Here is a 110,070-nt window from a genome sequence, read left to right as displayed (position 1 = left end):
GCAACAGCCAGAAGCTGATGGCCCGCACCGGCGCCTTCCTGCGCTTCGCCGCCGCCACCACGCGGCTGGCGCTGGCCGGGGTTCCCACCGGCCCCTGGGACCTGATCCTCGCCTCCTCCACCCCGCCCACCGTGGCGCTGCCGGCGCTGCTGGCGCGGCGGCTGCGCGGCACGCCCTTCATCTTCGAGATCCGCGACCCCTGGCCCGAACTGCCCGCCGCGCTGTCCCGCCGCGCCGGGGCGGCGTCCGCCGACCTACGCGCGCAGGAGGCCGCCAGCGCCCCGCCCCGGGCCGCAGTGCCGGCGCCGGTGCTGGCCGCGCTCGGCCGGCTGGCCGATGCCGCCTGCCGCCAGGCCGCCGCCGTGGTGGCGCTGACCGAGGGCATGGCCCGCCTGGCGCTGGAACGCGGCGCCGATCCGGACCGGCTGCGGGTGCTGCCGCAGGGCGCGGACCTGGTGCTGTTCCACCCCGCCGTCGCCCCCTGGCGCCCGCCGGAAGTGGCGGCGGAGGAGACCCTGGCCGTCTATGCCGGCGCGCATGGCCCGGCCAATGGCCTGCACCAGCTGCTGGATGCCGCGGCCCGGCTGCGCCGCACCGGCCTGCACCTGGTCCTGGTGGGGGAGGGTTCGGAAAAGCCCGGCCTGGTGGCCCGCGCCGCGGCGGAACGGCTGCCCGTCACCTTCCTGGACCCGATGCCGAAGGCGCATCTGGCGCGGCTGCTGGCCGGCGCCGAGATCGGCCTGCTCTGCCTGGCGCCGGTGCCCGAATTCGCCGAATGGACGGCGCCCAACAAGCTGGCGGAGGGCCTGGCCTCCGGCCTGCCCATGGTCACCAATACGCCGGGCCGCACGGCGCGGCTGCTGGCCGAGGGCGGCTGCGGCCTGACCGTGCCGCCCGGCGATCCGGATGCGCTCGCCGGCGCCCTGCTGGCCCTGGCGACGGACCCGCCGCGCCGCGCCGCCATGGCCCGCGCCGCGCGCATCGTGGCCGAGCGGCACCTGGACACCCGCCGCATCGCCGCCCGGCTGGTCGCGGTGGTGGAGGCGGTGGCTGGCCACGTGCCCCGCCGCACCACGCCGCGCCGGGACCGGGCCGAGGCCGAGTGAACGAAGCCCTGGTGCTGATGCTCTCCGCCGCCCATCCGGCCGCCGATGTGCGGATCGTGGGCAAGGAGGGCGCGGCCCTGGCCGAGGCCGGCTTCCGCCTGCTGCACCTGGCGCCGCGGCTGGGGGGGCCGGCGCCGCCGGATCGGCTGCATGGCGTGGCGCTGCGGACCTTCCCGGCGCCGCGCGGCTGGCTGGGCCGGCTGCGCGGCATCCCGGCGCTGGCCCGCCGCGCCGCGGCGCTGCAGCCCCGGGTGATCCATGCGCATGAGCCCGACAGCTGGCTGGCCGCCCTGCTCGCCGCCCGGCGCTGCGGCGCGCGGGTGGTGCTGGATGTGCACGAACACTATCCCTCGCGCCTCGATCCCGTGCTGCCGGCGCCGCTGCGGCCACCGGCGCGGCTGGCGCTGCGGCTGCTCTGCCGGGCGGTGGCGGGGCGGGCGGATGCGGTGGTGGTGGCGAAGGATGGGCTGGCCGGGGATTATGGCGGCGAGGCGCGCTGCATCCCGGTGCGCAACTACGCCACGCCGGTCGCCATCGCGCCCCGCCGGCACGCGCCCGGCCCGCCAAAACTGCTGCACCTGGGCGCGCTGACCGCCAGCCGCGGCGCGCTGCTGATGCCGCGTCTGCTGGCGCAGCTGCCGCAGGCCCGGCTGCAGCTGGTCGGCCGCTTCACCGATGCCAGCGAGGCCGCCTTCCGCGCCGAGGCCCGCCGGCTGGGCGTCGCCGGGCGCATCGAGTCCCTGGGCTGGATGCCGCGGGAGGAGGCGCTGGCGGTGGCGGCCGGCTGCGACATCGGCCTGGTGCTGTTCCAGCCGGGCGTCGAGAACCACCGCCTGGCCCTGCCGCACAAGCTGTTCGACTGCATGCTGGCCGGCCTGCCCGTGATCGTGCCGGATTTCGCGACGGAAGTGGCCGCGGTGGTGCGCGATGCCGGCTGCGGCCTGGCGGTGGATGTGACCGATCCCGGCGCCATCGCCGCCGCGGTCGAGGCCCTGGCGGACCCGGCGCAGCGCGCGCGGCTGGGGGCAAGCGGCCGGCAGGCGGCGCTCAGCCGCTATGGCTGGACGGCGGAGGCGGCGCGGCTGGTGCGCCTCTATCAGCGCCTGACCGCACCGCCCCTCGCCGCCGCCGCGCCCGCCGCGCTGAACGGCCTGAACCCGTCTCAGACGGTGACCGAATAGCCTTCCGAGGCGACCGCCGCGGCCAGTTCCGCGCGGCTCAGCCGGCTCTCGGCCCGCACCTGCCCGGCGACGAGGTCGACCTCGACCTTCGCCTGCGGGTCGCGCGCCTGGATCGCCTTGGTCACCGCGCGCACGCAATGGCCGCAGGTCATGCCGTCGACCTTCAACGCTTCCGTCACCGCGCGCCTCCCTCCAGCTCCGCCAGGATCGGACAATTCGGCCGATCGTCGCCGCTGCAATGCTGCGCCAGGTGGCGCAGGCTGTCAGCCACCGCCTGCAGCGAGGCCGCCTTGGTCTCCAGCGCTGCCACATGCGCCAGCGCCATCTGCTTCACATCGGCACTGGCGCGGGAACGGTCACGCCACAGCGCCAGCAGCTTGCGGATATCCTCCAGCGGGAAGGCCAGGTCCCGCGCATGGCGGATGAAGCGCAGCACGGCGACATCCTGCGGGCCGTAGCTGCGATAGCCGTTCGGCCGACGCTCGGCCTCGATCAGCCCGATCGCCTCGTAATGCCGGATCATCTTGGCCGAGACGCCGGAGCCGGCGGCGGCCTCACCGATATTCATGCCAGCCTTCACGCGCCTGGGCGCGGGGCCGGGGCGGCCGGGCGCCAGCGCGCCAGCAGCAGGGCGTTGGTCAGCACCGAGACCGAGGACAGCGCCATCGCCGCCCCCGCGAAGGGCGGCGAAAGAAGCCCGGCCGCTGCCAGCGGCAGGCCGAGCAGGTTGTACGCGAAGGCCCATGCCAGATTCTCCTGCAGCTTGCGGTATGTCCGACGGGTAATCTCGAGGGCCGCCGGCACCAGCGCCGGATCCCCCCGCATCAGCGTGACGCCCGCGGCCGCCATGGCCACGTCCGTGCCGGTGCCCATTGCGATGCCGAGATCGGCCGCGGCCAGCGCGGGGGCATCGTTCACACCATCGCCCACCATGGCGATGCGCGCGCCTTCCTTGCGCCAGGCGGCGATGGTCTCCAGCTTCTGGCGCGGCAGCATCTCGGCGGCCACGCGGTCCAAGCCCAGCGTCTCCGCCACCGCGCGGGCGGCGGCGGGGCTGTCGCCGGACAGCATCGCGACATCGACGCCCATGCCGCGCAGGGCGGCGACGGCCCCGGCGGCGCTGGGCTTCAGCGCATCCTCGAAGGCCAGCAGGCCGCGCACCTGCCCGGCGCCCGGCGCCAGCAGCCAGGCGAGGCTGCGGCCCTGCGCCGCCTCGGCCTCCGCCAGCGCGGCGAGCGGGCCGGGCTCCAGCCCCGATTCGGCCAGCAGGCGCGGGCTGCCGAGCACCAGGCGCTCCCCGCCCACCACGCCTTCCACGCCGCGGCCCGGCAGGGCGCGGAAGCTTTCGGCCGCGGCCGGCTGGTTGCCCGCCGCGGCCAGCACGGCGCGGGCGAGCGGATGCTCGCTGCCCGACTGCAGGGCGGCGGCCTGGGCCAGCACGGCCTCGGCCGTGAGCCCCTCGGCCGGATGCAGCGCGGCCAGCCGCGGGCGGCCTTCCGTCAAAGTCCCGGTCTTGTCGAAGGCGACCAGGGTGATGCCCTGGGCACGCTCGATCGCCTCCGCATCGCGGACCAGGATGCCGGCGCGGGCGGCGGCGCCGGTGCCGGCCATGATGGCGGCGGGGGTGGCCAGCCCCAGCGCGCAGGGGCAGGCGATGACCAGCACCGCCACGGCATGCAGCAGCGCTGCCTCCGCCCCCGCCCCGGCCAGCAGCCAATAGAGCAGCGTCAGCGCGGCGAGGACGATCACCACCGGCACGAAGACCGCCGCCACCCGGTCCACCAGCTTCTGCACCGGCGCCCGGCTGGCCTGGGCGGCGGAGACCAGCGCCGCGACGCGGGCCAGCGTGGTCTCCCCGCCCACGGCGGTGGCACGCAGCACCAGCCGGCCGTCCAGCACCACCGTGCCGGTGGCCAGTTTTGTGCCCGGCGCCTTCTCGACCGGGCGGCTCTCGCCGGTCAGCGCGCTTTCATCGACGCCGGCCTCGCCCTGCTCCACCACGCCATCCACCGGCACGCCCTCGCCGGGGCGCAGCACCACCACATCGCCCACCACCAGCGAGGCCGCCGGCACCTCGCGCTCCGTCCCATCGGCCTCCAGCAGCCGGGCGGTGCGCGGGCGCAGGTCCAGCAGGGCGCGCAGCGCGGCGCCGGTGCCGCGCCGGGCGCGGGCCTCCAGGTGCTTGCCCAGCATGACGAAGAGGATGACGACCACCGCCGCCTCGAAATACAGCGCGTGGCTATGCCCGCCGCCGTGCTGGATCAGCAGGACCAGCGACAGGCCGAAGGCGGCGGAGGTGCCGATGGCGACCAGCAGATCCATATTGCCGGTGCCCGCCCGCAGCGCGGCCCAGGCGGCGCGGTAGAAGCGGGCGCCGAACCAGAACTGCATGGGCAGGGCCAGCGCGAGCTGCACCCAGCCATTCGGCATCCAGTCCTGGCCGAAGGGCATGCCGAGCATGCCAATCAGGAAGGGCGCTGCCAGCAGCCCGGCCAGCGCCAAGTCCCGCCGCTGGGCGGCCAGCTTCGCCGTCGCCGCCGCCTCCTCCGCCGCGCCATCCTCGGGGGTCGCCGCCAGGCGGTAGCCGGCCTCAGCCAGGGCGGCGGCCAGCACCGAATCCTCCACCGGCAGCAGCAGCCGGAGCGTCGCCGTTTCGGAGGCCAGGTTCACCGAGGCCTCGGCGACGCCCGGCACCGCCCGCAGCGCGCGTTCCACCCGGCCGGCGCAGCTGGCGCAGGTCATGCCCTCCACGCCGATCCGGCGCTCGGTCTCCGGCACCGCATAGCCGGCCGCCCGCACCGCGGCGGCCAGGTCCTCGACCGGCGCGCTGCCCTGCACCGCGGCGCGTTCCGAGGCCAGATTCACCTGCACCGCGCTGGTGCCCGGCACCGCCATCAGCGCGCGCTCCACCCGGCTGGCGCAGCTGGCGCAGGTCATGCCCTCGATGGGCAGGGAGAGGCGGGGGAGGCTTGGCTGCGGGGCCTCGGGCATCGGGGTCTGGTTTTCCATGACAGGCAGATGGGTCTTCCCAATGTGGGAAGGTCAAGGGACGAATTCTTCCAGGCCGGCGGCGGCCCGGCCGAAGCATGCCAGGACGGACAACGCTGTCCTTGATCCAGCGCAGGTTTTGCGGCCCGGTTGCGCTTCCCGTTGACGCGCGGGGGCCGGCGGACGACATCCGCTAGCCATGCGCAACCACCCTCGCCCCGCTCTGTTCCTGGCCGCCCTGCTGGCTGGCCTGACCCCCGCCTTGGGCCCGCTGCCCGCCAGCGCCCCGGCCCTGGCGCAGGAGGCCGGCCAACTGCGCCCGCCGGAAGGCGCGGTGCGAATCGTCAACCGCACCGGCCAGCCGGCCACCGCGCTGCATGCGGTGCGCAGCGGCCGGACGGATTGGGGCAGCAACCTGCTGAATCGCGGCCCACTGCCGAACAATGCGGGCTTCACCCTGCGCCCGAATGCCGAGGCCGGCTGCCGCTTCGACATCCGCCTGGTGCTGGAGGATGGGCGGGAAAGCCTGGCGCGCGACCAGGACATCTGCGCCAACCGCCAGCTGGAACTGCACACCGCCAGCGCCGCCGCGCCGCCCACCCCTTCCGTGGCGCAGGCGCGGCCGAACCCGCAGGCCCGCAACGTGTCCACCGGCACCGGCTTCGTCGTGGCGCCGGACCGGGTGCTGACCAACCAGCATGTGGTGGCGGGCTGCGACCGCATCCTGGCGCGCGCGCCGGATGGCCGCTGGCTGGCCGCGGTGCCGCCGGCGCAGGTGGATGCGGCGCTCGACCTGTCCATCCTGCGCATCCCCGGCAATCCCGGCCCCGCCCTGTCCTTTCGCGCCGGCCCCGCGGTGCGGCGCGGCGAGGGGGTGGTGGCCTATGGCTTCCCGCTGACCGGCCTGCTCTCGGCCGACCCGAAGCTGACGCGCGGCGAGATCAATGCGCTGGGCGGCATCCGCAACGACCAGAACAACTTCCAGATCAGCGCCGAGGTGCAGCCCGGCAATTCCGGCGGGCCGCTGCTGGACATGCAGGGCCATGTGGTGGGCGTGGTGGTGGCGAAGCTGGACAGTCGCCGCGTGCAGAACGTGGACAATGTGAATTTCGCGGTGAAGGGGGAGGCCGCCCAGGCCTTCCTGCGCCGCGCCGGCCTGTCCTTCCAGACCGCCGAAAGCCGCGGGCCGGAGCGCAGCGCGGCGGATGTGGGCGACATCGCCAACCGATCGACCGTGCTGCTGCGCTGCGAGCGATAGGCGACCGGAACCGCCGCCTTTCCGATTGGTTCATCCCCGGCCGGACAGGAACCGGCGCCGCCACGGAGCCGCCAGATGCCCGCCAGACCCTTCCCGCTCCTCCTGCTGCTGGGCGCACTGCTGCCCTTCGCCGCCGCGGCGGAGGAGGATGGGGCCTAGCCCAATGCCGGGGCGCCCTTCTCGGTCGGCGATGCCTACACTTCGGAGGCCGGCGAGTTCACCCTGGAGAACGTCTTCGGCTATGAGCGGGCGCGCGGTGGGCGCGGTGGGCGCGAGGATTTCCGGCCCTCGCCGACCCTGAAATACGGCCTGAACGACCGGCTGGAGCTGAGCCTCGGCGGCGATTACGGTTTTGGCAACGGCAGCGGCGTGAACCAGGGCAGCATCGGCCCGGCGCTGACCGCGCGGCTGGCGGACCAGGACGGCCTGCTGCCGACCGTGTCGCTGGCGCTCGGCGCATCGCTGCCCTTCGGGCCGGGCCGCGGCGGCACGGTGATGGACCTGACGGCGGCCACGAGCTGGGTGACCGGCCGCGGGCCGGGCAGCTTCGGCCTGCACCTGAATGCCGGCTTCCTCTCCACCATCGACCCGCAGCCGGGCGAGCGCCGCACCGGCTGGCTGGCCGGCGCCGCGGTCAGCCATGTGGTGAACCCGCAGACGGTGCTGGTCGCCGCCTATTCCCGGCAGACGCAGGATGAGGGGGAGCGCGACTACAGCCTGGTGGAGGCCGGCGTGATCCGCGGACTGACCGACCAGCTCAGCCTGGGGCTGGCGGCCGGCGCCGGGTTGAACCGCGATTCCCCCCGCCTGCGCCTGACCGCCTCCCTCACCTACAGTTTCTCGACCGGGCGGTAGTCCGGCGGGCTGAGGCGGTTGTTCGGTCGCGAGGGCGTCTGAAGTGGGGGCTTATCGTCACGCCCCCCTCACCCAACCCTCTCCCCCCTGCGGGGGGAGAGGGCTTTTTTCTTAGCTTCTCAGCCGAGCGCCGCCGCGCGGATCGAGGGGTCGATGTAGCGCGTGATGTCGCCCAGCTCCTTCGCTGGCTGGGCGTATTTGCTGCGCAGCCGCAGCACGGTGCGCAGCCCGGCCTCGTCGATCCGCAGGTCGCGGTAGATTCCGCGCTCGGCATCCAGCAGCGCGGTGGCGGCCCGCGCCGCGACCGGGGGCGGCATATTGGCGCGCGCCGTCAGGATGGCCGCGGCCTCCGCCCGGTTCGCATCCAGCCAGGCCAGGCTGTCCCGGAAGCCGCGGGTGAAGCCCACCAGCGCCGCCCGCTTCTGGTCGATCACGCCGCGCCGCGCGGCGGCGACGATGCCCTGATAGGCACCCACCGCATCCCGCCCGCGCGCCAAGCGCCGGAAGCCGCGTGCCTCCGCCGCCAGGTCCAGCGGGGTGTTCAGCAGCGTCGCCGCCTGCTTGCCCTCCAGCAGCGCCGCCAGCCGCTGCGCGCCGCCGCCGACGGCGACCCATTCCACCTGGTCGGCGATGCCCGCCTGGCCCAGCACCTCGCGCAGCACGAAGGCGAAGCCCGTGGTCATGGCATCGACGGAGACGACCTTGCCGCGCAGCCCGGCGAGGTCGGGCACATCCGCCGCCGCCATGACCGAGAGCATGCCGTCATCGACGCCGAAGAAGGCCGCAAAGTCGGAAGGCCCCGGCAGCTGCGCCTCGCCCTGGCCCTCATTATAGGCAACGATATTGTCGACCGAGGTCAGCGCCAGGTCGAATTTTCCGGCGTAGAGGTCGGAAGCCATGGCGCGGGAATTCGGCGTCAGCTCCAGCGCCACCTCCACCCCGTGGCGGGCAAAAATGCCCTGGGCCTGGCCGGCCCAGAGGACGAGGTTGGAGGCCCCCGCGAAGGCCACCACGTTCAGCCGTGCCGGGCCTTGCGCGCTGGCCGCGCCGGCCGCCAGGGCGCCTGCGAGAGTCATGGCGCTGCGCCGCGTGATGTCGTGCATGACACGATCAATCCGCGAACTGGCCAGCGGCCTGCAGGATCGGGCGCCAGCGCTCGATCTCGGCCGCCAGATGCGCGCGATGCACCTCCCCGTTCTGCCGCGAGACGGGCTCCGGCGGGCTGCCGAGGCCGGTCATGCGCTCCACCACGCGGGGATCGGCCAGCGCGGCGCGCAGCGCCTGGTTCAGCCGGTCCTGCACCGGCTTCGGCGTGCCGGCCGGCGCGTAGAGGCCGTGCCAGATCGCCACCTCGAAGCCCGGCAGCCCGCCCTGGATGGCGGTGGGCACGCCGGGCACGGCGGGCAGCGGCTCCGCCGTCGTCACCGCCATCGCCTTGATCTGGTTCGCCTGGATGAAGGGAATCGCGCTGGTGGTCTGGTCGCAATAGATGTCGAGGCGATTGGCCATCAGCTCCGGATAGATCGGGCCGGAGCCGGCGAAGGACACCGTGGTGAAGCGCGTGCCGAGGCTCGCCTGCAGCAGCGTGCCGCAGAGCTGGCTGGCGGAGCCGAGGCCGGCATTGCCGAGGTTGATGCGCTCCCCGCCCTCTCGGATCAGCCGGATCATCTCGCCGAAATTGGCGGCGGGGAAATCGGGGCGGGTCAGCCAGACCATCGGCGTGGCGGTGACCAGGCCCAGCGTCTCGAAGGCGGTCAGCGGGTTGTAGGGCAGGCGGCGATACAGCGTCGGCGCCGTGGACATGCCGATGTTGTGCAGCAGGATGGTGTGGCCGTCCGGCCGCGCCTGGGCCACGCGGTTCACGCCGATGGTGCCGCCGGCGCCGCCGACATTCTGCGCCACGACATTGACGCCGAGATCGCGCGACATCGCCTCCGCCAGCATGCGGCCGACCGCATCGGTGGGGCCGCCGGGGGCGAAGGGAATGATGAGGGTGATGGGCTGGCCGGCGGGCCAGGCGGCCTGCGCACGGGCGCCCTGGGGCAGCAGCGCGGGGGCGGCGAGGGCGGCGGCGAGCAGGGTGCGGCGGGTGGTCTGCACGGACATGTTTTTCATTCCCTTGGACGTTTTTGGTGGCCGGTTTTCCGGCCTGGTTGGTTGCAGTCGGTCTTGATCCTGCGGTGCCCCCCTCACCCGCTCCGGCTAGGCGCTGCGCGCCAAGCCTGCGCAGCCCTCTCCCCCCGACGGGGGGAGAGGGTTTGGGTGAGGGGGGCTGCGCAGGCCTTGAAAGCCTCGGCCAGTCGCGCGCCCTTCTCGCTCAGCGCCCTCCGCCGATATCCACCAGCGTGCCGGTCATGTAGGCCGCGCCCGGCGAGAGCAGGAAAGCCACCAGGCTCGCCACCTCCTCCGGCTCTCCGGGCCGCCCGAGCGCGATGGCCGAGGTCATCGCCTTCAGCCGGTCCGCGCCCGCGCGCGCCTCGTGGCTTTCGGTGCGGATCACGCCCGGCCGCACGCAGCACACGCGGATGCCAAGTTTGCCGACTTCATTGGCGAGGCCTGCGGTGAAGCCATCCACCGCACCCTTGGCGGCGGCATACATCACCCGCCCCGGCTGGCCTCCGAGCACGGAGGCGCGCGAGCCGATATTGACGATGACGCCGCCCTGCCCGCCGCGATCGGTCGCCATGCGGCGCACGGCGGCGGAGGAGCAGAAGACGGTGGTGCGCAGATTGCCGTCCATCATCAGGTCGTAATCGGCCGCGGTGATCTCGGCGATCTGCGCCTGGGCGCTGCCGCCCGCATTGTTCACCAGGCCCTTTACGGGACCGATGGTATCGGCGGCCTCGAACAGCGCGGCGATGCCGGATTCGGACTGCACATCCGCCTGCACCGCCTGGGCACGGCCGCCAGCGCCCTTGATGGCCGCTACGGTGGCCTCGGCAGAGGCCGCGTCGCGCGCGTAGTTGACGACGACGTTCCAGCCATCCGCCGCCGCCGCCTTGGCGATGGCAGCCCCGATGCCGCGCCCGGCACCGGTGACGATCAGCACGCCACGATCGGTCACCGCGACCACCCGCCGACCTGCGACAGCTCCGCTCGCGCCTCCGCCGCCGTCATCGGCTCCGCGCCAAACTCGGAAAGAATGCGCACGGCGCGTTCCACGAGCACGGTGTTGCTGACCGCGAGCTCGCCCTTGTTGAGATAAATATTGTCCTCGAGCCCGACGCGCACATGCCCGCCCAGCAACCAGGCCTGCGCCAGCATGGGGAATTCCATGCGGCCGATGGCGAAGGCCGCCCAGGGGCTGCCCGGCGGCAGGATGGACTTGGCGTAGTTCAGCGTCGCGGGGTCCCAGTCGAAGCCATAGCGGATGCCCATGCAGACCTGGAACAGGCAGGGGCCCTTCAGCACGCCATCGGCCATCAGCTTCTTCGCCAGGCCGATATCGCCGGAATCGAAAACCTCGAGCTCCGGGATGGTGCCGACCGAATAGATCAGCTCCGCCATGCGCGTGACGGACCAGGGCGCATTGATCACCACGGCGCTGCCGGACCACATGGTGTTCAGGTCGAGCGTCGCGATCTCCGGCTTCAGCTCGACGATGTGGGCCACGCGCTGATCCGGCGGCAGCAAGGTCGAGCCGGCGGCGGCTTCCCGCGGATTGTGCTCGGAGGGCACGAAGCGGCCGCCCGGGCCGGTGGTCAGGTTGATCACCACATCGGTGCCGGAGGCGCGGATGCGGTCCATCACCTCCCGGTACAGGTCGATGGACATGGACGGCCTGCCGGTGGCGGGGTCGCGCACATGGATATGCGCGACGGCGGCACCGGCCTTCGCGGCCTCGATCGCGGCATTGGCGATCTGCTCCGGCGTGATCGGCAGATGCGGCGTCTGCTCCGGCGTGGTGATATTGCCGGTGACGGCGCAGGTCAGGATGTATTTGCGGCGCATCGTGATCAGTCCTTCGCGGGGCCGAAGGCGGGCCTGCCGAGCGTGATGTCGAGGAAGCGGGTGATCAGCACGCGTTCGAACAGCCCGTTCTGCGCGAAGGGATCGCCGGCGGCGAAGGCCTCGGCCGCCGCGCGGTCCGGCACGCCGACGATGAAGACGGAGCCGATCCGCGCCTCCCCGTCATCGGCCACCATGGGGCCGGCCAGCTTGATGTCGACGGGGCTCGCCTTGAGATAGGCACGATGCGCGTCGTAATGCGCCTCGCGGATCGCGGCGCCATCGGCGACCTGGGTGCAGTGGATCAGGAACAGCATCTTAGGAAACATCCTCCCGGGGAATCCGGAATTCGTAGCGCAGTTTCGCGGGCTTGCCTTCCGCCTTCGGTGCGTCCCAGTCCGTGACGAGGCTGGCTTTCACGCCGAACACCGCATCGTCATGCAGATACGGGTCGCCATCCTTGAAGATGTGGGTGATCAGGTCGCGGTAGCCGGGCTTCTTGATCCAGAAATGCACATGCGTCGGCCGCATCGGGCTACGGCCCATGGAGGCGAGCACGCGCCCTACCGGCCCGTCATGCGGCACCGGATAGCTGGCCGGCATCACGGTGGGGAAGGACAGCACGCCATCCGCGCCGGTGACGAAACGGCCGCGCATATTGTGCTCGTCGCCCAGCTGGCTGTCGTAGAAGCCGTCCGGCGAGGTGTGCCAGACATCCACCTGCGCGCCTTCCAGCGGCTGGCCGGCCTCGTCCAGGATGCGGACCTCCACCTCCAGCGGCTCGCCCGCCACGCCGGGCGACATGTTCTGGCCGTTCTGCAGAACGGGAGGATTTTCGCGGTGGAAGGGGCCGAGCACGGTGGTCTCGCTGACGCTGGCATGGGTGCGATGCGCGATGGCGTCCACCAGCATGGAGACGCCGAGGATGTCGGACAGGAGAATGACCTCCTGCCGCTTGTCGTCGCACCAGCGGCCGAGCTCGGTGATGAAGCCGACGCCCTGCTCCCATTCCTCGGGCGCGAGTTCGACCTCGCGCACGAAGTCATGCACATGCGTCACGAGGGAGGTCATGATCTGGCGGATGCGCGGACTGGCCTCGGGCGAGATGCGCGCCAGCACGGCCTCGGTCAGGTTCTCGCTGGTATAGGTGATATGGCCTTCGGGCATCGGGGGGTTCCCTCTCAATCGGCCATGGTCAGCACGACGCGGCCGCGCGTGCCGCGGGCCACCGCGGCATAGGCCTCCGCGCCACGCGCCAGGTCATAGGTTTCGGCAAGGACGGGCGCCGGATAGGCGCCGGATTCGAAGCCGGGGCGCAGCGCCTCCATCATCGGGGCGCAGGCGGCGGCGGAGCGCTTCAGGCTGTCCACGCCGAGCAGCCTGCATTCGCGGCGATAGAAGGGGATCAGCTCGAACTTCACCTGCTCGCCCGGCGTGCCGGCGATGACGATCATGCGGCCGCCGAAGGTCAGCGCGGCCAGCGCGGCCTCGGTCAGCGCCGGCTTGCCGACGCAGTCATAGACCACGTCGACGCCGCGCCCGCCGGTGGCGGCGGCGATCTGCGCCGCCACATCGTCCCGCGTCACGTCGATGAAGCTTTGGGTCGCATGCCGCGCCGCGCTGTCGGCCGGTGCCGCGCCGCGCACCGCCGCGATCACCGTGCAGCCGCGCGCCGCGCCGATGCCGCAGGCAGCGCCACCGACGCCGCCCGTGGCGCCCAGCACCAGCAGCGTCTCGCCGGGCTTGAGCTGCGCATAGTCCAGCCCGATCCAGGCGGTGACGTAGTTCACCCCCACCGCGCCGGCCTGTTCGAAGGTGAGGTTCGCGGGCTTCCGCGCCAGCGCAGCCACCGGCAGCGCCAGGTAGCGCGCATGGCTGCCATCGCGGGTGAAGCCGATATCGCCGCCGGTGCCCCAGACCTCCACGCCCTGCCAAGCCGCAGGGCCTTGCACCACCACGCCCGCGAAATCGCGCCCCGGCGTGCGCGGCGGCACGGTCTGGCGCATGCGGCCGGCCAGGTTCTTCACGTCGGATGGGTTCACCGAGGCCGCCATGACGCGCACCAGCACCTCCTCCGCCGCCGTCACAGGCAGGGGCAGGTCCTGGCAGGCCAGCATCTCCGGCCCGCCGAAGGCGGCGAAGCGCAAGGCGGGGGCCTGCAGGGGCAGGGTCATCGCCTGCGGCGGCTGGGCGGATGCGGCGGGCGCCTTCCCCGCGGCGGGGGGAGCGTCGGTCATGGGCGGTCATTTCCTCCGTTGACGGTTCGGTAAGGCCTGCCGCGGCGAGGGTCAAGAAAAATCTGCAATCGATTGCAGTGCCCGCTTTTCCGGGGCTTGCGCTATAGCCGCCTGGATGTCCCTGCCCCCACCCCGCGATCCCGACGCCCTCCCCGGCGCCTCCCCACCCCGCGCCACCATCGCCGATGTCGCCCGCGAAGCCGGGGTGCATGCCTCCACCGTCTCCCGCGCCCTGAACCCCGCCACCCGCGGCATGGTGACGGAGGCGGTGGCGCTGCGCGTGGCGGCTGTGGCGGACCGGCTGGGCTGGCGGCCTTCCGCCGTGGCGGCCGGGCTGCGCACCCGCAAATCCCGCACCATCGGCATCCTGGTGCCGGATCTGATCAACCCGATCTTCCCGCCCATCCTGCATGCGGTGGAAACCCTGCTGGCGGCGCAGGGCTATGCCACGCTGGTGGCCAATACCGACAACGACCCGGCGCGGGAGGCGCTGCTGATCGAGCGCATGGCGACGCATCTGGTCGATGGGCTGATGCTGGCCTCCGCCGCCGCCGGCACCGGCGCCATCTCGCTCTGCGCCCGGCTCGGCATTCCCGCCGTGCTGATCAATCGCCGCATGCCGGAGGGGGCGGGCTGCGCCGCGGTCTCCGCCGTCACCAATGACGACCGGCACGGCATCGGCCTGGCGGTGGACCACCTGGTGGCGCTCGGCCATCGCCGCATCGCCCATCTCGGCGGGCCGGAGGGGGTCTCCACCGCCACGGACCGTCTGCAGGGGTTCCGCGACAGGCTTGCGCAGCATGGCCTGGAACCCGCGGCGCTGCGGCCTGCCCAGGCCTATACGCGCGAGGCCGGCCGCGCCGCGATGCAGGCGCTGCTGGCCGAGCCGGGGAAGGGCTTCACCGCCGTGGCGGTGGCCAACGACATGCTCTGCCTCGGCGTCTATGACGCGATGGAGGCGGCCGGGCTGCGCGTCGCCGCGGATATCTCCGTCACCGGCTTCAACGACATGCCCTTCGTCGACCGCATCCACCCGGCGCTGACCACCATCCGCATCCAGCACGACGCCATGGGCCGCCAGGCCGCGGAGATCCTGCTGGCGGAAATGGCCGACCCCACGCGGCCGCGCCAGAATATCCGCCTGGTGCCGGAACTGGTGATCCGCGCCTCCACCGCCCCGCCTGTCCAGGAGCCCGCATGCCGCTGATCGTCGCGCAGATTTCGGACGCCCATCTCGGGCCCCGCACCACCGTCTTCCAGGCGAATATGGCGCGGATCGAGGCGGTGCTGCATGCGGCGCCGCCGCAGGCGTTGGTGGGCAGCGGCGATCTCTCGCTGGATGGCGCGGGGCGCGATGCCGACCTCGCCTTCGCCGCCGCCGCCTTCCGCCGCGCCGCCGGCAGCGCGCCGCTGCTGACCATTCCCGGCAACCACGATGTGGGCAGCGACCGCCGCAGCATGCCGGACCAGCCGGTGGATGCCGCCCGCCTGGCCCGCTGGCAGGCCGAATTCGGCGCCGATCGCTTCTGCCACGACCTGGACGGTCCGGGCGGGGAGGCCTGGCGGCTGATCGGGCTGAACACGGAGATCATGGGCACGGGCCTGGCCGAGGAAGCCGCCCAGGCCGCCTGGCTGGTGCAGGCCCTGGAAGGCCTCGGCCGCCGCCGCATCGCCGCCTTCCTGCACAAGCCCGCCTTCGTGGAGAAGCCGAGCGATCCCTTCGACTACTGGTCCGTGCCGCCCGAAGGAAGGCCAGCCCTGGTGCCCCTGCTGGGGCATCCGGCGCTGCGCCTGGTCGCCTCCGGCCATCTGCACCTGCATCGCATGCAGCAGCGCGGCCAGGTGGTCTTTGCCTGGGCCCCGCCCGCCTCCTTCGTCTGCGAGCCGGAGATGCAGCCGGGACTGCCGGGGGACCGCGTCACCGGCTTCCTGCGCCACACCCTGCACCCCGACCATGTGGAAACCGAGCTGGTCTGCCCGGCCGGGCTGCGGGCCCCCTTCCTGGAGGAGGTGCGGGCGGAAACCTACCCGAAACCCACGTGAAACTCTGTTTTGTTCACGCTCTATGCAACCGTTGGTTGGTTTCCCGTAAACAAGGCCACGGCTAAATTTAGCGAGGTTCACTCCACGGGTCATACATGTCCCAGGCAAATATAGCCCAGGCCAAAAAGCCGAGGTCCGAATTCCTGGGCCTGCACGACCCCTATGGGGATACGCCCACCGGCAAGGATGCGCCGCGGCCGCCGGCCGGTCCGCTTGTGGATCGCGAAAAGGCAGGGGAGCTGGTGCGCGCGGGCAGTGCGCTGACCGCCCTTTTCCTGCTGATCGCGGTGATCATCACCGCCTTCAGCTAGATTTTCCGTCCCCCGGCAACGGAATGCCGGTCAGCGCCTGCCAGACCCGGATGACGAAGCCATCATCGGCGCGGCCATGGCCCATGGCGCTGGCCGCCGTGAACAGCTGCTGCGCCTGGCTGGCCAGCGGCACCGGGTGGTCCAGCGCGCGCGCCATCTGCGCCACCAGGCCGAGGTCCTTGACGAAGATATCCACGGCGCTGCGCGGGGCATCGTCCCCGGTCAGCACGCGCGCCATGCGGTTCTCGAACATCCAGGAATTGCCGGCCGCACTCGTCACCACGTCGTAGAGCTTCTGGGGATCCGCGCCGGCGCGGATGCCGAGCGCCATCGCCTCCGCCGCCACGGCGATATGCACGCCGGCCAGCAGCTGGTGCACGACCTTCACCGTGGCGCCGATGCCGGGGTCCTCGCCCAGCTCCCACACCTTGGTGGCGACCGCATCCAGCACCGGCTTCGCCTTGGCGAAGGCCGCCGGGCTGCCGGAGGCCATGACCGTCATCTCCCCCGCCGCCGCCTTGGCCGCGCCGCCGGAGACGGGCGCATCCAGGTAGAGAAAACCCGCTTCTTCCGCGCGCTTCGCCAGGCGCCGGGCATCGTCCGGGCCCATGGTGGCGGAGGCGATGATGACGGCGCCGGGGGCGAGCCGCGCAGCGCAGCCTTCCGGACCGAACAGCGCCGCTTCGGTCTGCGCGGCATTGACCACCAGCAGCAGCACCGCCTGCGTCCCCGCCGCGATGGCCCCCGCGCTGGCCGCCACCTGGCCGCCCGCCTTGGCAAAGCTGTCGCGCGCGGCAGACGAAAAATCGCAGCCGGTCACCGAAAGCCCCGCGCGCAGGCAGGACAGCGCCGCCCCCATGCCCATGGCCCCAAGGCCAATCACCGCCACCTGCACTGCCCACGCTCCCTGCATGTCGACCGCACCCTTACCGGGCGCGCGCGTTAAGACAAGACGAGGCGCGCGATCTGCACGAGGGCGGAGACGACGAGCAGCACCAGGACGATGCGGCCGAGCTTATCCATTGAGGGCATGGCGCGGAGATGGGAAGGCGCGGCGCGGCCGCCAAGGGCGGGCCGGCCCGCGCGGCGCGATGTCTCCGCATCGCGCCCTGCCGTCCTGGACGAGGGCTCCCGGCCCTTCCGCGCCATCCGCGGCCTGCCAGGGCACAACCGTCCTATCGGACAACAGTGGTTCAGTTTGAAGATGTCCGGCTGAAACTGTCCGCATCGCAGTGGTGCCGCATCCCCGATATGCTCGGCCCCAAGCAGGAGGGGCGAGCGATGCCGGACACGATTGAGCCGGTGGAAGCTGAACGCTTCGCGCCAGGCACTTTCGGCTGCCACGAGGCGCTGCACATGGCGCATGTTCTAGCTGAGTTGGTCGATGACCGTCTGTGCGGGCATCCGGCTGTGGGGTTGGTGCCCGAATGAAAGGCGCTGGCGGATCGGGCTGCGGCTGCGTTGCAAGATCTGTGTCAAGCCATCGGAGCAAGGCACAAGGACGCCTGACATGCCCAAGGGATGCGTCCACGGCTTCCGACGCCGCGTCGTCGATCGCTGCGGCCGCGCGGCGCGCTAGCCCGCAATCTCTCTGAGCAGAGCCTTCAAGGCCGGCGCGGCTCCGGCATGGCGGGCCAGCAGGACGGCTTCGTGCGCGCGGGCCTCGGCCACCAGTTCGGCCGCCAGCGTCACACCGCCAAGCGTGAGCAGGACGCGCATCGACCGGCCTTCCCGCCGGCGGGTGACCAGACCCTCCGCCGCCATCCGGTCCAGCAGCTTGGACATGGTGGGCTGCTGCATCAGGCAGGTGGCTGCCAGCTCGCCGACCGTGACGCCCTCTCCCGCGCCCTCCAGCGTCGCCAGCACGCGCCAGACCGGCACCGCCACGCCGCGGGCCTTCAGCTGCGCATGGAAGCCGGCCGAGGCCGCATGGCTCGCCCGCGCCAGCAGGGCCAGCAGATAGTCCTGGACGAAGCGCGGTTCCGTCTGCATGCCGGTCAATATATGACTTTTCATATCTCGCGGACCAGCGTTATCCTGCCGGCCAGGGCAGGGAGGGACCGGGATTGCGCGACGACCGGATCGAGCCGCAATGGATCGAGGCCTTCGAGGCGGTGCTCCGCCTGTGCAAGGCGCAGCCGGGGGAGGTCGTCTGCCTGCTGGCGGAAAGCCAGTCCCGCCCGCTGAACATCGACCTGGCGGAGCTCGCCGCGCATCGCCTGGGCTGCCGGCCCTTCCGCCTGGTGGTGCCGACGCCGCGGCAATCCGCGCCCGTACCGGTGCGCTCCACCGGCGCGTCGCGCGCCCTGCAGGGGCATCCCGCCGCGCTGGCGGCGCTTAAGGCCTCGTCGCTGGTGCTGGACCTGACGCTGGAAGGCCTGCTGCACGCGCCGGAGCTGAAGGAGATTCTTTCCGCCGGCGCGCGCATCCTGATGGTCTCCAACGAGCATCCGGAGGCGCTGGAGCGGCTGGTGCCGCGGCCGGAGGATGAGGCGCCGGTGAAGGCCGCGGTGAAGCGGACGCGGGCGGCGAAGAGCATGACGGTGACGAGCGCGGCGGGCACCGACCTCACGGTGGATATGGCCGGCGCCGTCACCGCCGGCGTCTGGGGCTGGACCGACCGGCCCGGCACCATCGCGCACTGGCCGGGCGGCGTCGTCGTCAGCTTTCCGCGCGCGGGCACCGTCAATGGAACGCTGGTGCTGGCGCCCGGCGACGTGAACCTGACCTTCAAGCGCACCATCGAAAGCCCGGTACGCCTGACGCTGGTGGATGACCATGTCACCGCGATCGAGGGCACGGGCCCCGATGCCATCGTCATGCGCGACTACCTGGCCGCCTGGGGCGATCGCGCGGCCTATGCGGTCAGCCATGTCGGCTGGGGCCTGAATCCCCGCGCGCGGCGGGAGGCGCTGATGTTCTACGGCCCGCGCGACACCAATGGCACGGAACTGCGCGCGGCGGCCGGGAACTTCCTGTTCTCGACCGGCGCCAATGAATTCGCGGGCCGCTTCACCGAGGGCCATTTCGACATCCCCGTCTTCGGCTGCACCATCGCGCTGGATGGCGAGCCCGTCGTCCTCGAGGGGAGGCTCGTTCCATGACCACCATCCTGCTGCACGGCATCGGCGGCCCCTCCTGGGGCGAAATTTCCCGAGATGCCCTCGACTGGCCCTTCCCGGGTTTTGGCGGCACGGCGCCGCTGCCCGCCATGACCTTCCCCGCGCTGACGCAGGCGCTGCTGGATGCGATGGATGCGCGCGGCATCGCCAAGGCCACGCTGGTCGGCCATTCCATGGGCGGCATGGTGGCGCAGGATTTCGTCGCCACCCATCCCGACCGCGTCGCGAAGCTCGTGCTCTACGGCACCACGCCAGCCTTCGGCGGGCGCGACCCGAGCTTTGCCGAATCCTTCCTGAAGGCGCGGCTCGGCCCGTTGGAAGGCAGCACCATGCGCGACGCCGCACCCGCGATGCTGCAAGGCATGTTCAGCCCCGAGGCCGCGCCGGATGCCCATGCCCGCGCGCTGGAAGCGATGCAGGCCGTGCCGGATGCAGTCTATCGCGAGACGCTGCGCTGCCTGACCACCTTCGACCGCCGCGCCGATCTGGCGCGCATCAGCGTGCCCACCGTGCTGATCGCCGGCGAGCGCGACCAAGCCGCGCCGCTGAAGACAATGCAGCGCATGGCGCAGACGATTGCGGGCGCGCGGATCATCGTCATCCCCGAGGCCGGCCACCTGATCCACCTCGAAAAGCCGGCGGCGTTTCGCGCGGCGCTGCGCGACGCCTTGGAGAGCTGAGCCATGGACGCCCTGCCCGCCACCTCGCTGGACGACGCCCCGATCTTCGACGCCGCGGCCTTTCGCCTCACCCCCTTCGAGGCCGAGCTGACCGCCAAGGCGCGCCGCTTCGGTGCCAGCGTGCTCGCGCCCCGCGCCACGCGCTGGGACCGGGAGGCCACCTTCCCCACCGACAACTACCGCGACATGCATCGCGAAGGCCTGTTGGGTATCTGCATCCCGAAGGATGAGGGCGGGCTCGGCGCCGATTTCCGCGCCTATTGCATGACGGCGGCGGAGCTCGGCCGGTACTGCGGCGCCACCGCGCTGACCTGGAACATGCATGTCTGCTCCACCCTCTGGACCGGCGCGCTGACCGAGGATCTCGACATCCCCGACGAGGCCCGCGCGACGCATCGCCGCCGGCGCCGCATGCATTACGACCGCATCCTGGAAGATGGCGCGATCTATTCGCAGCCCTTCTCGGAAGGCGGCGCGGCAGCGGCGGGCGCGGCGGCCTTCGGCACCACGGCCAGGCGCGTGGAGGGCGGTTTCCTCATCAACGGCAAGAAGATCTTTGCCAGCCTTGCGGGCCACGCGAACTACTACGGCATCCTCTGCACAGAAGTGCATGAGGGCGAGAAACTGTCGCGCAGGGATACGCTCTATCTCGGCGTGCCGGCGACGGCGCCGGGGGTCACGGTGGAAGGCGATTGGGACCCGCTCGGCATGCGCGGCACCGTTTCCCGCAACCTGCTCTTCAAGGATGTCTTCGTGCCGGAGGACGCGGCGCTGATGCCGCCGGGCCTGTATTTCCAGGCGGCGACGCGCTGGCCGCATATGTTCATGACCCTCTCGCCCACCTACATGGGCATCTGCCAGGCGGCCTATGACTTCACGGTGAAATACCTGCGTGGCGAGGTGCCGGGCACGCCGCCGGTGAAGCGCCGCATGTATCCGACGAAGCAGATCGCGGTCGCGCAGATGCGCATCATGCTGGAACAGACCAAGGCGCTGTGGTTCCAGGCCATCACCGATGCACGGCCCGATCCGACGAAGGACCAGATGATGCGCGCACTGGCCGCGCAATACACGGTGATGGAGAATGCCAATGCGCTCTGCGCCCTGGCGATCCGCACCTGCGGCGGGCAGTCCATGCTGAAGTCGCTGCCGCTGGAACGGATGTATCGCGACAGCCGCTGCGGCGCGCTGATGCTGCCCTGGACGGCGGAGCTCTGCCTGGATCGCCTCGGCCGCGACACGCTCTATGAAAAGGGCGAGACGGACCAGTGAAGCACTGGCTCACCGCGCCGCCGCCCGATCGCATCGCGCTGCGCTTCGGCGATGTGGCGCTGAGCTATGGCGAGTTGCACCGGCAGGTGGTGGCGATGGCGGCGGCGCTGGCGGCGCGCGGCCTGCGACAGGGGGATCGCGTCGCCTTCCTCGGCCAGAACCACCCGTCGCAGATCGTGGCGCTGTTTGCCTGCGCGCGGCTCGGCGCGCTGCTGCTGCCGCTGAACTGGCGCCTGGCGCCGCCGGAATGGCGCTTCATCCTGGAGGATGCCGGCGCGAAGCTGCTGCTGGCCACGCCGGACATGCTTGCGGCCATGCCGGATGCGGTGGATGCCACCAGCCTCGCCGCGCCCGGCCCCGCGCCGGATGACGGCGATGACCAAAGCCCCGTGCTGCTGGTCTATACCAGCGGCACCACCGGCCGCCCCAAGGGCGCGGTGCTGGACCAGCGCGCGCTGCGGCACAATGCGCTGAGCGCGCAGCACGCCTTCGAAATCACGGCACAGGACCGCGTGCTGACGGTGCTGCCGCTGTTCCATGTCGGCGGGCTGAATATCCAGACCACGCCGGCGCTGATGGCGGGCGCCGAGGTTCTGTTGCATCCGCGCTTCGACGCGGACGCCTTCTTCGACGATCTTGTCCGCCACCGCCCCACCCTCACCCTGCTGGTGCCCGCGGTGATGCAGGCTCTCGTCAGCCATCCCCGCTGGGCCTCGGCGGATCTTTCCAGCCTGCGCGCCATCGGCGCCGGCTCCTCCGACGTGCCGCTGCCGCTGATCGAGGCGTTTCATGCGCGTGGTATCCCGGTGCAGCAGGTCTATGGCGCGACCGAGACCTGCCCCATCGCCATCATCCAGGACCGCGCCGAGGCCTTGGCCGCCCCCGGCTCGCTTGGCCGGCCGGCCCTGCATGCCGAAGCCCGCATCGCCGGCGGCGCGACGGAAGGCGAGATCCTGATCCGCGGCCCCGCCACGCTGCGCCGCTACTGGCCGGATGTGCCGGCGCTGGATTCCGAAGGCTGGTTCGCCACTGGCGATGTCGGGCGTCTCGATGCCCAGGGTCGCTTCTGGTTCACTGACCGCCTGAAGCACGTCATCATCTCCGGCGGGGAGAACATCTACCCGGCGGAGGTCGAGCGCCTGCTGCGCAGCGCCCCCGGCATCCTGGAGGGCACCATCATCGGCCGCCCCGATCCGCGCTGGGGGGAAGTGCCGGTCGCCGTCGTCGTGCCCGCGCCGGATTTCGAAGCGACCCGCCTGCTGGCGCATTTCGAGGGCCAGATCGCCCGCTTCAAGATTCCCCGCGCCGTGGTCACCGTGCCGGCCCTGCCGCGCACGGCGCTGGGCAAGGTCGAAACCGGCCGGCTGCGCGAACTGCTGGCCTGACGCCGCAACTCGGGCATGATCGGGCCAACACGGCCCGAGGAATCGCCCCGCATGATGCGCCTGAACGCCTTCGACATGGCGACCCCCGGCCATATCCAGCAGGGGATGTGGCGCCACCCCCGCGACACCGCCGCGAACTACACCAGCCTGCAACACTGGACGGACTTGGCCCGGCTGCTGGAGCGCGGGCTGTTCGACGGGCTGTTCCTGGCCGATGTGCTCGGCATCTACGATGTCCATGGCGGCAGCCCGGATGCGGCGCTGCGCGGCGGCGTGCAGGTGCCGCTGCTGGACCCGGTGCTGCTGGTGCCGGCCATGGCGGCGGTAACCCAGAACCTCGGCTTCGGCGTGACCTGCAACCTGGCCTATGAGCCGCCCTACCTCTTCGCGCGCCGGATGAGCACGCTGGACCACCTGACCGGCGGCCGCATCGGCTGGAACATCGTCACCGGCTATCTGGACAGCGCCGCCCGCGCACTCGGCCACGATGCGCAGATGCAGCATGACGACCGCTACGATCTGGCGGATGAATACATGCAGGCGGTCTATGCGCTGTGGGAGGGCAGCTGGGCCGGGGATGCGGTGAAGCGCGACCGCGCCGGCGGCGTCTATACCGATGCCGCGCGGGTCCGCCGCATCCAGCACGGCGGCCCGCAATACCGGATCGACGCCATTCATCTGGCGGAGCCTTCGCCGCAGCGCACGCCCGTGCTCTACCAGGCCGGCGCCAGCGAACGCGGCCGCCGTTTTGCCGGCACCCATGCCGAATGCGTCTTTGTGAATGGCACCAACCCCGCCGTGGTCGCGCGCCTCGTCGCACAGTTGCGCGCAGCCGCCGCGCCGCGCTCCATTCTCGTCTTCGCCGGCGCCACCGTCGTGGTCGGCCGCACGGAAGCGGAGGCGCGCGACAAGCTCAGCGACTACGCCAGCTGGGCCAGCGCGGAAGGCGCCCTCGCCCATGCCTCCGCCTCGCTCGGCATCGATTTGAAAAAGTTCGGCATGGATGAGCCGGTGCGCGCCGGCGAGAGCCAGGCGATCCGCTCCAATGTCGAGGCCATGGCCAAGGTCGCCGGCCCGGACTGGACGCCGCGCATGCTGCTGGAGCAGTCCGTTCTCGGCAGCCGTCAGCCGCCGATCGTCGGCGACCCTGTGCAGGTGGCGGATGCGCTGGAAGGCTGGATGCGCGACGCCAGCGTGGACGGCTTCAACCTGTCCCGCACCGTGCTGCCCGAGAGCCTGGTGGACTTCATCGACCTCGTCGTGCCGGTGCTGCAGGAACGCGGCCTCTACAAGACCAGCTACGCCCCCGGCACCTACCGCGAGAAGCTGTTCGGCGCCGACCGCCTGCTGCCGCCAGGCCATCCCGCTGCGGCCCATCGCTGGGCATTACGCCAAAGGTGCGGAACGTCGCGCTGATCACGCTGGCACAGGTGCTGGCGCTGGCGCTGTGGTTCTCCTCCACCGCCGCCGGCCCGGGCATGCTGGCGGAGGCGCCGGGCCGCGGCGCCACCTTCCAGGCGCTGCTGACCAGCGCGGTGCAGGCGGGCTTCGTGCTCGGCACGCTGCTCTCCGCCGCCCTCGCCTTGCCGGACCGGCACGACCCGCGCCGCGTCTTCGCCGCCAGCGCGCTGCTCGGCGCGGCGGCCAATGCGCTGATCCTGCTGCTGCCGCCGGGGTCGGAGGGCGTGATCGCCCTGCGCTTCGTCACCGGCATGGCGCTGGCCGGCGTCTATCCGGTCGGCATGAAGCTCGCCGCCGGCTGGGCGGATCGCGGCGATATGGGCCTGGTGGTGGGGCTGCTGGTGGGCGGGCTGACGCTGGGCTCCGCCGCGCCGCATCTGCTGGCCGCATTCGGCGGCGCCGCCTGGCGGCCAGTGATGCTGGCGGCCAGCCTCTCCGCCGTCGCGGGCGCGACGCTGATCGGCCTGGTGCGGCTCGGCCCGCGCCATGCCCCAGCCCCGCCCTTCCGGCCCGCCGCCGCGCTGGCGCTGTTCCGCAACCGCGGCACCCGCTTGGCCACCCTCGGCTATCTCGGCCATATGTGGGAGCTCTATGCGATGTGGGCCTGGATCGGCCTGTATTTCGCGGCGAGCTTCGCCGCCTGGCGCGGCGATGCGCCACGGCCCGCGGAGGCCGCGCTGGCCAGCTTCGCGGTGATCGCCGCCGGCGCGCTGGGCTCGGTCGCCGCCGGGCTGGCGGCGGATCGCATCGGGCGGGTGCGCGTCACCGTCACCGCCATGGCCGTCTCCGGCGGCTGCTGCCTGCTGGCGGGGCCGCTGTTTGGCCTGCATCCGGCGGTGGGGATCCTGCTCGGCGTGGTCTGGGGCATCGCCGTGGTGGCGGATTCGGCGCAGTTCTCGGCCAGCGTGGCGGAGCTGGCGGAGCCTGGCCTCACCGGCACCATGCTGACGGTGCAGACCTGCCTGGGCTTCGCGCTGACGCTGGTGACCATCCAGCTGATGCCGCCGATGGTGGCGGCGCTGGGCTGGGGTGGGGCCTTCGCGGTGCTGGCGCTGGGGCCGGCGCTGGGCTGCCTGGCCATGCTGCGGCTCGGCCGCAGCGTGGAGGCAGGGCGGCTGGCCGGTGGGCGGGGCTAGCTCAGGCGCCGCAGGCCAGCCCGCCACCACAGGGCGAAGGCCAGGCCCAGCCCGCCCGTCACCAGCAGGTCCAGCCAGGGCGCGGGCGTGGCCAGCGGCGCGTCCGGCCGCACCACCCACCACAGATGCGCGGCGAATTGCACCAGCAGCAGCCAGCACACCGCCACCATGCGCCAGCGCCCATGATCTGGCGGCGCGGCGAGCGCGATGGCCAGCAGCAGCGCCGGCAAAGCGAGGCCCAGTTGCACCCAGCGCCACTCCCCTAGCCGCCGCAGGTACCAGCCCGCCTCCTCCGGCAGGTCGGCCATCCAGACCACGATGAACTGCGTGAACCACAGCCACAGCACCGCCAGGCCCAGCGTCAGCAGCGCCCGTTCCAGTCCCGGCAGGCCTTCCGAACTGGGATGCGTCCGCGCGGCCAGGATGGCCGCCGCCAGCGCCGCCGCCAGCCCCGCCACCCACATGGAAAAGCCCTGCAGGCTGGCGTACCAGCTGGTGTCACGCGACAGCACCCAGTCGAAGCCGGCGAGCGTCGCCGTCGGCAGCAGCAGCACCAAAGCGAGGACGGAGGCGCCGCGCTGCGGCCCCGGCCGCGCCAGCCGCCAACCCAGCGCCGCCCAGACCAGCAGATAGGCCAAGCTGCGCAGCCGGAAGGCCCAGGGCTGCAGCAGCGCGGCGCGCGGGCCGGGCTCCGCCTCCACATGCGCCCAGGGGTAGAGCTGGTCCGGCACCAGCAGCAGCGGCAGCGCCATCAGCGCCAACAGCGGCAGGCTGCGCGCCGCGGCTTCCAGCGGCGCGCGCACCGGCGCCAGCCACTCCTCGCGCAGCAGATGCCCCAGCGCCAGCACGCCGATGGCGCCGACGCCGAGATGCAGCCAGAGCAGGAAGCCCGTGAGCCAGGCCTCCAGCAGCGCCGCGCTGCCGGCGAAGGACACCGCCAGCGCGACGGCGCCGAGTGCCAGGGCGAGCAGCCACTTCATGGCGCCAGGCGCTCCACGAAGCGGGCGATGGCCCAGCGATCCTCGGGCGAGAGCCGGTCGGCGAAGGGATGCGCGCGGGCACGGTTCTCGGCGATCACCGCCATGGTCAGGGCGGCCTCGGCGGGCAGAGGCGGCGGGGCGGGGAAGCCGCGTGCCACCACCGGCCCGTCGGCGGCACCGGTCGCGCCATGGCAGGGGGTGCAGAAGATGGCGTAGCGATCCGCGCCATGCGCCAGCAGCGCCGGCGTGACGGCCGGGCCCGGCGGGGCCAGGGCCTGGCGTCGCGCGGCCTCGCCCTGCGCCACGGCGCCCGGCGGCGGCGGCGCGGGCGGCGGGCTGGGCGCGGCAGCCTGCCAGCCGTCGCAGCCGGACAGCAGAAGCGCCAGGATCAGGCCACGCCTCATGTCGCCAAGACCGAGAGGCGCAGCGGCTTCTGGCGGCGCAGCAGATACTCGGCCTCCCGCAGCGTCAGCCCGGGATCACCCTCGAAGAGGCAGAGGAAGAAGCGATCCTCGCTGGCGCGACCGAAGTTTTGGGCGGCGAAGACGGGATGGCTCAGGCGGGGCAGCCGGTTCAGCGCCAGCATGCCGATCAGCGCGCCCGCCGCGGCCCACAGAATGCCGACGATGGTCGTCGCCGGCAGGAAGGGGGGCAGCGCATGCAGCGGCCGGCCGCCGACATTCAGCGGATAGACATGCACGCTGAGCCACCACTGTGTCGCATAGGCCAGCGCCGCGCCGAACAGCCCCGCGCCGATGGCGATCCAGGCGACGCGCGCGCCGGTGGCGCCCAGCAGCTTCGCCGCCTCGGGCACCGGATAGGGCGCATAGGCATCCATGCGCCGCCAGCCGTGATCCTTCGCCGCGCGCAGCGCCGCGACCAGCGCCTCCGGATCGTCGAATTCCGCGATCACCCCTGGCGTCATGGCACATCCGCCTCGCTTTCCTCGTGCCGCGTCTCGTACATCGACACCACCGGCACGAAGCGCGCGAAGCCCAGCATCAGCAGCGCGAAAAGCCCGATGGTGCCGGCCAGCAGCGTCCATTCCGGCACGGTCGGCACATAGAGCGGCGCGGGATTCGGCAGGTGGTCGCGCAGCAGCCCGCCGGCGACGAGCGAGAAGCGGTCGAGCCAGACGCCCGCCGCGGCGCCGATCCCGATCGGCACCGCCCAGCGCGCCTGGATCTGCGCCCGCTTCAGCCACAGCAGCTGCGGCACCACCACCACCAGCAGGGCGCCGCCCCAGTAGAGGCCGGCATAGGCACCGAAGGCGCGGGCGGCGATCGCCTGGCGCGTCGTCGCATCCTCCAGCACCGCCACCAGCAGCGCCTCGGCATAGAGATAGCCGCAGGCCAGCGCCGCCGCCGCCGTCAGCTTGGCCAGCAGACGCATGTCGTCGTCATCGATATAGCGGGTCAGCCCCAGCCCGCCGCGCAGCAGCGCGGCCAGCGCCAGCACCACGCCGAGGCCGGAGGGAATGCCGGTGGCCACCACATGCAGCGGCAGCCGCGCCTGGTGCCATTCCGGCACCAGCGTCGTCGCGAATTCCAGCGCCACGATGGTCTGCGCCGAGACCAGCATCGGCAGCACCATCGCCGCCACCAGCCGATAGGCCGCCTGATGCCGCGCCCAGTGCCGCACCGATCCGCGCCACCCCAGCGCCGCCACGCCATAGATGCGCGCCTGCACCATGCGCGAACGGGCCACCGCGCGGTCGCGCATGGTGGCGAGGTCCGGGATCAGCCCCGTGTACCAGAACAGGCCGGTGACCACGACATGGGACATGATCCCCCAGAAATCCCAGACCAGCGTGCTGCGGAAATTCGGCCAGACCTGGTAGGTCGCGGGATAGGGGAAGGTCCAGTAGAACAGCCAGGGCCGGCCAAGATGCAGGATCGGGTAGATCGCCGCCGCCGCCACCGCCGCCAGTGCGGCGGCTTCGGCAAAACGGTTCACCGCCGTGCGCAGCCCGTGCCGGCGCAGCACCAGCACCACGGCGAACAGGCTCGCCGCATTGGCGATGCCGATCCACCAGACGTAGTTGATGAGATCAAAACCCCAGACGAAGGGGATATTGGTGCCCCAGAGCGCCGTGCCCTCGATCAGCAGCGCCACCACCGCATAGGCCAGCAGCAGTGTCAGCAGCCCGGCGCCGGCCACCGCGCCGGCGAAGCGCCAGCCGAAATCCTCGCGCAGCGGCGGGTCGGAAACCGGGCGGGTGGTGAATTCCGCGCCGCTCATCCGACCAGCTTCGCCAGGTAGGTGGTGCGCGGCCGCGTATCGAGGTTTCCCAACAGCGCGTAGTTGCGCCCTTGCGACTTGGCGCGCGACACGTCGCTGTCCGGGTCGTTGATGTCGCCAAAATGGATGGCGCGCGTCGGGCAGGCGGCCTGGCAGGCGGTGGTGATCTCGCCGTCGCGCAGCGCGCGGCCTTCCTGCCGCGCCACATCCTGCGCGCCCTTGATGCGGTGCTGGCAATAGGTGCATTTCTCGATCACGCCGCGCGGCCGCAGCGGCACCTCCGGATTGCGCACCGGCACCGCATCCGCCTGCCGTGCATAGCCCGCCCAGTTGAACTTGCGGACCTTGTAGGGGCAGTTGTTGGAACAGGTGCGCGTGCCGATGCAGCGCGGATAGACCATCAGGTTCAGCCCTTCATGGTCATGGACCGTGGCGTTCACGGGGCACACCACCTCGCAGGGCGCCTTCTCGCAATGCATGCAGGGGACGGGCTGGTAGTCCACCTGAGGCGCCTCCGCCGTGCCGGTCACCACGCGATCGACGCGCAGCCAGTGCATGGCGCGGCCGCGCGCCGATTCCTCCGGCCCCACCACCGGCGTGTTGTTCTCCGCCTGGCAGGCGACGACGCAGGCATTGCAGCCGATGCAGGTATCGAGGTCGATCGCCATGCCCCAGGCATGGCCGGGATAGGTCCAGTCCGGATAGAGCGAGCGCGGCGGCGGCAGCGGCGGCACCGCCTGGTCGGGCGCCAGGCGGCGCACGCGCGGCGTATCGCCGGCCAGCGCGTGCTCGGCACCACGCTCCGCCCAGGCTTCGGCGCCGGTCGCGCGGATCTGCAGCCCCTCGGCCAGCCAAGGCGAGGCCGCCGGGCGCAGGCGATAGGCGTCGATCCCGACCGCGCCCGGCACGCCGCCGGCGGCACGGCGCCCGCCGCCGAGCGGCAGGGTGACCACGCCTGGCGCCTGCCCCGGCACCACCAGCACCGGCGCGCGGAGCGTCTGGCCACCGAGGCGCAGTTCCACCACCGCGCCCTCCGCCACCCCCGCGGCGCGGGCATCGGCCGGCGCCATCAGCACGGCATTGCCCCAGGCCAGGTTGCCCAGCGGCCGCGGCAGCTCCTGCAGCCAGGCCTCCGTGGCGAAGCGCCCGTCCCAGAGGTTCGGGTCTGGCGCGAACAGTGCGACCGGCGTGGAAGGCTGCGGCGTGGCCGACGGCAGCGCGAAATCCGCGCGCAGCGGCAGCACCTGCGGGGGCGTCGCGCTGTCGGCGATCACGCCCGCTTCCAGCGCCACCAGCCAGTTCTCCGCGAAAGCCTCGCCCCAGACGCCGCGCCAGGTTTCCTGCACCAGCGCCAGACCGTCGCCCGGCAGGCCGGCGAGTGCGCCCAGAAGCTCCTCCGGGGCGCGCGCGGCCTCGACCAGCGGCATCGTGGCGGGCTGGCGCAGGGCGGCGGTGCCGTCGAAGGCGCGGGAATCGCCGAAACACTCCAGCGGGTGGCGCAGCGGCAGGTGCCAACCGCATGCCAGCGCCGTCTCATCCACCTGGCCCCCCGCATGCAGGCTATGCGGCACGGCGCGCAGCAGCGCGGCCATGTCGAGCGGGGCGGGCGCGTCGAAGACGGGGTTGGCATCCAGCACCAGCAGATGCGTCACCTGCCCAGCCGCGACAGCATCGGACAGTTCCTCCAGCGTGCCGGCCTCGGCCGCGTTCGGATCCGCGATGCAGGGAATTTCGGCGCCGAGCGTGGCGTTGATCGCATGGGCCAGCGCGTGAACCGCGACGGCTTGCCCGCGGCCGGCCAGCACGCAGGCCTCGGCGCCGGCGGCGCGCAGGCTGGCAGCCAGTGCCGCGGCCTCCGGATGCGTGGCCCCTTCCGCCGCCGCCACGCCGAGCTCCGCGGCCACGGCGCGGGCCAGCGCCTCGATCTCCCAGGGCGGCAGCACCAGCAGGCGGTCGGCCTTGGCGCCGGTGAGGCTGGGCGTGGATTCGGCCACGATCAGCGCCGGCAGCCGCCCCGCCTGCCGCCCCCGCGCCCGCGCCTCGGCCCAGCCGCGCGCCTGGGCGAGCTGGGCGGGGCCGGGGCCCAGCGGATCGGCGCCGAGGCACAGCACCGTCGTGGCGCGCGAAAGGTCGGGCAGCGGCGTCACCGCTTCGCCGAAGGCAAGGCGCGCACCGGCTGCCGCCGCCGCATCGGCCAGCGGCGCATGGACATGCCAGCGCGCCCCCGGCCATTGCGCCAGCAGGGCCGCGATCAGTCGCCGCTGGGTGGGGGAGGCGATGGGCCCGGTGAGCAGCCGAAACCCCTGCCCACCCGTCGCCGCCAGCGCCGCACGCTGCTCCGCCATATACCGCGCGAAAAGCGCCGCATCGCGTTCCACACGCCCATACCGGCGGAGCCTGCGCGACCGCGCCGGATCGTGCAGCGCCAGCACGGCAGATTCGAGAAAGACATCGGTGGCGCCGAGGCTGGCCGGGTGGCGCGGATTGCCCTCGATCTTGATGGCATGGCCATCCCGCGCCCGCACCAGCACGCCGCGGCCCAGCCCATCGAGGTCCAGCACCGTGGCATAGCGGCGCAGCCCGGCGGAGGCCGCATCCGCGCCGCGCGCCGGGGCATAGAGCGGGCTGCCGAATTCCTGCGGCCCGACATCGCAGCCCGCCGCCGTCGCCAGGGCCAGCGAGGCGCCGGCCGCGCGCAGCAGGCTGCGGCGATCCGGGTCTGGCGGCGGCAGGGGATCAGGCAGCGCGTCAGGCGGGGTCATGATGGCTCCGGATGGATGGTCGCGCCGTATCCGGGCTACGCCCCAGCGCGGCTTTGGTTCCCCACCGCTGCAACCGCGTCGGGCCTTTCCACGTTGCCCCCGCATGTCCCAGCCCCCTCGCGGCCCCGCGCTGCCCGCCCTGCTCGCCGCCGGCGCCCTGCTGCTCGCGGCCTGTGGGGAGGAGGCGGTGCCGGCCGAGCTGCGGGTCGCGGGCGGGGATCCGGCGCGCGGACGCATCGCCATCGCCGCCCATGGCTGCGGCGCCTGCCATGTGATCCCGGGCATCGAGGGCGCGGTCGCCTGGGTCGGCCCGCCGCTGATGGAATGGGCACGGCGCGGCTATGTGGCCGGGCGGCTGCCCAATGCGCCCCAGAACCTGGTGGCCTTCCTGCAGAACCCGCAGGCGGTCTCGCCCGGCTCCGCCATGCCGGCGCTGCCGCTGCAGCAGGATGAGGCGCTGGACATCGCCGCCTATCTCTACACGCTGGGCCAGGCGCCGGATGTGCCGCCGGGCCAGCCCCTGGCACAGGGCGAGGCCGGGACGCGGCCGGAGCCGCGCATCCGCCCGCGGCTGGACCGGCCGGAGGGGCGGCCCCTGGGTCAGTAGCCCACGCCGCAGGCCGGCAGCACCAGCGACGGCGCCGCCTGGAACAGCACGGCCAGCAGCGAATAGCCGGCGACCGCGGCGGCGAACCAGCTGGTGAAGCGCGGCTCCGCCTGGCCGCCTTCGGTCACCGGGCCACCCAGGCCGCGCGTCGCACCGCGCAGGATCAGCAGCAGCGGCACCGCCACCACCAGCGTCGCCAGGCCGATCATCATGGGCACCCAGGGCAGGCCGAGCAGGCGCGCACCCTCGTAGCCCCGCTCGCAGGCGAAAGCGTTGATCGCGTAGATCAGCGTGAAATGCAGCGCCCAGAGCGCCAGGCCCCCGGCGCTGGCCAGCACGGCGACGGTGGCGCGCGGTCCGCGCGACGCGGCATGGCCGCTCATGGCAGCAGCCTCGGGAAGCCGTGCAGCAGCACGATGCCCACCGCACCCTGCGCCACCGTGTAGAGCCAGAACAGGCGGGTATTGTCCAAGGTCAGGCGCCGCTGCCCGCCCAGCTTGCCGGCCAGCGACCGCGCCAGCGTGTAGCTGCCCATCAGCAGCGCGATCAGGACATGCGCCACCTGCCAGACGAACAGCCCCCAGGCGCTGGCGCCATAGGCATGCAGGGTCGGCCAGATCGGCCCCTGCCACAGCGCCCAGCCATCCGCCAGCATCCCGGCCGTCAGCAGACCCAGCCCCGCCAGCAGCGCCAACCGGTGGGTCCAGCCGCGGCCATCGTGCAGCGTGGCGGAGGCCACGACCAGCGACAGCGCCGCGCCGCCATAGAGCGCCAGCGCCGTGACGCCCCAGCCCAGCGCCGGCAGGCCCTGCCCCGCCGGCGGCCACATGGCATCGCCATTCACCAGCCAGAGGAACAGGTAACTGCCGATCAGGCAGGCATAGGAGGTGCCGCTGACCAGCATGGTGCAGACCATCGCCCACCAGGAGGTGGTGACGGGACCCGTCGCATGCGTCGGCAGCACGATGCCGCCGCCGATATCCACGCGCTCCGGCCCCACAGGGCCGAAATCCGTGCCGTGCCAGACCCAGCCGATGAAGCCGGCCAGCGCGATCAGGAAGAAGACCGCCGCCGGGATCAGGAAGGGCCCGGTCAGCGCGAGGAAGAAGCCTGCGGTGCCGACGGCGGCCACCACATGTCCCCAGCCGGGCCCGGCGACGAAGGCGATGTATTGCGGCGTCGCCTCCGCCGGGCTGCCGATCAGCGCCTCCCGCCGCCCTGTTGCGGCAAAGGGCAGGAAATGGCCGCCCGCCTCCACCTGCCGCTTCAGGTCGGGGTCGTGCCACAGCGGGTAGCGGTCGCGCACCAGCGGGATGCTGCGCAGCCCGTATTCGGGGCTGTCGAGCCATTCCATGGTGCCGGCGTTCCAGGTGTTCTCCTGCCCCTCCTGCCCGCCGATCCGAAAGTTCTTCACCACATCCACCAGCAGCACCAGCGCGCCCGCCGCGAACATCGCCGCGCCGATCGAGGAGAGCAGGTTCCACAGCTCCAGCCCGAAGCCGGAGGGGAAGGTGTAGATGCGCCGCGGCATGCCCATGAAGCCGCTGATATGCATCGGGAAGAAGGTCAGGTTGGTGCCGAGGAACAGCAGCCAGAAGGCGGTCTTGCCCAGCCGCTCCGACAGCTGGCTGCCGAGCGCCGGCGCCCAGTAGTACAGCGCCGAGAACAGCGGGAAGACCATGCCGCCGATCAGCACGTAGTGCAGATGGGCGACGATGAAATAGGTGTCGTGCGCCTGCCAGTCGAAGGGGGTGACGGAGACCATGACGCCGGTCAGCCCGCCGAGGGTGAAGATGAACAGGAAGCCCAGGATGAACAGCGCCGGCGTGGTGAAGCGGATGCGCTTGCCCGCACTGGCGAAGGTCGCGATCCAGGCGAAGACCTGAAGGCCGGAGGGGATGGAGACGGCAAAGCCCGCGGCGGCGAAGAAGGACAGCGACAGCGGCGGAATGCCCGTGGTGTACATATGGTGCACCCACAGCCCGAAGCTGAGGAAGCCGGTGCCCACCAGCGCCGTGACCACCATGGAATGCGCAACCAGCCGCGCCTGCGCCATGGCCGGAACGATCATGGAGACCATGGCCGCCGCCGGCAGGAAGATGACGTAGACTTCCGGATGGCCGAAGAACCAGAACAGGTGCTGCCACAGCATCGGGTCGCCGCCGCGTTCCGGCAGGAAGAAGGGCCAGTCGAAGGCGCGTTCCAGTTCCAGCAGCGTGCTGGCGATGATCACCGCCGGGAAGGCGAAGATCACCATGGCGGCAAATACCAGGATGCCCCAGGCATAGATCGGCATGCGCCCCAGCGTCATGCCCGGCGCGCGGCAGCGCAGGATGCCGACGATCAACTCGATGGCGCCGGCGATCGCGCTGATCTCGATGAAGCCGATGCCCAGCAGGTACATGTCCGTGTTGATGCCGGGCGAATAGGCCTTGCTGGTCAGCGGCGGATACATGAACCAGCCGCCATCGGGCGCGATGCCGAAGAAGATGCTGGCGTAGAACAGCAGCCCGCCGATCAGGTAGATCAGGAAGGCATAGGCGCCGAGCCGCGGAAACGGCAGTTCGCGCGCGCCGAGCATCGAGGGCAGCAGCGCGATCGCCACCGCCTCCACCGCCGGCACGGCGAAGAGGAACATCATCACCGTGCCATGCATGGTGAAGACTTGGTTGTAGGTATCCGGGTTCACCAGCGTCAGCCCCGGAAAGGCCAGCTGCGCGCGGATCACCAGCCCCAGCAGGCCGGCCAGCAGGAAGAACAGCAGCGCGGTGGCGATGAAGAGCGGGCCGATGAGGCCGTTGTTCACCTCCGAGAGCGCGCGCCAGCCCGGCGGCTGGCGCCAGATGCGCTTCAGCTCGGCGAGTTCGGCCTCGGGCCGCGGCAGCGCATTGGGGGTCGGGATGTCGCTCACCGCAGCGACTCCATCCAGGCCGCGACCGCGAGCAGATCATCGCCCGGAATGGACCGGCCGAAGGCGGGCATGGCATTGCCCGGCTTGATGTCCTGCGCGCCGGCGACCCAGCCGGCCAGCGTGCCGCGATGATTCTCCAGCGCGCCCGCGGCGAGCGAGAGGCGCGAGCCGATGCGGGACAGGTCCGGCCCCAGCTTCGCCTGCCATTCCGTGCCGCGCACCGTATGGCAGGCACCGCAGCCGGCCTCGCCAAACACCTGCATGCCGCGCGCCTGTTCGGGCGTAGCAGGCGGCGGGATGGGCGCGCGCTGCAGGGCCAGCCAGGCGTCGAATTCCGCCGGTTCCTGCGCCACCGCATAGAAGGCCATCAGCGTATGCTGAACGCCGCAGAATTCGGTGCATTGCCCGCGCATCACGCCGGGCCGGTCGGCGCGGATGCGCTGGCGGTTCACCCGGCCCGGAATCATATCCATCTTGCCGTGCAGATTCGGGATCCAGAGGCTGTGGATGACGTCGCCGGAGGAGAGCAGCAGCTCCACCTCCCGTCCCACCGGCAGGCGGAGTTCGTTGGCGGTGACGGCGCCTTCGCCCGCATCCGGGTAGCGCACTTCCCACCAGTATTGCCGGCCGATCACCTCGATGCGCAGCGGGTTGTCGCTGGTCGGCAGCACCACGGCGCGGGAAACGCCGAGGCTGTAGACCAGCAGCGCGATCAGCGTGACGGTGGGGAAGATGATGCCGCCGCCGACCACGAAGCGGCGGTTGCCGAAGGCCTGGCGCACGCGCGCGGGGGCGATCAGCGCGAAGACCAGCAGGCCCATCACCAGGACGAAGATGGCGGTGCCGCCGATGAACAGCACCCAGGTGAGCACGGCGATGCGCGCCGCATGGTCGCCCATGGGGTCGAGCGGCGTCTGCACGCCGCTGCAGGCGGCGAGCAGCAGGCAAGCGCCGCCCAGGCTCAAGGCGGCCCGGCAGCGTCCCGGCGTCTCCGACATGCAGCATCCCCCGTCCTTGATCGGGCAACGCGGTGTGCCCGGGACGGTTCCGTGCGGATCAGCGATGGCAGGTGGAGCAATTGGCCAGCGGCGGCACCTCGACTCCGAATTGCGCATGGCTGGCCGCCACCAGGGAAGCGGATTGCGGCGTCGCCTCCCGGTGGCAATCCAGGCACCAGCCCATGGACTGCGTTTCGGTCTTCACCGTGCGCGCCATGGTCTCCACCGGGCCGTGGCACTGCGCGCAGGTGACGCCGGCGCCGATATGCGCCGCGTGCTGGAAGCGCACATGTTCCGGCAGCCGATGCACGGAGGACCAGGTGACGGGCCTGCCCAGCGCCAGCGCCGTCTGCAGCGGCGCGAATTGCGCGGAGACGTTCCAGACCTGGCTGTGGCAGCCGAGGCAGGTCTCGGCCGTGGGCATGCCGGCATCGGCCGCCTGCTCGACCCCCGCATGGCAGTAGCGGCAGTCCAGCCCGATCTGGCCGGCATGGATGGCGTGGCTGAAGGGAATGGGTTGCGCGGCCGGCGTGCCGACGCCCCAGGTGCCATCCGAACGGCTGAGGGCGAAGCCGACGGTGGCCGCCAGCACCAGCGCGGCGGCGCCGATGATGCCGAAGCCGCGCAGCAGGCGGTCGGCGCGCGGGGAGAAGAGCTGTTTCATGCGGCGCGGGAGACCTTCTCGATGGCGTCCCGCAGGCTGCCAGCGGCGGCGGCGAAATCCGCCCAGGGATCGGCCGGCATCTTCTTCGCGGCCAGCAGACCGGCGAGGGTCCAGCCGGCGGGGTCCAGCCCCTTCTTCACCGCCGACCAGGGAATCGGACAGGCCACCGGCGCGCCGGGCCGCGCGCGCGGCGACCAGCTGGCAATGGCGGTGGAAAGCCGGTCGTTGCGCAGGTAGTCGAGGAAGATGCGGCCCTTGCGCGCCTTCTTGGCCAGCGTCGTGGTGTAGAGCTTCGGCGCATCCCGCTCCATCATCGCGCAGACCAGGCGGGCAAAACCCTTGGCCTCGGGCCAGCCGGGGCCGCCCTTGCCCTTCGGCGGCGCCAGCGGCACCACCACATGCAGCCCCTTGCCGCCGGTGACGCGGGCGAAGGGCGCGAGGCCCAGCGCCTGGATGCGCTCGCGCAGTTCCCGCGCGCCATCCAGCACGCGATCGAAGGGAATGCCCTCATCCGGGTCGAGGTCGAAGACCAGCCGGTCCGGCACGCCGGGCGCATCCGCCTTCGCGCCCCAGGGATGCAGCTCCACCGCCGAGACCTGCGCCAGCGCGGCAAGGCCGGCGGCATCGTCGATGCGCATATAGGGCTTGGCCTGGCCCTCCACCTGCACGGCGCCGATCAGGGGCGACTGGCCGGGCATCGCATGGCGCTGGAAGAACAGCCCGCCGGTGATGCCATCCGGCGCCCGCAGCAGCGACAGCGGCCGTCCCGCGACATGCGCCAGGATGCGATCGGCAAAACGATCAAAATAGGCGGCGAGATCCGCCTTGGTCAGCGCCGGCGTCTTGGCCGTCTCCGGCCACAGCACGCGGTCCGGGTGGCTCATGCCCAAGGGGGCTTTCGCCGCGGGCCTGGTCCGCGGCGCGGCGGGCGCCTCCGGCTCGGGCGGCGGCGTCACCGATTTCGCCGGCTTGTCCTCCCGCAGCCCCTGGAAGCTGGCATGGCGCAGCAGGCCTTCCTCGGTCCAGCCGCCATAGGCGACCTCCGCCACCAGCTCAGGCTTCACCCAGACCACGTCGCTGGTCTTGGCGGGCTTGCCGGTGAAGGCGCTGCCGCGGCGTTCGAGGGGCGTGAGGCGGGACACCAGGTCGGTCGCGGTGGCCGCCGAATAGCCGGTGCCGACGCGGCCGAGATAGGCCAGCTTGCCGTCCCGCCAGGCGCCGACCAGCAGCGCGCCGAGCCCATGCCCGCGCACGCCCCGGCTGAAACCGCCGATGACGAATTCATCCCGGCCGCGGCACTTCGACTTCACCCAACTGTCGCCGCGGCCGGAGGCATAGGGCGCGTCGCGGCGCTTGGAGACGATGCCCTCCATCTCCAGCCGGCAGGCGGAGGCGAGCACGGCCTCTCCCGGTGCGGGGAAATGCTCCAGGTAGCGCAGCACGGCGCCCTTCGCCGGCAGCATTTTCCTCAATGCCGCCTTGCGTGCCTCCAGGGGTTCGCCGCGCAGGTCGCGCGTGCCGTCCTGCAGCAGGTCGAAGGCGAAGAAGACCAGCGGCGCGGTGTTGGTGCCGGAGAGGAAGCCCTGCAGCGTCGGGAAATGCGGCTGGCCCTGCGCATCCAGCGCCGCCGCCTCTCCGTCGATCAGCGCATCCGGCAGGGCCTTGGCCGCCTCCGCGATGGCGGGAAAGCGATCGGTCCAGTCGAGGCCGGTGCGCGTGCGCAGCGTGGCGCGGCCACCCTCGATGCGCAGCTGCAGGCGGTAGCCGTCTATCTTCAGCTCATGCAGCCAGTCCTTGCCGGCCGGTGGGGCGGAGACGAGGCGGCAGAGCTGCGGTTCGACGAAACGCGGCACGGCCGCGCTGGCCTTGGCCTTGGGTGCGGCCTTCGTCTTCGGCGCCGGCTTTGGCTCGACCTTCGTCTTCGGCGCGGCCTTCGCCTTCGCGGCCGGCTTCGCCGGTGGCGCCGCGCCCTTGGCGATCTCCGCCAGGGTGCGGCCGCTGGCGATGGAGGTTTCGGCCCGCAGGACGGCATCGCCCGCGCCGGGCGTCGCCATGCTGTCCTTCTCCTTGATCAGCAGCCAGTTGTGGCGAGGTTCCGGCTTCGCGCCGCGGCGCGGCTTCATCCGCACCAGCACGAAGCCGCCCTTCAGCCGCTCCCCCGCCAAGACGAATTTCAATTCCCCCTTGGCCAGGTCTTCATCCACGCTGTCCGGGTTCAGCGGCGCCCAAAGGCCGCGGTCGAACAGCTGCACCGTGCCGCCGCCATATTCGGCCTTCGGGATCGTGCCTTCGAAGCTGCCATAGTCCAGCGGATGATCCTCGACCTCCACCGCCAGGCGCTTGTCGGCGGGATCGAGGGAGGGGCCGCGGGTGACGGCCCAGGACTTCAGCACGCCGCCCCATTCCAGGCGCAGGTCGTAATGCAGCCGCGTCGCATCATGCCGCTGCACCACGAAGCTCAGCCGCTCGCCCTGCTTCGCCAGGCTTCCCTGCGGCTCCTGCGTGCGGCCGAAATTGCGCTTGGCGCGATAGGCCTGCAGCGAATCGCCGGCGACCGGCATCAGCGGGACGCGGCGCGCTTGCGCGGCGGCGCCTTCTTCGGGGGAGACTTGGCGGGGCTCTTGGCCGGCGCCTTGGATTTCGCCGCGGGCTTCGCGGCCGCCTTGGCTGCCGGCTTCGCCTTGGCGCGCGCCGCCACCTTCTCCGGCGCCGCCTTGCCGGACGAACCCTCCAGGCTGCGCCGCAGCGCCTCCATCAGGTCGATCACATTGTCCTCGCGCGGCGGCGGGGCCTTGGTGCCGCCGCCATCGCCGTCACGCTTGCTCTCGATCAGCGCGCGCAGCGCCTCCTCGTAGCGATCGGTGAATTCGGAGGGGTCGAAGGGTCCGGCCTTCTGGGCGATGATGCGCTCGGCGATCTCGATCATCCCGGCATCCGCCTTGCGGTTCGGGATATCTTCGAAATACTCCTCCGCCTCGCGCACCTCGTCGCGCGTGCGCAGCGTGGTCACCAGCATCCCGTCGCCACGCGGCTCGATCGCCACGATCCGCTCCCGCGTGCCCATCACGACGCGCGCCAGCGCCACCTTTCCAGCCTGTTCCATGGCGGTGCGGATCACCATGAAGGCATCCACGCCGGCCTTGCCGTCGGGCACCAGGTAGTAGGGTTCGTTCCAGAAGATGCGGTCGATCGCCGCCGCATCGACGAAGCGCTCGATGTCGATGGTGCGCGTCGATTCCAGCCGGACGGATTTGATCTCCTCATCCGTCAGCAGGATGTATTCGTCCTTCTCGATCTCGTAACCGCGCACCAGGTCCTTGCGCTCCACCTCCTCCCCATCCGCATCGAAGACCTTGGTGCGGATGCGATTGCCGGTCTCGGGATTGATCAGGTGGAAGCGCACGTCATGCGCGCTGGTCGTCGCCGGGAACAGGGAAACGGGGCAGGACACCAGCGACAGCCGCAGATGTCCGCCCCAGCTCGGCCGCGCCGCCATATGCCCCGCTCCCCTGCCTGCCGTCAGGCCGCCTTCAGCACGTCCTTGTGGATGGTCTTGGTGGCCATCTGCGTCAGCAGCTTGTCGGTGGCCTTCTCCTCATCGAGCGTCGCCTGCAGCAAGGCCACGATCTCGTCCTGCTTCTGCAGCCCCGCCCAGGTGACCAGCGTGCCGTAGCGGGCCATCTCGTAATGCTCGACCGCCTGGGCGGTCGCCACCAGGCCCGCATCGCGCACGGCGCTCGGCTCGGAGAATTCCTCGAGCAGCTCCTCGCCTTCCTGGATCAGGCCCTGGATCGCCTCGCAGGTCTGGCCCTGCGCCCGCTTGCCGAGCACCTGGAACACCTGCTGCAGGCGCTCCACCTGGCCTTCGGTCTGGTCCTTGTGCGTCTTGAAGGCTTCCTTCAGTTCCTCGCTATGCGCCGCGCGGGCCATCTTGGGCAGCGCCTTCAGGATCTGGCGTTCCGCGTAGTAGATGTCCTTGAGGGTCATCAGGAACAGCTCGTCCATCGTCTTCATGGGATGTCTCCGGTGGGGCTGGCGGTGCGTGGGAAGTCTGCCGTCGCAGCAGCCCCAACGCGCCGGCGGGCCGGAGTTTCGACCGGCTTCCCAAGATTCCCGCCCCGGCGCCTTCCGGCCACGCAAGCAACTGCCGCGACCTCGGCCGTGTTCAGCCCCTGTCACAGGAGGCCCCGCCGTGTCCGACACATCGAAACACCTGCAACCGCCGCAGCACCAGGACCGCCAGCCCGGGCTGGAATCGGAAATGACGCCGCGCCCGCGCTCCGCCATGGAAAACTGGCGCGCCGCCGGCAAGCTGACGGGCCGCACCGCCCTGGTCAGCGGCGGCGATTCCGGCATCGGCCGCGCGGTGGCCATCGGCTTCGCCAAGGAAGGCGCCGATGTGGTGATCCTGCACAAGGAGGAACCGCAGGACGCCGAGGATACCCGCGCCCGCATCGAGGCCGAGGGCCGGCGCTGCGAGGTCATCGCCGGTGATATCGGTGACGCCGCCTTCTGCCGCGATGCCGTGGCCCGGGCCGCGCAAATCCTCGGCGGCCGCATCGACATCCTGGTGAACAACGCGGCCGAGCAGCACCCCTGCAAGGATTTCGCCGAGATCCCGGACGCGCAGGTGGAGCGCACCTTCCGCACCAATATCCTCGGCATGATGTGGCTGACCAAGGCGGCGCTGCCGCACATGCCGAAGGGCGGGTCGATCATCAACACCACCTCCATCACCGCCTACCAGGGCAGTGCGGAGCTGATCGACTATGCTTCCACCAAGGGCGCCATCGTCGGCTTCACCCGCAGCCTGGCCAAGGCGATCTGGGAGGATCGGCGGATCCGCGTGAATGCCGTGGCGCCGGGCCCGATCTGGACGCCGCTGATCCCCGCCTCCTTCGACGAGGAGCGCACGGCCCAGCACGGCGCCAGCACCACCATCGGCCGCGCCGGCCAGCCGGACGAGGTGGCGCCCGCCTACCTGTTCCTGGCCGCCGAGCAGGACAGTTCCTATTTCACCGGCCAGGTCCTGCACCCGAATGGCGGCACGGTGGTGAATGCCTGAGGAGGAGAAGGCCATGGCCAAGACAGACAAGCCTACGCCGGGCGCGCTGCCCGAGCGCCAGCCCATGCCGCAGGGCAGCAGCGGCACCGGCATTCCCGCCGGCACAGCCCGCTCCGGCACCGACAACCGCCCCGATATCGGCGACGAGGTCTCGGGCAAGCGCGCGATCCGCCAGGTGGCGGAGAAGAAGACCGAGGATTTGGCGCCCGAGGCCAAGGGCGGCGCCGGCGCCGGTCGGAAATGGGCCGGGGATTCCTGACCCGCGGTGCATGAAAAAGGGGCCGGTCCCTGCGGACCGGCCCCCTGAGGCCCCCCTTGCCCCGCTGGGGCAAGGGCTTTCGAAAACGTCAGGCCAGGCGGCGAGAGGCCATCAGCAGGCTCTTGCGGGTGCCGACGCGGGCGCCGATGACGCTGGCGGCGGCACCCAGCAGCAGCGTCGCGAACACCCAGTAGGAGCCGACGGCGGCGGCGCGGGCGGCGGCTTCCGCGGCCTCGCGCGCCCGCGTCTCGGCCTGCTGCGCCAGGCGCGTCGCCTCGGCTTCCAGCGCCTGGATGCGCTGGGTCGCCTCGGCCGGCGGAATGCCGAATTCCACCGCGGCCAGGCTGGCCAGGCGCTCGCGCGCCGCCGGCTCGAAGCTGCCGCTGGTCGCACGCTCGCTGATGATGCGCGTCATCTCGGCGCGGCGCTGGTCCTCGGTCAGGTTCGCCGGATCGCCGCCGCCCTGCAGGCTGGCCTGCAGCCGATCGACCAGCGCCTCCGGATCCGTCATCTCCGGCACCGCCTGCGCCGCGGCGGAAGCCGCGGTGCTGGCCGCGCCCTGCACCAGGGACCCGACGCCACGCGCGGCGCCGGAGGCCAGGTTGCCCAGCAGCAGCGCGGAGACGAGGAAGGCGACGGCCCAGACGGACAGGCCGTGCAGCACGCCGTCCGTATCATCCGCCGTGCCGGACAGTCGCGCCGCGACATAGCCGCCGCAGGCGAGCGCCAGCAGGTTGGAGACCAGCAGCCAGATGGCGCCGGCGATGCCGAAGCTGCCGGCGGAGGGCGTCTCGCCCGGGATCATCGGATCCACGGTGCTCGCGCCGATGGCGACGCCGAGGATATTGAGCATGGCGCCGGCGGTGACGGCCACGAGGCCGCCCGCGATGATGGCACCCCAGGAAACACGGGAAGGCAGCTTGTCGGCGGTGGCGACGATGGTTTGCGACATAATCTTTACTCCGAACACATCCGCCCAACGTGCCCGGATGATCGAAGTTCAGGCCGGTTCCCCGCGCCCCTCAAGAAGATCCATGGTGTGGCGCAGAACCCGCGCCTCGTCGAAGCGCTCCAGCGCCCGCGCGCGCCCGGCCGCGCCCATCGCCTGGCGCAGCGCCGCATCGCCGGCCAGGCGGGACAACGCCGCGGCGAGCGGCGCCACCTGCATCGGCGGCACCAGCAGCCCGGTCTCGCCATCCACCACCTGCTCGCGCGGCCCGCGGATATCGGTGGCGACCACCGGCAGGCCCGCCAGCATCGCCTCGATGATCGACATGGGCAGCCCCTCGAAATGGGAGGGCAGGGTGAAGACATCCGATGCCGCCAACAGCGCCGGCACATCGGTGCGATAGCCCAGCATCACCAGCCGCCGCCCGAGCACCGCCGCGGCGCGCTGGAAATGCGGCGTCAGGTCCTCCCCATGATCGCTGGCCAGCCTTTCGCCGGCGACCCACAGGATGCAGTTCGGCGGCGTCTCCGCCATCGCCGCCAGCAATTCACAAAACCCCTTGTGGCGAACCAGGCGGGAGATGGCGACCACCACGCAATCCCCCTCCGCCACCCCCATCTCGGCGCGCAGCCGGGCGCGGGCGGCGGGGTCCGGGTGGAAGCGGGCGGGGTCGCGGCCGTTCAGCACGGCGACGGGGTTGGGATGGATGCGCAGCCGCCGCGCATCCTCGGCCTCCTCCGCGCTGACGGTCAGGTAGGTGTCGGTGATCCGCCCGGCGGCGCGTTCCAGCGTCAGCGCCAGCTGGCCGCGCCACCAGGGGCCGGGTTGGTTGAACAGGAAGCCGTGGCAGGTATAGGCGATGCGCGGGACGCCCGCGATGCGCGCCGCGGTGCGCGCCAGCAGCCCGCTGATCGGCATATGGGCATGCACCAGGTCCGGCTTTTCGGCCCGCATCACCGCCACCAGCTCCGCCAGGGCGCGCGCCTGTCGCACCGGGTGCAGGCTGCGGGCGAGTGCCACCGGCACCACCCGGAATCCCTCCGCCCGCGGCCCCGCCAGCAGCGGCCCCTCCGCACACACCCCCACCACCTCATGCCCGCGGTCCCGCAGGCCGCGCATCAGCGGCAGGATGAAGTGCAGCAGCGCGAAGTCCACATTCGTGACTTCGAGGATCTTCACGATTGTGCCCTCAGGCGCCGGGCGGTCCCTCCGGGGCCTTGGCTGCGCGCCACTGGGCGCGGCGGCCATTCGGCCGCTCGGCCGGCGGAAGACGCCGGCCGCCTCCGCAAGCGGGGCATTACTCCGGCTGCGGCTCGGGCGTCGCCGGGGCCGGCACGCCAATTCGCGAAAGCGCCCATTGCAGCGCCGCAGTGCCCGGCTCGGCATGCAGCGCCACCTGCTGGCTGCGGCGCGGCTCGCCGCCCAGGTAAATGCTCTCCTCGATCGCCACCCGCACCTCCCGCCCCGTGCGCAGCCGCCAGCCGACGCCCGACGGCAGGCGCAGCAGCGCGCCCTGCTCATCCTGCTGCAGGCTGGCGGTGACCGAGGGATGCAGGTGGAAGCGCAGGGTGAAGCCGGGCACCGAGACCTCGCGGCTGCCTTCCAGCAGATCCTCCCCGATCAGGCTGTCGCCGGATTCGGACAGGAACAGGCGGCGGCGGTGGCGCAGGCCGAACTGGCGCTGCCAGCCGTCATGCGTCGCATCCAGCCAGAGCTTGCCCTCTTCCTCGAAGCGATCGGTGGTCACCGTCTCCACCCGGCGGCCCAGCCCCTCCGGCCGCAGCTCGGAGGAATTGGTATCCGCCAGCACCAGGGTGGAATGCGCGGCGGTGGCGCGCAGCGCGTCGCGCCATTCGCCCTCCGCCGCCGGGGCGGCGCCGCAATTGACGATCAGCCGCTCGCGCCCCACCGACATCTCGAAGGCGAGCGTCCCGGCATGGGCATTGCGGTCGGCGCCGCGCGGCAGGCCGCCGGGGGCGGCATCCCGCCGGGCGGCGGGCGGCGCGCCGCAATCCATCAGCACCAGGGTGCGGCTGGCGGCAAGCCGGTGGAAGCCGGTATCGGGCAGCTGCGCCGGCGGCCGGCCGCGGGACTGGCCCTGGGTCAGCACCAGGTCGATGAAGGCCGCCTGCTCGTCCCGCGTGCCGTTGAACAGCGCCAGCCCGCCATCGGCATGGCGCAGCATGCGCAGCGCCGGCGCCGCGCGGTCCAGCGTCGCGGCCAGCTGCGGCGGCGCCTCCACCCCCGCGCCATGCAGCAGGTTGCGGATCTCGATCAGGTCCTGCAGCGCGGCCAGCTGGATCGCCGGGCTGCGCTCCACATGGCCGCCATCCGGGCGGAACTGGCGTTCCAGCTCCTGCGGCAGGAAGCGGACGCAGCGGGCGAGCCAGGTCTCCTCCTCCAGCGCCACGGACCCGGCCATGCCGCCCTTCAGCGCCACCAGCGCGCCGCGATGCGCGGCCTCGGCCGGCAGGCCGGCGACCACGCCGCGGGCATCCTGCGCCAGGCGCTGCATCAGCTGGCGGCGCAGCCCATCCTCCGCCGTGGCGGCCAGGAAATCCCAATGGCCGAGCCAGGCGGAAATGCGCGCGCCGGCCACTTCGGGGGCATCCGCCAGCGGGTCCAGCGCGCCATGTGCCAGCCAATCGGCGGCCAGGGCCCGGCCGCGCAGCCGGGCGGCGTCGGTGCCCAGCGCGCGCAGGTCGCGCAGCCAGGCGAAGCCGTGCGCGGCGGCGTACCAGGTCTGGCTGCCGCCGGGCTGCGCCGGGGTCCAGTCCGGCCGGGCCGGGCCATCCTCGCCATCCTGCGGCCGCAGCGGGCGGGTGGTGCCGAAGGCCTCGAATTCGCCGCGCAGCAGCCGGGCGCCGCGCGCCGCGTCGCCGGGCCAGAGGTCGCGGAAGGACCGCGCCGGGCCGTCCGGCACCTTGATCGGCTTGAGATTGGCGATGATGCGGCGCGCGCCGCGCAGAACGCCCCCGATCATGCGCCTGTTCCTCCCCCCCGCAGCGCGGTGATGGCCGCGGCATAGTCCGGGGCGCCGAAGACGGCGGTGCCGGCCACCAGCACATCCGCCCCGGCCGCCAGGCAGTCCGGCGCCGTGGCGGCGGTGACCCCGCCATCCACCTGCAGGGCGATCTTCCGGCCGGAGGCCTCGATCATGCCCCGCAGCGCCGCGATCCGGGCCAGCTGGCTGCGGATGAAGGACTGCCCGCCGAAGCCCGGATTCACCGACATCACCAGCACCAGGTCACACAGGTCCAGCACCGGCGCCACGGCTTCCAGCGGGGTGCCGGGGTTCAGCACCACGCCCGCCTGCTTGCCCAGCGCCCGGATGGTCTGCAGGGAGCGGTGCAGATGCGGCCCGGCTTCCGGATGCAGGCTGATCAGCTCCGCCCCCGCTTCCGCGAAGGCCGCCAGGTAGGGGTCGGCCGGGGCGATCATCAGGTGCACGTCGAAGAACAGGCGCGAGGATTTGCGCAGCGCCTTCACCAGCCCCGGGCCGAAGGAGATATTGGGGACGAAATGACCGTCCATGATATCGAGATGCAGCCAATCGGCCCCGGCGGCCTCGATGGCGGCGACTTCCTGGCCCAGCCGGGTGAAATCCGCGGCGAGGAGCGAGGGGGCAATGCGGACGGGATGTGACATGTCCCGGCGGTTCTAGCCGCCAACCCCCCCCTGGGGAACAGGGGTTGCGGCCATGCGGCGCGAATGGCTCGGCATGGGGGCACGGTTCAGCAGTCTGCGCACCGGCTGTTCGAACAGGCGCAGCACCAGGATGGACAGCAGGATGGCCGCCGCCGAAGCCACGGCCAGCGCCGCGGCCGGGCCAAGCGCCACCAGATGCGGGTCGAGCAGGCGGAACAGCATGTGATGCGTCATGTACAGCGCGAAGGAGGCCTCCCCCAGCAGCACCGGCAGGGGGTGGGACAAGAGCCGGGTCAGCGGGCCGCCGTAGGCGAAGCCCAGGATCAGCAGGCCGAAGGGCAGCAGCAGCGCCAGGTTGCGCAGATGCACCGGCCAGCCCGCGCTGGCCGGGACCAGCGCCAACAGCGCCAGCAGGCCGCCGAGCTGGATCCTGGTTGCCATCCCCTCGCCCGGGTTGAACCGGCGCCACAGCGCATGCAGCGCCATCCCCGCCGAGAATTCCAGCAGCCGCGCGGCGGGATGGAAGTAGAAGAAGCCCTGGAAGGCGCGTTCCAGCCCCGCCGCAGCGTCCTGCGGCAGCAACAGCATCCCGATCGCCAGTATCGCGAACAGCCACACCGCGCGCCGGCCGCCGAGCAGCAGGGGAAACAGCGCGTAGAAGACCAGCTCCGCCGAGATGCTCCAGGACACCGCATTGTAGCCCAGCGTGAACAGATGCCCGCTGAACAACGCATGGATCGCCAGCAGATTGGCGACGCCGCTATTGATCTTCTCGGTCAGGCTGTTGCCCCAGCTGTCGAAGAACAGCCAGGTCCAGGTCAGGAGCGTGAGATAGTGCAACGGCAGGACGCGGGCGGCACGACGGCGATAGAAGGCGAGCGTGTCGAAGCCCTGCGGCGCCTGGGCGTGGCGCAGGATGAAGCCCGAGAGCACGAAGAAGAAGCTGACGCCGAGCGCGCCCTGTTCCAGCGGCTTCAGCCCGACCGAGGCCGGCAGGACATAGGGCACGTGGAACAGCACCACCGCCATGGCGGCGAGGAAGCGCAGGGAGGTGAGGGCCGGAAGCTGTTGCAGGCGATCCGGCAAGTCGGACAGGGGGCGCTTCATCTGCGCGCCTTTGGGCGCCGCGCCTGAAGGCCACAACCAAAACTTCCCGCGATTGCGGCAGCGAAACCAGTGTTTTGCGCGCCGGTTCTCAGATCGGCAGCGCGGTGGTGCTTTTCACCCGTTCCATGGCGAAGCGGCCGGTCACCTTGCGCAGGCTGGGCACGGCGGCGACGAAGCGGCGGTAGAAGGCGTCGTAGCCCGCCATGTCCGGCACCACGACGCGCAGCAGATAGTCCACGTCGCCGCCCAGCCGCCAGCATTCGACGATCTCGGGCAGGGAGGCCACGGCCTCCGCAAACCTGGCGATCCAGTCGCCGGAATGGTCGCCGGTCTCCACCGCGACGAAGACCGAGATCGGCAGGCCGACCAGGGCCGGGTCCACCAGGGCCACGCGGCCGGTGATGACCCCTGCCTCCTCCATCCGCCGGATGCGCTTCCAGCAGGGGGTGGGGGTGAGCCCGACCTCCTGTGCGATCTCGGCCAGGGAACGGGCCGAATCCTGCATGATGAGGCGGAGGATTTCCCGATCGATACGGTCCAGCTCGGCGGCAGCCATCGACGTCATTCTTCCCGATTATACAGAATACCTAGCACGATCTTATTTTGCGCCAAGCGGCTTCCATTCTTGCAGAAAGAAGTCCCGGCTTCAGCCTCGCCGGAACCTGGCGGCGAAAAATCCGTCGATCCCGCCCTGCTCGGCCCACATGTCCGGCCGCGTCCGCAGCGTGCCGCCGCGGACCAGCGCGGTGCGCAGGCCCGGCAGTTCGGTCGGCGCGATCGGATCCGGCACCAGGCCGAGGGCCGCGGCGCGGGCCAGATGCGCCTCGCCCTCCTCCGGCTGCAGGGAACAGGTGGCCAGCACCAGCCGCCCGCCGGGCCGCAGCAGCCGCGCCGCCTGGGCGAGCAGCTGGGCCTGGGCCTGCACCAGCTGCGCCACATCCTTCGGCCGCTTCAGATGGGGGATGTCCGGATGGCGGCGGATGATGCCGGTGGCGGAGCAGGGGGCATCCAGCAGCACGGCGTCGAAATTCGCCTCGGCCGGCATCCAGGTCGCGGCATCGGCTTCCTCGACCGTCACGGAGAGTTTCAGCCGGGCCAGGTTCTCGCGCAGCCGGGCGGCGCGCTTCGGGTCGCGCTCCACCGCCGTGACGATGCCGCCGGCACTCGCCAGCTGCGCCGTCTTGCCGCCGGGTGCGGCGCAGAGATCGGCCACCCGCTCCCCGGGCTTCACCGCCAGCAGCCGCGCCGGCAGCGCGGCGGCGGCGTCCTGCACCCAGAAGGCGCCCTCCGCCAGTCCGGGCAGGTCGGTCACCCGCGTGCCCTCGGGCAGGCGCCAGGATCCGGTGGGCAGTTCGATGGCGCCCTCCGGCGGGCTGGCGCCCGGGGCAAGGGTCAGGTCCAGCGGCGCAGCCTGCTGATGCGCCCGCGCGATGGCGCGCACGCCTGCCGCGCCATAGGCCGCATGCCAGGCCGACCAGAGCCAGGGCGGCGTGTCCAGCCTTTCCCGGTCCAGCCCCTCATAGGCCTCCGCCCCCTCGGTTGCGACCTTGCGCAGCACGGCATTCACCAGCCCGGCGAAGGGCCGGGGCACCACGGCGACCGTCGCGGCCACCGCGGCATGGGCCGGGGTGCCGAGCACCAGCAGCTCCGCCGCGCCCATGCGCAGCGCGGCGCGCACCACGGGCGGCGGCTCCCGCCGCAGATGCGGCTCCAGCACCGCATCCAGGCTGCCGGCATGGCGCAGCACGGCCGCCGCCAAGCGATGCGCGGCGGCGCGGTCGCGCGGCTCGATCGCGGCGGGCAGCTGGTCCAGCGCCTCCTCCAGCGGGCGGCGGCGGTCGAACACGGCGGCCAGCAGCAGCAGCGCGGCGGACCGCGTGCCGGGCGGCGGCGCCCCCCGGTTGGCGCGGGCATTGGGCGGCCTGGCCGTGACACGCTTTGTCACGCCGGCAGGGGCTTTTTGGGGGGGCATTTCGGGAGGGTTTATGGCCGCCCGCCGCGCGCCATGCTAGGGGCGCGACCATGCAGGCGCTCCGCAGCTTCCTCAGCCGGGACTTCCTCGACCGGCTGCCGGAGACGCGGCGCCCGCTGCCCTGGCTCGCTTTGCTCTGCCTGCTGCTATGGCTGCCCGGCTTCTTCAGCATCCCGGCCGGGGACCGCGACGAAAGCCGCTTCGCCCAGGCCAGCCGCCAGATGGTGGAGACCGGCGACCTGGTCCGCATCCGCTTCGGCGAGGTGGAGCGCAACAAGAAACCCGCCGGCATCCACTGGCTGCAGGCCGGCTCCGTCCGCGTGCTGGAGACGCTGCGCCTCGGCGACCGGCACGACATCTGGGCCTATCGCATCCCATCCCTGGCCGGCGCGCTGCTGGCGGTGCTGGCCACCGCCCATTTCGGCCGCCTGCTGGTGGGAAGGCGCGCCGCCTTCCTGGGCGCCGCCCTGCTGGCCGGCTGCTTCGTGCTGGGGGTGGAGACCCATATCGCCAAGACGGATGCGGCGCTGCTCGGCAGCGTCGTCCTCGCCATGGGGCTGATGGCGCGGGCCTATCTGCAGCCCGCCGGCTTCGGGCCAGGTGCTGCGGCCGGCTTCTGGCTGGTGCTCGGCGTCTCCATCCTGCTGAAGGGGCCGATCGCGCCGATGGTGGCGGCGCTGGCCGCCATCACCCTGGCGGTGGCCGACCGCGCCTGGACCAATGGCGCCCCCTGGCTGCGCGCGCTGCGCCCCGGCTGGGGCGTGCCGCTGATGGTGCTGGCCGCCGCGCCCTGGTTCATCGCCGTGACCATCGCGACGGAAGGCCGTTTCCTGGCCGAGGCGCTGGGCGGCGACATGCTCAGCAAGGTGGGCGGCGCCGATGAGAACCATTGGGGCCCGCCCGGCTACTACCTGCTGAGCTTCGGCATCGCCGCCTTCCCCGGCGCCTTCCTGGTGCTGCGCGCCGCCCCCGGCGCCTGGGCCGACCGGCTGCAGCCCGGCACGCGCTTCCTGCTGGCCTGGGCGGTGCCCACCTGGCTGGTCTTCGAGGCGGTGACCACCAAGCTGCCGCACTATGTCCTGCCGGCCTATCCGGCGCTGATGCTGCTGGCCGCCGCCTGGGCGCTGGACCCGCTGCGCCAGGCGCCGCCGCGCTGGCTGGCCTGGCTTTCCACAGCCGGCGCCCTGGCCGCCGCCGCCGGGCTGGGGATCGCCGCCGCGGCGCTGCCGATCCTGGCCGATGGGCGGGTGGATGCGCTGTCGCTGCTCGGCCTGCCGGCCGCGGCGCTGTTCTGCTGGGGCCTGCTGCGCATGCTGCGCGAAGGGGCGCCCGCCCGGGCCGGGCTGCTCGCCGTGCTGCTGGCCATCCCGCTGCAGGCCACCGCCCTCGGCCTGGTGCTGCCGCGGCTGGAGGCGCCCTGGATCTCGCCGCGCCTGGCCGCCGCGGTGCAGGCCGCCGCCCCCGGCCTGCCGGATGAGCGTTTCGGCGTGGTCGGCTACCACGAACCCTCGCTGCTCTTCGCCCTGGGCGGCGAAATCCGGCTGCTGCGTGACGGCGCGGCGGCGGCGGATTTCCTGGCCGGCGAACCCGGGCGGCTGGTCGCCGTGGGCGACCGCGACCTGGCACGCTTCCGCAGCGCGGCCGAGGCCCGGGGCCTGGCGGTGGCGGAACGCGGCAGCGTCGCCGGCTTTAACTACTCCCGCGGCCGCCGGGTCGCCCTTACCCTCTATGGGACGAATCGATGATCGAATGGGTGACAGGCGTGGTCGCCGCCGGCGGATGGCCGGGCGTCATGGCGCTGATGTTCCTGGAGAACGTCTTCCCGCCGATCCCCTCCGAGGTGATCATGCCGCTGGCAGGCTTCGCCGCGGCGCGCGGGCAGATGTCGCTGACGCTGGCGCTGATCGCCGGCATCATCGGCACGCTGCTGGGCAATGTCTTCTGGTACGAACTGGCCCGCGCCATCGGCGCCGACCGCATCCGCCCATTGGTCGGCCGCTACGGCCGCTGGTTCGCGGTGGGCGAGGACGACCTGCGCAAGGCGGAGGCGACGCTGGCCAAATACGGGCCCTTCGCCCTGTCCTTCGGCCGGCTACTGCCGGGCATCCGCACCGTCATCTCCATCCCCGCCGGGCTGATCCGCATCCCGCGCCACGTCTTCTACCTTTGGACGGCACTGGGCAGCGGCGTCTGGATCACCTTCCTGACCCTGGCCGGCTACTTCATGGAAGACCAGTACGACCGCATCGAAGGCTGGCTCGAGCCGCTGGCCTATGTCGTGGTAGGCGGCTTCATCGCCACCTACCTCTGGCACATCTGGTCCACCCGCATCCGCAAGCAGCGCTAACCGCCTGGGCCGAGGCACGCGCGGCCCGGGGGCGGCTTGGGCCCAGGGTGCTTGGCTGGATGAGGGTGGCGTGCGTGATTGCAGGGGGACGCTGTCCCCCTGCACCCCCTGCCAAGGGGCAGTGGCCCCTTGGAACCCTTTGATTCATGAACAGAAATGGAAAGGGGCCGGAGCTACCGCGGGTTCAGCGGTCCTTCTGGCCCCTCTCCATTTCTGTTCAAGGTCCTGAGGTCCAGGAGGCCTCTGCCTCCTGGCGGGAGGGTGCAGGGAGGGCAGAGCCCTCCTTGCAAACCACCCGCGCACCCCCATCCGCCAAGCGCCTAAGGCCAAGCCGCCCCGGCCGCGCCCGCCTCAGCCCCAGGGGTTGCGGCGTTGTGAGGTGCGAGGGGTCGGGCTGGACCAGGGGCCGGTGGTGGCGGGGCGTGGCGGCGCCGGGGGCGGCCCCATGCTGCCCGCCAGGGCGCGCAGCGCGGCGACGCGGTTCTCGGTCTTGGGGTGGGTGGAGAACAGGCCGTCCATCCGCAGGCCGGAGAGCGGGTTGATGATGAACATATGCGCCGTGGCGGGGTTGGCCTCGGCGGCCTGGTTCACCCGGCCGGCCTTGTAGCCTTCCAGATGCAGCAGGGCGGAGGCGAGGCCCTCGGGGTCGCCGGCGATCTCAGCGCCGACGCGGTCGGCCTCGTATTCGCGGGACCGGCTGATCGCCATCTGCACCACCATGGCGGCCAGCGGCGCCAGCACGATCATCAGCAGGCTGCCGATCAGGCCGAAGGGGTTCTGGCGGTTGTCGCCGCGGCCGAAGAGGAAGCCGAACTGCGCCAGCATGCCGATGGCGCCGGCGATGGTCGCCGTCATGGTCATGATCAGCGTGTCGCGGTTGCGAATATGCGCCAGCTCATGCGCGATCACGCCCGCCACCTCGCGTTCCGGCATCATGTCCAGCAGGCCGGTGTTCAGGGCGACGGCCGCGCGGTCCGGGCTGCGGCCGGTGGCGAAGGCATTGGGCTGGTCCTCATGGATGACATAGAGCGCGGGCATGGGGATGCCGGCGTTCCGGGCCAGTTGCTGGGTCATCTGGAACAGGCGGGGCGCATCGTTCGGGCCGATCGGCTGCGCATTGTGCATCCGCAGCAGCATCCGGTCGCTGTTCCACCAGGCGAAGACGTTCATGCCGCAGGCGAAGAGGAAGGCGATGACCATGCCCTGCTGGCCACCGATCATGAAACCGACGCCCACGAACAGGGCGGTGAGGCCCGCCAGCAGGATCGCCGTCTTCAGATAGCCGCTCATCTTGCCTCCAATCCATCGGGCGATCTTCCGGCCGCCTGCCGCGTTCGTCTCGGCAGGCAGCGAGGGACGACCTACATGTGGGGCATGACCAACGCGAATCACGAGGGGCAGGCCGGCCTGCCCCAGATCAACACCCAGTCCGCGCAGCAAATCCCGCTGCCGCCCTCCGAGCCGCCGGGCCCGCCGCCCGGCCAGCCGGTGCCGGAACAGCCGCCGACCCAGCCGCCGCCGGACAATGAGCCGCCGATGCCGGGCGACCCGCCGCCGGCGCCGATCGGCGATCCGCCCTCCGAGAAGCCGGTGCGCCTGGCCCTGCCGCCCGAGATCGGCGGGCCGAAGGGGCCGGAGCCGACGCGCTTCGGCGACTGGGAACACAAGGGCCGCGTCAGCGACTTTTGAGCATCGCGACTCGGGTCGCGACTCGGGCGCGACTCGGGGAACGCGCTTGTGGGGTGGCGACCGACCACCCCCCAGGTCTTGTGGCGGGAGAACGGAATCGCGGAGTCAGCGATTCGTTCGCGCGACTCGGGGCAGGTGATTGATTCCGCAGGCGGCGCCCGGGCGGGGATGACGGCCGATTCACCCTGCGTTCCGGAACGGGGGCGAATCGCGAACCGGAACATCCGTCCCGTGTCGGGCTAGCGCCCCCTTCGGGCCAGCCAGATGCCGAGGCCGACCACCCCGATTCCGGCCCCCGCCAGCGCCCATTCCGGCCCCAGGCCCGCCCGCCCGGCGCCCATGGCCGCCGGGCCGAGCGACTGGCCGAGGAAGAAGCTGAAGGCATGCAGCGCCACCGCGCTGCCGCGCGCCATGGGCGCCACCTCCGTCACCCGGGTCTGGATGGAGCTGTGCATCATGTAGAAGCCAAGGCCGAGCAGCAGGCAGCCCGCCACCAGCACCGCCGCCACCGGCGCCACCGCTTGCAGCCCCAGCCCGATGCCGGCCAGACCGCCGCCCAGCAGCACCATGCGGGACTGCCCCATGCGGCGCAGCAGCAGCCCGGCCAGCGCCGCGAAGATGAAGCCGCCGATGCCGAAGGCGGCCACCGCGAAGCCGGCCTCCGCCACCCCGCCCTGGCCACGCTCGGCCAGCAGGGGGGCGATGAAGGGGAAGATGCCGAAGATCAGCATGCCTTCCAGGAAGACGCAGGCGTAGAGCACCCGCGCCGCCGGCTGGGCGATGATGTGGCGGTAGCGCCGCAGCGCATCGCCCAGGTTCAGCCGCGGCCCGCGCGGCTCCGGCCGGGCGCGGTCGTCGCGCAGCATGGGCAGGGCGGCCAGCGCCGCGGCGGCGCAGACCAGGGTGACGCCGCGCCAGCCGATCCAGGGCTCCAGCGCCGCGGAGAGCAGCGCGCCGCCGGAGGATCCGGTCAGACCCGCCACCAGCAGCCGGGACAGCGCCACCTGGCGGCGCTCCATCGGCACATGGTCGCCGATGGCGGCGATGGCCAGCGGGAAGATGCCGCCGGCCGCCGCGCCGGCCAGGATGCGCAGCAAAGTGAGCGCGGTGAGGTCGGGTGCCGCCGCGGCCAGGGCCAGGGCGACGGCCAGGGCGATCAGGCAGATCCGGATCACGCGCCGCTTGCCGACGGCATCGCCCACCGGCCCCAGCACCGGCTGCACCAGCGCATAGGGCAGGGCAAAGGCGGTCGAGAGCAGGGCGATGGTGGCGGGGCTGGCCATGAAATCCCGTGCCAGCACGCCCACCAGCGGGTCGAGCGCGCGCGTCGCCAGGTTGGAGGCGAGGCAGGCCAGGCCGAGGACGAGGATCAGCCGGCGCGTGGCCCCCCGGTCCAGGCTCTGGCGGTCCGGCAACTGCCTGTCGGGAGGTTCGGCCATGCCCCGCAATGCTGCGGCCAAGCGCCGCCCGGCACAACCGCGCGTGGCGCAACCCTGCCGGCAAGGTGAAACGGATGAAACCTTGCGATCCTGGCGCACGCGACAATTTTATGCACATGTTGCTAGTTAATGGACGAACCTGCAGCGCTGGACCCCTCGTGACCCTCCGTTTCGCCACCGCTTTCCAGCCCATCGTCGATGTGGACACCGGCCGGACCCTGGCGCAGGAGGCGCTGGTGCGCGGCATGGGCGGGGAATCGGCCGGCAGCGTGCTGGACGGGATCGCGCTGGCGGATCGCTACCGCGTCGATGCCGAGATCCGCCGCGCCGCGGTGGCGGAGGCGCTGCGCCTCGGCCTGCCCGCCACCGGCGCTTCGCTCACGTTGAACATCTTCCCCGGCTGCATCGGCCAGCCGCAGTATTGCGCCGCCGATACCGTGACGGAGGCCGAGGCGCTGGGCTTTCCGGTGGACCGGCTGGTCTTCGAGATCAGCGAGATGGAGCCGGTGGAGGATCCGGAATCCCTGGCCCGGTCGCTGACCGAATTGCAGCGCCGCGGCTTGCGGATCGCGCTGGATGACGTCGGCACCGGCCATGCGCGCATCCCGCTGCTGATGGTCTGGCGCCCGGACGGCGCCAAGATCGCGCGGGAGGTGATCATGGGCCTCGACCGGGACGAGACCCGCTTCGAGCGGGTGCGGGAGACGCTGGAACAGCTCGCCGCCTTCGGCATGGCCCCGGTGGTGGAGGGCATCGAGACCCGGGGCGAGCTGGCGGCGCTGCGCCGGCTCGGCGTGCGGGCAATGCAGGGCTACCTGTTCGCGAAACCGGCACTCGGCGCGCTGCCGGTGCCGGTGGTGCCCTGAGCCAAGTTCAGCGCACCCGGTTCTCCACCAGGTCCTGCACCACGCCGGGATCCGCCAGGGTGGAGGTATCGCCCAGCGCCTCCGTCTCATTCGCCGCGATCTTGCGCAGGATCCGGCGCATGATCTTGCCGGAGCGGGTCTTCGGCAGGCCCGGCGCCCATTGGATGGCGTCGGGGCTGGCGATCGGGCCGATTTCCTTGCGGACCCAGGCGACCAGTTCCTTGCGCAGCGCCTCGGAGGGCTCCTCGCCCGTCTTCAGCGTGACATAGGCATAGATGCCCTGGCCCTTGATGTCGTGCGGCATGCCGACCACCGCGGCCTCCGCCACCTTGGGATGGGCGACCAGGGCGGATTCGACCTCCGCCGTGCCCATGCGGTGGCCGGCGACATTGATCACGTCATCGACCCGGCCGGTGATCCAGTAATAGCCGTCCGCGTCCCGCCGGGCGCCGTCGCCCGTGAAGTAGGTGCCCTTGAAGGTGGAGAAATAGGTCTGCACGAAGCGCTCATGGTCGCCATAGACCGTGCGCATCTGGCCCGGCCAGCTGTCCAGCAGCACCAGGTTGCCCTCCGCAGCGCCTTCCAGCACCGCGCCGTCATTGTCCACCAGCGCCGGCTTCACGCCGGGCAGCGGCAGGGTGGCGGAGCCCGGCTTCTGGGCGATCGCGCCGGGCAGCGGCGAGATCAGGATGCCGCCGGTTTCCGTCTGCCACCAGGTATCGACGATCGGGCAGCGCTCATCGCCCACATTGCGATAATACCAGAGCCAGGCTTCCGGGTTGATCGGCTCCCCCACGCTGCCGAGGATGCGAAGGGACTTGCGGCTGGTCTTCTTCACCGGCGCCTCCCCTTCCCGCATCAGGGCGCGGATCGCGGTGGGGGCGGTGTAGAAGATGGCGACCTGGTGCTTGTCGATCACCTCCCAGAAGCGGGAGACGGTGGGGTAGTTGGGCACCCCCTCGAACATCAGCGTGGTCGCGCCATTGGCCAGCGGGCCATAGACGATATAGGTGTGGCCGGTCACCCAGCCGACATCCGCCGTGCACCAATAGATCTCGCCGTCGCGATAGTCGAAGACGTTCTGGTGGGTGAAGCTGGCCCAGACCATGTAGCCGCCGGTGGTGTGCAGCACGCCCTTCGGCTTGCCGGTGCTGCCGCTGGTATAGAGGATGAAGAGCGGGTCCTCCGCATTCATCTTCTCCGGCTCCGCGGTTTCCGGCTGGGTGTCGCAGGCGTCCGACCACCAATGGTCGCGCTCCGGCATCATCTCCACCGCGCCGCCGGTGTTTCGCGCCACGATGACATGGCGGATGGAGGGGCAGGTCTTCAGGGCCTCGTCCGCATTGGCCTTCAGCGGCACCTTGCGGCCGCCGCGGCGGCCCTCATCCGCCGTGATCAGCAGCACGCAATCCGAATCCTGGATGCGCGAGGCGAGGCTGTCGGGGGAAAAGCCGCCGAAGACGATAGAATGCACGGCGCCAATGCGGGCGCAGGCCAGCATGGCGACCGCGGCCTCCACGATCATCGGCAGGTAGATGCAGACCCGGTCGCCCTTCTGCACGCCCAGGCCGCGCATGGCATTCGCCAGCTGGCAGACCCGCGCATGCAGCTCCTTGTAGGTGACCTTGGCATCGCTGGAGGGATCGTCGCCTTCCCAGATGATCGCCACCTGGTCGCCGCGGGTCGCCAGGTGCCGGTCGAGGCAGGAGACGGAGGCGTTCAGCACGCCATCCTCGAACCACTTGATCGAGACCTTTCCGGAGGTGCCGCCGAAGTCGACGTTCTTGATGATCTTCGGCGCCTGCATCCAGGCGATGCGCTGCGCCTCCTTCGCCCAGAAGGCGTCCGGGTCCTGGGCGGCTGCCTGGTACATCGCCTTGTAGCCGGCCTCGTCCACCTGGGCGCGGGCGGCGATTTCGGGCTTCACGGCGATCAGCGTGGTCTCGGTCATTGGTGGTCCCCCCGCATCCTTTGGGCACGGCGCGTCCGGCCTGCTGGCCGGTTCATAGAGGGTGAATGGGGCACGCGGCCATGAGATGCGTCAACCGTTCGACTGCCCCTGATCCCGGCGCTGCCGCCCCCGCATCCGCCGGGATGGGAAGGGATGCGGCCTCAGCTCTCCGCCCGGATCCCCCTTTCCCGCGCGATGCCGGCGAAGGTGGTGACGGTGCTGTCGAACTGCCCCGCAAAAGCCTCCGGGCCGAGGCCGGACGGATAAAAGCCGATCCCCGCCAGCCGGTCCCGCACCGCCGTATCGGCCAGGATGGCGCGCACCGCCTGGTGCAGCCGGTCCGTCAGCGCCACCGGCGTGGCGGTCGGAGCGAACAGGCCGATCCAGGTGTCCTGCACGAAGCCGGGGGCGATGGTCTCGCCGGCCGTCGGCACCTCGGGCAGCGCGGCAGGCCGCGTCGCGCTGGTGACGAAAAGCGGCACCAGGGACCGCTCCCGCGCATGCGGCACGCCGGCGGAGAAGGTCACCACGCCGACATCGATATTCCCCGCCAGCAGGTCCTGCAGCACCGGCCCGCCGCCGCGATAGGGCACATGCTCCACCCGCAGCCCGCCCGCCGCGCGCAGCAGCAATTCGCTGGTCAGGTGCTGGGAGGCGCCGATGCCCGGCACGCCGACATTCAGCGCCCCCGGCCGCGCCCGGACGGCGGCGGCGAAATCCTGGATGGTCTTCAGGCCCGAGCGCGGATGGGTGAAGAAGCCATGCTCGGCGGTGACGATCTGGCTGACCGGCCGCAGCGCCTGGCGCACCGAAGGCGCGCCCGCCACCGGCAGCGCCTCCGTCGCTGCGAAGGTATCGTTGGCCAGCAGCAGGGTCTGGCCATCCGCCGCGGCCCGCGCCGCGGCCTGGCCGCCGACGCGGCCGGAGGCGCCGCCGATATTCTCGATGACCAGCGCCTGGCCGAGCTCGGCGGATAGCGGCTGCTGCACGGCGCGGGCCAGCTGGTCCACCGCCCCGCCGGGCGGCCAGGGGACGATCAGCCGGATCGGCCGGTCCGATGCGGGGGTTTGCGCGCGCAGCACGGCGGGGGCGGAGGCGAAGGCCAGGGTCTGCAGCAGCAGGCTGCGGCGCAGGCGGCCGGAGGGGGCGAATTCCATGGGAAGTCTCCGAAGGTCAGGGTCGGGAAGGGCGATAGCCGGAGACGGGGCGACATCGCGGACCCTGGGGAATGGCGCGGTTCATGGAAGTTTTTTCCACGTACCCGGCCCACCAAGTCAATTCGGAGAAAATTAATCCCTATCCGCCGCGGTGGCGACAAGGGGTCGCGCTACAGCCCGGCCTCTGCTGGCACGATCACGCGCCCTTCCGCATCCACCCGTGCCGGCACCGATTCCAGGCTCTCGCCGTAGCAGGGGCCGGAGGTGCATTCGCCATCCTCGATCCGGAACCGCGCCCCATGGGCGGAGCAGATGATCGCCGTGCGCTTGGCGTCCAGGAAGCGATGCGGCGCCGGGTCCAGCGGCAGGCCGACATGCGGGCAGGAATTCACATAGACGAAAACCTGGCCGCCGCGGCGGATGGCGAAGAGCCCGGTGAAGGCGCCGGCGGCCGGGCTGAAGCCGCGGCTTTCGCCATCCGGGATCTCCTCCAGCCGGCACAGCACCCGCTCATCGGAGGCGACCTCGCTCATGCCGTTTCCAGCCCCAGCCGCGCATGCCATTCGGCGATGCTTTCCTTCGGATGGCCCTTGTGGCGCCGGTCGCCCTTGGCGAAGCAGGGCTCCACCCAGCTGGCCTTGCAGCCGAGCAGCAGATGCGTGTGCTCCGGCGGCACCGGCAGGTCGGTGTCGATGGCGGAGGCGAAGGGATGCACCAGCTCCGGCCAGCGCGGATCGAACAGCCACAGCGCGCTGCCGCACTCCCCGCAGAAATGGCGCTGGGCGGGGCTTTGCCGGGTCCGCTGCCCCGGCTCCCGCAGCCGGGCGTTGTAGACCTTCAGGTGCTTGGCGCCGCGCACCTTCAGCGTGGCGGCATCGCCGGAGAGGTTGATGGCATAGCCGCCCCCGCCCTGCGTCTTGCGGCAGATCGAGCAGTAGCAGCGCTGATAGGGGTAAGGTTGTCCCGAATCGCAGCGAAACCGAACCTTGCCGCAATGGCAGGACCCTTCCAGCCGCATGGCGCTACTTCCCCTTCCAGCCGCCCAGCTTGCACAGCTTCTTCCAGTGCTCCGCTGAGACCGGCATGACCGAAAGCCGCGACATCCGCACCAGGGCAAGTTCGGAAAAGTCCGGGTCGGCCTTGATCTCCGCCAGGGTCACCGGCTTCGGCATCGGCCCCACCGCCTTCATGTCGACGCAGACCCAGTCGCCCTTGGTCCCGGGCTCCACCGAGGGGTCGGGATAGGCCTCCTTCGCCACCTCGACCACGCCCACGATCTCCTTCCCCTCATTCGAGTGGTAGAAGAAGGCGAGGTCGCCCTTCTTCATGGCCTTCAGATTCGCCTTGGCCATGTGGTTGCGCACGCCGGTCCAGGGCTCGACGCCATTGGCCACCTGCTGGTCCCAGGAAAAGGCGTCCGGCTCCGACTTCACCAGCCAGTATTGGCGGGGGGAAGTCGCCATCACACCATCGCCCCGTCCTTGAACACCATGCGGAAGGGACGGATCGTCACCGTCTCGAACAGCCCCGCCTTGGCATAGGGGTCGCCGGCGGCCAGGGCCTCGGCGGCGGCCTGGTCCGCGGCCTCCACCACGAGCAGGCTGCCGCAGGGCTTGCCCTCGGCGTCCAGCACCGGGCCGACCACGACGAAATCGGCCATCTTGGACTTCAGGTATTCCAGATGCGTCGGCCTTGTGGCCATGCGCAGTTCCAGGGAATTCGGCTTGTCGGTGCAGCTGATGGCGAAGAGCATGGAGTCCTCCCGGCGGCGTGGTTGCAAGAATCACACGTAACGCCCCCCGGCAGCGGCTTCAATCCGGCGCAAACCACCCCTACTATAGGCGCGTGGACGCCAGACCCATCATGCCCCGCGAAACGGGCCAGCCCATCGCCGCCCCGCCCAAGGGGGCGCAGTCGACGGGCGCGCGGTCGCTGCACCGCTTCGCCAATCCGGGGCGCTTCCTGCGGATGACGGGGCGGCTCATGCCCTGGCTCTGGGCGCTGGCGCTGGCCGTCACCGCCTGGGGCACCGTATGGGCGCTGGGCATCGCGCCGGCCGATTGGCAGCAGGGCGAGACGGTCCGCATCATGTATGTGCATGTGCCGATGGCCTGGCTGGCCATGGGCGGCTATCTGGGCCTTGGCATCCTCTCCGTCATGTCGCTGATCTGGCGGCATCCGCTGGCGGACCTGGCGGCGCGGGAGCTTTCGCCGGTGGGTGCGGCGGTCACCGCGCTGTGCCTGGCCACCGGCAGCCTCTGGGGCAAGCCCATGTGGGGCACCTGGTGGGTCTGGGATGCGCGGCTGACCAGCGTGCTGGTGCTGTTCTTCCTGTGGCTCGGCCATGCGGCCCTGGTGCGCGCCTTCGACGAGGCCGATCGCGGGGCACGGGCAGGGGCCATCCTGGCGCTGGTGGGGCTGGTGAACCTGCCGATCGTGAAATTCTCGGTCGATTGGTGGAACACCCTGCACCAGCCGGCCAGCGTCACCCGGCTGAATGCGCCGGGCATGCATGTGGACATGCTCTATCCGCTGCTGGTCTGCGCCCTGGGCTTCTCCCTGCTGTTCGGCGCCGTGGTTCTGGCGCGCACCCGGGCCGCGGTGATGGAACGCCGCGTCCGGGCGCTGGAGACGGCGCGCGCCCGCCGCGCCGAAGCCGCGCCGGTGGGTTGATCCATGACAAGCCATTGGATCCACATCACGATATCCTGGGCCGGCACGCTGCTGGTCTTCGCCAGCCTAGCCATCGCGGCCGTGCTGCGGCAGCGCCAGGCGCAGGCGAAACTGAAGCGCCTCGACCCAAGGGGTGAGAGGGAGACATGACCCGCAAGCGCCGGCGACTCTGGATCCTGCTGCTCTGTGCCATCGGGGTCGGCAGCGCCACCGCCCTGACCCTGACCGCCTTCCAGGACAATATCGTCTTCTTCCGCTCCCCTTCCGACATCATGGCCGAGCGCCCGGCGCCGGAGCGGTCCTTCCGCCTGGGCGGGCTGGTGGAGGCCGGCAGCGTGCAGCGGGAGGAAGCCGCCGCCGGCGCCCGCCCCACCGTGCGCTTCCGCGTGACGGATGGCGCGCATGCCATCCCTGTCACCTATCAGGGCGTGCTGCCGGACCTGTTCCGCGAGGGCCAGGGCGTGGTCACCGCCGGCCGCTTCGGGCTGGACGGCATGTTCCGCGCCACCGAGGTCCTGGCCCGGCATGACGAAACCTATATGCCGCCGGAGGTTGCCGATGCGCTGAAGCGCGCCGGCCATTGGCAGCCGGAACAGGGCACGCCGCCGCCGGCCGCCACCTGGAACACGCTTCAGCCGGCACGGACGGGCAGCGGATCATGATCGCGGAACTTGGCCATTACGCCCTGGCGCTGGGCCTGATCCTGGCGCTGGCCCAGGCGATCCTGCCGCTGCTGGGGGCGGAGATGCGCAACGGCCGGATGATGGCCACCGGCGCACCGCTGGCGCTGGGCCAGTGCCTGGCCATCGCCACGGCCTTCGGCTGCCTGATGTATTCCTATGCGATCAACGACACGACGGTGGTGAACGTCGTGCAGAACAGCCATTCGGCCAAGCCGATGCTGTACAAGATTACCGGCACCTGGGGGAATCACGAGGGGTCCTTGGTCCTCTGGATCATGATCCTGGCCATGTGCGGCGCGGCGGTTTCCGCCTTTGGCCGCGAATTGCCGACGGCGCTGCGGGCGCGGGTGCTGGGCGTGCTGGGCCTGATTTCCGTGGGCTTCCTCGCCTTCACCATCCGGACCTCGAACCCCTTCGAGCGCGTCTGGCCGCCGGCGCCGGATGGGCAGGGGCTGAACCCGATCCTGCAGGATATCGGGCTGGCGATGCATCCGCCGCTGCTCTACCTCGGCTATGTCGGCTATGCGGTGACCTTCGCCTTCGCCATCGCCGCCCTGATCGAGGGCCGGGTCGATGCCGCCTGGGGCCGCTGGGTGCGGCCCTGGTCGCTGGCTGCCTGGTCCTTCCTGACGCTCGGCATCGCACTCGGCTCCTGGTGGGCCTATTACGAGCTCGGCTGGGGCGGCTACTGGTTCTGGGACCCGGTCGAGAATGCCTCCCTGCTGCCCTGGCTGATCGGCACCGCCCTGCTGCATTCCGCCATCGTGGTGGAGAAGCGGGAGGCGCTGAAGACCTGGACCATCCTGCTGGCGATCATCGCCTTCGGCATGTCCCTGCTCGGCACATTCCTGGTGCGGTCCGGCGTGCTGAATTCCGTGCACTCCTTCGCCAATGACCCGGAGCGCGGCCTTTTTATCCTGGGCCTGCTGATGTTCTACCTCGCCGGCGCCTTCCTGCTGTTCGCGGTGCGGGCGCGGGCGATGATCCCGACCGGCATCTTCAGCCCCGTCTCGCGCGAGGGCGCGATCGTGCTGAACAACCTGCTGGTCTGCTCGATCACGGCGGTGGTCTTCGTCGGCACGCTCTGGCCGCTGTTCGCGGATGCGCTGTTCGGCACCAAGGTCTCGGTGGGACCGCCCTTCTTCAATTCGGCCAGCTTCCCGCTGGTGGTGCCGCTGCTGCTGGCCATGGCGGCGGGGCCGCTGATGCCCTGGAAGCGGGCGCAGCTGTCCTCCGTCGTGATGAAGCTGTGGTGGGTCGCCGTCATCGGTTTCGGCGCCTTCTTCGTGGCGCTGCTGGCCTCCGGCCAGAAGGTGCTGCCGGCGGTGGGCTTCGCCTTCGCGGCCTGGGTGATCGGCGCCGCCTTTGCCGATATCGCCGACCGCACCGCGCTGTTCCGCACCAATCTCGGCAATGCGTGGAACCGGGCAAAAGGCCTGCCGCGCGCGGCCTGGGGGGCGGCCATCGCCCATGCCGGCATCGGCATCACCGCCGCCGGCATCGCCGGCATGGGCCTGGCGCAGGAACGCCTGGTCTCGCTGGCCGCCGGCGAATCCACCACGCTGGCCGGCTATGAATGGCGCCTGGACAGCGTGCGCGACGAGGTCGGGCCGAACTGGACCGCCCGCCGCGCGCACATCACCCTGCTGCGGGATGGGCGGGAGCTGCGCGTGATGCAGCCTGCCCGCCGCTTCTTCCCCCTGGCCCGCCAGAACACCACCGAGGTCGCCATCCACACCAACTTGATGGCCGACCTCTATGCCGTGATCGGGGAGGAAGACGCCGCCACCGGCCGCGCCGTGATCCGCCTGCACTACAACCTGCTGGCGCCCTGGATCTGGCTCGGCGCGGCGGTGATGGCGCTGGGCGGCGGGCTCTCGCTGGCCGATCGCCGGGTGCGCGTCTCCGCCCCCAATCGCGCCGCCATCCGCGCGGCGGCGGGGGCGGCGCGCGCATGACGCCCACCAGCCGCCGCCTGCTGCTGGCCGCGCCCTTCGCCATCGCCGCGGCGGGTGGCGTGGGTTTCTATACGGCGCTGCAGCGCCAGCGCAGCGGCGCCTACAATCCGCGCGGCGTGCCCTCCGCCCTGATCGGCCAGCCGCCGCCGGCCTTCGATCTGCCGGCGCTGCCGGATGCGGGCGTCGAGAGCTTCGGTTCCGCCGATCTGCGCGGCCTGGGCCGGCCGGTGCTGGTGAATTTCTGGGCCAGCTGGTGCGTGCCCTGCATCATCGAGCATCCGCAGCTGATGAAGCTGTCGCGGGAAGGCGTGCCGGTGTTCGGCATCGCCTACAAGGACCGCGCGCCCGACAGCCTCCAGTTCATCCGCCGCCACGGCAACCCCTTTGCTCGCCTGGCGCAGGACGTACCTGGCCGCGTCGCCATCGACTGGGGCGTCTATGGCGTGCCGGAGAGTTATCTGCTGGACGCGCAGGGGATCATCCGCTGGCGCTATGCCGGGCCGATCACCGACGAAGTGCTCGAACAGGATCTGCGCATTCTGCTCCGTCGCCATGGTTGATTGCCCTCAGACGGCGGGCGGCGGCTCCGCCGCCTTGCCTTCGCGCCCTGCACGGACCTTCCCAGCCGCACGGACCGTCTGGGCGCGGCGCGCACTCGCGCGCTCGGCCCGCTACGCGGGCCGCATAGCGCTTCTCCTGGTCCTGCTGCTGCCCCTGCCGGCGGCCGCGGTGACCAGCCCCGCCGACATGCTGCCCGATACGGCGCAGGAGGAACGCGCCCGCGCGCTGGGCCGCGAGATTCGCTGCATGGTCTGCCAGAACCAGTCGATCGAGGACAGCGAGGTGGGCCTGGCCCGCGACCTGCGCCTGCTGGTGCGCGAACGCATCACCGCCGGCGACAGTGACGCCCAGGTGAAGGACTTCCTGCATGCCCGCTACGGCGATTTCGTGCTGCTGCGGCCGCCCTTCGCCTGGAACACGCTGATCCTCTGGGCGACGCCGCTGGTGGCGCTGCTGGTGGGCTTCGGCCTGATCCTGCTCGCCCGCCGCGGCACCGCCAGCGTGCCGCCCCCCGCGCCACTGAGCGCGGAGGAACAGCGCCGCCTCGCGGACATCGAGGCCGCCATCCAAGGCAAGGACGGAAACAGGGCGTGATCTGGCTTTTGCTTGGCGGCCTCACGGTCCTGGCCCTGGCGCCGCTCGCCTGGGCGCTGATCCGCCCCTCCCGCCTGCGCGGGCGGGCGGAGGCGGACCTCGCTTTGTATCAGGCGCAGCTGGCGGAGCTGGACCGGGAGGCGGAGGCTGGGCGCCTCGATGCCGCGCAGCACCAGGCGGCGCGGCTGGAGGTGCAGCGCCGCATCCTCTCCGCGCCCGGGGACGCCTCGGATATCGGCACGCCCGGGCGCACCTCGGCGGTGCTGGCCGCGCTGGTCTTCCTGCTGCCCGCCGCGGCGCTGGGCCTCTATCTGGTGCGCGGCACGCCGGACATGCCCGCGGTGCCCTTCGCCGAGCGCCAGCGCATGGCGGAGGCCGAGGACCGGATGCTGGAGATGCTGCGATCGCGCGTCGCCGCGCTCGATCCCGCCAGCGAGATGGGCCGCCAGGGCCAGATCCTGCTCGGCAATGCCGAACGCTCCCGCGGCCGGCTGGCGGAGGCCGCGGCAGCCTATCGCAAGGCCTTGGAGGCCCGCTTCGACGGCGAACTGGCCGGGGACCTGGCGGAGCTGGAGATCGAGCGCGGCGAGACCGAGGCCGCCGCCGCCCTCATCGCCCGCGCGCTGGGCTCCTCGCCGCAGGAGCCGCGGCTACGCTTCCTGTCAGGCCTGGCGGAGGCCCGCGCCGGCCGCGCGGAGAATGCCCGTCGCATCTGGCAATCCCTGCTGGCCGATGCGCCGGCCGAGGCGCCCTGGCGCGGCGTGGTGCAGGGGCAGCTGCAGACGCTGCCCTGAAGCATTTTCAAGCCTTGCGGCTTCGCAAGGCGGCTTGGAAAATGCGCTGGAATAAGCCCTCAGTGGCCGGCGCGCATCGCGGGAGCCGGGGCGCCACGGCCACCCAGGCGGCGGATGCCGCCGCTGGCCAGCAGCAGCAGCAGCCCGGCGCCGATCAGCGCACCGCTCCAGATCAGCGTGGCATTCAGGCTTTCCCCGGCCAGGCGCGGCCCATGGCCGCTGAACACGCCGAGCACCAGCGCCACCAGCAGGCCGAAAACACCGAGGGTCAGGGCCACCAGCGCCGCGCCATCGGCCAGCGTGCCGATCAGCGCCGCGGGGCGGGACCGGGTGGTCGCGGCATTCTCCTGCAGGAAGCGGCCCAGCAGGAACAGGAACAAGGCGGCGATGACAACCCAGACCCACATGACGGCAACCTCGTTCAGGAAGTGCCGCATTTGCGTCCAGCGCAGGGGATGATGCAAGGGGATTTGGACGGAGCGGGTGGGCGGCGTCGGCGCCCACCCAACCCTCCCCCGCAGGCGGGGGAGGGCTTGCGGCCTCAGTAGCGGTACTGCTCGGCCTTGAAGGGACCCTGCTCCGGCACGCCGATATAGTCGGCCTGCTGCTTGGTGATCTTGGTCAGCTTGGCGCCGACCTTCTCCAGGTGCAGCGCGGCCACCTTCTCGTCCAGGTGCTTCGGCAGCACATAGACCTTCTTCTCGTACTTGCCCGGATTCGCCCAGAGCTCGATCTGCGCCAGCGTCTGGTTGGTGAAGGACGCGGACATGACGAAGGAGGGGTGGCCCGTGGCGTTGCCGAGGTTCACCAGGCGGCCCTCGGAGAGCAGGATGATGCGCTTGCCGGTCGGGAACTCGATCTCGTCGACCTGCGGCTTCACATTGTCCCACTTGTAGTTGCGCAGCGCCGCGACCTGGATCTCGCTGTCGAAGTGGCCGATGTTGCAGACGATGGCGCGGTGCTTCATGGCGCGCATGTGGTCGGCGGTGATGACGTCCACATTGCCCGTGGCGGTGACGAAGATATCGGCCACCGGCGCGGCATCCTCCATGGTCACCACCTGGTAGCCCTCCATCGCCGCCTGCAGCGCGCAGATCGGATCGACTTCGGAGACCATCACGCGGCAGCCGGCATTGCGCAGCGAGGCAGCGGAGCCCTTGCCCACATCGCCGAAGCCCGCGACCATCGCGACCTTGCCGGCCATCATCACGTCGGTGCCGCGGCGGATGGCGTCCACCAGCGACTCGCGGCAGCCATAGAGGTTGTCGAACTTCGACTTGGTGACGCTGTCATTCACGTTGATCGCCGGGAACAGCAGCTTGCCTTCCTTGGCCATCACGTACAGGCGGTGCACACCCGTGGTGGTCTCCTCAGAGACGCCGACGATGGACTTCGCCAGCTGCGCGAACCAGCCCGGCTTCGTCTTCACCAGCTTCTTGATGAGGGCGTAGAAGACTTCCTCTTCCTCATTGGTCGGCTTCTCGAGGAAGGCGGTGTCGCCCTGCTCGGCGCGCAGGCCGTAATGCACCAGCAGCGTCATGTCGCCGCCGTCGTCCAGCAGCACGTTCGGCGTGCCGCCATCGCCCCATTCCAGGGTCTTCTGCACATAGTCCCAGTATTCCGGCAGCGTCTCACCCTTGACGGCGAAGACCGGCGTGCCGGCGGCGGCGATGGCGGCCGCGGCATGGTCCTGGGTGGAGAAGATGTTGCAGGAGGACCAGCGCACATCGGCGCCGAGATGCTTCAGCGTCTCGATCAGCACGGCGGTCTGGATGGTCATGTGCAGGCAGCCGGCGATGCGGGCGCCCTTCAGCGGCTGCGCGGCGCCGTATTCGGCGCGCACCGCCATCAGGCCGGGCATCTCGTCCTCGGCCATGTTGATCTCCTTGCGGCCCCAGGCGGCGAGGGAGAGGTCCTTGACGATGAAGTCCTGGCCGGCGGCGTCGGGCATGGAAGATCCTTTGGGTCGCGTCTGACTTGGCAGGCGGCGCGTAGCATGCGCGGCGCCCTGGGCCAAGTCTTTCCCGCCACTCATAAGGATATCTTTATATATTGGCCACACCTGCTCGTTTCGGAGGCGGCCAAATTACTTCAGTGGGAAACCCAGCGCCGTCAGCGCATCCCGCATCCGGTCCCGCCCCGAAAGCCCGGCCGCGGTGCCGACGCGGCTCATCATGCGCTGCGTCCAGTCCTGCTGGCCCATGCCCTGCGCCACCGAAAAATCGCCCAGCGCCTGGTCGTAGCCGGCGATCGCGCCCTGTTCCTCCGCCACCCGATACTGCTCCCGGTGCAGCACCAGGCATTGCGGCAGGCGGGGCTTCACCGCGCCCTGCACCGCCGGGTGCCCCACCGCCATGCCGAAGCAGGCAAAGGCGTTCGGCGGCAGGCCAAGCTCGGCCGAGACCTTTTCGGGATGCTGGCGAAGCTGCCCCACATAGACGGTGCCGAGGCCCAGCGATTCCGCCGCCACCAGCGCGTTCTGCGCGGCGAGTGCCGCATCCACCAGCGCCACCATGAAGGATTCCAGGTAGTCCAGCCCCTCCATCTTGCGCTGATGCGCCTCCCCCAGCCGGATCAGGCGGGAATTGTCGGCGATCCAGCAGAGGAACAGCGGCGCCTGGCGGATGAAGCCCTGCCGGCCCGAGAGATCGGCCAGCCGGTTACGCCGCGCCTCATCCTCCACCGCCACCACGGACCAGGCCTGCAGATTCGACGAAGTGGGTGCGGACTGTGCCGCCGCCACCAGCGTCTCCAGCGTGCCCGGCGCCAGCTTTTCGTCGGTGAAGCTGCGGATGGAGCGGTGGCCCAGCAGCGTCTCCAGCACCGGGTTGGTCGCCTCCAGCGCCTGGTCCGGGCCGGCGCCGGCGCCGTAGCGGGCGCGGACGGTGTCGATCGGGGCCTGGTCCATGCGGCGTCTCCTGCGGGGTGATGAAGGGCGCGTAACCCGTGGCCGCGGCCCGGGCAATATCGCGCCGCAGGGCAGCCGCGCACGGGGATCGGTTGATGCTGCACTGCGGCGGGTCCATACCGCGCCCCATATGCAACCAGGTCCCCCTCCCATGTCCGACAAGACCCCGGTGCGACGCGCCCTGCTCTCGGTCTCCGACAAAACCGGAATCGTCGAATTCGCCCGCGTCCTGGCCGCCCAGGGGGCCGAGATCCTCTCCACCGGCGGCACCGCCCAGGCGCTGCGCATCGCCGGGATTCCGGTAAAGGACGTGGCGGAGCATTCCGGCTTCCCCGAGATCCTGGACGGCCGCGTGAAGACCCTGGTGCCGCAGGTGCATGGCGGGCTGCTCGGCCGGCGCGACCTGCCCGAGCACCTGGCGCAGATGGAACAGCACGCCATCGCGCCGATCGACCTGGTGGCGGTGAACCTCTACCCCTTCGAGGCCACGATCGCCCGAGCGGCGCCCTTCGAGGACTGCATCGAGAATATCGACATCGGCGGCCCGGCCATGATCCGCTCCGCCGCCAAGAATTTCGCCTCGGTTGTCGTCATCACCGAGCCCGGCCAGCTGGCGGAGGTGCAGGCCGAGCTCGCCGATGGCGGCACCAGCCTCGCCTTGCGTCGGCGCCTGGCCCAGGCCGCCTATGCCCGCACCGCCGCCTATGACGCCGCCATCAGCACCTGGTTCGCCGGGGAGAATGGCGAGGAATTTCCCCAGCGCCTGGCGGTCGCCGGCCTGCTGCGGCAGACGCTGCGCTACGGCGAGAACCCGCACCAGCGCGCCGGCTTCTACACCGATGGCAGCCTTCGCCCGGGCCTGGCGACCGCCGCGCAGATCCAGGGCAAGGAACTGTCCTACAACAACCTGAACGACACCGACGCCGCCTTCGAATGCGTCGCGGAATTCGACAAGCCCGCCATCGTCATCGTCAAGCACGCCAATCCCTGTGGGGTGGCGGAAGCCGAGAGCCTGGGCGCGGCCTGGGATGCGGCGCTGCGCTGCGACCCGGTCTCCGCCTTCGGCGGCATCGTGGCGGCCAACCGGGTGCTGGACGCCGAGGCCGCGGAGCGTATCACCGCCATCTTCACCGAGGTGGTGGTCGCCCCCGATGCGGATGCCGCCGCGCGGGCCATCTTCGCCCGCAAGAAGAACCTTCGGCTGCTGCTGACCGGGTCCCTGCCCGATCCGGCGGCGCCGGGGCGCACCTTCAAGTCGGTTGCCGGCGGCTTCCTGGCGCAGTCGCGCGATGCCGGGCGGGTGACGCTGGGCGATCTCAAGGTGGTGACCCAGCGCGCGCCGACGCAGCAGGAGCTGGAAGACCTGCTCTTCGCCTTCCGCGTCTGCAAGCATGTGAAGTCCAATGCCATCGTCTATGCCAAGGCCCTTGCCACCGTCGGCATCGGCGCCGGGCAGATGAACCGCGTGGAATCCTCCCGCATTGCCGCCTGGAAGTCGGAGGCCGCGGCCAAGGCGGCCGGCCTCGACCGGCCATTGGCAGAGGGCTCTGTCGTCGCCTCCGACGCCTTTTTCCCCTTCGCGGACGGGCTGGAAACGGCGGCGGCCGCCGGCGCCACGGCGGTGATCCAGCCGGGCGGGTCGATGCGCGATGCGGAGGTGATCGCGGCCGCCGACAAGGCTGGCCTCGCCATGGTCTTCACCGGCATGCGGCACTTCCGCCACTAGCATGCAAAGGCTCCTCGACGGGTACCGCCGCTTCCGCGCCGAGACCTGGCCCCAGGAACGCGCGCGGTTCGAGGAGCTGGCGGCGCGCGGCCAGCGCCCGCACACCATGGTCATCGCCTGCTCCGACAGCCGCGTGGACCCCGCCGTGATCTTCGGCGCGGGCCCGGGCGAGCTGTTCGTCGTGCGCAATGTGGCGAACCTGGTGCCGCCCTACGCGCCCGACAGCGATTTTCACGGCACCAGCGCGGCGCTCGAATTCGGCGTGCGCGTGCTGCGGGTCTCCGAGCTGGTGGTGATGGGCCACGCCATGTGCGGCGGCATCACCGCCCTGCTGCACGGCGCCCCGCCGGAGGCACGGGATTTCGTGCCGGTCTGGATGGGCATTGCCGCGGAAGCGCGCCGCCGCGTGCTGGAATGCCTGCCGGTGGAAGCGGCGCAGGAGGCCTGCGAGCTGGAGGCGGTGCGCATCTCGCTGGCCAATCTGATGACCTTCCCCTGGCTGGCGGAGGCGGTGGCGGAAGGCCGGCTGGCCCTGCGCGGCGCGCATTTCGGCGTGGCCACGGGGCGGCTGATGGTGATGGGCGCGGACGGGGCCTTCGCGGCGGCATAGCCATCGGCCGCGGCGGGATGCCAAGCTTCCGGCCCCGCTTCCCGATTCGCGAAAGGTCCTTCCCTGCCTGACTGGCTGCCGCTTGCGCTCATCGGGGGCGCCCTGGGCCTCGCCGCGCTGCTGCTGATGCTCGCCCTGCGCGGCCGGCGGGGGGAGGATCTGGCGCGGCTGGGCGCGATGATGGAGGCGCTGGCCGCCGCCCAGGACCGCCTCGCCCGCCTCTCCGAGGAGCGGATGCGGGAGCAGGAGCGCGCGCTGGGCAGCCGGCTGGATGCCGCCGCCGAGCGCAGCCAGGCGAGCGCGGCCGCCATCCAGCAGCGCCTGTCGGTGATCGACGCCGCGCGCCAGAATATCGAGGCGCTGGGCAGCCAGGTGGGCTCGCTGGCCGCCGTGCTCGGCAACAAGCAGGCCCGCGGCGCGCTGGGGGAGGTGCAGCTGCGCGACCTGGTCTCGGACCGGCTGCCGCCCTCCGGCTTCGCCTGGCAGCACACCCTGTCCAACGGCACGCGCTGCGACTGCCTGATCCGCCTGCCCTTCCCGCCCGGCCCGATCGCGGTGGACAGCAAGTTCCCGCTGGAGGCCTGGGCCGCGCTGCAGGACGCGCCGGACGCCGCCGCGCGCGTAGCCGCGACGCGCCGCTTCACCGCCGATATCCGCAAGCATGTCGCCGATATCTCCCAGAAATATCTGATCCCCGGGGAGACGGCGGAGGGCGCGCTGATGTTCCTGCCCTCCGAGGCCGTGCACGCCACGCTGCATGCCGCGCATCCGGATCTGGTGGCCGAGGCCGCGCGGCGCGGCGTGCATATCGTGGGGCCCTCCAGCCTCTGGGCCGTGCTGAACACCATGCGGGGCCTGCTGCGCGACGCGCGGCTGCAGGATGAGGCGCGGCGCATCCGGCATGAGGTGGAGGCGCTGGCGGAGGACACCGCCCGCCTCGAACGCCGCATCGGCGCCCTGCGCGGCCATTTCGCGAACATGCAGCAGGATGTGCGGGACATCGAGATCACGGCCGAGAAGATCATCCGCCGCAGCGAGGCGATCCGGGCGCTGGATATTCCGGAGGTAACGGTGGCGAGGGCGGCGGAGTGAGGGAGGGCAGCGAGGTCACCAACAACGCCCTCTCCCCCCAACGGGGGGGTCGGACGCATGCGTCCGACGGCGGGGTGGGGGGGCCGTGCAGAAGCGGGGACGAGGTCGATCAAGCGGCACGCCCGGCTCGCGGGGCCGTTCTGCGCGCCGACTCCCCCCTCGCCCACCGTTGGACGCATGCGTCCAACCCCCCCGTTGGGGGGAGAGGGCTTCTTCGGCAGCCTGCAGGGGCGTCCGCCGCATGAGCGCCCTGCAACTCCAATCCGGCCTCGGCCTATTGGCACTGACGGCGCTGGCCTGGGCGCTCGGCGGCTTCCATCGGCGCACGCCCTGGCGCGTGGTGGTGGCGGGGCTGGGGCTGCAGGTGCTGATCGCCGCCGCGCTTCTGCACATCCCGGCGCTGCGCGCCGCCTTCGGCCTGCTCGGCTCCGCCGTGAACGCCCTGGCCAGCGCCACCCGCGCCGGCACCAGCTTCGTCTTCGGCTATCTCGGCGGCGGCCCGCTGCCCTTCACCGAACCCTTCCCTGGCGCCGGCTTCATCCTGTTCTTCCAGGGCCTGCCGCTGGTGCTGGTGGTCGGCGCGCTGGCGGCGGTGCTGTACCACTGGCGCGTCATCCCGGTGATCGTGGAGGCGCTGGCCAAGCTGCTGACGCGCGCCTTCGGCCTCGGCGGCGCCGCCGGCTTCGCCACCGCCGCCAATGTCTTCGTCGGCATGGTGGAGGCGCCGCTGCTGGTGCGCCCCTGGCTGGCGCGGCTTTCCATCAGCGAGATCTTCGTGGTGATGACGGCGGGGCTCGCCACCATCGCCGGCAATATGCTCGTGGTCTATGCGGTGATCATTGCGCCCGTGGTGCCGGATGCGGCGGGCCAGTTGCTGACCGCCAGCCTGGTCTCCGCCCCCGCCGCCGTGCTGGTGGCGCTGCTTATGCGCCCGCGCCTGCCCACGGACGCCGCGCCGGAGGAACAGGCCGCCGCCGCGCCGCGCCTCTATGACAGCACGATGGAGGCGCTGGTGCGCGGCACGCAGGATGGGCTGACCCTGCTGCTCGGCATCATGGCGACGCTGATCGTCTTCGTGGCGCTGGTCGCGCTGGTGAACATGGCGCTGGAGCCGCTGACCGGGCTGACGCTGCAAAACATCTGCGCCGTGCTGTTCTGGCCGCTGGCCTATGCCATGGGCATCCCGGCCGAGAGCGCCGCGACGGTCGCCGCCTCGCTCGGCACCAAGACGGTGGTGAACGAATTCGTCGCCTATCTCGAACTCGCGCAGTCCGGCGGGCTGGGGCTGAGCGAAAGGTCACGGCTGATTCTGACCTATGCGCTCTGCGGCTTCACCAACTTCGCCTCGGTCGGCATCATGCTGGGCGGCATGGTGGCGATGTGTCCGGAACGCCGCGCGGATATCGTGAAGCTCGGCCTGCCGGCGCTGGGGGCGGCGACGATCGCCTGCTGCATGACGGGGGCGGTGGTGGGGATGCTGACCAGTCCATGATCGAATTTCTCGGCCCGCCGCCTGCCGGCTCCCCCCGCCCCTTCAGCGAGGCGACGCGCGCCGGCGGGCTGGTCTTCGTCTCCGGCCATTCCGCGCCGCACGACCCGGCGAAGGGCGTGCATCGCGGCGCAACGCCGGCGGAGGAGGTTCGGAACGCGCTGGCCAAGGTCTCGGCCATTCTCGAATCGGCCGGCAGCAGCCTGGACCGTGTGGTGCAGATGACCATGCTGATCACCGACCCCGCCGACTACGCCGCGCTCAATGCCGAGTATGTAAGACACTTCCCGAACGGCCTGCCGGCGCGCCACACCGCCCGCTTCGGCGTGCCCACGGAAGCCCGCGTCGCCTTCGCCTGCATCGCACTCGCCGGAGAGCCCGCCCATGCGTAGCCACCTGGTCCAGCGCAACCTGCGGCAGGACCCGCCCCTCGCTTTGCGTGGCGAGGGCATCTTCCTCCATGACTCGAACGGCAAGACCATCATCGATGGCTCCGGCGGCGCGGCCGTCGCCTGCCTCGGCCATGGCCATCCCCGCGTGCTGGAGGCGATGCGCGCGCAGCTCGACCGGCTAACCTATGCCCATACCGCCCTCTATTCCTGCGAGAGCGCGGAGGCGCTGGCCGACCTGGTGCTGGAGGGCGAGCCCGGCGGCCTGACGCAGCTTTACCTGTGCTCCTCCGGCTCCGAGGCGATGGAGGCCGCCCTCAAACTTTCCCGCCAGTATTTCTGCGAGATCGGCCAGCCGAACCGCCAGAAATACATCGCGCGGCGGCAGAGCTATCACGGCAATACGCTCGGCGCGCTGGCGGCCGGCGGCAATGCCATGCGGCGCGCGATCTACCAGCCGATCCTGTCGGACGCCTTCACCCATGTTGCGCCCTGCTACGCCTATCGCGACCGCGGCCCCGCCGAATCGGATGCCGACTACGTCGCCCGCCTGGCGGCGGAGCTGGAGGCGGAATTTCAGCGCCTGGGCCCGCAAAACGTCATCGCCTTCATCGCGGAGCCGGTGGTCGGCGCGACCCTCGGCTGCGTCACCGCCCTGCCCGGCTACTTTGCCGCCATGCGCGCCGTCTGCGACCGGCATGGCGCGCTGCTCATCCTGGATGAGGTGATGTGCGGCATGGGCCGCACCGGCACCATGCATGCCTGGGAACAGGAAGGCGTCACCCCCGACATCCAGGTGGTGGCGAAGGGCCTGGGTGGCGGCTACCAGCCGATCGGCGGCATCCTGGCCAATCGCCGTGTGATGGAGGCGCTGCGCGACGGATCCGGCGCCTTCATGCACGGCCATACCTACCAGGCCCATCCCATGGCCGCCGCCGCCGCACTGGCCGTGCAGCGGGTGATCCGGGAGGAGCAGCTGCTGGAGAATGTGCAGGCCATGGGCGCGCTGCTGGAGGCGCGGCTGGTGGAGCGCCTCGGCAACCACCGCCATGTCGGCGAGATCCGCGGCCGCGGCCTGTTCTGGGCCGCCGAATTCGTGGCCGACCGCACCACCAGGGCGCCCTTCGATCCGGCCCTGAAGCTGCACGACCGCATCAAGCAGGCGGCCTATGCGCGTGGCCTGGCGTGCTACCCTATGGGCGGCACCATCGATGGCCGCCAGGGCGACCATGTGCTGCTGGCGCCGCCCTATATCGCCACCGCCGCCGATATCGACGCCATCGTCGACCGCTTCGGCGATGCGGTGGATGCGGCTCTCGCCGAGGTGTCACGGTAACAGTTGGTTTCGGCGCGAACCGGTCCTTGCGATGCGCGTTCTATCCCCGAAGCCCGGCGATCAGGCCGGGCCCCCGATAGGAGAAGCGCTATGGACAAGGATCGCATCAAGGGCGCCCTCAACGAGGCCAAGGGCGAAGTGAAGAAGACGGTCGGCGAGGCCGTCGGCAATGAGCGCCTGGAGGCCGAGGGCCATCTGGACGTCGCCAAGGGCAAGACCCAGAAGGCGGTCGGCGAGACCAAGGACGCCGCGCGCGACATGATCGACGGCAAGAACCGCGTCTGACCTCAACGGTCGGCTGACGTGACCAGCGCCGCGCGTCGGGGAAACCCGGCGTGCGGCGTTGCTGTTTCCGGCGCCTGCCCGCAGTCTCTCCCGGCAAAGGGAGGGACGAGAGATGAGCCAGACGCTGCTGTTTCCGGGCGAGGTCGAATGGTCCGGTGAGAATCCGGGCATTTCACTGAAGACCGACCCCGCCGGCCCCTTCACCACCCTGGCCTCCTTCTTCCGCGTCGTCCTGTCCCCGCATGGAAGGGGCCTGGCCCTGGTGCTGCTACAGGCGCCGCAGGCCGAGGATGAGGGCAATGTCTGCCTTACGGACAATGAACCGCTGGCCCGCTGGCTGGTGGCAAACTACGTCGCGCACTTCGGCGCCTGGCGCGGCCTGGCCGGACTGCGCAGCCTGCGCTACCGGCCGCTCGACAGCGTCGCCACGGGCGGCGATGCCAGCACCGATTACAGCGAGACGGTGACGGCCGGCCCCCTGACGGTGGCGCTGGAATGGAGCGGCCTGGGCAAGCCCTTCTGCTTCGCACTGCCGCCCGCGCAATCCGCCACCGGGCGCCACCACATGCCGACCGTCTTCGTCGGCTGCGAGACGGCCACCGTCACCGTGAACGGCCAGCGCCGCCCCGGCGCGCCCATCCCGCGCGAGATCGCCGGCCAGCGCATCAGCACCGCCATGCTGGCCTTTTCCGAGACCTGGATCCGGGCCTGAAATAGGGGCCTGAAACGCAAATGGGGCGGACCCCGGAAGGTCCGCCCCATTCAGCGCGAAAGCTGCGCTGCGATCAGCGACGCAGGCCGAGGCGGCCGATCAGCGTCTCGTAGCGCGTGCGGTCCTTCTTCTTCAGATAGTCCAGCAGGCCACGGCGCTGGCCAACCAGCACCAGCAGGCCCCGACGGCTGTGGAAGTCCTTCGGGTGGGCCTTCAGGTGCTCCGTCAGCATGGCGACGCGGGCGGAGATCAGGGCGACCTGAACCTCCGGGCTGCCCGTATCGCCCGGCTTCGTGGCGTATTCCTTGATGAGCGCGGCGCGGGCCGCGTTGTCCGTGGCCGCAATGATCTTCACGGTGGGCTTGCCAGCAGGGGCTGAAGCAGGCGCAGCGGCCTGCTCGGTGGTCGTCGACATCGCATATCCTCCAGATCGGGGTTAAGCCACGTCGCCAGGCTGTTGCCCGGGTTCCAGCTGGATCAGCCGCTCGGGCTGCATCCAACCAGACTCCAGCCGGCACAGGCCGAGCAGACGCTCCCCCGCCATCGCGCGCAGCAGGCCCCCTTCGGGATCGGCTTCACGGGGAACGCGCCCCATCAGGTCCACCAGGCTGATCGCCTGGCCCTGGTAGAGGCGGGCGGCCTCCTCTGCGGTAACGGCCAGTGCCGGGATGTCGGCCAGCGCGGTCGTCACCGGAAGCAGGAGGTCCGGGGAAGGGGGAGGCGTATCGCCCGTTCCGAGCAGCGAGTCCAGCGGAATCGCATGTTCCATGCGGAAGGGGCCGACGCGCAGGCGCCGCAGCGCGGTGATATGCCCGACCGAGCCCACCGCCTTCGCCACGTCCCGGGCGAGGGAGCGCATATAGACGCCCTTGCCGGATTCCACATGGAAGATGGCGGTGTCGGCATCCGGCCGGCCGATCAGGTCGAAGCGGTCGACCCTGGCCGGGCGGGCCGCCATTTCAACCACCTGGCCGTCGCGGGCCAGGTCATAGGCGCGCTCGCCGGCGATCTTGATGGCGGAATAGATCGGCGGCACCTGCATGATATCGCCGCGGAAGGCGGGCAGCGCGGCCTCGATCTGGGCATCCGTGGGCCGGACGCCGCTGGTGGCGATGACGGCGCCATCGGCATCGTCGGTGTCCCGCGCCTCGCCGAATTTCAGCGTGAAATGGTAGGTCTTGGTGCCGTCCATCACATAGGGGACGGTCTTGGTCGCGGCCCCGAAGGCCACCGGCAGCAGGCCGGTCGCCAGCGGGTCCAGCGTTCCGCCATGCCCCGCCTTCTGCGCGTCGAAGGCGCGCTTCACCTTGTTCACCACATCGGTGGAGCCGATGCCGGAGGGCTTGTCGACGATCAGCCAGCCATCCAGCTCCCGGCCCTTCGGCTTCTTGGAACGATGGCGGTGGCGGTTGGGCTGGTTCACGGTTCTTCGTCGTCCCTGGTCTTTTCCGCGGTCCCCGCGGGGGGTGATTCCACCGGCTTGGCCAGGTCCTGCTGGACCACCGGCTGCTGCATCACCCTGCTGATATGCATGGCGTAATCGAGCGCGGTGTCCGGCTGAAAATGCAGCTCCGGCGCCGTGCGCAGCCGCACCGCCTTGGCCACCTGGCTGCGCAGGAAGGGCTGGATGCGCTTCAGCCCGCCCAGCTGCGCCGGCGACAGGTCGCGCCCCAGCCCGCTGACGAAGGCCGTCATGTGCTGCAGGTCCGGGGAGGCGCGAACCTCCGTCACCGTCACCTTCAGGTCATAGAGGTCCGGATCCCGGAACTCCTCGCGCGCAAAAATGGCGGACAGGGCATGGCGGATTTCTTCCGCCACGCGCAGCTGGCGCTGGCTCGGCCCCTCCGCGCCGCCCTTGCGCGGGGCAGGCTTGGGGACTCGGCTGTCGCGCCGCGGGGCCTCGGCGTCACGGCTCTTGCGGGCCATCTGGGTCAATTCCTGAAAGAGAAAGGGCGCGGCATCTCTGCCGCGCCCCCCATCCTGCGGCTGGTCTGGCGTCAGAGCGTGCCGGCGACCGTCTCGGTCTCGTAGCACTCGATCTGGTCGCCGACGCGGATGTCGTTGTAGTTGGCGAAGGACATGCCGCACTCGTAGCCGTTGGTCACTTCCTTCACGTCATCCTTGAAGCGGCGCAGCGTGCTGAGCTCGCCCTGGTGGATGACGACGCCGTCGCGCAGCAGGCGCACGCCACAGCCGCGCTTCACCACGCCTTCCGTCACGCGGCAGCCCGCCACGTTGCCGATGCGCTTGACCTCGAAGACCTGCAGGATCTGGGCATAGCCCAGGAACTTCTCCCGCTGCACCGGCGCCAGCTTGCCGCGCACCAGCTCCTCGATGTCGTCCGCCACCTCGTAGATGATGGAGTAGTAGCGGATCTCCACGCCGTCCCGCGTCGCCAGGTCGCGCGCCTGGGTGGTGGCGCGGACATTGAAGGCGACGATGACGGCGTTGGACGCCTTGGCCAGCTGGATGTCGCTTTCGGTGATCTGGCCGACCGCCGAATGCAGCATGCGTACCCGCACCTCGTCATTGCCGAGCTTGCCGAGCGTGACGGCGATGGCTTCCGCCGAGCCCTGCACATCGGCCTTGACGACGACGGCCACTTCCTTCTGCGCGCCCGCCTGGATGCGGGCCAGCATGTCGACCAGGCTGCCCCGGCCGGCGGAGACGGCGGCGACCTGCTTCTCCCGCAGTTTCCGAGTCCGGAACTCCGAGATTTCGCGGGCCTGGGTTTCGTCCTTCACGGCAACAAAATTCTCGCCGGCGGTGGGGACGCCCGACAGGCCCAGGATCTCGACAGGCAGGGAGGGCGCGGCCTCCTTCACCTGGCGGGCCTTGTCGTCGAGCATGGCGCGAACCTTGCCCCATTCGGCACCGGCCACGACGATGTCGCCGGTCTTCAGCGTGCCCTTCTGCACCAGCACGGTGGCCACCGGGCCACGCCCGCGGTCCAGCCGGCTTTCGATGACGGTGCCCTCGGCCGCGCGGTCCGGATTGGCCCGCAGGTCGAGGATTTCCGCCTGCAGCGAGATCGCTTCCAGCAGCTTGTCCAGGTTCAGCTTCTGGGTGGCGGAGACCTCGATCTCCTGCGTCTCGCCGCCCAGGCTTTCCACCACGATCTCGTGCTGCAGCAGTTCCTGCTTCACGCGCTCGGGCCGCACGCCGGCTTTGTCGATCTTGTTGATCGCCACGATGATCGGCACGTTGGCCGCCTTGGCGTGGTTGATCGCCTCGATCGTCTGCGGCATCACGCCGTCATCGGCCGCCACCACCAGCACGACCATGTCGGTCACGCTGGCGCCGCGGGCGCGCATGGCGGTGAAGGCCGCGTGGCCCGGCGTATCGATGAAGGTGACCTTCTGGCCGCCCGGCACGGTCACCTGATAGGCGCCGATATGCTGGGTGATGCCGCCGGCCTCGCGCGCCGCCACATCGGCCTTGCGCAGCGCGTCCAGCAGGCTGGTCTTGCCGTGGTCGACATGGCCCATGATGGTGACCACGGGCGGCCGCGGCAGCATGTCCGTATCGGCGTCGACCTCGCCTTCCAGGCCGATCTCGACATCGCCTTCCGCCACGCGGCGGACGCGGTGGCCGAATTCCTGCACCACCAGCTCGGCGGTATCGGCATCGATCGACTGGGTCAGCGTGGCCATGACGCCCATGCGGAACAGGGCCTTCACCACTTCGCCGCCACGCGCGGCCATGCGGTTCGCCAGTTCCTGCACGGTGATCGCTTCCGGCACCACCACGTCGCGCACCACGCGCTCCGCACCGCTGCGCAGGCGCGCCAGCTCCTGCTGGCGGCGCTCACGCTCACGGGCACGGCGGACGGAGGCGATGGAGCGCGTGCGCTCATCCTCGCCCTCGATCGCCGCGGAGACGTCGATGCGGCCGTCGCGGCGACGATCGCCGCCCGGCACCAGGGACTTCTTGGCCGGCGGCATGACCGCCTTCTTCACGGCGCCAGCCGGGCCGGGCATGCCCGGGCGGCGGACGGCACCGCGCGGCGCCTCCTCATCCTCCGCCATCGGCGCGCGCGCCTTCAGCGTCAGCTTGGCGGCGGGCGTATCGCTGGCCGGGGCGGCGGCAGGCTTGGCGCCGGCCACGGCACCGGGCGCACCGGCGGCCTGGGGCGCGGCGGGGTTGGGCGCCGGGCGCCGGGCGCCGAGCGCCGTCGGCACCGGGCCGGGGCGGCCGGTGCGCAGCGGCGGGGCCAGCGGGCGCGGCGGCACCGGCATGGCCGGGCGGCCGGCCGGACGCGGCGCCGGATCCGCGGCGCGCGCGGCCGGGGCCTCGGCACGGCGGGGCGGCACCGGCGCCTCGGCGCGGGCGGGCTCCGCCTGCTGCGGGGCCTCGGCCTGCACCGGGGCGGGCGCCGGCTCCTCATGCTCCTCCTCCACCGCGGGCGGCGGCGGGGCGCGACGGGCTTCCTCGGCGGCGCGGCGCGCCTCCTCGGCGGCCAGGCGCTCCTCCTCCTCGGCGCGGCGGCGATCTTCCTCGGCGCGGCGCGCGGCTTCCTCGGCGGCGGAGCGGACCTGCAGCGCCTGGCGCTCGCGCTCCTCCCGCTGCCGCTGCGCCTCGGCGCGCCGCTGCTCCTCCAGCACCCGCTGGCGGGTGGCGAGTTCCGATTGTGTCAGCGGGCGGCCCGCCGCGGCGGGCGGCTTGCCTGCCGGGCTGGTCCCCGCCGGGCGCGGCGCGCCGCCAGCCGGGCGAGGCCCGGCCGCGGCCGGCGCGGCCAGGCCGGGCTTGGCCTGGGCCGCCGCGGCCGGGGCCGCGACGCGCTTCTTCAGCACCTCGACCTGCACGACCTTGCTGCGCCCATGGCTGAAGGACTGGCGCACGCTGCCAGCATCCACCGTCTTGCCCAGCTCCAGGCGCCCCCCCGGTCGGAGGGAAAGCCGGCCCTTGGCCGCATCCTGGTCGTTCTGGTCGCTCATCCGCCGATCCGAACCTGATCTTTCGTCCGTCATGTCCAGCCGCGCAGTAAACGCGGCACCCTGTGCTTCCGCGCGAGCGCGGGTGAAGTCGGTACCACACCCCGAAACCGCGGAGCGCAGCGATCATGTCCCACAGCCCAAGGGCCGAAGGACGTTCCCCGGTCGCCGCCGGGGGGCGGTCCGCCTAGGGCGGCGCCGGAGGAACCCCCCGTATCGGCGCGCTGCCCTTGCTGTCGGCTGCGGTGGCGACACCCGCGAGCCGTGCGGCTTCCGCCGCGATCGCCAGCGCCAGTTTCCCTGGCGCCACCGCAACATGCACTGCCCGGTCACGACCGAACAGCGCCCCAAGCTCCGCGCCGGTCAGCGGGGTCACCGCTGGCACCTGCCGGAGCCCGACCAACCGGGCCCGTTCCGCCGCGCTGCCGTCCGAAGCCTGGACCAGCAGCGCCGCACGCCCCGTCTGCAGCCACTCCAGGGCTGCCTGCCACCCGCTCACCGCCTGCCCGGCGCGCCGCGCCAAGCCGACGAGGTCGCGGACCCGCCCATGCAGGCCGGTCTCGATCCGCGCGCGAAGGTCGGGGGGCACGTGCACCGAACCACGCGCGGCCTTCGCAAAGGCCCCACGGGTCGCGGCACGTTCTATCACATCGGCCCGGGCGCTCAACCACATTCCCCGGCCGGGCAGCCTTGCGTTCAGGTCGGGGACCACTTCCCGGTCCGGCGACAGCACGAAGCGCAGCATCGCCTCCTTCGGCAGGCGCTCCCGCGTCACCAGGCATCGGCGCAGCGGACCCGTCTCCGGCTCCTCCGCCGCCTCGGCTTCCTCCCTGGGATCCGCGGGCACGCCCTGCGGCGCGAAGCCCTGCGGATTCTCCAGCGGAAAGGCTGGCCTCAGGTCAGGTCCGGGCTGCGTCGTCTTGTTCCCCATCGGGTTCCCCCGCCGGTTCCGCCTGGGCGTCGCCGGCCTCGGCCTCCTCGACCGCCTCCGCGTCACCCGCTTCCTCGCCCTCGGCGTAGTCGTATTCGCCGTTCTGCGCGGCCATCGCGCCGACCACATCCTCGTCGCCGAACCAGCCGGCGGACTGACGGGCCGCGAGGATCACGGCATTCGCCGTCTCCTCATCCACCGCATCCGTACCGAGGATTTCCACGAGTTCATCACCCGCGAGATCCGCCAGGTCTTCCAGCGACTTCACGCCCTTCTCGCCCAGCGCCACCAGCATGGCGGCGGAGAAGCCGCCAACCTCGGCGACCGCATCCTCCACGCCCAGTTCGCGGCGCTTCTCGTCCAGCTCGCCCTCGCGCTTGTCGAGGAAGGCCTGGGCGCGGCGCTTCAGCTCGGCGGCGACATTCTCGTCGAAGCCCTCGATCTCGGCGAGTTCCTCGTCGTCGACATTGATGATGTCCTCGATCGAACCGAAGCCCTCGGTCACCAGCAGCCCGGCGATGACGTCATCCACGTCGAGGCCCTCGACGAACAGGCCGCTGCGCTTCCGGAAGTCTTCCTGGCGGCGCTCCGATTCCTCGGCCTCCGTCAGGATATCCACATCGTAACGCGTGAGCTGAGATGCAAGACGCACATTCTGGCCGCGGCGGCCGATGGCCAGCGAAAGCTGGTCGTCCGGCACCACCACCTCGACGCGCCGCGCATCGTCGTCGAGCACCACCTTGGTGACCTCGGCCGGCGCCAGCGCATTGACGATGAAGGTCGCCTGGTCGGGCGACCAGGGGATGATGTCGATCTTCTCGCCCTGCAGCTCCTGCACCACCGCCTGCACGCGCGACCCGCGCATGCCGACGCAGGCGCCGACGGGGTCGATGCTGCTGTCGCGCGAGATCACGGCCATCTTGGCGCGGGAGCCCGGATCGCGCGCCACCGCCTTGATCTCGATGATGCCGTCGTAGATTTCCGGCACCTCCTGCGCGAACAGCTTGGCGAGGAAGCCGGGATGCGTGCGTGACAGGAAGATCTGCGGCCCGCGGGGTTCCTCGCGCACGTCATAGATATAGGCGCGCACGCGGTCGCCATTCCGAAAAGCCTCGCGCGGGATGGTCTCGTCGCGGCGCAGCAGGGCCTCGGCCTTGCCGAGCTCGACCATCAGGTTCCCATATTCGGTGCGCTTGACGACGCCGTTGATGATCTCGCCGACGCGGTCCTTGTATTCGTGGTACTGCTTGCTGCGCTCCACCTCCCGCACCCGCTGCACGATCACCTGCTTGGCGGTCTGGGCGGCGATGCGGCCGAAATCGATCGGCGGCAGCGGGTCGATGATGAACTCGCCGGTCTTGATGCCCGGCTTGATCTTCTGGGCGATGCGGAGCGAAAGCTGCGTCGCCTCGTTCTCAACCGGCTCGGCGTCCACCACCTCGGTCCAGCGGGAGAGCTTCACCTCACCGCTCTTGCGGTCGATGACGGCCCGGATGTCCTTCTCATGGCCGTACTTGGCGCGGCCGGCCTTCTGGATGGCCTGCTCCATCGCCTCGAGCACCTCGTCGCGCTCGATCATCTTCTCGCGGGCGACGGCATCCGCCACCAGCAGCAGTTCCGGGCGCGCGATCGCGACATCCATCGCCATGGCGTCAGTTCCTCTTCGGGGTTGAGCGGCGCTTGGGGGCGGGGGGAGCTTCCTCCTCCACCTCCGGCGCTTCAGCGGAATCATCGTCCACGACCGGCGGCTCGAGCGCCGCGCGGCGGGCATCGGCGACGGCGGCCAGCGCCGCGCTGTGTTCGATCAGCGCATCGGTCAGCACCAGCTTGGCGCGGCGGATATTGCCGCGCGGCACCACCACCTCCGTGCCATCCTCCAGCCGGATCCGCGCCTCGGTCGCATCGGCGCCGAGCGCGATGCCGCGCAGCCGGCGGCGATTGTCCTGCGGCACCTGGAGATCCACCGTGGCGAGCTGGCCGGCGTAGCGGTTCCAGTCCTTGGCGCGGGTCAGCGGGCGGTCGATGCCGGCGGAGGAAATCTCCAGCGACCATTCGCTGCGGATCGGATCCTCCACATCCAGCACGGCGCCGACGGCGTGGCTGATGATCTCGCAATCCTCGACGCGGAAGGTCGCCTCGTCGATGCGATCGGCCATGATCTGCACCACCGGCCGTTCCTTGCCGCTGACCTGCACGCGCACAAGCTCGTAGCCCAGCTGGCCGAGGGTCGGCAGGATGGAGGCCGCGATGCGGGCCTCGAGGCCCTCGTGATGGGGTTGGTCGTCGTCCATTGGGTCGGTTCCAGGCCGACGAGGCCGGGGGCCGGGGAGCGGCCAACAAAAAAGGCGGCCCGGTTAGGGGCCACCTCCCGGACACGTCGGAAAGCGATCTCGTGGTCTGAGTATATGTCCGATCCTCGGCCTCCGCAAGGTCTGGCGCATCCGACGCAGCCGTGCGGCCCCAGCCTGTCGGCAGAATTCACAACACGCCGCCATCCGAGCCCAGGTCAATCAGCAAGTTGTTGATTCGCAACGTTGGCACTGCAGTTGCTTGATCCCCGTCTGCGGAGCCTTGGTCTGCGATCCCATCACAGCATGTGGAGACGGAGATGACGAAGCGTAGCGGTCAAGGTCTAGGCGTGCTGGCAGTGGCGCTCGGCGCGGCCCTGTTGATGACGAAGCCCGCGGCGGCGGGCCTGGTTGCGTGCCCGCCCCTCTACATCTCGGATTTTGGTGCCCAGGTCGAGAACCTGGCCGGCACGCAATCCGCAGCCAGCGCCTGCCAGTATCTGACGCCGGCCGACGCCGGCAATGTGGCGGAGATCGCCAACGTCAACGCGGCGGGCTTCTTCGGCTTCGCCGACTGGCAGGATAACGGCCAGACGGTGCTGACGGATTCGGCCAGCACCGGGCAGTTCGGCAGCTGGTCCGTCAGCAATGTCGATTTCGCGATGTTCGACTACATCCTGGTCTTCAAGGACGGGCCGGGCACGAACCTGACCGCCTTCCTGCTGAACGAGCTGTTCGCCGAGGGGGTCTGGACCACCCCCTTCTTCAACCCGCCCTTCGAGCTGCCCCCCGGCAAATTCTCGGAGGATGTCGCGCATCTGACGGTCGCGAGGCGCGTCGTGGCGGTGCCCGAACCGGCTTCGCTCGCTCTGGTCGGGACCGGCATGATGGGCCTGGGCCTGCTGCTGCGCCGGCGCCGCCGAAGCGGCTGATGCGAGGGGTCGGTGGGCACGTCAGCGCCGGACGAAGACCCACCAGATCGGCTGCCGCCCGGCCCGCACCGCCTTGGCCTCGTAGCGGGTGCCCGGCGTGCCTTCGGGGCGGGTGGTGTGGCGCTCGGCCAGGGCGAACAACGCCTGGTCGGCGAAGACCTCCGTCACCCAGGCCTGGTAGGTCGGGTCGTCGCTGGCGATGCGCCATTCGCCGCCGGGGCGCAGCACGCGGGCGACCAGCGGCAGCATCTCCGGATGCACGAAGCGGCGCTTGGAATGCCGGGACTTCGGCCAGGGGTCGGGGAACATCAGCATCAGCCGGTCGAGCGCCCCCTCCGGCAGCAGGCCCAGCAGGTGGCGGGCATCCTGTGGCCACAGCTTCAGGCCGGGCGGCAGCGGGGCGGTGGCTTCCCCACCATCCGGCACCAGCCGGGTCAGCAGGGAACACAGCCCGTTCTCGAACACTTCCGAAGCGATATAGGCCACCTCCGGATGGGCGCGGTGCTGCTCCAGCGCGTGCTCTCCGCCGCCGAAACCCACCTCCAGCCACAGCTTGGCGCCTGGCATGCCGAAGGCGGCCAGCGGGTCGGCGGCCTGTTCCGGCAGCAGGCGCAGCCGCGGCAGGGTGGCGTCCAGCAGCAATTGCTGGCGCGGCCGCAGCTTGTGGCCGCGCTGGCGGCCATAAAGCCGGTCCGGCACGCCCTCGGCCAATGGGGGGCGGTCTGCGGTCATGAAAAGGGCCTCAAAACGAAAAGGGGCGACGGGCCTGCGCCCGCCGCCCAATCAGACAGGAACAGCCCACGCCACGGCGCGGGCCGGCCGAAAATTACCGGTTGAAGGCGCGGCGGATCTCGTCGGCGAGGTCCGTCTTCTCCCAGGTGAAGGTGCCCTTCTCCGCATCCGGCGTGCGGCCGAAATGGCCATAGGCGCTGGTCGGCGCGTAGATCGGGCGGTTCAGGTGCAGATGCTCCCGGATCCCGCGCGGGGAGAGGTTCACCAGGCCGTCCATCACCTTGGCCAGCTTCGCCTCGTCCACATCCTTGCCCGTGCCGTGCAGGTCGAAATAGACCGACAGTGGCTTGGAGACGCCGATGGCGTAGCTCACCTGGATGGTGCACTTGTCGGCGAGGCCGGAGGCCACGACGTTCTTCGCGACATAGCGCGCCGCATAGGCGGCCGAGCGGTCGACCTTGGTCGGGTCCTTGCCGCTGAAGGCGCCGCCGCCATGCGGCGCCGCGCCGCCATAGGTGTCGACGATGATCTTGCGCCCGGTCAGGCCGCAGTCGCCATCCGGCCCGCCGATGACGAAGGTGCCGGTCGGGTTCACATACAGCTCGTTGTCCGGGCACATCCAGCCCTTGGGCAGGCTGCTCTCGATGATCGGGCGGATCATCCGCTTGATCTCGGCCTGGTCGAGGCGTTCCTCGTGCTGGGTCGAGACCACCACGCTGGTCGCGCCCACCGGCTTGCCGTCGATGTAGCGCAGCGTCACCTGGGACTTGGCGTCCGGCAGCAGGCCGGCCACGGCCAGGTCGCCGGCGCGGCGCATCTCGCTGATGCGGCGCAGGATCAGGTGGGCGTAGTACAGCGGCGCCGGCATCAGCTCCGGCGTCTCGGTGCAGGCATAGCCGAACATGATGCCCTGGTCGCCGGCGCCTTCATCCTTGTTGCCGGCCGCGTCCACGCCCTGCGCGATATGCGCGGACTGGGCGTGCAGATGGCACTCCACGCTGGCATTCTGCCAGTGGAAGCCATCCTGCTCATAGCCGATGTCGCGGATCGCCATCCGCGTCAGGTGCATCAGCAGCTCGGGGGTGACGCTGCCCGGGCCGCGCGTCTCGCCGGCCAGGACCACCCGGTTGGTGGTGACCAGGGTCTCGCAGGCCACGCGGGAATAGGGGTCGGCCGAGAGGTAGGCGTCGAGCACGGTATCCGAGATGCGGTCCGCCACCTTGTCCGGGTGGCCTTCGGAGACGCTCTCGGACGTGAAAAGGTATTCGCCCTTGTCGCGCATGGCGTGGTTCGGCCTCTTGTCGCGGGAGGGCCGGTACGCCCCGGCCTGGCTAGATGGCCCGGTGGATCCGGGACAGCGGCGTATTGCAGTGCGGTGTGGCGGGGTCAAGGCAGTGCATGCGCCTTGGACACCATCCTGCAATGAAACTCAAGGTTGAGGCCAGGGGTCCAGCACCAGGGCGGCCAGGTCCGGCACGGCCCATGGAATGGCCAATTCCACCGGACGACGGCCCCGCGGGTCGGCATAGGCGCCCAGCATGTGCCAGTCGGCCAGGCTGCGCCGATGGCGCGGGTGCCGCACGGCGCCGGTATTGATCGGCGTGAGCAGCGCCGCCGTTTCATGGCGCTGCAGCAGCCGCACGAGGTCAATGCGAAGCGGCACCTGCGGGCGCTTCGGGTCCGCCTTGGCCAGGCCGTCCAGCCGCGCCGGGTCCAGCCAGAAGAAGACATGGCCGTTGATGTGCCGCCGCCATTGCGCGGGCGTGGTCCCGCTGCCGGCCAGCGCCGGCCCCAGCTTGCTGTCCCACATCTGCTGGCGCCTCAGCTCCACCGTGCCGTGGCGGGGATGGTGCAGCGGGGTGAATTGATCGCGATTGGTCTCGAGCAGGCGGGTCGCATCCGGCTCCGGCACCTCGAACATTCTGACCAGGGCCGCGGTCGAGAGCAGGCCGTGCCGGCGCAGCATCGGCAGCGCGGCGCGCGGCGCAAGGTGCCAAACGACCCCGCCGGTCGCGGCGATCAAGGCCGTCGCGTCCCAGCTCATCGCATCCCCAGCACATCCATCATCGAATAGAGGCCCGGCCGCCGCCCGATGATCCACTGGGCCGCACGCACCGCCCCCACCGCATAGGACCGCCGGTCGAAGCTGCGATGGGTGATGGCGATGTGCTCGGTGGCGGCGGCGAAGAGCAGCGTATGCTCGCCCACCACCTGGCCGCCGCGCAGCGCGGCGAAGCCGATGCTGCCGGTGCGGCGCGCGCCGGTATGGCCGTCCCGCCCGCTTTCCATCCCCGCCGCCTCCAGCGTCGTGCCCCGTCCGGCTGCCACGGCGCGGCCCATGGCGAGTGCGGTGCCGGAGGGGGCATCCACCTTCTGCCGGTGGTGCATCTCGACGATCTCGGCATCATAGGCCTCGGCCGGCAGGGCCGCTGCCAGCTTCTCGGCCAGGGCCAGCACCAGGTTCACGCCGGGGGCGAAATTCGCCGCATGCACCACCGGCACAAGCTGCGCCGCCTCCGCCACCGCCCGTTCCTGCGCGGCCGAGAGGCCGGAGGAGCCGAGTACCAGCGGGGTCGCGCTCCGCGCCGCCAGCTCCGCATGCGGCACCGCCTCCTCCGCATGGGTGAAGTCGATGACGATGTCGCTGGCCGCGAACAGCGCGGCGGCATCGGGCTGGATGGGAAGGCCGGCGGGGGGCTCCGCCCTGCTGCCCGGGCGCAGCGTGCCGCCCGACAGGATGGCGCCGGCGGCCTGCACCTCCTCGGCCAGCAGCCGGCCCATGCGGCCGGCGATGCCGGCGATGCCAATGCGGATCATGCAGAGAACCCCCCGAGCGCGAGGGCGGAAGCTGCGCGCAGCCGGCGGCCGGGGTCAAGCGAGCGGAGGGGGGGCGGGCGGCGGCGCGATTGGGACCTTGGGGACCGCGCCGCCGCCTGCCAGGACCTGCCACAGGGGGGATGCGGAGGTCTTCCATGCAACGTCGGCCAGGCCCCGCGGTTGCAGCGCCGGCGCGAGATTCCGCCGCAGCTGCCCCCTGGCCTGCGGCGGCCAGACACGGCATCACTCCGCCCGAGGAGAACCGCCGATGCGCCTGGCCTTTGTCGCGAGCCATCCCGACCGCCGCCTGAAGGAAAGCCAGCAGGAACTGTTGTTCCTGGCCGAGATGCGGGCGCGGGGGGTGGAGGTGCGGCTGTTCCGGCTGGAGGCTTCGGCGCCGCCGCAGCAGCTGGAGCTGCTGGACGGACAGGTGCCGGCCACCGTGCTGCCGAGCGACGATGCCTCCCAGCCGCGCCGGCAGCGAACCTCCCAGGCGCTGGTGGCCGCGGTGCGGGACTTCCGGCCGCAGCTGCTGCTGTTCAAGGGGCTGGGCCATGCAGCGCACCGCGCCGTCGCGGATGCGCTGCATCCCTGCCCGATCGTGCTGATGGCGGATGGCTATACAAGGGATCCGCTGCTGCCGCGGGCGGCGCTGGTACTGACCGAATATCCGGCGCAGCAGCAGCAGGCCTTCGCCATGCACCACGCCCGCGGCCGCACGCTGCTGATGCCGCGCTACTTCGATGCGACGCTGGCCACGCCGCCCGATCCGCGGCCGGAAGCACGCTACGCCATCGTCAACGTCGCCCACTTCCATGACGCGCGGAAGAACCAGACGGCGCTCTTCGGCCTGGGGCAGCGCCACCGGATCTGCCTGGTGGGCGGCGGCGCGCAGCTGGAGGCGCGGCAGGCGGAGGCCCCGCCCCTGGTCCATTTCGCCGGCCAGCGGTCAGCCGACCGGGTCTATGGCTTGCTGCACCAGGCGAAGGTCATGGTGCATCCCTCGCTGCAGGACGGGCTGCCGCGCGCGATCGTGGAGGGCATGGCCTGCGGCCTGCCCGTGGTGGCCTATGCCGAGATCCATCCCGGCATCCGCCATGGCGAGACCGGCCTGGTGGTGACGCCGGAGACGCTGGAGGCGGAGGTGGAGACGCTGCTGGCCGATCCGGCCCGGCTGCAGGCGATGGGCGAGGCCGCGCGGCAGGACGCCTTGGCCCACCACGGCCCGGCGGCGCTGCAGCGCGCCGCCCGGCAGTTCCTGACCATGCTGGGTCAGCTCGGGCTGGATTGAGGCAGCGTCGGCGGCCCCCACCCCGACCAGCCGTCGGCGTTGCGCGGTGCGCAACCCCCCGCAAGGGCGGGGGAGGGAGAGGGGCCTATCGGCCCAGCCCGTCCCAGAATTCCTTCACCTTGGCGAAGAAGCCCTCGGTTTCCGGATTGCTGCGGCCGGTCTTCTCGCATTCGGTCTCGAACTCGGCCAGCAGTTCCTGCTGCCGCTTCGAGAGGTTCTGCGGGGTCTCCACCGCCACCTGCACATACATGTCGCCCCGCGCGGCGGAGCGCAGCACGGAAAAACCCTTGCCGCGCAGGCGGAACTGGTCGCCGGTCTGGGTGCCGGCGGGGATCGTCACCCGCGCCCGCCCGCCGTCGATCACCGGCACCTCGACACCCCCGCCCAGCGCCGCCTGCGTCATCCGCAGCGGGACCCTGACGAAGATATTGGCACCGTCGCGCTGGAAGATGGCGTGCTGCCGCACCGCCACGTCGACATAAAGGTCGCCCGCCGGCGCGCCGCGCAGCCCGGCCTCGCCCTCGCCGGACAGGCGGATGCGGGTGCCGTCCTCGACGCCCGCCGGGATGGTCACGGCCAGCGTGCGGTCGCGCTGCACGCGGCCCTGGCCCGCACAGACCTTGCAGGGGTTCTTGATGATGCGGCCGCTGCCCGAGCAGGTCGGGCAGGTGCGCTCGATCAGGAAGAAGCCCTGCTGCGCCCGCACCTTGCCGGCGCCGCTGCAGGTCGGGCAGGTCTGCGCGGATTGCGCCGCATTGCCCTCGCTGCCCGAGCCCTTGCAGGCCTCGCAGACCACGGAGGACGGCACGCGGATGGTCTTCTTGGAACCCGCGAAAGCCTCCTCCAGCGAGACCTCCACCTGGTGGCGCAGGTCGTTGCCGCGCCCGGCGGCGGCCCGGCCACCACCGCGCCCGCGGCCCAGCCCGCCGAACATCTCCTCGAAGATATCCTCGAAGGCGCCGCCGAAGGGGTTGCCGCCCATCCCGGCGCCGCCGCCCCCGCCGCCACCCTGTTCGAAGGCGGCATGGCCGAAGCGGTCATAGGCGGCGCGCTTCTCGGCATCCTTCAGCACGTCGTAGGCCTCGTTGGCCTCCTTGAACTTCGCCTCGGCCCCGGCATCGCCCCGGTTGCGGTCCGGGTGGTGCTGCATGGCGAGCTTGCGGTAGGCCTTCTTCAGGTCCTCCTCGCTCGCATCCCGGGCGACGCCCAGGACTTCGTAATAGTCGCGTTTGGCCATGGTCCCGTAGGTCCTCGCGGGGCGGCGTGGTCAACATGGCAGCGCCCGACTTCTTGCGAAGCCGGGCGCGCCGCTCATTCAGTCCGGAAGAGGCCCGGCGTTAGGAGGGCTTCTTCTTGGTCGGGTCGACTTCCTCGAACTCGGCGTCCACCACCTTGTCGTTCGGATTGCCGCCCGGACCGGCGCCGGCGCCGGCCTCCGCGCCACCCGCCTCGGCCTGGGCGGCCTGCGCCTTGTACAGCGCCTCGCCCATCTTCATCGCGGCCTGGGACAGGGTCTCGTTGGCCTTGTTGATGGCCTCGACATCCTGGCCTTCCATCGCGGTGCGGGCGGCGGCGATGGCGGATTCGACCTCGGCCTTCTCCGCGGCCGGGACCTTGTCGCCATTCTCCCGAATCGTCTTCTCGGTCGAGTGGACCAAGGCATCGAGCCCATTCCGCGCTTCCACGGCCGCGCGGCGCTGCTTGTCCGCCTCGGCATTCGCCTCCGCGTCCCGCACCATCCGCTCGATATCGGCATCGGACAGGCCGGACTTGGCCTGGATGCGGACCTGCTGCTCCTTGCCCGTCGCCTTGTCCTTCGCGCTGACGCTGACGATGCCGTTGGCGTCGATGTCGAAGGTCACCTCCACCTGCGGCACGCCGCGCGGCGCCGGCGGCAGGCCGGTCAGGTCGAACTGGCCGAGCAGCTTGTTGTCGGCCGCCATCTCGCGCTCGCCCTGGAACACCTTGATGGTGACCGCGGACTGGTTGTCGTCGGCCGTCGAGAAGACCTGCGACTTCTTGGTCGGGATGGTGGTGTTGCGGTCGATCAACCGCGTGAACACGCCACCCAGCGTCTCGATGCCCAGCGACAGCGGCGTCACGTCCAGCAGCAGCACGTCCTTGACGTCGCCCTTCAGCACGCCGCCCTGGATGGCGGCACCGATGGCGACCACCTCATCCGGGTTGACGTTGCGCGCAGGCTCCTTGCCGAAGAACTGCTTCACCAGCTCGATGACCTTCGGCATGCGGGTCATGCCGCCAACGAGGATGACCTCGTCGATCTCGCCGGCCGAAACCTGCGCATCCTTCAGCGCCTGCTTGCAGGGCTCCAGCGTCTTGGTGATCAGGTCGTCGACCAGCGCTTCCAGCTTCGCGCGGCTCAGCTGCATCACCAGGTGCTTCGGCCCGGAGGCGTCGGCGGTGATGAAGGGCAGGTTCACCTCGGTCTGCTTGGAGGAGGACAGCTCGATCTTCGCCTTCTCGGCGGCTTCCTTCAGGCGCTGCAGCGCGAGCTTGTCGCCGCGCAGGTCGATGCCCTGCTCCTTCTTGAACTCATCCGCCAGGTAGTCGATCACCCGCGCGTCAAAGTCCTCGCCGCCGAGGAAGGTGTCGCCGTTGGTGGACTTCACCTCGAAGACGCCGTCGCCGATCTCCAGGATCGAGACGTCGAAGGTGCCGCCGCCGAGGTCGTAGACCGCGATGGTGCCGCCCTTCTTCTGATCCATGCCATAGGCAAGCGCCGCGGCCGTCGGCTCGTTGATGATGCGCAGCACCTCGAGGCCCGCGATCGCGCCGGCTTCCTTGGTCGCCTGGCGCTGGGCGTCGTTGAAATAGGCCGGGACGGTGATGACCGCCTGCGTGACCTTCTCGCCGAGATAGGCCTCGGCGGTCTCCTTCATCTTGGAGAGGATATTGGCGCTGATCTGCTGCGGCGCGTACTGCTTGCCATCCGCCTCGACCCAGGCATCGCCATTGCTGGCGCGCACGATGGAATAGGGGACCAGGCCCTTGTCCTTGTTCACCATCGGGTCGTCGAAGCGGCGGCCGATCAGGCGCTTCACGGCATAGAGCGTGTTGGTCGGGTTGGTGACCGCCTGGCGCTTGGCGGACTGGCCGACCAGGCGCTCGCCATTCTTCGCGAAGGCGACCATGGAGGGGGTGGTACGCGCACCCTCGGCGTTCTCGATGACCCTGACGTCCTTGCCTTCCATGATGGCGACGCAGGAATTGGTGGTGCCGAGGTCGATGCCGATGACCTTGCTCATCCGAGTCTATCTCCTGTGCGGCGGACGGGCACGGCCCATGGGCCCGGCTACCCCGGAAACCCTTCGGCACCGCACCCGCCCCCATGATCCGTGACGGATGCGGGGTGGGTTGTCCTGCGGCCGAACCGGGGAAGCCCCCGGTCGCCGCGCTGCCGTCATGTATTCAGGCCGGGCGCAGGGAACAAGACCCGCGGCGGGCGCAAGCTTTGGAAAGACTCGCGATTCCGCCGCGACGAAACCGCGCAATCCGCTGTTCCTGGCCCCCGGCACCTGGGTAAGGTGCCACAACGACATGATCCAGCACCTCCCCCCCCACCCGCAGCGCGATGTGCTGACGGGCGAACTCCACGCCCGCCCGCCCCTGCCGCTGCAGACGCCGGTCGCGATCAGCCGGCTGGCCCTGTCCGGGGACTCCGGCGCTGACCGCGGGGCGGGCGTCGCCCACCTCGCCAGCCTCTGCCGCCGCTACGGGGTGACACCCCCGGCCCCCGGCGCCGATTTCGTGCTGGCCGATTTTGGCGTCTTCCGGCTGCGCTACGAACGGCATACCGAATTCGACGGCTGGACCTTCCTGCGCCCCGGCCTGTCCGACCACCCGGACGACCCCTTCGCCTTCACCGCCATCGCCGCGGTGCCGACCGACTGGCTGGCCGCCCTGCCCGGCCGCACCCTGGTCGCCGCCCATATCGCCGTGCTGCCCACCGCCGGAGAGGACGAAGCCCCGCCCCCGGGCTGCTTCGCCCCGGATGGCCTGGCCGGCGCCAGCCTCTCCGGCGGCGCCGCCACCGCCTGGACCGACTTCCGGCTCGGCCCGGACGGCTTCACCCGCATCCTGCTGCAGGACCACGGCCTGACCCCGGCCCTCGCCGGCCGCCTGGCCCAGGCGCTGTGGGAGATCGAGACCTACCGGCTTTTCGCCCTGCTGGCCCTGCCACCCGCCCGCGCCGCCGCCGGTGAACTAGCCCGCGCCTCGGACCGCCTGGCCTCCCTCTCCTCCCGCCTCTCGGGGCTGGAGGAGCTGGAAGCGGAACGGGAGGCGCTGGAGGAACTCTCCGAACTCGCCACCGGCATCGAACAGATCGCCAATGCAACGGCGGACCGCTTCTCCGCCGCCCATGCCTACCACGCCCTGGTCGGCCGCCGCCTCCAGGTGCTGCGGGAAGAACGGCTGCACGGCCTGCCCACCCTGACGGAATACCTGGAACGCCGGCTGGACCCGGCACTCGCCACCATCCAGGCCACCGGCACCCGCACCGCCGCACTCTCCGTCCGCTGCGGCCGCGCCGTGGACCTTTTGCGCGCCCGCGTTGCGGTGGCGCAGGAGGCGCAAACGCAGAAACTGCTGGCCGCCATGGCCGAGACCGGCCGCGCCCAGCTCCGCCTGCAGGAAACCGTCGAAGGCCTCTCCGTCGCCGGCATCAGCTACTACGTGCTGTCCCTCGCCGGCTACGCGCTGAAACCCCTGCCCTGGGGCCCACTGCGCCTCGACATCATCCTGGCCGCCCTGGTGCCCGTCATCGCCGGCCTGGTCTGGATCCGCGTGCGCCGCCAACGGCGGAAGCTGGCGAAGTCGGCGCGGCGCGGGTGATGCTCGTGCTCGCCAGGGGGCTTTGCCCCCCGGCACCCCCCACAAAGGGCTTTGGCCCTTTGAACCCATGCCCTGAGGGACAGGTTGGAGGAGGGGCCGGCGCGCCCGCGGATCGCAAAGGCCCGCAGGCCCCTCCTCCAACCTGTCCCTGAAAGGGTGTCCAGAGGGCGAGCCCTCTGGTGGGGAGCGCGAGGGGCAAAGCCCCTCGTGAACCACCAGCGCGACGCGCGCTACTTGCCGGCCACGACCACCATCGCCGGCTTCAGCAGGCGGCCGTGGAGGGTCCAGGCGGGGGTCCAGGCCTGGATGATGGTGCCGGGTTCGGTGCCTTCGGGGGCCGGTTGTTCGGCCATGGCCTGGTGCAGTTCCGGGTCGAAGGTCTTGCCCTGGGCTTCCACGCGGGCGATGCCGTGGCGCTCGAGCATGGTGACGAAGGCACGTTCCACCCCTTCGAAGCCGCCGCGCAGCTTGCCCAGCAGTTCCGGCTCGTCCTCTGCGGCCGGCGGCAGGCTGTCCAGGCCGCGGCGCAGGTTTTCGGCGGTTTCCACCACGTCGCGGGCGAATTTCTGCACGGCGTAGAGGCGTGCGTCCTCGGTCTCGCGCTTGGTGCGGGCGCGCAGGTTCTGCATTTCGGCTTCGGAGCGCAGCCATTTGTCGCGCATCTGGATGACTTCGGCTTCCAGGGCCGCGATGCGCTCGGCTTCGGTCATCGGCGGGGTTTCGGCGCCGGGCTGCGCGGAGGCATCCGCGCCCTTGGCATGGTCGGTCGTCTGGCCCGTGCTCGGGTTTGCGGCCGCGGCGTTCTCGGCCGGGGTCGGCGTATCCTGGGTATCGCTCATGGATCGGGTGTTCTGACTCGCGAGGTGGTGTCGGCCTGCTCGCCTTCACCTAGGCGTCCGGGCGGGGCGCGGCAAGGACTTGAAGCCCGCGCCCGCCCTCAGCCCAGCCCACCCTTCGCTCAGCCCGCCCTCAGCCCGGCCACCGTCGCCTGCAGCGAGGCGCGGAGCGAGGCGGCGCTGCCGTCCAGCGTCCGCGCGGTGGCTTCCAGCTGTTCCACCGCGCGGGTCGTGGCGCCGATCGCGCCTTCCGCATGGCCCACCGCGCCGGCGGCGCGTTCCGTGCTTTGCGCCACGCGTTGCGCGGTGCGGGCGATGTCCTGGGTGGCGCTGCCCTGTTCCTGCACGGCCGTGGCCATGGCGGCGGAGACCTCCTCCAGCTCCGCCACCACCTGGACGATGCCGCGGATCGCCTGCACCGCCTCGCTGGTCGCGGTCTCGATGCCGCCGGCCTGGCGGCCGATTTCCTCCGTCGCCTGTGCGGTCTGGGCGGCCAGCGCCTTCACCTCTCCGGCCACCACGGCGAAGCCCTTGCCGGCTTCGCCGGCGCGGGCGGCCTCGATCGTCGCATTCAGCGCCAGCAGGTTGGTCTGGCTGGCGATGGCGCCGATCAGGCGCACCACCTCATGGATCCGGCCGGCGCTCTCGGACAGGCCGGTGACGATGGCATCCGTGTTGCGGGCGCGATCGGCGACGCTGCGGGCGACGCCGGCGGCGCTGGCCACCTGCCGCGTCACTTCCTGCACCGAGGCCGCCAGTTCCTCCGTCGCCGCGGCCACGGTCTGCACATCCTGGGCCGCTTCGCCGGTGGCCGTGGCGGCGGCCTGCGTCGCCCCGGCGCCGTTGCGGGCGGCCTCGGCCAGGCCATCCGACGCCGCGCCCAGCTCCCGCGCCGCGGCGCTGAGCTGGCTGCTGCAGGCGCCGATCTCGCCTTCCACCTGTGCGGCGAGGGCCATGCGTCCCTCGCGCGCCTGGCGGGCGGCCTCGGCCTTCTCGGCCTCCTTCCGCGTGCGCTCGGCTTCCTCCCGCGCCAGGGCGGCCTCGTTTTCCGCCTGAGCGGCCTGGGCGGCGGCGGCGGCGCCTTCCAGGCAGGTCAGCACCAGCAGCAGCGCCGCCGCTTCCGCCACCAGGATCACGGCATGCAGCGCGACGCGTCCCAGCGTACCCTCGCCGCCGAAGACGGCCATCGGGGCCAGCTCGTTCAGCACGGTATGGTGCAGCGCGACCGCCAGGGTGCCGAGGATGATGGCGCGCCGGTCCACCAGCCCGGCCAGCATGGCCAGCGCCGCGAAATAGGCCATGTGCATATCCGTGCGCAGCCAGGCCGGGGCCACCCAGACCAGCACCGAGACCTGCACCATCAGCGCCACCGCGATCATCTGCCGCGCGACCGGCGCGGTGGCGTCGCGCGCGCCGAGGCCGAGGGCGGCGGCCGCGGCCAGGGCGGCGAGCCCGCCGCCGCCCCAGATCTCGGCGCTGCCGCCGCCGGAGAGCCAGGCCAGCGGCAGGGCGGCCAGCGCCAGGGCGCCGAGCAGCCACAGCAGGGCCCGCGCGCTGCTGCGGCGAATCCGGTCCAGGTTCATGAAAGAGGTCTTCCCATGTCCAAAGCGAGGTTGGCGGCGGCGCAGGGCGCGCGGCCGATGGCGGGCAGGACCAGCCAGGCGCCTTGCGGGGCCGGGCCGGCGGAGCCTGGGGTGTTCGGCGCGACCAGCGCCAGGGTGAAGGGCCCCAGGCGGCGGATCGCGATCGGGTCCCAGCCGGGCGCGGCCAGGACCTGCAGCAGGGCGGCCGTTTCCGCGACGCCGGGCGGGAAGAACAGGGCCAGCGGCTGGTCCGGCCGCGGCCGCGCCTGCGCCCATCCCAGGACCGCGGTCGCGAGCAGCAGCATCAACACCGGCAGCAGCTGGGTGAGGTGACGGCGGAGGTCTGGCATGGCTGATGGCCCCCATTCTGCCTGCAAGGCAACAATGCGGGCTTAACTCCGCCGGCGGCGCGGCGGCCGATTCACGCGGGCTGCGTTCCGGCCTACACAGGCTGGATGCTACGCAGCGTCTTCACCGTCGGCGGCTGGACCATGGCGAGCCGCATCCTCGGCTTCGCCCGGGATATGCTGATCGCCGCCCGGCTGGGGGCCGGGCCGGTGGCGGATGCCTTCTTCATCGCGCTGAAGCTGCCCAACCTGTTCCGGCGCCTGTTCGGGGAGGGCGCCTTCAATGCCGCCTTCGTGCCCGCCTTCGCCGGCAGCTTCGCGCTGGACGGGCCGGCCAAGGCACGCGCCCTGGCCAATTCCCTGGCCGGGCTGATGTCGATCTGGCTGGCCTGCCTGGTGATTTTGGGCATGGTCTTCATGCCGCAGCTCCTGTTCGTGCTGGCGCCGGGCTTCAGCGGGGAAAGGCTGGCGCTGGCGATCGAGCTGACGCGCATCACTTTCCCCTATCTGCTGTTCATCTGCCTGGCGGCGCTGGTCTCCGGCGTGCTGAACGGCATGAACCGCTTCGGCGCGGCGGCGGCGACGCCGGTGCTGTTCAACCTGATCTCCATGGCGGCGCTGCTGGGGCTGACGCCCTATGTGGCCACTGCCGGCCATGCGCTGGCCTGGGGTGTCATGGCCTCCGGCATCGCGCAGCTGCTCCTGCTACTCTGGGCGGTGCGGGCGGCGGGGATGGCGATCAATCCGCTGTCCGTGCCGCGGCTCACGCCGGATGTGCGGGCGGTGCTGCGGCGGATGATCCCCGGGCTGTTCGGTGCCGGGGTGACGCAGCTGAATCTCGCGATCGACGTGGTGCTGGCCTCGATGCTGCCGGCGGGGGCGGTCAGCTACCTGTATTACGCGGACCGGGTGGCGCAGCTGCCGCTGGGGGTGATCGGCGCCGCGGTGGGCACCGCCCTGCTGCCGCTTCTGGCGCGGCAGTTGCGCACCGGACGGAAGCTGGAGGCGCATCGCAGCCAGAACCGCGCCATCGAGCTGTCGCTGGCCTTCGCTTTGCCGGCGGCGCTGGCCATGGCGGTGACCGCCGGCCCGATCATCGCCACCCTGTTCCAGCGCGGGCTTTTCGATGCCCAGGCGGCCTCCGCCACCGCGGCGGCGCTGGTGGCGGGCGCCATCGGCCTGCCGGCCTTCGTGCTGGTGAAGGCGCTGACCCCGGGCTTTTTCGCCCGCGGCGACACGGCCACGCCGGTGAAGGTGGGGCTCGGCATCGTGGCGCTGAACCTGGCGCTGAACCTCGCCTTGATCCCGGTGCTGGCGCATGTCGGCATTGCGCTGGCCACCTCCATCGCCGCCTGGGTGAATGTGGCGGTGCTGGGCCTGCTGCTGACCCGGCGGCGCCAGCTGGTGCTGGACCGCCGGCTGCGCCGGCGCGCGCCGCGGCTGCTGGCGGCCGCCGCGGTGATGGCGGGCGTGCTGCTGGGGCTGGAGGCGGTGCTGTTTCCACTGACCGGCACGCTGGCCCGCTTCGCCGGCCTTGCGGCGCTGATCCTGGCCGGGCTGGTGACCTATTTCGGCAGCGCGCAGCTGTTGCGCGGGCTGGACCTGCGGGAGGCGGCGCGGCTGCTGCGGCGGCGCTCGGGGTGACCTGACGGGCTGCGGAAACGCCCTTGGGGCGCCTACTGCGGGAAGCGCTTGCCCCCCCTCACCCAACCCTCTGCCCCCGTCGGGGGGAGAGGGCTTTGTGCGCTAACCCTCCGCCCGCACCTCGATCCCCAGCAGCCCGCGCGCCAGAACCTGTCGCAGGTCGGGCAGGGCCAGGGCGATGCAGCCCTCGGTCGGGCTGAAATCCGGCCGCGCCAGATGCAGGAAGATGGCGCTGCCGCGGCCGCGCTGCACCGGCGCGTCGTTCCAACCCAGGATGCCGATCAGGTCATAGACCCCGTCCTGCCGCCACAGCGCCTCGTGCCGCGCGGCATGGGGCAGGCGCACGGGGCGGTTATAGGCGCGGTCGGCGGGGTCGTCGCACCAGCCATCCTCGGGGCTCAGCGGTTCCACCGGCACCGCGCCGGGCGGCGGCGGCATGCGGTCGGCGCGGTAGAGCAGGCGCCGCAGCGGCAGGCGGGCGGCGGGGGTGGCGCCGTCGCCTTCCTGCTTGCGCTCCGCCGGCACCACGCCGCCCTTGCCCAGGGCGCAGCGCAGCACCTGGCCCTCGAAGCGGAAGCGGCCATCGGGGGTCACCAGGGCCCAGCCGGGCTCATCCATGGCGGTGGGGGCCTCGCGCGCTGGCCAGGGCGGTGGGGGGGGTGGCGGGCGCGGGGGCGGAGGGGGTGGGGCTGAACTGCTCCAGCGCCGCGAAGACGGCGGAGGACAGCGCGCCGATCGGCCCGCCCAGCAACGCGCCGCCCAGCACGCGGAGCGCCGGGTTCACCGTCTCCCCGGTCGCCGCCCGGTAGATCGTGCCGACCACCGGCAGATGATGCAGCGGGTTCAGCGCCTGGATCACCTCGTCGAAGGTCAAGTTGCCGGGCACCGGCACATGCTCGTCCGGCCCGAGGCGAGGCAGGATTTCGGGCGGGGCGCGCGTGGCGCTGACTTCCATGGCTGGTGGATCCTTTGGCATCGGGCGCGGTCCGGCACGGCGAGGCAAGCGCCGTGCCAGGGCCCGATCCTGCCAGGGCAGCCGGTCAGGTCAGCAGATGGCCGAAGCGCCGCGCCTTGGTCTCCAGGTAGCCGTCATTGACGCCATTGCCCTCGAACTGATGCGCCTCGCGCCCCTCCACCTCGATGCCGCAGGCGGCGAGGCCGGCCAGCTTGTCGGGGTTGTTGGTCAGCAGCCGCACGCGGGGCACGCCGATGGCGCGCAGCATTTCCGCCGCCACCCAGAAATTCCGCTCATCCGCGCCATAGCCCAGCGCCCGGTTGGCATCGAGCGTATCGAGCCCCTGGTCCTGCAGCTGATAGGCGCGCAGCTTGTTCACCAGCCCGATGCCGCGCCCTTCCTGGGCGAGGTACAGCAGCACGCCGCCGGCCGGGTCGGCCGCCATGCGCTGGATGGCGCCGCGCAGCTGCGGGCCGCAGTCGCAGCGCAGGCTGCCCAGCAGGTCGCCGGTGAAGCATTCGGAATGCACCCGCACCAGCGGCACGGCATCCTTGCTCGCCTCCGGCGAGACGCTGTCCACCAGGATCGCCAGGTGCTCGATGCCGCCATCCGCCGCGCGGAAGGCGATGATGCGGGCCTCCGGCGCATCCTCCAGCGGCACGCGTGCCTCCGCCACCCGCGTCAGGCTGGCCGGCGCCGCGACCGGATAGGCCAGCACATCGGCCGCCTTCACGCTGAGAAGGTCGAGCCGCGACGCGGCCGCCTCCGCCGCCGGGGCCACCACCAGCGCCGGCAGCAGCCGCGCCAGCTTGGCGAGCGCGATGGCCGGCAGGGCCTGCGGCGGCATGGCGGTGCGTTCGGGCTGTTCGGGCAGCAGGCGTTCGGCCGTGGGATCGGCGAGCGACCGCAGCGCCGCCGGGTCCAGCAGGGCCGGCGACAGCCGCAGCGCCACAGCGCCCATCTCGGCGGCCGTGCCGATCGGCGCGGCGCCCGTGGCCTGCGGCACCGGCCGCTGCAGCACCGCCGCGGCGCGCACCGGCGCCAGCAGCAGCACCGCCGGCCCGCGCGCGGCGGCGGCCAGTTCCGTCAGGCCGCGGGCGGAGACGGTCTCGGCGGCCGCGACCACCAGTGCCCCCTCCGGGCCCTGCAGCAGGATGGGCGTGCCGCGCCGCAATTCGCTGGCGGCGCGGTGGACGGCGCGCAGGGCCAGCACCCGCTGGTCGGGCAGGCCAGCGTCGTTGACGCCAACGGTATCGACGCCGTTGGGGCGCGTGGAGACGATGGGGACCATGCTTCTCATTTGATTTGGCGTTCCGTGTGGCGCCTATTGACGATGCCGAATGTGGCGCGCCAAAGGCGTTTGAAAGGGGGCGCTCCGCAAGAATTACGCGTGAGCGCGGCAGAAGACCTGCCTTGCCTGCAAATCGTCATACCCGCATGGCAAGGCTTGCTGATCACGCATACGCTAGGGCAATATCGCCCGGCGGGTTCGGTCCGTTCCGCCATTTATTTCGGCGGCGATGGCACGGAGACGTGAAACCGATCCGCCCCGGGCCCGTTGTCGGGCCTCACAGATATGGGAGCTACCATGGCCGGTCCACGCCCCATCCTCGTCGTGGACGACGACGAGGCGCTTCGGCAGACGCTGGCGGAGCAACTGGCGCATGACGGTGAATTCGCCGCGACCGAGGCGGGAAGCACCGCCGAAGCCCTGGCACATCTCTCCGCCGAGGATGCGCGCTTCGATGCCATCGTGCTCGATATCGGCCTGCCGGATGGCGATGGCCGCGACCTCTGCGCGCGGCTGCGCAAGCAGGGGATGCGCATGCCCATCCTGATGCTGACCGGCGCGGATGGGGAGCAGGACATCGTCCGCGGCCTGGATTCCGGCGCCAACGACTATATCGCCAAGCCCTTCCGTGTTTCGGAGCTGATGGCCCGCCTGCGCGCGCAACTGCGCGTCTTCGACAATTCCGAGGATGCCGTCTTCAGCGTCGGCCCCTATACCTTCCGCCCCTCCGCGAAGATGCTGCTGGATGCCGCCCGCAACCGAAAGATCCGGCTGACGGAAAAGGAAGCGGCGATCCTGAAGTACCTCTATCGCGCCGGCGGCCGGCCGGTCGGGCGGCAGATCCTGCTGAACGAGGTCTGGGGCTACAACAGCGCCGTCACCACGCATACGCTGGAGACGCATATCTACCGCCTGCGGCAGAAGATCGAGCCCGATCCGACCAATGCCCGCCTGCTGGTCACCGAAGGCGGCGGCTATCGCCTGGACCCGACCGCGGGGCGCGCCCAGGCCGCTTGAGCGGCATGGCCCGCCCCCGGGGCGGGCGGCCGGCCGGGGTCAGTTGCCAAAAAGGCGCTGCAGCCGGTTGGTGATGTCGGGCAGCGTCAGGCCCGAAGCGGGCGCCGGCGTGCTGCCTTCCGGCACCCGGCTGCGGAAGCGGGACAGGGCCTCCGCCGTCTGGCTCAGCCGCAATTCCGTGGGCTCCGCCCGGTCGGACCCGGCGCCGAGGCCTGTCATCCGCACCAGCGCCAGCGGCGCGGTACGCAATTCACTGGCGGCCCGGGCGGCATCCTCGGCCCGCGGGGCGCAGACCAGGCTGCGGCCTTCCAGCGTGCAGGGCAGTTCGAAATAGCGGTTCGGCGGAAAGCGCAGCTGCGCCGTGCCGGTCACCGCCAGAAGGCCGCGGCTGACCGAATCCAGCGACAGGTCGCGCGCCGCCACCACCGGCACCAGATGCCCGCCACGGTCCTGCACCTCCAGCACCAGGGAGGATCCGGTGGCGCTCGGCGCCTGTTCCACCGGTTCCCGGTGCCGCAGCAGGCAATCGGCCCGGTCGGTCATCCGGTCCGCCAGGCAGGAAAGGCGCCAGCTGCCGATCTCCTCCGGCACCTGTCCCTGCACGCTGGGCACGGGTTGCGCTTGGGCGAGGGTGGCGGCGACCATGCAGGCCGCCAGGGGTAGCAGGGTGCGGTTCATGCCCGGCAGATGGGGCGAGGGAGGCCAAGGTTCCATGGAGCAGGTTCGATTTCAGGACGGCGCGGCCGTTCCGGCCCTCGGCCAGGGCACCTGGCGGATGGGCGAGGGCGGCGACCGGCGGGCGGAGGCCGATGCCCTGCGGCTGGGCCTCGACCTGGGCCTGACACTGATCGACACGGCGGAGATGTATGGCGAGGGTGGCGCCGAGGAGGTGGTGGGGGACGCCATCGCCGGCCGGCGGGAGGAGGTTTTTCTCGTCTCCAAGGTCTATCCGCACAATGCCTCGGCCAGGAAACTGCCGGTGGCCCTGGCCGCCAGCCTGAAGCGGCTGCGGGTGGAGCGGCTGGATCTCTATCTGCTGCATTGGCGCGGCGGCGTGCCGCTGGCGGAGACGGTGCAGGCGATGGAGGCGGCGCGGGCCCGCGGCCAGATCGCGCGCTGGGGCGTCTCCAACCTGGATGTGGCCGATCTGCGGGAACTGGGCCCGGCGCTGCCGGATTGCGCGACGAACCAGGTGCTGTGGAACCTGGAGGCGCGCGGCGTGGAATTCGACCTGCTGCCCTTCTGCGCAGAGCGCGCCATGCCGGTGATGGCCTATTCCCCGATCGGCCAGGGCGGGGCGCTGCTGCGGCACCGGGCCTTGCGGGCGGTGGCCGAGCGGCATGGGGTGGCGCCGGCGCAGGTGGCGCTGGCCTTCGTCCTCGCGCGGCCGGGGGTGATCGCGATCCCGAAGGCGAGCGACCCGGCGCATCAGCGGGCGAATGTGGCGGCGCGGGATCTGCGGTTGACGGACCAGGACAAGGCCGAGTTGGACGCCGCCTTTCCCCCGCCGAGGCGCAAACAGGCGCTGGAAATGCTCTGAACCGCCCTCTCAGCCGCGCTTGCGCACGAATTCCGTGCGCAGCACCAGGCCCTTGATGCTGTCGTGCCGGCAGTCGATCTCCTCGGGATTGTCGGTCAGGCGGATGGAGCGGATGACGGTGCCCTGCTTCAGGGTCTGGTTGCCACCCTTCACCTTCAGATCCTTGATGAGGGTGACGGAATCGCCATCCGCCAGGGCATGCCGGCGGCATCGCGGATTAGCGCCGGGCCGGGCGCGGCGGCGGCGGCGATCTCACTGGCCGGGCGCCATTCGCCGGTCGCCTCGTCGAAGACGTAGTCGTCGTCAGCCATCTGGTTGCACTCTCAGGGTCGCGGCGCATTGCGCCGGCCAGGGCGCTGCCGCAAGGGCGGGAGGGTCACCAGTAGCCGGCCATGATCTCCCTCGCCCAGTCGGGTTCGCGGATCGCACCGCGCGGGTCGAAGCCGGTCATATGCGGCTTGATGTCGAAGACCGGGCTGCCGGCGATTGCGTCCAGCCCGCGCAGCCGCAGCACCATCCCCCGCACCCCCAGCAGCGCGCAGGTGGTGACGCCGAGGCGGTTCGGCCGCGGCGCGCCGCGCTGGGCCAGGATGCCCATGCGCGGCCAGTCCTGGCGCCCGCGCGGGTGGCGCGCGTTGTGCTCCACTACGGCGGCGTCCAGCCGGTGGAAGCCGAAGACCACCACCACATGGCTGAACTGGTCGAGCCCCAGCGCCGCATCCGGCCCCAGCACGGCCGGGTCCAGCCGGATCTCGGATTCGACGCCGTCCCAGCCATCGTCGATGGGCTCCGCCCGGCCGCCCTGCACCGTGCCGATCGGGACCAGCTTCATTGGAAGATCGGCACGGCGGGCATGTCCGGCGTCGCCGCCGGCGGGGGCAGGTCGATGATGACCGTGCTGGGATCCACCCGCGGCCCGCGATCCAGCCAATAGGTCACGCTCTGCGGCCAGAAGATCACCACCGCCACCAGCAGCAGCTGCAGGCAGAGCCAGGGGATGGCGCCCCAGTAGATGTCGCGCGTCAGCACGGATTTCGGCGCCACGCCCCGCAGGTAGAACAGCGCGAAGCCGAAGGGCGGGTGCATGAAGGCCGTCTGCATGTTGATGCAGAGCAGCACGCCGAACCAGACCAGGTCGATGCCGAGGGATTTCGCGACCGGCGCCAATAGCGGAATGACGATGAAGGCAATCTCGAAGAAGTCGAGGAAGAAGGCCAGGAAGAAGACGAAGACATTGACGAAGACCAGGAAGCCGGTCTGGCCACCCGGAAGCAGGCCGAGCAGATGCTCGATCCAGATGCCGCCATCCACGCCCTGGAAGACCAGGGTGAAGACCGTGGCGCCGATCAGGATGAAGATCACCATGCTGGTGATCCGCATCGTATTGCCCATGGCTTCCCGGATCAGCGGCCAGGTCAGTCGCCGGTTCAGCGCCGCCAGCACCACGGCGCCGACCACGCCCATGGCGCCGGCCTCGGTGGGGGTGGCGAGGCCGAGGAAGATGGTGCCCAGCACCATGAAGATCAGGCCCATCGAAGGGACCATGCCCTTCAGCACCCGCCACCACAGCCGCCAGTCGCGCGGCGCCAGCGCCTCATCCGGCAGCGGCGGCACCTTGTGCGGCTGGAACATCGAGACGCCCCAGATGAACAGCAGGAACAGCGCCACCTGCAGCAGGGACGGCCCGATGGCGCCCGCATACATGTCGCCCACGGACTGGCCGAGCTGGTCGGACAGCACGATCAGCACCAGCGACGGCGGGATCAGCTGGGTGATGGTGCCCGAGGCCGCGATCACGCCGGTGGCGATCCGCATGTCGTAGCCGTAGCGCATCATGATCGGCAGGCTGATCATGCCCATGGAGATGACGCTGGCGGCCACCGTGCCGGTGATGGCGCCCAGGATCGCGCCCACAATGATCACCGCATAGGCGAGCCCGCCCGGGATCTTGCCGAAGAGCTGGCCGGTGCCCTCCAGCAGGTCCTCCGCCAGGCCGCAGCGTTCCAGCACCGCGCCCATCAGCGTGAAGAAGGGGATCGCCAGCAGCAGGTCGTTGGACAGGATGCCGAAGACGCGCAGCGGCAGGTTGCCCAGCCAGGCTTCCGGAAAGAAGCCGAGCTCGATGGAGATGAAGCCGAAGAACAGCCCGACGGCGGCGAGCGAGAAGGCCGCCGGGAAGCCGATCAGCAGGAAGATCACCAGCCCGCCGAACATCAGCGGCGGCATGATATCCTCGTGGAGCATCTTGTTTCCCTAGGCTCCCGGGCGTCGCAGGGGCAGGCCGGCGCTCATTGATCGGGCCGGGCATAGGTGGCGAAAAGCTGGCCGCGCGGCAGCTCGATCCCTCGCAGCACCGCCACGCGCTTCACGATTTCCGAAAACCCCTGCGCGCACATCAGGAAAAAACCCAGCGGCAGCAGCAGCTTGGCCGGCCAGCGGAGCAACCCGCCGGGGGAGGAGGAAACCTCCGCCCGCGCCCAGGAATCGAGGAAGAAGGGCCAGGTCATCCAGGCCAGCAGCGCCATGGCCGGCAGCAGGAAGAAGCTGAGGCCGAGGATATCCACCCAGATGCGCGCCCGCATGCCGAGCGAGCCATAGACCAGGTCCACCCGCACATGCTCGTTCCGCCGCAGCGTATGGCTGGCGCCCAGCATCACCATGCCGGCGAAGCAATACCATTGCAGCTCCAGCCAGGCATTGGACCCGGCGGAGAAGCCGTAGCGCAGGAAGGCGTTGCCGGCGCTGACGGTGCAGGCGATCAGCACCAGCCAGTCGGCGATCCGCCCGAAGCCGGCGGTCACGGCATCGACACCGCGGCTGAAGGCGAGCAACGGGCCCAAAGGACGCATCCCCCAAGGCATGGGTTTTCGGGTCTCGGCCCGCCGGCGCTTCGGCCCGCGGAGGACCGGAAATGCCCGGCCGAGCACCCATCCGGCGCCAGGCGGCGCCAGGGCGGCTGCTGTAGCGCCGCGGGCTGGGCTTGGAAAGCGGCTTTGCGCCGCAGGGCCCCGCCGCAGGCCAGGAAAAGCCGCGGTCCCGCGAGACTTGATGGCGCAGCCCCCCGCCGCCCCCTTCTGCCGGCCGGCGCGGGCTTCTATCCTCGGCGGCAGTGACCCGCTTCGCTCCCCTGCCGTGCTGACGGCGCTGATCCTCACGCTGGCGGGCCTCGGCCTGCTGGCATTGCTGGCCGTGCCGATGGCGCGGGCCCCAAGGGTCTGGATCGGGGACTCGGCGGGGCCCTGGGCGGGGCTTGTGGTCCATGGCGGCTGCCTGCTGGCGGCGGCGGTGATGGCCGGCTGCGGCCTGGCCGTGCTCGGCGGCGCAGCCGTGGCGCCGCAACCCCTGCCGATCGGTGTGACGGCGCTGGTGGCGGTGGATGCGCTTTCCGCCTGGTTCCTGGTGCTGCTGGGGCTGGCGGCCGCCTGTTCGGCGCTGTTCGGGCTGGCGCATGCGCGGGATGCCGCGCCGCGGCTGCTGGTGGCCTATCCGCTGTTCCTGGCCGGCATGCTGCTGGCGCTGATCGCGGCGGATGGCTTCGTGCTGGTGCTGGGCTTCGAGGCGATGTCCATCGCCTCCTGGGTCCTGGTCGCGGCCGATCACCAGAGCCCCGAGGCCCGCCACGCCGCGCGCCGCTACCTGGCCTTCGCGGTCTTCAGCGGCATCTGCCTGGTGCCGGCCATCGGGCTGCTGGCCGCTTCCTCGGGCGATTTGAGCTTCGCCGCGATCCGCACCGCACCGCCGCAGGGTTTCGTGGCCGCGGCCGTGCTGGCGCTGGTGGTGGCGGGCGCCGGGGCCAAGGCCGGGTTGGTGCCGCTGCATGGCTGGCTGCCGCTGGCCCATCCCGCGGCGCCCAGCCATGTCTCCGCCCTGATGTCGGGCGCCATGACCAAGGTGGCCATCTATGTGCTGGCGCGGCTGCTGCTGGACCTCTCCGGACCCGCGCAGCCCTTGTGGTGGGGCGTGCCGCTGCTGGTGCTGGGTGCGGCCTCCGCCGTGCTGGGCGCGCTGCGCGCCAATCTGGAGACGGACACCAAGACCCTGCTGGCCTGCTCCACCATCGAGAATGTCGGGCTGATCTGCATCGGGCTCGGCCTGGCGGCCTGTTTCCGGGCGGCGGATCTCGGCGTGCTGGCGGGGCTGGCGGCGGGGGCGGCGCTGCTGCATGCGCTGAACCACGCGCTGTTCAAGTCGCTGCTGTTCCTCGGGTTGGGGGAGGTGGCGCGTGGCGCGGCCTCCCGCCAATTGGACCGGCTGGGCGGGCTGATCCATGCCATGCCCTGGACCGCCGGCGCCGTGCTGGTGGGCGCGGCCGCGGCGGCCAGCCTGCCGCCGCTTTCGGGGTTTGCCAGCGAATGGCTGCTGATCCAGGCGATGCTGGCGGCCTGGCGGGTGGGGGACCTGGCCTTCCAGGTGCTGGGGGTCGCGGTGGTGGCGGCGGCCGCGCTGGCCGCGGCGCTGGCGGCGGCGGCCATGGTGCGGTTGTTCGGCCTGGTCTTCCTCGGCCGGCCGCGCACGCCGCGCGCCGCCGGGGCGGTGGAGGGGCGCGGCGCCGCACGGCTGGCGCTGCTGCTGCCGGCGGGGCTGACCCTGCTGTTCGGCCTGCTGCCCGGGCCGCTGCTGGCCCTGGCCGAGGGTGCGGTGCAGCTGCTGGTGCCGCATGGCATGGTGGAGCGCGGCAGCCTGGCCATGATCCGCGTCGGCGATGGCGGGGCGCGCATCATGCCCCTGGCCATCGCGCTGCTGCTGGCGGTGGCGGGTGCCCTGGTCTGGTGGCTGGTGCGCCGGCGCGCGCCGGCGGGCGTGGCGCGCGCAGCCGCCTGGGATTGCGGCTTCATGGCACCGCCACAGCACCTGCCCTTCGGCGACCCGGTGACCCAGCCCAGCGCCGCGGGCTTCGGCCAGCCGCTGCGGCGGATGCTCGGCGGGTCGCTGCTGGCGGCGCATGAATCCGTGACGATGCCGGCGCCGGGCGACCCGGGCCCGGCGCGGGTGGAGTCCGGCTTCGCCGATCCCTCAGAACGCTGGCTGCTGGCCCCGCTGGCGCGGCTTCGGGATGCGCTGGCGGCGCGGGCGGAGGCGCTGCGCGACCTGCCGCTGACCGCGACCCTGATGCTGCCCTTCGGCACGCTGGTGGCGCTGCTGGCGCTGGCCGCCTGGCTGGAGGCGGGGTGATGGAAATACTCGCCGCCATCCTGACCCAGGCGCTGCACCTGGCCCTGGTGCTGGCCGCGGCGCCGCTGGTGGTGGGCGGCACGCGCTGGCTGAAGGCGCGCATGATGGGCCGCACCGGCGCCCCGCCGCTGCAGCCGCTCTGGGATCTTCTCAAGCTGCTCCGCAAGCGGCCGGTGCTGGCGGAGAATGCCAGCTGGATCAGCCGTGCCGCGCCCTATGCGGGGGCCACCGCGGCGCTGGCCGCGCTGGCGCTGGTGCCGAGTTTTTCCCGAGGGATGGCCTTCGCGCCGCTGGCCGACCTGGTGCTGATCGCGGGGCTTCTGGCGGCCGGGCGCGTGGCGCTGGCGCTGGCGGGCATGGATGTCGGCACCGCCTTCGGCGGGCTGGGGGCTGCCCGCGAAATGTCCTTCGCGGCGCTGGCGGAACCGGCGCTGCTGCTGGTGGCGCTGGTGCTGGCCATGCTGGCCGGCAGCACGGGGCTCGAGGCGATCGGCACGCTGT

Annotated in this window: 110 protein-coding genes and 1 pseudogene (2 of these 111 cut by a window edge); 44 read left to right on the top strand and 67 right to left on the bottom strand. The window is 71.4% G+C overall.

Annotated elements, in window-relative coordinates:
- Window positions 1-1,106 carry the 3' portion of a glycosyltransferase family 4 protein gene (locus J3S20_RS05085; RefSeq protein WP_343215158.1) on the top strand. The gene continues 295 nt to the left of window position 1, outside the view, so only the last 1,106 of its 1,401 coding nucleotides appear in the window; the start codon falls outside the window, past its left edge; it ends in the stop codon at window positions 1,104-1,106.
- Window positions 1,103-2,287 carry a glycosyltransferase gene (locus tag J3S20_RS05080; RefSeq protein ID WP_216835173.1) on the top strand — a complete coding sequence of 395 codons (1,185 nt, stop codon included), beginning with the start codon at window positions 1,103-1,105 and terminating at the stop codon, window positions 2,285-2,287. Before J3S20_RS05085 ends, J3S20_RS05080 begins: the two co-directional genes overlap by 4 nt.
- On the opposite strand, the gene J3S20_RS05075 is transcribed toward J3S20_RS05080, so the two are convergent.
- Genes J3S20_RS05075 through J3S20_RS05065 form a run of 3 tightly spaced genes read right to left on the bottom strand, consistent with a single transcriptional unit; the run spans window position 2,269 to window position 5,296 of the window.
- Window positions 2,269-2,466, bottom strand: a complete 198-nt coding sequence (locus J3S20_RS05075; RefSeq protein ID WP_343215157.1) for a heavy-metal-associated domain-containing protein — start codon at window positions 2,464-2,466, stop codon at window positions 2,269-2,271. The two genes, J3S20_RS05080 and J3S20_RS05075, sit on opposite strands and share 19 nt — an antisense overlap.
- Complete coding sequence (cueR, locus tag J3S20_RS05070) at window positions 2,463-2,855, bottom strand: Cu(I)-responsive transcriptional regulator (protein WP_216835172.1); 393 nt, start codon at window positions 2,853-2,855, stop codon at window positions 2,463-2,465. Before cueR ends, J3S20_RS05075 begins: the two co-directional genes overlap by 4 nt.
- Window positions 2,856-2,863: 8 nt before the next feature.
- Window positions 2,864-5,296: a heavy metal translocating P-type ATPase gene (locus J3S20_RS05065; protein WP_246602264.1), complete on the bottom strand. Its 2,433-nt coding sequence runs from the start codon at window positions 5,294-5,296 to the stop codon at window positions 2,864-2,866.
- A gap of 178 nt (window positions 5,297-5,474) precedes the next feature.
- Here J3S20_RS05065 and J3S20_RS05060 point away from each other — a divergent pair, with 178 nt between their 5' ends.
- Together J3S20_RS05060 and J3S20_RS05055 are read left to right on the top strand one after the other, a co-directional pair.
- The gene (locus tag J3S20_RS05060) at window positions 5,475-6,533 is read left to right on the top strand and encodes a trypsin-like peptidase domain-containing protein (protein WP_216835171.1); all 1,059 of its coding nucleotides are present in this window, start codon (window positions 5,475-5,477) and stop codon (window positions 6,531-6,533) included.
- A 189-nt stretch (window positions 6,534-6,722) separates the two neighbouring features.
- Window positions 6,723-7,388: pseudogene (locus J3S20_RS05055) on the top strand (transporter); the annotation flags it as partial.
- Window positions 7,389-7,507: 119 nt separating this feature from the next.
- Here the strand turns inward: J3S20_RS05055 and J3S20_RS05050 are convergent.
- From J3S20_RS05050 to J3S20_RS05020, 7 genes are all read right to left on the bottom strand, one after another.
- Window positions 7,508-8,491 (bottom strand): ABC transporter substrate-binding protein, encoded by a 984-nt coding sequence (locus tag J3S20_RS05050; RefSeq protein WP_216835169.1) that lies wholly within the window; start codon window positions 8,489-8,491, stop codon window positions 7,508-7,510.
- Between the two features lie 7 nt (window positions 8,492-8,498).
- Window positions 8,499-9,494, bottom strand: coding sequence for a tripartite tricarboxylate transporter substrate-binding protein (locus tag J3S20_RS05045; RefSeq protein WP_216835168.1), 996 nt, complete (start codon window positions 9,492-9,494; stop codon window positions 8,499-8,501).
- Window positions 9,495-9,705: 211 nt separating this feature from the next.
- On the bottom strand, window positions 9,706-10,452 hold the full coding sequence (locus J3S20_RS05040; protein WP_343215156.1) for an SDR family NAD(P)-dependent oxidoreductase: 747 nt from the start codon (window positions 10,450-10,452) through the stop codon (window positions 9,706-9,708).
- A complete protein-coding gene (locus J3S20_RS05035; RefSeq protein WP_216835166.1) occupies window positions 10,449-11,339 on the bottom strand; it encodes a BKACE family enzyme in 891 nt (296 codons plus the stop codon). Before J3S20_RS05035 ends, J3S20_RS05040 begins: the two co-directional genes overlap by 4 nt.
- Window positions 11,340-11,344: 5 nt before the next feature.
- Entirely contained in the window at window positions 11,345-11,653 is a 309-nt protein-coding gene (locus J3S20_RS05030; RefSeq protein ID WP_216835164.1) for a YciI family protein, read from the bottom strand.
- A gap of 1 nt (window position 11,654) precedes the next feature.
- Window positions 11,655-12,503, bottom strand: a complete 849-nt coding sequence (locus J3S20_RS05025) for a dioxygenase family protein (protein WP_216835162.1) — start codon at window positions 12,501-12,503, stop codon at window positions 11,655-11,657.
- 14 nt (window positions 12,504-12,517) lie between these two features.
- Window positions 12,518-13,573 carry a quinone oxidoreductase family protein gene (locus J3S20_RS05020; RefSeq protein WP_216835160.1) on the bottom strand — a complete coding sequence of 352 codons (1,056 nt, stop codon included), beginning with the start codon at window positions 13,571-13,573 and terminating at the stop codon, window positions 12,518-12,520.
- A gap of 115 nt (window positions 13,574-13,688) precedes the next feature.
- Here J3S20_RS05020 and J3S20_RS05015 point away from each other — a divergent pair, with 115 nt between their 5' ends.
- The 3 genes from J3S20_RS05015 to J3S20_RS05005 all read left to right on the top strand — a co-directional run bounded on the left by J3S20_RS05015 (window position 13,689) and on the right by J3S20_RS05005 (window position 15,927).
- Window positions 13,689-14,780: a LacI family DNA-binding transcriptional regulator gene (locus J3S20_RS05015; protein ID WP_216835158.1), complete on the top strand. Its 1,092-nt coding sequence runs from the start codon at window positions 13,689-13,691 to the stop codon at window positions 14,778-14,780.
- Window positions 14,771-15,616, top strand: coding sequence for a metallophosphoesterase family protein (locus J3S20_RS05010; protein WP_216835156.1), 846 nt, complete (start codon window positions 14,771-14,773; stop codon window positions 15,614-15,616). Before J3S20_RS05015 ends, J3S20_RS05010 begins: the two co-directional genes overlap by 10 nt.
- Window positions 15,617-15,711: 95 nt before the next feature.
- Entirely contained in the window at window positions 15,712-15,927 is a 216-nt protein-coding gene (locus tag J3S20_RS05005; protein WP_216835154.1) for a hypothetical protein, read from the top strand.
- Here the strand turns inward: J3S20_RS05005 and ltnD are convergent.
- Window positions 15,920-16,840: an L-threonate dehydrogenase gene (gene ltnD, locus J3S20_RS05000; RefSeq protein WP_216835152.1), complete on the bottom strand. Its 921-nt coding sequence runs from the start codon at window positions 16,838-16,840 to the stop codon at window positions 15,920-15,922. The two genes, J3S20_RS05005 and ltnD, sit on opposite strands and share 8 nt — an antisense overlap.
- 368 nt (window positions 16,841-17,208) lie before the next feature.
- On the opposite strand from ltnD, the gene J3S20_RS04995 reads away from it, so the two are divergent.
- On the top strand, window positions 17,209-17,358 hold the full coding sequence (locus J3S20_RS04995) for a hypothetical protein (protein ID WP_216835151.1): 150 nt from the start codon (window positions 17,209-17,211) through the stop codon (window positions 17,356-17,358).
- A gap of 144 nt (window positions 17,359-17,502) precedes the next feature.
- Here J3S20_RS04995 and J3S20_RS04990 read toward each other — a convergent pair whose 3' ends face one another.
- Window positions 17,503-17,919, bottom strand: coding sequence for a MarR family winged helix-turn-helix transcriptional regulator (locus J3S20_RS04990; protein WP_216835149.1), 417 nt, complete (start codon window positions 17,917-17,919; stop codon window positions 17,503-17,505).
- Between the two features lie 74 nt (window positions 17,920-17,993).
- On the opposite strand from J3S20_RS04990, the gene J3S20_RS04985 reads away from it, so the two are divergent.
- Genes J3S20_RS04985 through J3S20_RS04960 form a run of 6 tightly spaced genes read left to right on the top strand, consistent with a single transcriptional unit; the run spans window position 17,994 to window position 24,983 of the window.
- On the top strand, window positions 17,994-19,031 hold the full coding sequence (locus J3S20_RS04985; RefSeq protein WP_216835148.1) for a M29 family metallopeptidase: 1,038 nt from the start codon (window positions 17,994-17,996) through the stop codon (window positions 19,029-19,031).
- The gene (locus J3S20_RS04980) at window positions 19,028-19,729 is read left to right on the top strand and encodes an alpha/beta fold hydrolase (RefSeq protein WP_216835146.1); all 702 of its coding nucleotides are present in this window, start codon (window positions 19,028-19,030) and stop codon (window positions 19,727-19,729) included. The genes J3S20_RS04985 and J3S20_RS04980 overlap by 4 nt, the downstream gene beginning before the upstream one ends.
- A gap of 3 nt (window positions 19,730-19,732) precedes the next feature.
- Entirely contained in the window at window positions 19,733-21,001 is a 1,269-nt protein-coding gene (locus tag J3S20_RS04975; protein ID WP_216835143.1) for an acyl-CoA dehydrogenase family protein, read from the top strand.
- Window positions 20,998-22,386, top strand: a complete 1,389-nt coding sequence (locus J3S20_RS04970; RefSeq protein WP_216835141.1) for an AMP-binding protein — start codon at window positions 20,998-21,000, stop codon at window positions 22,384-22,386. The genes J3S20_RS04975 and J3S20_RS04970 overlap by 4 nt, the downstream gene beginning before the upstream one ends.
- A 51-nt stretch (window positions 22,387-22,437) precedes the next feature.
- Entirely contained in the window at window positions 22,438-23,802 is a 1,365-nt protein-coding gene (locus tag J3S20_RS04965; protein ID WP_246602263.1) for an LLM class flavin-dependent oxidoreductase, read from the top strand.
- Window positions 23,784-24,983 (top strand): MFS transporter, encoded by a 1,200-nt coding sequence (locus J3S20_RS04960; protein WP_343215155.1) that lies wholly within the window; start codon window positions 23,784-23,786, stop codon window positions 24,981-24,983. The genes J3S20_RS04965 and J3S20_RS04960 overlap by 19 nt, the downstream gene beginning before the upstream one ends.
- Here the strand turns inward: J3S20_RS04960 and J3S20_RS04955 are convergent.
- From J3S20_RS04955 to J3S20_RS04935, 5 genes are read right to left on the bottom strand one after another with little or no spacing between them, the layout of a single operon-like run.
- A complete protein-coding gene (locus J3S20_RS04955) occupies window positions 24,980-25,963 on the bottom strand; it encodes a hypothetical protein (protein WP_216835137.1) in 984 nt (327 codons plus the stop codon). The genes J3S20_RS04960 and J3S20_RS04955 overlap by 4 nt on opposite strands.
- Entirely contained in the window at window positions 25,960-26,367 is a 408-nt protein-coding gene (locus J3S20_RS04950; protein ID WP_216835135.1) for a c-type cytochrome, read from the bottom strand. Before J3S20_RS04950 ends, J3S20_RS04955 begins: the two co-directional genes overlap by 4 nt.
- Window positions 26,364-26,888, bottom strand: a complete 525-nt coding sequence (locus tag J3S20_RS04945) for a DUF3341 domain-containing protein (RefSeq protein ID WP_216835133.1) — start codon at window positions 26,886-26,888, stop codon at window positions 26,364-26,366. Before J3S20_RS04945 ends, J3S20_RS04950 begins: the two co-directional genes overlap by 4 nt.
- Entirely contained in the window at window positions 26,885-28,204 is a 1,320-nt protein-coding gene (gene nrfD, locus J3S20_RS04940; RefSeq protein ID WP_216835131.1) for an NrfD/PsrC family molybdoenzyme membrane anchor subunit, read from the bottom strand. Before nrfD ends, J3S20_RS04945 begins: the two co-directional genes overlap by 4 nt.
- Entirely contained in the window at window positions 28,201-30,966 is a 2,766-nt protein-coding gene (locus J3S20_RS04935) for a 4Fe-4S dicluster domain-containing protein (protein WP_216835130.1), read from the bottom strand. Before J3S20_RS04935 ends, nrfD begins: the two co-directional genes overlap by 4 nt.
- Before the next feature lie 103 nt (window positions 30,967-31,069).
- On the opposite strand from J3S20_RS04935, the gene J3S20_RS04930 reads away from it, so the two are divergent.
- Window positions 31,070-31,573: a c-type cytochrome gene (locus J3S20_RS04930; protein ID WP_216835128.1), complete on the top strand. Its 504-nt coding sequence runs from the start codon at window positions 31,070-31,072 to the stop codon at window positions 31,571-31,573.
- Here the strand turns inward: J3S20_RS04930 and J3S20_RS04925 are convergent.
- From J3S20_RS04925 to J3S20_RS04895, 7 genes are read right to left on the bottom strand one after another with little or no spacing between them, the layout of a single operon-like run.
- On the bottom strand, window positions 31,567-31,956 hold the full coding sequence (locus tag J3S20_RS04925) for a hypothetical protein (protein ID WP_216835126.1): 390 nt from the start codon (window positions 31,954-31,956) through the stop codon (window positions 31,567-31,569). The two genes, J3S20_RS04930 and J3S20_RS04925, sit on opposite strands and share 7 nt — an antisense overlap.
- Entirely contained in the window at window positions 31,953-34,484 is a 2,532-nt protein-coding gene (locus tag J3S20_RS04920; protein ID WP_216835123.1) for a cbb3-type cytochrome c oxidase subunit I, read from the bottom strand. Before J3S20_RS04920 ends, J3S20_RS04925 begins: the two co-directional genes overlap by 4 nt.
- On the bottom strand, window positions 34,481-35,482 hold the full coding sequence (coxB, locus tag J3S20_RS04915; RefSeq protein WP_216835121.1) for a cytochrome c oxidase subunit II: 1,002 nt from the start codon (window positions 35,480-35,482) through the stop codon (window positions 34,481-34,483). Before coxB ends, J3S20_RS04920 begins: the two co-directional genes overlap by 4 nt.
- 58 nt (window positions 35,483-35,540) lie before the next feature.
- Window positions 35,541-36,146, bottom strand: coding sequence for a cytochrome c3 family protein (locus J3S20_RS04910; RefSeq protein WP_216835119.1), 606 nt, complete (start codon window positions 36,144-36,146; stop codon window positions 35,541-35,543).
- Window positions 36,143-38,707 (bottom strand): DNA ligase D, encoded by a 2,565-nt coding sequence (gene ligD, locus J3S20_RS04905; protein WP_216835117.1) that lies wholly within the window; start codon window positions 38,705-38,707, stop codon window positions 36,143-36,145. The genes J3S20_RS04910 and ligD overlap by 4 nt, the downstream gene beginning before the upstream one ends.
- On the bottom strand, window positions 38,707-39,642 hold the full coding sequence (gene ku, locus J3S20_RS04900) for a non-homologous end joining protein Ku (protein ID WP_216835115.1): 936 nt from the start codon (window positions 39,640-39,642) through the stop codon (window positions 38,707-38,709). The genes ligD and ku overlap by 1 nt, the downstream gene beginning before the upstream one ends.
- Window positions 39,643-39,665: 23 nt before the next feature.
- The gene (locus tag J3S20_RS04895; RefSeq protein ID WP_216835113.1) at window positions 39,666-40,160 is read right to left on the bottom strand and encodes a YciE/YciF ferroxidase family protein; all 495 of its coding nucleotides are present in this window, start codon (window positions 40,158-40,160) and stop codon (window positions 39,666-39,668) included.
- A 178-nt stretch (window positions 40,161-40,338) separates the two neighbouring features.
- Here J3S20_RS04895 and J3S20_RS04890 point away from each other — a divergent pair, with 178 nt between their 5' ends.
- Together J3S20_RS04890 and J3S20_RS04885 are read left to right on the top strand one after the other, a co-directional pair.
- The gene (locus J3S20_RS04890; RefSeq protein WP_379793631.1) at window positions 40,339-41,211 is read left to right on the top strand and encodes an SDR family oxidoreductase; all 873 of its coding nucleotides are present in this window, start codon (window positions 40,339-40,341) and stop codon (window positions 41,209-41,211) included.
- A 13-nt stretch (window positions 41,212-41,224) separates the two neighbouring features.
- A complete protein-coding gene (locus J3S20_RS04885) occupies window positions 41,225-41,470 on the top strand; it encodes a hypothetical protein (RefSeq protein WP_216835111.1) in 246 nt (81 codons plus the stop codon).
- Window positions 41,471-41,558: 88 nt separating this feature from the next.
- Here the strand turns inward: J3S20_RS04885 and J3S20_RS04880 are convergent, their stop codons facing one another.
- The 7 genes from J3S20_RS04880 to J3S20_RS04850 all read right to left on the bottom strand — a co-directional run bounded on the left by J3S20_RS04880 (window position 41,559) and on the right by J3S20_RS04850 (window position 49,146).
- Complete coding sequence (locus J3S20_RS04880) at window positions 41,559-42,422, bottom strand: hypothetical protein (RefSeq protein ID WP_246602262.1); 864 nt, start codon at window positions 42,420-42,422, stop codon at window positions 41,559-41,561.
- 48 nt (window positions 42,423-42,470) lie between these two features.
- Window positions 42,471-43,598, bottom strand: a complete 1,128-nt coding sequence (locus tag J3S20_RS04875; RefSeq protein ID WP_216835109.1) for a glycosyltransferase family 4 protein — start codon at window positions 43,596-43,598, stop codon at window positions 42,471-42,473.
- Window positions 43,599-43,716: 118 nt separating this feature from the next.
- On the bottom strand, window positions 43,717-45,402 hold the full coding sequence (locus J3S20_RS30730) for a heparinase II/III family protein (RefSeq protein WP_216835107.1): 1,686 nt from the start codon (window positions 45,400-45,402) through the stop codon (window positions 43,717-43,719).
- Entirely contained in the window at window positions 45,399-46,067 is a 669-nt protein-coding gene (gene rpe, locus J3S20_RS04865; protein ID WP_216835106.1) for a ribulose-phosphate 3-epimerase, read from the bottom strand. The genes J3S20_RS30730 and rpe overlap by 4 nt, the downstream gene beginning before the upstream one ends.
- A 12-nt stretch (window positions 46,068-46,079) precedes the next feature.
- Window positions 46,080-47,174: an acyltransferase family protein gene (locus J3S20_RS04860; RefSeq protein ID WP_216835104.1), complete on the bottom strand. Its 1,095-nt coding sequence runs from the start codon at window positions 47,172-47,174 to the stop codon at window positions 46,080-46,082.
- A gap of 88 nt (window positions 47,175-47,262) precedes the next feature.
- A complete protein-coding gene (locus J3S20_RS04855) occupies window positions 47,263-47,739 on the bottom strand; it encodes an Lrp/AsnC family transcriptional regulator (protein WP_246602261.1) in 477 nt (158 codons plus the stop codon).
- Window positions 47,740-47,820: 81 nt separating this feature from the next.
- Window positions 47,821-49,146, bottom strand: coding sequence for an RsmB/NOP family class I SAM-dependent RNA methyltransferase (locus J3S20_RS04850; protein ID WP_216835102.1), 1,326 nt, complete (start codon window positions 49,144-49,146; stop codon window positions 47,821-47,823).
- A gap of 50 nt (window positions 49,147-49,196) precedes the next feature.
- Between J3S20_RS04850 and J3S20_RS04845 the strand changes: the two genes are divergently transcribed.
- Window positions 49,197-50,891 (top strand): glycosyltransferase family 39 protein, encoded by a 1,695-nt coding sequence (locus J3S20_RS04845; RefSeq protein ID WP_216835100.1) that lies wholly within the window; start codon window positions 49,197-49,199, stop codon window positions 50,889-50,891.
- Entirely contained in the window at window positions 50,888-51,493 is a 606-nt protein-coding gene (locus tag J3S20_RS04840; protein WP_216835098.1) for a DedA family protein, read from the top strand. The genes J3S20_RS04845 and J3S20_RS04840 overlap by 4 nt, the downstream gene beginning before the upstream one ends.
- A 351-nt stretch (window positions 51,494-51,844) precedes the next feature.
- Here the strand turns inward: J3S20_RS04840 and htpX are convergent, their stop codons facing one another.
- Window positions 51,845-52,783, bottom strand: coding sequence for a zinc metalloprotease HtpX (gene htpX, locus J3S20_RS04835; RefSeq protein ID WP_216835097.1), 939 nt, complete (start codon window positions 52,781-52,783; stop codon window positions 51,845-51,847).
- Between the two features lie 84 nt (window positions 52,784-52,867).
- On the opposite strand from htpX, the gene J3S20_RS31225 reads away from it, so the two are divergent.
- Window positions 52,868-53,182, top strand: coding sequence for a DUF1674 domain-containing protein (locus J3S20_RS31225; protein ID WP_379793630.1), 315 nt, complete (start codon window positions 52,868-52,870; stop codon window positions 53,180-53,182).
- 239 nt (window positions 53,183-53,421) lie between these two features.
- Here J3S20_RS31225 and J3S20_RS04825 read toward each other — a convergent pair whose 3' ends face one another.
- The gene (locus tag J3S20_RS04825; protein WP_216835094.1) at window positions 53,422-54,621 is read right to left on the bottom strand and encodes an MFS transporter; all 1,200 of its coding nucleotides are present in this window, start codon (window positions 54,619-54,621) and stop codon (window positions 53,422-53,424) included.
- Window positions 54,622-54,779: 158 nt separating this feature from the next.
- Here J3S20_RS04825 and J3S20_RS04820 point away from each other — a divergent pair, with 158 nt between their 5' ends.
- Window positions 54,780-55,487 carry an EAL domain-containing protein gene (locus J3S20_RS04820; RefSeq protein ID WP_216835092.1) on the top strand — a complete coding sequence of 236 codons (708 nt, stop codon included), beginning with the start codon at window positions 54,780-54,782 and terminating at the stop codon, window positions 55,485-55,487.
- A 7-nt stretch (window positions 55,488-55,494) separates the two neighbouring features.
- Here the strand turns inward: J3S20_RS04820 and acs are convergent, their stop codons facing one another.
- The 6 genes from acs to J3S20_RS04790 all read right to left on the bottom strand — a co-directional run bounded on the left by acs (window position 55,495) and on the right by J3S20_RS04790 (window position 60,348).
- The gene (gene acs, locus J3S20_RS04815; protein ID WP_216835090.1) at window positions 55,495-57,438 is read right to left on the bottom strand and encodes an acetate--CoA ligase; all 1,944 of its coding nucleotides are present in this window, start codon (window positions 57,436-57,438) and stop codon (window positions 55,495-55,497) included.
- A gap of 161 nt (window positions 57,439-57,599) precedes the next feature.
- A complete protein-coding gene (locus tag J3S20_RS04810) occupies window positions 57,600-58,595 on the bottom strand; it encodes a Bug family tripartite tricarboxylate transporter substrate binding protein (protein ID WP_216835087.1) in 996 nt (331 codons plus the stop codon).
- 170 nt (window positions 58,596-58,765) lie between these two features.
- A complete protein-coding gene (locus tag J3S20_RS04805; RefSeq protein WP_216835086.1) occupies window positions 58,766-59,128 on the bottom strand; it encodes a Rieske (2Fe-2S) protein in 363 nt (120 codons plus the stop codon).
- Window positions 59,125-59,613, bottom strand: coding sequence for a GFA family protein (locus J3S20_RS04800; RefSeq protein WP_216835084.1), 489 nt, complete (start codon window positions 59,611-59,613; stop codon window positions 59,125-59,127). Before J3S20_RS04800 ends, J3S20_RS04805 begins: the two co-directional genes overlap by 4 nt.
- A gap of 4 nt (window positions 59,614-59,617) precedes the next feature.
- The gene (locus tag J3S20_RS04795) at window positions 59,618-60,058 is read right to left on the bottom strand and encodes an EVE domain-containing protein (protein WP_216835082.1); all 441 of its coding nucleotides are present in this window, start codon (window positions 60,056-60,058) and stop codon (window positions 59,618-59,620) included.
- A complete protein-coding gene (locus J3S20_RS04790; RefSeq protein WP_216835079.1) occupies window positions 60,058-60,348 on the bottom strand; it encodes a YciI family protein in 291 nt (96 codons plus the stop codon). The genes J3S20_RS04795 and J3S20_RS04790 overlap by 1 nt, the downstream gene beginning before the upstream one ends.
- Window positions 60,349-60,458: 110 nt before the next feature.
- Here J3S20_RS04790 and J3S20_RS04785 point away from each other — a divergent pair, with 110 nt between their 5' ends.
- From J3S20_RS04785 to ccmI, 7 genes are all read left to right on the top strand, one after another.
- Entirely contained in the window at window positions 60,459-61,268 is an 810-nt protein-coding gene (locus J3S20_RS04785) for a heme ABC transporter permease (RefSeq protein ID WP_216835076.1), read from the top strand.
- A gap of 3 nt (window positions 61,269-61,271) precedes the next feature.
- Window positions 61,272-61,418, top strand: coding sequence for a heme exporter protein CcmD (ccmD, locus tag J3S20_RS04780; RefSeq protein ID WP_216835075.1), 147 nt, complete (start codon window positions 61,272-61,274; stop codon window positions 61,416-61,418).
- A complete protein-coding gene (ccmE, locus tag J3S20_RS04775; RefSeq protein ID WP_216835072.1) occupies window positions 61,415-61,930 on the top strand; it encodes a cytochrome c maturation protein CcmE in 516 nt (171 codons plus the stop codon). The genes ccmD and ccmE overlap by 4 nt, the downstream gene beginning before the upstream one ends.
- Entirely contained in the window at window positions 61,927-63,909 is a 1,983-nt protein-coding gene (locus J3S20_RS04770; RefSeq protein ID WP_216835070.1) for a heme lyase CcmF/NrfE family subunit, read from the top strand. The genes ccmE and J3S20_RS04770 overlap by 4 nt, the downstream gene beginning before the upstream one ends.
- Window positions 63,906-64,469, top strand: coding sequence for a DsbE family thiol:disulfide interchange protein (locus tag J3S20_RS04765; RefSeq protein ID WP_216835068.1), 564 nt, complete (start codon window positions 63,906-63,908; stop codon window positions 64,467-64,469). The genes J3S20_RS04770 and J3S20_RS04765 overlap by 4 nt, the downstream gene beginning before the upstream one ends.
- Before the next feature lie 124 nt (window positions 64,470-64,593).
- Window positions 64,594-65,064 carry a cytochrome c-type biogenesis protein gene (locus J3S20_RS04760; protein WP_343215175.1) on the top strand — a complete coding sequence of 157 codons (471 nt, stop codon included), beginning with the start codon at window positions 64,594-64,596 and terminating at the stop codon, window positions 65,062-65,064.
- Window positions 65,061-65,858 (top strand): c-type cytochrome biogenesis protein CcmI, encoded by a 798-nt coding sequence (ccmI, locus tag J3S20_RS04755; RefSeq protein WP_216835064.1) that lies wholly within the window; start codon window positions 65,061-65,063, stop codon window positions 65,856-65,858. The genes J3S20_RS04760 and ccmI overlap by 4 nt, the downstream gene beginning before the upstream one ends.
- Before the next feature lie 59 nt (window positions 65,859-65,917).
- On the opposite strand, the gene J3S20_RS04750 is transcribed toward ccmI, so the two are convergent.
- From J3S20_RS04750 to J3S20_RS04740, 3 genes are all read right to left on the bottom strand, one after another.
- The gene (locus tag J3S20_RS04750; RefSeq protein WP_216835062.1) at window positions 65,918-66,295 is read right to left on the bottom strand and encodes a hypothetical protein; all 378 of its coding nucleotides are present in this window, start codon (window positions 66,293-66,295) and stop codon (window positions 65,918-65,920) included.
- A gap of 104 nt (window positions 66,296-66,399) precedes the next feature.
- Entirely contained in the window at window positions 66,400-67,809 is a 1,410-nt protein-coding gene (ahcY, locus tag J3S20_RS04745; protein ID WP_216835060.1) for an adenosylhomocysteinase, read from the bottom strand.
- A gap of 135 nt (window positions 67,810-67,944) precedes the next feature.
- Window positions 67,945-68,766, bottom strand: a complete 822-nt coding sequence (locus J3S20_RS04740) for an NADPH-dependent oxidoreductase (RefSeq protein ID WP_216835058.1) — start codon at window positions 68,764-68,766, stop codon at window positions 67,945-67,947.
- 151 nt (window positions 68,767-68,917) lie between these two features.
- Here J3S20_RS04740 and purH point away from each other — a divergent pair, with 151 nt between their 5' ends.
- The 8 genes from purH (at window position 68,918) to J3S20_RS04700 (ending at window position 76,405) form a co-directional block, all read left to right on the top strand.
- Window positions 68,918-70,492 (top strand): bifunctional phosphoribosylaminoimidazolecarboxamide formyltransferase/IMP cyclohydrolase, encoded by a 1,575-nt coding sequence (purH, locus tag J3S20_RS04735; RefSeq protein ID WP_216835057.1) that lies wholly within the window; start codon window positions 68,918-68,920, stop codon window positions 70,490-70,492.
- A 1-nt stretch (window position 70,493) separates the two neighbouring features.
- Entirely contained in the window at window positions 70,494-71,102 is a 609-nt protein-coding gene (locus J3S20_RS04730) for a carbonic anhydrase (protein WP_216835056.1), read from the top strand.
- A 126-nt stretch (window positions 71,103-71,228) separates the two neighbouring features.
- A complete protein-coding gene (locus J3S20_RS04725) occupies window positions 71,229-72,194 on the top strand; it encodes a DNA recombination protein RmuC (RefSeq protein ID WP_216835055.1) in 966 nt (321 codons plus the stop codon).
- A 241-nt stretch (window positions 72,195-72,435) separates the two neighbouring features.
- Window positions 72,436-73,686: a NupC/NupG family nucleoside CNT transporter gene (locus tag J3S20_RS04720; protein ID WP_216835054.1), complete on the top strand. Its 1,251-nt coding sequence runs from the start codon at window positions 72,436-72,438 to the stop codon at window positions 73,684-73,686.
- A complete protein-coding gene (locus tag J3S20_RS04715; RefSeq protein ID WP_216835052.1) occupies window positions 73,683-74,075 on the top strand; it encodes a RidA family protein in 393 nt (130 codons plus the stop codon). Before J3S20_RS04720 ends, J3S20_RS04715 begins: the two co-directional genes overlap by 4 nt.
- Complete coding sequence (locus tag J3S20_RS04710; RefSeq protein WP_216835049.1) at window positions 74,068-75,408, top strand: aspartate aminotransferase family protein; 1,341 nt, start codon at window positions 74,068-74,070, stop codon at window positions 75,406-75,408. The genes J3S20_RS04715 and J3S20_RS04710 overlap by 8 nt, the downstream gene beginning before the upstream one ends.
- A 90-nt stretch (window positions 75,409-75,498) precedes the next feature.
- Complete coding sequence (locus J3S20_RS04705; RefSeq protein WP_216835048.1) at window positions 75,499-75,693, top strand: CsbD family protein; 195 nt, start codon at window positions 75,499-75,501, stop codon at window positions 75,691-75,693.
- 112 nt (window positions 75,694-75,805) lie between these two features.
- Window positions 75,806-76,405: a hypothetical protein gene (locus J3S20_RS04700; RefSeq protein WP_216835046.1), complete on the top strand. Its 600-nt coding sequence runs from the start codon at window positions 75,806-75,808 to the stop codon at window positions 76,403-76,405.
- A gap of 73 nt (window positions 76,406-76,478) precedes the next feature.
- Here J3S20_RS04700 and rpsO read toward each other — a convergent pair whose 3' ends face one another.
- The 7 genes from rpsO to rimP all read right to left on the bottom strand — a co-directional run bounded on the left by rpsO (window position 76,479) and on the right by rimP (window position 84,561).
- Window positions 76,479-76,751, bottom strand: a complete 273-nt coding sequence (gene rpsO, locus J3S20_RS04695; protein WP_343215174.1) for a 30S ribosomal protein S15 — start codon at window positions 76,749-76,751, stop codon at window positions 76,479-76,481.
- A 90-nt stretch (window positions 76,752-76,841) separates the two neighbouring features.
- Entirely contained in the window at window positions 76,842-77,828 is a 987-nt protein-coding gene (gene truB, locus J3S20_RS04690; RefSeq protein ID WP_343215153.1) for a tRNA pseudouridine(55) synthase TruB, read from the bottom strand.
- Complete coding sequence (gene rbfA / locus J3S20_RS04685) at window positions 77,825-78,331, bottom strand: 30S ribosome-binding factor RbfA (RefSeq protein ID WP_216835042.1); 507 nt, start codon at window positions 78,329-78,331, stop codon at window positions 77,825-77,827. Before rbfA ends, truB begins: the two co-directional genes overlap by 4 nt.
- Before the next feature lie 71 nt (window positions 78,332-78,402).
- A complete protein-coding gene (gene infB, locus J3S20_RS04680) occupies window positions 78,403-81,342 on the bottom strand; it encodes a translation initiation factor IF-2 (RefSeq protein ID WP_216835040.1) in 2,940 nt (979 codons plus the stop codon).
- Between the two features lie 184 nt (window positions 81,343-81,526).
- Window positions 81,527-82,186: an RNA-binding protein gene (locus J3S20_RS04675; RefSeq protein ID WP_343215152.1), complete on the bottom strand. Its 660-nt coding sequence runs from the start codon at window positions 82,184-82,186 to the stop codon at window positions 81,527-81,529.
- A gap of 52 nt (window positions 82,187-82,238) precedes the next feature.
- Window positions 82,239-83,912 carry a transcription termination factor NusA gene (gene nusA, locus J3S20_RS04670; protein ID WP_216835446.1) on the bottom strand — a complete coding sequence of 558 codons (1,674 nt, stop codon included), beginning with the start codon at window positions 83,910-83,912 and terminating at the stop codon, window positions 82,239-82,241.
- A gap of 10 nt (window positions 83,913-83,922) precedes the next feature.
- On the bottom strand, window positions 83,923-84,561 hold the full coding sequence (gene rimP, locus J3S20_RS04665; RefSeq protein ID WP_216835035.1) for a ribosome maturation factor RimP: 639 nt from the start codon (window positions 84,559-84,561) through the stop codon (window positions 83,923-83,925).
- 317 nt (window positions 84,562-84,878) lie between these two features.
- On the opposite strand from rimP, the gene J3S20_RS04660 reads away from it, so the two are divergent.
- Window positions 84,879-85,490 carry a PEP-CTERM sorting domain-containing protein gene (locus J3S20_RS04660; protein ID WP_216835033.1) on the top strand — a complete coding sequence of 204 codons (612 nt, stop codon included), beginning with the start codon at window positions 84,879-84,881 and terminating at the stop codon, window positions 85,488-85,490.
- Window positions 85,491-85,511: 21 nt separating this feature from the next.
- On the opposite strand, the gene trmB is transcribed toward J3S20_RS04660, so the two are convergent.
- From trmB to dapB, 4 genes are all read right to left on the bottom strand, one after another.
- Window positions 85,512-86,222 carry a tRNA (guanine(46)-N(7))-methyltransferase TrmB gene (trmB, locus tag J3S20_RS04655; protein WP_216835032.1) on the bottom strand — a complete coding sequence of 237 codons (711 nt, stop codon included), beginning with the start codon at window positions 86,220-86,222 and terminating at the stop codon, window positions 85,512-85,514.
- Between the two features lie 94 nt (window positions 86,223-86,316).
- On the bottom strand, window positions 86,317-87,504 hold the full coding sequence (metK, locus tag J3S20_RS04650) for a methionine adenosyltransferase (protein WP_216835031.1): 1,188 nt from the start codon (window positions 87,502-87,504) through the stop codon (window positions 86,317-86,319).
- Between the two features lie 147 nt (window positions 87,505-87,651).
- Window positions 87,652-88,266 carry a DUF7002 family protein gene (locus J3S20_RS04645; RefSeq protein ID WP_216835029.1) on the bottom strand — a complete coding sequence of 205 codons (615 nt, stop codon included), beginning with the start codon at window positions 88,264-88,266 and terminating at the stop codon, window positions 87,652-87,654.
- Complete coding sequence (dapB, locus tag J3S20_RS04640; RefSeq protein WP_216835444.1) at window positions 88,263-89,036, bottom strand: 4-hydroxy-tetrahydrodipicolinate reductase; 774 nt, start codon at window positions 89,034-89,036, stop codon at window positions 88,263-88,265. The genes J3S20_RS04645 and dapB overlap by 4 nt, the downstream gene beginning before the upstream one ends.
- 271 nt (window positions 89,037-89,307) lie before the next feature.
- On the opposite strand from dapB, the gene J3S20_RS04635 reads away from it, so the two are divergent.
- Entirely contained in the window at window positions 89,308-90,330 is a 1,023-nt protein-coding gene (locus J3S20_RS04635; protein ID WP_216835027.1) for a glycosyltransferase, read from the top strand.
- Window positions 90,331-90,415: 85 nt separating this feature from the next.
- On the opposite strand, the gene dnaJ is transcribed toward J3S20_RS04635, so the two are convergent.
- Both dnaJ and dnaK read right to left on the bottom strand, forming a co-directional pair.
- Window positions 90,416-91,567 carry a molecular chaperone DnaJ gene (gene dnaJ / locus J3S20_RS04630; RefSeq protein WP_216835025.1) on the bottom strand — a complete coding sequence of 384 codons (1,152 nt, stop codon included), beginning with the start codon at window positions 91,565-91,567 and terminating at the stop codon, window positions 90,416-90,418.
- A 100-nt stretch (window positions 91,568-91,667) separates the two neighbouring features.
- Window positions 91,668-93,596 carry a molecular chaperone DnaK gene (dnaK, locus tag J3S20_RS04625; RefSeq protein WP_216835023.1) on the bottom strand — a complete coding sequence of 643 codons (1,929 nt, stop codon included), beginning with the start codon at window positions 93,594-93,596 and terminating at the stop codon, window positions 91,668-91,670.
- A 292-nt stretch (window positions 93,597-93,888) separates the two neighbouring features.
- Between dnaK and J3S20_RS04620 the strand changes: the two genes are divergently transcribed.
- On the top strand, window positions 93,889-95,184 hold the full coding sequence (locus J3S20_RS04620) for a DUF3422 family protein (protein WP_216835020.1): 1,296 nt from the start codon (window positions 93,889-93,891) through the stop codon (window positions 95,182-95,184).
- A gap of 230 nt (window positions 95,185-95,414) precedes the next feature.
- Here the strand turns inward: J3S20_RS04620 and J3S20_RS04615 are convergent, their stop codons facing one another.
- The 3 genes from J3S20_RS04615 to J3S20_RS04605 all read right to left on the bottom strand — a co-directional run bounded on the left by J3S20_RS04615 (window position 95,415) and on the right by J3S20_RS04605 (window position 97,953).
- Complete coding sequence (locus J3S20_RS04615; RefSeq protein WP_216835018.1) at window positions 95,415-96,023, bottom strand: nucleotide exchange factor GrpE; 609 nt, start codon at window positions 96,021-96,023, stop codon at window positions 95,415-95,417.
- Between the two features lie 119 nt (window positions 96,024-96,142).
- On the bottom strand, window positions 96,143-97,603 hold the full coding sequence (locus tag J3S20_RS30725) for a methyl-accepting chemotaxis protein (protein WP_216835016.1): 1,461 nt from the start codon (window positions 97,601-97,603) through the stop codon (window positions 96,143-96,145).
- Window positions 97,600-97,953 (bottom strand): hypothetical protein, encoded by a 354-nt coding sequence (locus J3S20_RS04605; RefSeq protein ID WP_216835014.1) that lies wholly within the window; start codon window positions 97,951-97,953, stop codon window positions 97,600-97,602. Before J3S20_RS04605 ends, J3S20_RS30725 begins: the two co-directional genes overlap by 4 nt.
- Before the next feature lie 105 nt (window positions 97,954-98,058).
- Between J3S20_RS04605 and murJ the strand changes: the two genes are divergently transcribed.
- Complete coding sequence (gene murJ / locus J3S20_RS04600) at window positions 98,059-99,594, top strand: murein biosynthesis integral membrane protein MurJ (protein WP_216835012.1); 1,536 nt, start codon at window positions 98,059-98,061, stop codon at window positions 99,592-99,594.
- 102 nt (window positions 99,595-99,696) lie between these two features.
- Here murJ and J3S20_RS04595 read toward each other — a convergent pair whose 3' ends face one another.
- The 3 genes from J3S20_RS04595 to ribA all read right to left on the bottom strand — a co-directional run bounded on the left by J3S20_RS04595 (window position 99,697) and on the right by ribA (window position 101,849).
- Window positions 99,697-100,212 (bottom strand): L,D-transpeptidase family protein, encoded by a 516-nt coding sequence (locus J3S20_RS04595; protein ID WP_216835010.1) that lies wholly within the window; start codon window positions 100,210-100,212, stop codon window positions 99,697-99,699.
- Window positions 100,205-100,549, bottom strand: a complete 345-nt coding sequence (locus J3S20_RS04590; RefSeq protein WP_216835008.1) for a hypothetical protein — start codon at window positions 100,547-100,549, stop codon at window positions 100,205-100,207. The genes J3S20_RS04595 and J3S20_RS04590 overlap by 8 nt, the downstream gene beginning before the upstream one ends.
- Window positions 100,550-100,634: 85 nt before the next feature.
- Window positions 100,635-101,849, bottom strand: a complete 1,215-nt coding sequence (gene ribA / locus J3S20_RS04585; protein ID WP_246602258.1) for a GTP cyclohydrolase II — start codon at window positions 101,847-101,849, stop codon at window positions 100,635-100,637.
- 288 nt (window positions 101,850-102,137) lie between these two features.
- Between ribA and J3S20_RS04580 the strand changes: the two genes are divergently transcribed.
- Window positions 102,138-102,857 carry a response regulator transcription factor gene (locus tag J3S20_RS04580; protein WP_216835006.1) on the top strand — a complete coding sequence of 240 codons (720 nt, stop codon included), beginning with the start codon at window positions 102,138-102,140 and terminating at the stop codon, window positions 102,855-102,857.
- Window positions 102,858-102,896: 39 nt separating this feature from the next.
- Here the strand turns inward: J3S20_RS04580 and J3S20_RS04575 are convergent, their stop codons facing one another.
- A complete protein-coding gene (locus tag J3S20_RS04575) occupies window positions 102,897-103,535 on the bottom strand; it encodes a hypothetical protein (protein WP_216835004.1) in 639 nt (212 codons plus the stop codon).
- Between the two features lie 34 nt (window positions 103,536-103,569).
- Between J3S20_RS04575 and J3S20_RS04570 the strand changes: the two genes are divergently transcribed.
- Window positions 103,570-104,397, top strand: coding sequence for an aldo/keto reductase (locus J3S20_RS04570; RefSeq protein ID WP_216835002.1), 828 nt, complete (start codon window positions 103,570-103,572; stop codon window positions 104,395-104,397).
- Between the two features lie 9 nt (window positions 104,398-104,406).
- On the opposite strand, the gene J3S20_RS30060 is transcribed toward J3S20_RS04570, so the two are convergent.
- The 5 genes from J3S20_RS30060 to J3S20_RS04550 all read right to left on the bottom strand — a co-directional run bounded on the left by J3S20_RS30060 (window position 104,407) and on the right by J3S20_RS04550 (window position 107,228).
- Window positions 104,407-104,550, bottom strand: coding sequence for a PhnA domain-containing protein (locus tag J3S20_RS30060; protein WP_343215151.1), 144 nt, complete (start codon window positions 104,548-104,550; stop codon window positions 104,407-104,409).
- Window positions 104,551-104,552: 2 nt separating this feature from the next.
- Entirely contained in the window at window positions 104,553-104,708 is a 156-nt protein-coding gene (locus J3S20_RS30055) for a hypothetical protein (protein ID WP_246602257.1), read from the bottom strand.
- Between the two features lie 65 nt (window positions 104,709-104,773).
- Window positions 104,774-105,229: an SAM-dependent methyltransferase gene (locus J3S20_RS04560; RefSeq protein ID WP_216835001.1), complete on the bottom strand. Its 456-nt coding sequence runs from the start codon at window positions 105,227-105,229 to the stop codon at window positions 104,774-104,776.
- Entirely contained in the window at window positions 105,226-106,641 is a 1,416-nt protein-coding gene (locus tag J3S20_RS04555) for a TRAP transporter large permease (RefSeq protein WP_216834999.1), read from the bottom strand. Before J3S20_RS04555 ends, J3S20_RS04560 begins: the two co-directional genes overlap by 4 nt.
- Before the next feature lie 44 nt (window positions 106,642-106,685).
- Window positions 106,686-107,228, bottom strand: coding sequence for a TRAP transporter small permease subunit (locus J3S20_RS04550; protein WP_246602256.1), 543 nt, complete (start codon window positions 107,226-107,228; stop codon window positions 106,686-106,688).
- A 217-nt stretch (window positions 107,229-107,445) separates the two neighbouring features.
- Here J3S20_RS04550 and J3S20_RS04545 point away from each other — a divergent pair, with 217 nt between their 5' ends.
- Window positions 107,446-109,569 carry a proton-conducting transporter transmembrane domain-containing protein gene (locus J3S20_RS04545; RefSeq protein WP_216834997.1) on the top strand — a complete coding sequence of 708 codons (2,124 nt, stop codon included), beginning with the start codon at window positions 107,446-107,448 and terminating at the stop codon, window positions 109,567-109,569.
- A protein-coding gene (locus J3S20_RS04540) for a respiratory chain complex I subunit 1 family protein (RefSeq protein ID WP_216834995.1) crosses the window boundary here: on the top strand, window positions 109,569-110,070 show its 5' portion. 458 nt of this gene lie beyond the right edge of the window; 502 of the gene's 960 nt are visible here — the first part of the coding sequence; the start codon lies at window positions 109,569-109,571; its stop codon lies beyond the right edge, outside the window. The genes J3S20_RS04545 and J3S20_RS04540 overlap by 1 nt, the downstream gene beginning before the upstream one ends.

This window comes from Falsiroseomonas tokyonensis, assembly GCF_019024325.1.
In the GTDB taxonomy this organism is placed as follows: Bacteria; Pseudomonadota; Alphaproteobacteria; order Acetobacterales; family Acetobacteraceae; genus Falsiroseomonas; species Falsiroseomonas tokyonensis.
This window is presented reverse-complemented; position numbering and strand designations above follow the sequence as displayed.

Bases quoted from the DNA above. Each gene is read 5' to 3' on its own strand.
- cueR (WP_216835172.1), bottom strand. From the start codon at position 2,855: ATGAATATCGGTGAGGCCGCCGCCGGCTCCGGCGTCTCGGCCAAGATG.
- J3S20_RS05065 (WP_246602264.1), bottom strand. From the start codon at position 5,296: ATGGAAAACCAGACCCCGATGCCCGAGGCCCCGCAGCCAAGCCTCCCC.
- J3S20_RS05060 (WP_216835171.1), top strand. From the start codon at position 5,475: ATGCGCAACCACCCTCGCCCCGCTCTGTTCCTGGCCGCCCTGCTGGCT.
- J3S20_RS05050 (WP_216835169.1), bottom strand. From the start codon at position 8,491: ATGCACGACATCACGCGGCGCAGCGCCATGACTCTCGCAGGCGCCCTG.
- J3S20_RS05045 (WP_216835168.1), bottom strand. From the start codon at position 9,494: ATGTCCGTGCAGACCACCCGCCGCACCCTGCTCGCCGCCGCCCTCGCC.
- J3S20_RS05035 (WP_216835166.1), bottom strand. From the start codon at position 11,339: ATGCGCCGCAAATACATCCTGACCTGCGCCGTCACCGGCAATATCACC.
- J3S20_RS05030 (WP_216835164.1), bottom strand. From the start codon at position 11,653: ATGCTGTTCCTGATCCACTGCACCCAGGTCGCCGATGGCGCCGCGATC.
- J3S20_RS05025 (WP_216835162.1), bottom strand. From the start codon at position 12,503: ATGCCCGAAGGCCATATCACCTATACCAGCGAGAACCTGACCGAGGCC.
- J3S20_RS05020 (WP_216835160.1), bottom strand. From the start codon at position 13,573: ATGACCGACGCTCCCCCCGCCGCGGGGAAGGCGCCCGCCGCATCCGCC.
- J3S20_RS05015 (WP_216835158.1), top strand. From the start codon at position 13,689: ATGTCCCTGCCCCCACCCCGCGATCCCGACGCCCTCCCCGGCGCCTCC.
- J3S20_RS05010 (WP_216835156.1), top strand. From the start codon at position 14,771: ATGCCGCTGATCGTCGCGCAGATTTCGGACGCCCATCTCGGGCCCCGC.
- J3S20_RS05005 (WP_216835154.1), top strand. From the start codon at position 15,712: ATGTCCCAGGCAAATATAGCCCAGGCCAAAAAGCCGAGGTCCGAATTC.
- ltnD (WP_216835152.1), bottom strand. From the start codon at position 16,840: ATGCAGGGAGCGTGGGCAGTGCAGGTGGCGGTGATTGGCCTTGGGGCC.
- J3S20_RS04995 (WP_216835151.1), top strand. From the start codon at position 17,209: ATGCCGGACACGATTGAGCCGGTGGAAGCTGAACGCTTCGCGCCAGGC.
- J3S20_RS04990 (WP_216835149.1), bottom strand. From the start codon at position 17,919: ATGCAGACGGAACCGCGCTTCGTCCAGGACTATCTGCTGGCCCTGCTG.
- J3S20_RS04980 (WP_216835146.1), top strand. From the start codon at position 19,028: ATGACCACCATCCTGCTGCACGGCATCGGCGGCCCCTCCTGGGGCGAA.
- J3S20_RS04975 (WP_216835143.1), top strand. From the start codon at position 19,733: ATGGACGCCCTGCCCGCCACCTCGCTGGACGACGCCCCGATCTTCGAC.
- J3S20_RS04965 (WP_246602263.1), top strand. From the start codon at position 22,438: ATGATGCGCCTGAACGCCTTCGACATGGCGACCCCCGGCCATATCCAG.
- J3S20_RS04955 (WP_216835137.1), bottom strand. From the start codon at position 25,963: ATGAAGTGGCTGCTCGCCCTGGCACTCGGCGCCGTCGCGCTGGCGGTG.
- J3S20_RS04950 (WP_216835135.1), bottom strand. From the start codon at position 26,367: ATGAGGCGTGGCCTGATCCTGGCGCTTCTGCTGTCCGGCTGCGACGGC.
- J3S20_RS04945 (WP_216835133.1), bottom strand. From the start codon at position 26,888: ATGACGCCAGGGGTGATCGCGGAATTCGACGATCCGGAGGCGCTGGTC.
- nrfD (WP_216835131.1), bottom strand. From the start codon at position 28,204: ATGAGCGGCGCGGAATTCACCACCCGCCCGGTTTCCGACCCGCCGCTG.
- J3S20_RS04935 (WP_216835130.1), bottom strand. From the start codon at position 30,966: ATGACCCCGCCTGACGCGCTGCCTGATCCCCTGCCGCCGCCAGACCCG.
- J3S20_RS04930 (WP_216835128.1), top strand. From the start codon at position 31,070: ATGTCCCAGCCCCCTCGCGGCCCCGCGCTGCCCGCCCTGCTCGCCGCC.
- J3S20_RS04925 (WP_216835126.1), bottom strand. From the start codon at position 31,956: ATGAGCGGCCATGCCGCGTCGCGCGGACCGCGCGCCACCGTCGCCGTG.
- coxB (WP_216835121.1), bottom strand. From the start codon at position 35,482: ATGTCGGAGACGCCGGGACGCTGCCGGGCCGCCTTGAGCCTGGGCGGC.
- J3S20_RS04910 (WP_216835119.1), bottom strand. From the start codon at position 36,146: ATGAAACAGCTCTTCTCCCCGCGCGCCGACCGCCTGCTGCGCGGCTTC.
- ligD (WP_216835117.1), bottom strand. From the start codon at position 38,707: ATGCCGGTCGCCGGCGATTCGCTGCAGGCCTATCGCGCCAAGCGCAAT.
- ku (WP_216835115.1), bottom strand. From the start codon at position 39,642: ATGGCGGCGCGGCCGAGCTGGGGCGGACATCTGCGGCTGTCGCTGGTG.
- J3S20_RS04895 (WP_216835113.1), bottom strand. From the start codon at position 40,160: ATGAAGACGATGGACGAGCTGTTCCTGATGACCCTCAAGGACATCTAC.
- J3S20_RS04885 (WP_216835111.1), top strand. From the start codon at position 41,225: ATGGCCAAGACAGACAAGCCTACGCCGGGCGCGCTGCCCGAGCGCCAG.
- J3S20_RS04880 (WP_246602262.1), bottom strand. From the start codon at position 42,422: ATGTCGCAAACCATCGTCGCCACCGCCGACAAGCTGCCTTCCCGTGTT.
- J3S20_RS30730 (WP_216835107.1), bottom strand. From the start codon at position 45,402: ATGATCGGGGGCGTTCTGCGCGGCGCGCGCCGCATCATCGCCAATCTC.
- rpe (WP_216835106.1), bottom strand. From the start codon at position 46,067: ATGTCACATCCCGTCCGCATTGCCCCCTCGCTCCTCGCCGCGGATTTC.
- J3S20_RS04860 (WP_216835104.1), bottom strand. From the start codon at position 47,174: ATGAAGCGCCCCCTGTCCGACTTGCCGGATCGCCTGCAACAGCTTCCG.
- J3S20_RS04855 (WP_246602261.1), bottom strand. From the start codon at position 47,739: ATGACGTCGATGGCTGCCGCCGAGCTGGACCGTATCGATCGGGAAATC.
- J3S20_RS04850 (WP_216835102.1), bottom strand. From the start codon at position 49,146: ATGCCCCCCCAAAAAGCCCCTGCCGGCGTGACAAAGCGTGTCACGGCC.
- J3S20_RS04845 (WP_216835100.1), top strand. From the start codon at position 49,197: ATGCAGGCGCTCCGCAGCTTCCTCAGCCGGGACTTCCTCGACCGGCTG.
- J3S20_RS04840 (WP_216835098.1), top strand. From the start codon at position 50,888: ATGATCGAATGGGTGACAGGCGTGGTCGCCGCCGGCGGATGGCCGGGC.
- htpX (WP_216835097.1), bottom strand. From the start codon at position 52,783: ATGAGCGGCTATCTGAAGACGGCGATCCTGCTGGCGGGCCTCACCGCC.
- J3S20_RS31225 (WP_379793630.1), top strand. From the start codon at position 52,868: ATGACCAACGCGAATCACGAGGGGCAGGCCGGCCTGCCCCAGATCAAC.
- J3S20_RS04825 (WP_216835094.1), bottom strand. From the start codon at position 54,621: ATGGCCGAACCTCCCGACAGGCAGTTGCCGGACCGCCAGAGCCTGGAC.
- acs (WP_216835090.1), bottom strand. From the start codon at position 57,438: ATGACCGAGACCACGCTGATCGCCGTGAAGCCCGAAATCGCCGCCCGC.
- J3S20_RS04810 (WP_216835087.1), bottom strand. From the start codon at position 58,595: ATGGAATTCGCCCCCTCCGGCCGCCTGCGCCGCAGCCTGCTGCTGCAG.
- J3S20_RS04805 (WP_216835086.1), bottom strand. From the start codon at position 59,128: ATGAGCGAGGTCGCCTCCGATGAGCGGGTGCTGTGCCGGCTGGAGGAG.
- J3S20_RS04800 (WP_216835084.1), bottom strand. From the start codon at position 59,613: ATGCGGCTGGAAGGGTCCTGCCATTGCGGCAAGGTTCGGTTTCGCTGC.
- J3S20_RS04795 (WP_216835082.1), bottom strand. From the start codon at position 60,058: ATGGCGACTTCCCCCCGCCAATACTGGCTGGTGAAGTCGGAGCCGGAC.
- J3S20_RS04790 (WP_216835079.1), bottom strand. From the start codon at position 60,348: ATGCTCTTCGCCATCAGCTGCACCGACAAGCCGAATTCCCTGGAACTG.
- J3S20_RS04785 (WP_216835076.1), top strand. From the start codon at position 60,459: ATGCCCCGCGAAACGGGCCAGCCCATCGCCGCCCCGCCCAAGGGGGCG.
- ccmD (WP_216835075.1), top strand. From the start codon at position 61,272: ATGACAAGCCATTGGATCCACATCACGATATCCTGGGCCGGCACGCTG.
- ccmE (WP_216835072.1), top strand. From the start codon at position 61,415: ATGACCCGCAAGCGCCGGCGACTCTGGATCCTGCTGCTCTGTGCCATC.
- J3S20_RS04770 (WP_216835070.1), top strand. From the start codon at position 61,927: ATGATCGCGGAACTTGGCCATTACGCCCTGGCGCTGGGCCTGATCCTG.
- J3S20_RS04765 (WP_216835068.1), top strand. From the start codon at position 63,906: ATGACGCCCACCAGCCGCCGCCTGCTGCTGGCCGCGCCCTTCGCCATC.
- J3S20_RS04750 (WP_216835062.1), bottom strand. From the start codon at position 66,295: ATGCGGCACTTCCTGAACGAGGTTGCCGTCATGTGGGTCTGGGTTGTC.
- ahcY (WP_216835060.1), bottom strand. From the start codon at position 67,809: ATGCCCGACGCCGCCGGCCAGGACTTCATCGTCAAGGACCTCTCCCTC.
- J3S20_RS04740 (WP_216835058.1), bottom strand. From the start codon at position 68,766: ATGGACCAGGCCCCGATCGACACCGTCCGCGCCCGCTACGGCGCCGGC.
- purH (WP_216835057.1), top strand. From the start codon at position 68,918: ATGTCCGACAAGACCCCGGTGCGACGCGCCCTGCTCTCGGTCTCCGAC.
- J3S20_RS04730 (WP_216835056.1), top strand. From the start codon at position 70,494: ATGCAAAGGCTCCTCGACGGGTACCGCCGCTTCCGCGCCGAGACCTGG.
- J3S20_RS04725 (WP_216835055.1), top strand. From the start codon at position 71,229: ATGCTCGCCCTGCGCGGCCGGCGGGGGGAGGATCTGGCGCGGCTGGGC.
- J3S20_RS04720 (WP_216835054.1), top strand. From the start codon at position 72,436: ATGAGCGCCCTGCAACTCCAATCCGGCCTCGGCCTATTGGCACTGACG.
- J3S20_RS04715 (WP_216835052.1), top strand. From the start codon at position 73,683: ATGATCGAATTTCTCGGCCCGCCGCCTGCCGGCTCCCCCCGCCCCTTC.
- J3S20_RS04710 (WP_216835049.1), top strand. From the start codon at position 74,068: ATGCGTAGCCACCTGGTCCAGCGCAACCTGCGGCAGGACCCGCCCCTC.
- J3S20_RS04705 (WP_216835048.1), top strand. From the start codon at position 75,499: ATGGACAAGGATCGCATCAAGGGCGCCCTCAACGAGGCCAAGGGCGAA.
- J3S20_RS04700 (WP_216835046.1), top strand. From the start codon at position 75,806: ATGAGCCAGACGCTGCTGTTTCCGGGCGAGGTCGAATGGTCCGGTGAG.
- rbfA (WP_216835042.1), bottom strand. From the start codon at position 78,331: ATGGCCCGCAAGAGCCGTGACGCCGAGGCCCCGCGGCGCGACAGCCGA.
- infB (WP_216835040.1), bottom strand. From the start codon at position 81,342: ATGAGCGACCAGAACGACCAGGATGCGGCCAAGGGCCGGCTTTCCCTC.
- nusA (WP_216835446.1), bottom strand. From the start codon at position 83,912: ATGGATGTCGCGATCGCGCGCCCGGAACTGCTGCTGGTGGCGGATGCC.
- rimP (WP_216835035.1), bottom strand. From the start codon at position 84,561: ATGGACGACGACCAACCCCATCACGAGGGCCTCGAGGCCCGCATCGCG.
- J3S20_RS04660 (WP_216835033.1), top strand. From the start codon at position 84,879: ATGACGAAGCGTAGCGGTCAAGGTCTAGGCGTGCTGGCAGTGGCGCTC.
- trmB (WP_216835032.1), bottom strand. From the start codon at position 86,222: ATGACCGCAGACCGCCCCCCATTGGCCGAGGGCGTGCCGGACCGGCTT.
- metK (WP_216835031.1), bottom strand. From the start codon at position 87,504: ATGCGCGACAAGGGCGAATACCTTTTCACGTCCGAGAGCGTCTCCGAA.
- J3S20_RS04645 (WP_216835029.1), bottom strand. From the start codon at position 88,266: ATGAGCTGGGACGCGACGGCCTTGATCGCCGCGACCGGCGGGGTCGTT.
- J3S20_RS04635 (WP_216835027.1), top strand. From the start codon at position 89,308: ATGCGCCTGGCCTTTGTCGCGAGCCATCCCGACCGCCGCCTGAAGGAA.
- dnaJ (WP_216835025.1), bottom strand. From the start codon at position 91,567: ATGGCCAAACGCGACTATTACGAAGTCCTGGGCGTCGCCCGGGATGCG.
- dnaK (WP_216835023.1), bottom strand. From the start codon at position 93,596: ATGAGCAAGGTCATCGGCATCGACCTCGGCACCACCAATTCCTGCGTC.
- J3S20_RS04620 (WP_216835020.1), top strand. From the start codon at position 93,889: ATGATCCAGCACCTCCCCCCCCACCCGCAGCGCGATGTGCTGACGGGC.
- J3S20_RS04615 (WP_216835018.1), bottom strand. From the start codon at position 96,023: ATGAGCGATACCCAGGATACGCCGACCCCGGCCGAGAACGCCGCGGCC.
- J3S20_RS30725 (WP_216835016.1), bottom strand. From the start codon at position 97,603: ATGAACCTGGACCGGATTCGCCGCAGCAGCGCGCGGGCCCTGCTGTGG.
- J3S20_RS04605 (WP_216835014.1), bottom strand. From the start codon at position 97,953: ATGCCAGACCTCCGCCGTCACCTCACCCAGCTGCTGCCGGTGTTGATG.
- murJ (WP_216835012.1), top strand. From the start codon at position 98,059: ATGCTACGCAGCGTCTTCACCGTCGGCGGCTGGACCATGGCGAGCCGC.
- J3S20_RS04595 (WP_216835010.1), bottom strand. From the start codon at position 100,212: ATGGATGAGCCCGGCTGGGCCCTGGTGACCCCCGATGGCCGCTTCCGC.
- J3S20_RS04590 (WP_216835008.1), bottom strand. From the start codon at position 100,549: ATGGAAGTCAGCGCCACGCGCGCCCCGCCCGAAATCCTGCCTCGCCTC.
- ribA (WP_246602258.1), bottom strand. From the start codon at position 101,849: ATGAGAAGCATGGTCCCCATCGTCTCCACGCGCCCCAACGGCGTCGAT.
- J3S20_RS04580 (WP_216835006.1), top strand. From the start codon at position 102,138: ATGGCCGGTCCACGCCCCATCCTCGTCGTGGACGACGACGAGGCGCTT.
- J3S20_RS04575 (WP_216835004.1), bottom strand. From the start codon at position 103,535: ATGAACCGCACCCTGCTACCCCTGGCGGCCTGCATGGTCGCCGCCACC.
- J3S20_RS04570 (WP_216835002.1), top strand. From the start codon at position 103,570: ATGGAGCAGGTTCGATTTCAGGACGGCGCGGCCGTTCCGGCCCTCGGC.
- J3S20_RS30055 (WP_246602257.1), bottom strand. From the start codon at position 104,708: ATGGCTGACGACGACTACGTCTTCGACGAGGCGACCGGCGAATGGCGC.
- J3S20_RS04560 (WP_216835001.1), bottom strand. From the start codon at position 105,229: ATGAAGCTGGTCCCGATCGGCACGGTGCAGGGCGGCCGGGCGGAGCCC.
- J3S20_RS04555 (WP_216834999.1), bottom strand. From the start codon at position 106,641: ATGCTCCACGAGGATATCATGCCGCCGCTGATGTTCGGCGGGCTGGTG.
- J3S20_RS04545 (WP_216834997.1), top strand. From the start codon at position 107,446: ATGGCGCAGCCCCCCGCCGCCCCCTTCTGCCGGCCGGCGCGGGCTTCT.